Raw genomic sequence first — 115,343 nt, 5'->3', positions numbered from 1 at the left:
GCTGGTACTGACCGTCATTTTCATTGGATAGGCTTTGGGCAAGAATGGGCACGAAGCCCCCTTGCTTGGTGCTATCCCCTACTCCTTCAGTCAGTGAATCCCCTAGAGCTACATAAGTATAGGTGATTTCTTTCGCAGCCGTTTTGGGCTTGGTCATACGAGGGGATGCAGTTGGTAGCAGAGCACGAAATAGAAAGACAAAGACAAGAAGGCTGGTTAAAAAGAAAACCAAGCCTTGCATCATTTTTTTAAGATTCATATGAATACGATCGCTTATCCTTGAAAAATCACTTGTCCATCACAGATTGTATAAGCAACTTTCCCTTTTAATGTTTCACCCACAAATGGTGAATTGCCAGCTTTTGAAGCGAAATGATCCGATACCAGACGATCTGCTTCTGGATCAAAGATGGTTAAATCAGCCGGTCCATCCACTGCGATATAGCCAGCATCAAAATCATAGAGACGTGCTGGATTATAGGACATCTTTTCAAGCAATTGCATCAGGCTTAAATGGCCAGCATGCACCAAGTAGGTCAAACCAAGAGAGAGCGAAGTTTCAAGCCCAGTCATGCCAGATGGTGCTTTGGTAATATCAGGAACATTCTTCTCATTTGCATGGTGAGGCGCGTGGTCAGTCGCAATCACAGAGATGACGCCTGACTTCAAGCCTTCAATCACTGCTAGACGGTCAGATTCCAAGCGAAGAGGTGGATTCATCTTAGCATTGCTTCCCTTAGTCAAGAGCAGACTTTCTGTTTTCGAAAAGTGTTGAGGTGCCACTTCTGCCGTCACATGAGCACCTAATCCTTGGGCAAATTCCACCACCTTGACACTTTCTTCCTTGGAAAGGTGTTGGATATGGAGGTGAGCACCTGTCGCATGGGCAATCATGGCATCACGCGCAGCCATTGAATATTCAGCTACACCCGTCGCCCCACAGACATGGAAGTGTTCCTTGGCAATGTTTTCATTCAAACCAAGAATGCCATTCAACTCAGGGTCTTCTTCATGCAGACTAATAAAGGTTCCTAGACGCTTAGCTTCTTCCAAAGCTTGGCGGACAACCTTAGTGCTTTGAAGGGGAATCCCATCATCTGAAAATCCTACTGCACCAGCCTTAAGCAGGCCTTCAAAATCTGTCAGGTGTTGACCGTCAAAGTTCTTAGTCACCGTCGCAACCGTATGAATGTGAAGATTTTCCTTGGCTGCAGAAGCTAAGACTTCCTCTAAGGTCGCAATATCTGAAATGGTCGGATTGGTATTGGCCATCATGACCACTCGAGTAAAACCACCAGCAGCTGCGGCTAAGGCACCCGTATGGATGTCTTCTTTATGAGTTTGACCGGGTTCGCGGAAATGCACGTGAACATCGATCAAACCAGGTGCCACAACCAGACCAGTAGCATCAAGGACTTCTTGTCCATCCGTTGGGAGGTTCTCAGCGATCTCTACAATTTTCTTTCCTTCAATGCGAAGATCACAGACTTGATCCAAGCCAGTCTTGGGATCCATTACGCGACCATTTTTAATGACAACCATTGCATTCTCCTTTATTCATAAAAATCAACATGCGACTCTAACAAGCGGTCGCCGTCATAGCGAAACATTGCTGAAAAGAAGGGTTTATCCTCCAAGAGCCACTCGACAAAGGTGTGGTCCCCTTCCCAGGTTGGTTTTGAGAGGACTTGATCATAAGGCACCCACTCCAAGGTCCCTTCGTTACACTCGATTAGTTCTCCTTCAAAATCTGTTACCTTGAAGACATAGGTGTACCAGTCCAAATCTGGAGTAAACTCCGGAAAGGTAATGATCCCTTTCAAGACTGGCTTGGCTCTAAGGCCCGTCTCCTCAAAAATCTCACGCGCCGCACACTCCTGTGGGGTTTCCCCGCGTTCTAATTTCCCACCAACTCCGATCCATTTGCCTTCATGGACATCATTGGGCTTTTTATTGCGATGCAGCATGAGAAATTCTTTCCCATTGTCAATGTAACAAATCGTTGCTAATTGTGGCATTTTTTCTCCTATCTTAACCAATCAATCGGCTCACGTCCCGCCTCTTTCAAAAATTGATTGGTTTTTGAAAAGGGTTGGGAACCAAAGAATCCTCGGTAGGCCGATAAGGGACTTGGGTGAGCTGATTCAAGGACCAAATGTCGATCGTTGGTAATCAGCGGCTTTTTCTTACGGGCATAAGATCCCCAGAGGATAAAGACAACTGGCTCCTCCAAATCATTGACCACCTTGATCACAGCATCTGTGAAAGGCTCCCAAATTTGACCAGCATGACCATTTGCCTGACCAGCAGGCACTGTCAAACAGGCATTGAGCAAGAGCACTCCTTGCTCCGCCCAAGAGGTCAGATCATGGGAACGCTTCTCTCCGATATCTGAGCGCAATTCTTTGAGAATATTTTGCAAAGACGGCGGCGCTGGTACATGATCCGGAACAGAAAAACTTAAGCCCTGCGCTTGATCCGGTCCATGGTAGGGATCTTGGCCTAAAATCAAAACCTTGACCTGATCCATCTCTGTCGTCTGCAAGGCCTTAAAGACCTTGTCACGCGGTGGATAAACCACTCCTTTGCTGTAGACTTCATTCATAAAGTCATTGATCTGGTGAAAATACCCTTCTGGAAGATGGGATTTGATGGCTTCATGCCAGGGTGAATGCTGCATGGAAACTCTCCGCTATCCAATAAATTCTTACCTTCCATTATACCACATTTGGCGCAGATCCACTGGATAAAAAAGAGGCTGGGACAAAAGTCCTAGCCTCTTTTTCTGTCTGTCAAACAAGCCAGAGCTTTTAGGTATTTTCTTTCTTGGTAAATCCTGCTAGACCGATCGAAGCGACTAGTAAAATTTGCGGTAAGAATTGGATGAGGTAGCGGGTTTTCCCACCTTCAAAGATGGTTAAGAAGAGCAAACCACCAAAGACCGCTAAGGAAAGGAAGTTAAATTCATCTGTATCTCGACGTTTGAGATAAGCTCCAACCAAACCAGCCGATAGGATGATCCAGATCACCTGCTTCACAAATTCATAATACTTGTACTGCGGGCGATCAATGCTAAGGAAATAGGTCCGCACCCATTTTGCCAGACCATTGTTTTTAGTCAGTGGCGCATAGAGAGGATTAATATAAGGTGTCTTCTCATACTCTAAATCTCGGTAAAGCCAACCTAGGGTCCCTTCTGCGACCGTCAAAGATTGCTTGTAGTAGATATGCCCGATCAAACCGAACGGTCCGTACTCCTTAAGACGGCGCTTGATTTCTTTGATCACATTTTCTTTTTTAAAGAGGCCATTGTTGTAATCCGAGCGCTTATCCTCATCAATATAGGCTAGCAAGCCTTCTTTCATATCTTCTTGGTTGTGCCCCATATCTGTCAAGCCCAGATTGATAAACAAGAGCGGTCCTTTAGCCAACCCTTCTTGTTTCAAGATCGGCACAACTGTTTGATGATTGACCGCCGTATTCAATCCTGCAAAGACAAATCCCGTCATAATCACGGTCACCGTAGCAATCTTGCCAAAGGCCTTCCAATTTCCTCTGAAGAAGAGTACAGCCCAAAAGGCAATCATGACAATAATAGTCGTTGGACGGATCAACATGGATAGGCCAGATAAGATGCCCAAGCCAACTATCTTCTTCCAAGAGATGCTTGCTTGGTCTTCCTTCAAGAGATCCAAGGCCCACCATAACTGAAGAGCGATCAAAGGAAGCGGCGGAATGTCCGTGTACATGGAATAGAAATACGGCGAGTAACAGATCAAGCTCACATAGAAGAGATAGACCAGATCAGCCGTTTTTTGATTGAAATGCTTCTGGGACAGCTTGTACAAGAGGACTGCACCCAGATTGACATAGAGGATATTGAGAGCCTGCATGACCCACAGACCGCTAGAGCCAAATAAGACATAGAAAAACTTCTCGTAAAGAAAGAGCGGAATGTTATTGGGATTGCGACTGAGGTAGTTGGTGATAGAGGATTGCTTAAGAAGATCAAAAGCCCCTTTGAAAACAACCGCAGCATCCCGACGGATAAAGAGCTCCGCACAAACCATAACAATCAACTGAAAGACAACCGCTCCAAGTAAGAAGCCTTTTTTATGCCGAGTCAACCAAGCAAAGGCACTCTTTAGCCCATCGCGTTTCAGCCAGGCTAGCAGAAATAGCAATCCAGCACCTGAAATGGCTAGCCACGAAATCTCTCTCAGATAGGTCACACTGATCAAGAACCAGTGGACCATCACTAGCAACATGACAACATGAAGCATCCCAAATAGAATACGTTTACTTTTCGATAACATAGGTCCATTATATCAAAAAAACAGCATTTCTGCTGTTTTGGACTGACTATCAACTGTAAAGTGAAAAGAAAAGTTGTTCTAAAATGTAATTTATAAACATACTCATTTTATCGAAGCAATTTTTAACTCTTAACCTTAACTAACAGACCTAAAATACTAGAATTAAAATACATAATAATACAAGATAAATTCCAACCGTTAGAATCATTCCGATTTTATAGAAACCGACTAAGCCAGCATATCGTTCGACAAAACCGATCTGTGGGTCGACTGGATTATAAAAGACTGTCATAGGAGACCCGATTGGGAATATCATCCGCAAATCCAGATTTTTGCCGGCTCCAAGAACATAGGTTCTATCGAAAACATTGGTTTGTCTTGACTTAGAAGAAGTCTCTCTGAAATAAGCGTAGGTAAAGGTCTTTTGGTATCTTTCGCCCCCAACTTGATACTCCACCACAGGCAGGGAAATAAGCAGTTGATTTTTGGAATCAAAAGCAACTACTTCTCCCAGAACTTTTGCGGTTGATTCTGTTTTCACTTTTATTTCACGACGATACAAGGTGTAAAAGATGAGCAGCATGATCAAGAAAACAAGGCTCAGAATGCCCAAGCTAAGCCAGAATATTGTTACTGTCATTGATTTTTTTACCCTTTCACATAAACTAGTTGGTTTCAAATCCCTTGAAAAATTTTTATTCTCCCCTTTTCAACCAATTCTGTTGCTGCGCTTTTTCTGCAAAATCTTTTGCTTTGTTTATATCTAGTGAATTTGAATCTGATGGAGCATTGGATTCAATCTCTTCTTTCAATTCTTGTAAAGTTTGAACATCTTTCGGGGTTAAATTAGAGACTGTGCTAGATTCTTTTTCTGTCGAACTTTCTGGCACAGACTGGATCTCGCTATTAGTTTTTATTACCTCAGTTCCTACATCCGTTTTTGGAGCTGGTCGGTATAACATGAAGAATCCAACAATTACAATGATGAAAGATAGGATCGATATCCCATTTCGTTTTTGAATTTCTTCCTGAGGAATTTCTACTCCTTTTGTTGATAAATTCTTCCATTCTGGATGTTCCTTCTCAGCTGCTTTTTTCTCATAAAAGAAAGGTGCAATCAATGACCGATTGATGAAGGTGAGAGTTCCAAGACAGGTTATAAAAAAGGGCACTTCACGAGAGTGGCTAAGCAATATCTGAATATAAAATACACTAGCAATTATACCTAGGACGATAATAATTGTAAATCTAATTTTAAATTCCTTCTTCATTTGCAAATAATGTTCTTTTGTCATCTTATTCTCCCTTAAAAATAGTTTTTCCTTCATCCATAAAAACAATTACTACTATCATACCGGATTTTACTTTGAGATTCAAGTTAATCACCAACTAGTGAATAGAGTATAAAAAAGAAGCGTTAGAAACGCTTCCGTCCTATTATTTATCTTGCCAAGTTTCTTGGTTTTCCTTGAAACGGTGTAACAACTCTAAACCTTCAGAAGTGATGTAACCTTGTTCTTCTGCTAAATGAATCAATTCTGTGTAGTTAGACAAGGTTTCAAGTTGAACGCCAGCTTCCGCAAATTTCTTATCGGCTTTCTCCAATTGGTAGGTGAAGATGGCAACCACACCAAGAACGTCCGCCCCTTCACGCTTGGCAGCTGCGACAGCATCCAAGACAGATCCACCAGTAGAAATCAAATCTTCCACTACGACCATCTTTTGACCTTGTGGTACACGGCCTTCAATTTGGTTTCCAGCACCATGGTCTTTTGGTTTGCTACGGATGTAGGCAAATGGCAAATTCATCTTGTCCGCAATAATGGCTCCGTGAGGAATTCCTGCAGTTGCTGTACCTGCAATCACTTCTACTTCAGGGAAAGCTTCCTTGATTTTATCTACAAATCCATTTTCGATCAAGGTACGAGTTTCAGGATAAGCGAGGGTTACACGGTTATCGGTATAAATTGGGGACTTGATCCCAGATGCCCAAGTAAAAGGTTCTTCTGGTTTCAAATAAACCGCTTCGATTTTCAAAAGATGGCTAGCAATATCTTTAGCTAATGACATGACGACTCCTTTTTACGATTTTAATCATATACGAATTAAATCAATCATTGATTTAAACAACAACTTTACAGGTTAGTGAACGCGTTAGGGAAGGTCCAGTAGGACTTCCCGTAGAGCTACAAAATTTTCACTTTTAGTAGCAATTAGTGTTCCGACGATTATGAGAATAAAACGATACTTTTTATTCTCATAATCTAGTGAATAGTTTAGGGAAGGCCCTATCGGGCTTCCCGTAGAACGTCTTGAAGCACAGCTTCTTAGACGTTCTTAACTATTCCATTGTCTCTTAATTTCATGGTAAGCGTCCCATGGGTTTTCTGCTTGGATAATTGGGCGTCCAACGACAATATAGTCAGATCCAATTTTATGAGCCTCTTGTGGGGTCATGACCCGTTTTTGGTCGCCGATTTCAGCTCCAGCAGGACGAATCCCTGGTGTGACACAGACAAAGTCTGACGAAGTGGCATCTTTGATCAAGGCTACTTCATGGGCTGAGCAGACAACACCATCCAAGCCTGCTTCTTGGGCCTTGCAAGCATAATTAACTACAGACTCTTGGACTGTTGTTTGGATGTTTTGGCAATCACGCATGTCTTCTTCACTGGTAGAAGTCAACTGGGTCACGGCTACCAATTTAGCTCCTTCACCAAGAGCTGCCTTAGCTTCGCGCATCATCTCCACACCACCGGCTGCGTGGACCGTCACCATATCTACTCCGAAAGTCCCCAGTACGGACATAGCTGATTTGACTGTATTTGGGATATCATGCAATTTTAAATCAAGGAAAATACTGTGTCCAAGCCCTTTGAGGTAATGTACAATTTCAGGACCAACTGCATAGAAAAATTCCATTCCGATTTTTACAAATAATTTTTCGTCTTCTGGAAAATGCTCTAAAAAATTTTTGACATCCTCGAAAGCTGGGAAGTCAAGGGCGATAATAGGACGTTCTTCACGCATGGATTACTCCTTTTTTGATTGATCATTTTGTCTACAAAAAAACCTTGCCCGAGGCAAGGTTACACGAAAATTAGGTAGGAACAACTACCATGATTCACCGTCTAGACCTTAGGAGCCTCTCTGGACTGCTTTAAAGGTTTTTATTTATTGTAGTACGATATTTAGGAAAAGTCAAGGATTTACAGTAGATTTTCCCGTACATGTTTTCGGAAGTTCTCAAGGGTGTCAATACCATAGCGATCCATGACCTGTGGCAGATCTTCGATGATGCTTGGACAAGCATAAGGATCAGTGAAATTAGCGGTTCCAACTCCAATCGCAGAAGCCCCTGCAATCATCATTTCAATGGCTGCTTCGGCTGAATCCACACCTCCCATTCCGATAATCGGAAGTTTAGTGGATTGGGCAACCTGGCGGATGAGTTTTAATGCAACTGGGAAAACGGCTGGACCCGACATGCCTCCGGTTCCATTGGCAATGATGGGCTTACCAGTCTTGAGGTCAAAGCGCATCCCAACTAAGGTATTGATCATGGTTAAGCCGGTCGCCCCTGCATCCTCTGCTGCTTTTGCGACCTGCGAAATGTCTGCCACACTAGGCGTTAACTTGACATAAACAGGGACTGAGGACGCTTCTACCGCTGCTTTCACAGCCGCATAGGCCAACTCAGGAACCTGCCCGATTAAGAGACCATTGTTCCCATGGTCTACATTTGGACAAGAAATATTGAGTTCAATCGCTTTGACATTTGGCGCTTGAGAGATCTTGCCTGATACCGTCGCATACTCTTCGTTGGAGAAGCCAGCTACATTGGCAATAATCGGTAGGTCTGGATAATGTTGGGCCAACCAAGGAAGTTTCTCTGCTAGGACCACGTCTACGCCTGGATTTTGGAGCCCAATGGCATTGAGCATGCCTGCAGGCGTCTCGGCGACACGTGGCGTTGGATTACCAAAACGAGCCTCAGCAGTTGTTGCCTTGATCATGATGGATCCAAGCAGGTCTAAGTCATAGTATTTAGCATATTCCTGACCGAAACCAAAACAGCCAGATGCCGGAATAATCGGGTTTTTCAAGTCTAAACCGGGTAAGGATACGGCTAGTCGATTTGCTGTCATAAGGTCCTCCTACATCACAATCGTACCGGTTTCAAAAACCGGTCCGTCTTCACACACGCGCTTATTGGCTGCTTGGCTTTCATTTTCCAGATGCACTACACAGGCATAGCAAGCCCCCATCCCACAAGCCATACGGGATTCCATGGAAATGTAGGCGCGGGGATGGTCATGGAATTTGGTATTGACATATTTGAGCATGCCAGGTGCTCCACAAGAATAGATAGCGTCAAACTTCTGGTCCATCTGATCAATGACCGTAGAAACATAGCCCTTAGTGCCATAAGTCCCATCGTCTGTCGTTACAGTGACATGAGCAACCTGAGAAAGCTCTTCTTCCAAAATGACGGCTTCTTTGGTCGCAAAGCCGACAACCACTTCAACTTCTACCCCTTGCTCATGGAGTTGTTTGGCCACTTGGACCAAAGGAGGAACACCGATACCGCCACCGATGATCAAGGCTTTCTGACCTTGGCCGAGATTGGTAAGATCAAAGCCATTTCCCTGTGGCCCCATGACGCTGAGTTTGCTACCGATTGGCAATTGGGAAAAGATTGCTGTCCCCCCACCTTCGATGCGGTAGATCAAGCGACACGTCTGTGTCTCAGGATCAATCTCAGAAATTGAAATCGGACGGCGAAGGAGCTTGGCCCCATCAGGGACGCGGATATGAAGGAATTGACCTGGCAGCATCTGCGCCACCATTTCCCCCTTCAAGATCATAGAATAGATGCGGGGAGCGATTTCTTCTTGAGCGACGAGCTCCATCTCCTCCATCATGATTTTGCCAAAGCGTTTTTTACAACTGTCACTGACCATTGGTTTCCTCTTCTTTCTTTCAGCAAAAAAGACCTCGCAAAAGCAAGGTCCCACAAACGATCAGCTAGACTCCGTCCGCTGATCTTTATTCCGTCTTTCCTTGCAGGCCTCTCTGGACCTCTTAAAGGTTAAATTTGTCTCATTATATCGCGCTCCTTCTCGCTTGTCAAGTAAAATCAGTAACTTAGGAAACTTTACGGGGATCAAAATCTTCTGGGATTGGTTTGATGTATTGCATGGCAATTCGATTTTCAGGCTTACGATCAACTAGATAAAGAACCAGTAAAAAGAGCCATTCCAAGGGTTTCATCAGGTAATAGATCAGGTCCATAGCCCATTTCTTCTTGATATGTTTGGCAAAGGGATAGCCATAGCGGTCATAATTGCGACGCAAGAAGTGATGGAATCGTGGCGTCTTTTCTTCTAGCACCTGCTCAAAGGCATTGGCAATACAGAGCTGGCGATTCACCACAACAGGATGACCGTGCCGGACTCCCATCCGTTGGGGTTTGACAACTTTTTCATGCCCACCAGCCGCAACCGTACAGAGATAGTGCTCATCAATGATGAGATTCTGAGGAGGGATCTTTTGTGAGAAGGCCCAGTCAGCTGTATTGGTCCAGGCCTTGATCATGGAATCAGGCTGCTGCCCAAAGAGCATGAGTACTAGGACAACAAGAGCAAGGGTTGGAAGGGCGACAAGGACCGCTAGCCAAGGCCAGTTACGCGACTGGTTTAAGAGCCGATGGAGCCATTGAAGTAGACGATTCTCATAGCTTATCTCTGTTCGATCTTGCTGCCACTCCTTGATACGAACCCACAAGAGATGGAAGGAATAGATCAATAAGAAAAAGGTGTGAAAACTTGCTACCTGCAGTTGATTATCAAAAACTAAGAGAAGAACCACTCCTCCTAGAATGCCACTGATGCAGAAGATATTTGCTAACGGCGATAGTGAATTCGCATCCCGGTAGGAATAGATAATCAAGGCTAGTAAAGTAAGAGCTGCCAGTGTGAAGAAGGTCGGATAGGCTCTAGACCAGATCAAGGCATGTTTCTGAGAATTGATCAAGGGCTCATTCCATTCGTAAAAGGTCATATCCTTGACAATGAAAATAAAAATCGCTTCTAGAAAGCAGCCAAAGAGTCCAAACCAAAGAACAATGGTAGGCTGTTGTTTTTTCTTTTTTATAGGCTTAGGACTCGGTGATTCAATTGTGAATGCGTCATCTTCTCTTGCCTCTTCTCCTTCCTTTGGCCCTCTCTCTTCAAACAGATCTGGATCTTTGAGAGCTTCTTCCTCTGCTTCTTTGTACTGGAGGCTAGACCACCGACCGATCCCATAAATGATAACAAAAATATTGGGGACAAAGAGGGCTATGGTTAGACCGTAGGGTAAGATCTCCATCGTGAAGGCAATGATCTCCCAAACACTAAATTGGACGAATGGATCCTTTATTGCATAGATCGACTCACTAACAACAAAATAGATGTAAAAGGCTAATAGAATCAGTGCATTGGTCACAAAATTGATCTGCAACAGACCGGATGTGAAATGGGTTTCCAATTCCTTATCCTTTTTCTTATACCAGGACACTAGTTTTTTCATAAGATCTCCTCAATCAATTTTTTACCATTCTATCAATCAGATCTTATCTTAAGCAAGGCAAAACTGTATTTTTCCATCAAAATCAGTCCCCAGATGGAGATTTTGTTTCCAATCTTCTATTTTTTAAATATTTGATCTAGCCTACTTCCTATTACCTCCCTCAGCCTGCATTATAGTCTGATACAGTCCTTGAAAGACCACATTTTACGGGAAAATCGCGCTTTTTTATGTTAAAATAAAAGCATGAGAATACAACAATTACAATACATTATCAAAATCGTCGAAACCGGCTCTATGAATGAGGCCGCAAAACAACTCTTCATCACGCAACCTAGCCTTTCCAATGCCGTTAAGGACTTGGAAAATGAGATGGGGATTGAAATCTTTATCCGGAATCCTAAAGGGATCACTTTGACCCGCGATGGGATGGAGTTCCTCTCTTATGCCCGCCAGGTGGTGGAGCAGATTGACCTCTTGTTCGAGCGCTATAAAAATCCCGTGGGTTCTCGTGAACTTTTCAGCGTCTCTTCACAGCACTACGCCTTCGTGGTTGAGGCATTCGTTTCACTATTGAAGAAAAGCGACATGGAAAAATACGAGCTCTTCCTACGGGAGACGCGGACTTGGGAGATCATCGATGACGTCAAGAATTTCCGAAGCGAAGTTGGCGTACTCTTTTTGAATAGCTACAACCGAGATGTCCTCTCTAAGATGCTGGATGATAATCACCTGATTGCCACCCACCTCTTTACTGCGCAACCTCATATCTTTGTCAGCAAGACCAATCCTCTTGCCAAGAAGGAAATCGTTCACCTTTCAGATCTGGAAGATTTCCCATACCTTAGCTATGACCAAGGAACCCACAACTCCTTCTACTTCTCAGAAGAAATCCTCTCTCAAGAGCATCATAAGAAATCCATCGTCGTCAGTGACCGTGCGACCCTCTTTAATCTCTTGATTGGTCTAGATGGCTACACCATTGCGACCGGGATCCTCAACAGCAATCTCAACGGAAATAACATCGTCTCCATTCCCCTTGATATCGAAGACCCGATCGAGCTGGTCTACATCAAACATGAAAAAACAGCCCTCTCAAAAATGGGAGAAAAATTCATCGAGTACTTGCTTGAGGAAGTGAAGTTTGAAAAATAAAAAATATCTGAGTGTTCATCTTCACTCAGATATTTTTTATGGTCATCTCTATATTTAGAAATCAATATGGGTCAACAACTTGTATTCACAAAATCATTCCAACATCCATAATTTCTGAAATTAGTTAACATTTTTACTAAGTATTTCAGTTGTGTATTCATTTTTATCTGTGTATGTTTTCGATTGTGATAAAACTCTAAAACCTTTAATGTTCTTGCTTCGGTCTTTCATGATATATGTATCTGTTATAGTAGTTTTAAATGAATTTCCTGTCATACGAATTCCAACCGGTTGATTAGTAAATCGATCAGAATAAAATAAATAAACAGAAAATTTTTCTTGACCAATATTTAAACTATTTCCACCATGATCAAACCGTGTATCCCAATAATTGTGTGATTTTGACTGATCATAAGCATCAAAAAACCTTTGATTCCTTTCTGCTGTATTCATAACAGATTGCCGAAAGAATACTGGGCGGAAAAAAGTAAATTCTGGTTCCGTACCATATTGGTAGTAAGTTTGTAGTTTTCCACTCTTTGGATTTCTAACTTGAAATCTAATCTCATATGGATATTCTGGTATTTGAACCAAAGTATCCCCTTGGTAGAGCATTAAAACTAAATCAGTTCTATAAATATACCTGTGTTCTACCTTTTTTAGATTTGGAAAACGGTTAGATAGTTTCGTAAGAAGTTCATTATCTAAAATTCTCTCGCTAAATGCAGGACCAATTGATCCTACATCAAAAGAATGTCCGCTTTACTTTTATCAGTAAAGGTCACATGTAATATTCTGTGACTACCATATTCATCTATGTCTGTTCGGATAGATTCTTTCCATTGTCCATTAGATGGTTTCATTTCTATGTCATCATGAATAAATTCGAAATTGATGTCTTTGATAATCTTTTTCTGTGGCTTAATTTTACTGGTTTTGTAATTGTACACATCATAATAAATCGCTCCTGGCTCAAATAACTCAGGTTTTAAATAATAACGTAGGGCAATATAACCGATGAATACACCAAATAAAGCCAGGTAGATATGTTTCTTCTTAATTTCCAACTTCTTCACCTCCTAAAGATGGACTCTAGTAACAAGATTGAAACCTCTTGTTTCTTACTTACGAAATATTTTTTTTCTTGCTCTTTCACTATCATCATAATAATTTCTCAGTTCGTTGAGGACTTCTTTTTCATACTCCTCTTTATTGTTTTCTGTATAGATCTTTTGTGTAGTCCGTACTTTCATCCGATCATTTTGATCACGCTTTATCAGTTGTGTACGGGTAACTGTTAATTTAAATTTCGATCCTGTAGGATTTATATTAATGGGAAGGTTAGATAAAGAATCTGAATAATACCAAGTATCGTAATAAAATTTATATTGATAGGTATTTGACAATTCTTTAGAAATGGTATCGGCTCCCCTGTCCCAGTAACCCTTCCAACTGTTATGGTAATCATCATAAAAAGATTGCATGTCTGCTTGATTCACATCTTTTTTAGTTTTTAAAAACACAGGTGTATTGGTTTTCTCCGGCAAATTTCCATATTCATAATAAGTTTGTAACTTTCCATTTTTTGGATTCTTTAGGTCAAAACGCGTAACAGCTTCTATTTCTGGAACTTGATAGAGAGTATCCCCTACATACATCATTCCAGCTAAAAAGGCAATTTTGAAACCACTATTTTTCTCTGTGATCACATTTGGAAATCTTCGGAGCATTTCTTGTTCTAATTTTTTATCATATAGTAATTTACGACTGAAGGTTGGACCCATTCGAATCGTCTTTTCTAGGGGAATTCTAATTTTTGAACCATCTTCTAACGTGGCATGTAAAATGACATCCCCACCATTAAAAAGGCCAAGATCAGACCGAGTTTCTTCCGACCAAGTTAACCCTTGAGGAACCACTGATTTTTCATAATAAATAAATTCAAGATTGATCTCTTTTACTTTTGCTTTTTTGGGCTCGATCTTCTCTGCTTTGTAGTTATAAACTCTGGTATATTGATAGTCCTTATCAAATAAACCAGGATCAACATAATTTTTCAAATATTGATAAAGTCCAAAGAAGAATAATCCTAAAGCTACTAAAACAAGTGGCAATTTCTTTTTTAACTTCTTCATGCACGCCTCCTAGGAAAATTTAATACATTATAATATAAGGAAGAAACCCGAACAATCTAACCTATTGTCCTAATATAAATATAATCCATAAAAATGTTGAAGTGTTTCACTCTAGAATTGAAATAAACTAAACTCCAGCTTGTATTATTCTACTATGATTTTTGGTTTTTTTCTGTCAAGAATTTCATACGTGTATTCAGTTTGATCAGTGTAAGTTTTCGATTTTGAAGTAACTTTTTCACCCTCGCTATCCTGATCTTCATTTGGTAAAATATAGGTATCTGTAATCGTTGTTTTAAATGTATGTCCCGTAGGGCTAATTCCAACCGGCTGATTGCTTAATCGATCGGAATAAAATAAACGATAGTAACGATACCCTTGCGAAATTGATAAATTAGCATGTCTAAATTCGAAATCTCTATCCCAATAATTTTTTTTACTAGATTGGTTATAAGCATTAAAAAATTCTGGTTTTTCATTATATAAGTGTGCTTTGTTTTGTAAAAAGAATACTGGTCGAAAATAATTAAATTTAGGTTCTGAACCATATTGATAGTAAGTTTGGAGCTTACCATTATTTGGATTTTTCACCTGGAATTGAATCACTGTTTGTTTCTCTGGAATTTGAAATAAGGTATCTCCCTGATAGAGCATTAGAACAGATTCTAAAGAATGATATTGAACAACATCAATGGGTTCTACTAACGGGAAACGAGACGATAATTTTTTATATAATTCATCATCCAAATTTTTCCAACTAAATGACGGACCAATTGAATCTGTTTTTAAGGGAATATCCGCCTTACTGTTATCAGTAAAAGTCACATGTAATATTGGGTCATTACGATATCTATCAATATCTGTTCGTATGGTCTCTTTCCATTTTCCATCTGTAGGCCTTTGCTCATTTTTATCATGGATAATTTCGATGTTAATATCTTTGATAATCTTTTTCTGTGGTTTTATTTTACTAACTTTGTATTGATAGACCTTATGATAAGTATACTCTGAATCAAACCAATCTGGCTTAATATAATACCGAAGACCGATGTAGCCAATAAACAGACTCACTAAAGCAAGAAATACAAATTTTCTCTTCATCCTCAACTTCTTCATACTCACCTCCTTAAGAAAATCTATTTCATTATATCATAATCAGATACATTCTTATAGCGCTAGTCAAAAGGGAGACATAAAAACACCTGAAACAAGTGGATTTCCACTTCTCTCAGGTGTTCTTTTATTGTCTTAATTGTGAAAATACTTGGCCAATTTTTCCTTCGATAACTAGATCTGCTTGCTTGTCTTGTGGGATACTGGTTTTATTGATGACAACCAGCTTCTTCCCTTGGAAATACTGGATCAAGCTAGCTGCTGGGTAGACCACGAGAGAGGTACCGCCGATAATCAGGAGATCAGCCTCTTGGATGGCTTGAGCTGCTTGACTAAAGACCTCCATATCGAGAGGTTCCTCGTAAAGAGTCACATCAGGTTTGACCACCTTGCCACAGTCCAGACAGTGTGGAACCGGGCCTTCCAAAGCTAGAAAGGCCTCCAAATCATAAAATCGCTGGCAACCCGTACAGTAATTGCGGTCGGCACTGCCATGGAGCTTCAAAACTTTTTTAGAACCAGCCATTTCATGGAGACTATCAATATTTTGTGTCACCACCGCCTTGAGTTTACCGGTCTCTTCAAGCCAAGCCAGATAGCGATGGGCAGCATTGGGTTTGGCATCTGGGTAGAGCAAGTACTTCTTATAAAAGTCGAAAAAGTCCTCTGGATAGCGTTCAAACATGGTATGTGAGACCAATTGCTCAGCTGTCAAATGCCGCCCTACCTGAACGCTATAGACCCCATCTGAGCTTCGAAAATCAGGAATATTTGACTCCGTGGAAACTCCTGCCCCACCGAAAAAAACGATCCGTTGACTCTGATCAATCATCTCCTGTAGTTGAGCAATCTTATCCATCTACTTCTCCTTTAGTAGCTCTTCCATCACAGCATTGGCCTGATCAAAATAAAAGTTAACTTGATCATAATGAATGCCAGTGTAGCTTGCAAGGTCAATCAAATTCTTCATAAAATCCTGAGAAGAGAAACCAGTCGTCCGATGAAGTTCTTCCTCATCAAAGGGCTTGATCAAGTGGGCCAGGGGATTGCGAACTGATTTTTCTAACTCCCGCAATTGTTGGGCCGCAACTTTGACGCTATCTGGCAAGTCCAACTGCACAATCAACTCCGTCAAACTGGAGGAATTGACCACACTTTCGCTGTGGAATTGCTGCAGGATAGGATTGTCGGACGCATGCAGGCTCTCAAACTTCCAACGGTCATAACTGGATTCTTTGGAGTTATGAATATAGTTGGTAATATCAGGAATTTTCAACTGAATCAATCGCATAAAGATCCTATAGATGGCTGGACTAACGGCACGAACAAAGTCAATAATCTGCTCATTTCGCAACTTCGCTTCGAGATCATAGAGGTAATTGGCCAACTGCTCATCTTCTGGTTCTTCATGCCAAAAAAGCTGAAAACCAGTCGCTTCTAGCAACTCGGTTCTCAACTTTTGATTCATGACGGGTTGGATATTGAGCTCTCGACGCTCAGCCATTAACTGCAGTAAGCTCACTAACAAATCCGGTACTTCTTCCTGCTGCTTGATAGAGCGCAGAGCCCGGCTGTAGTGATAATTTTGGAGGTCGTAGAGCCATTCATCATGAAGGAATTTTGCCATTAGTCTGCAATCAAGGTCTCAAGACCAACTTTCATCATGTCTGTGAAAGTATTTTGACGTTCTTCAGCAGTTGTATCCTCATCTGGATTGACCAAACTGTCTGAAATAGTCATGATAGCAAGCGCATCAACATGGTGTTGAGCAGCAAGATAATAGAGAGCCGCTGCTTCCATTTCTACAGCTTTCACACCCCATTTACCAAGCTCGATGTTCTTTTCACCATAGTTTGAATAGAAGACATCAGAAGACAAGACATTACCCACGTGAGTGGTCATGCCAAGGTCCTTAGCAATGTGGTAGGCCTTGTCTAAAAGATCAAAGCTAGCGATTTGTGGGAAATCGTATTGAGGCCAGTCGTTGCGGATGATATTTGAGTTGGTTGCGGCAGCTTGTGCCAAGACCAATTCACGAACATGCACATCCTCGTTCAAAGAACCAGCCGTTCCCACACGGATCAATTTCTTCACGCCGTAGTCGACAATCAATTCACGCGCATAGATAGAGATGGATGGCATCCCCATTCCAGTCCCCATGACAGATACACGGTGACCTTTATAAGTCCCTGTGTAACCAAACATGTTACGAACTTCGTTGAAGCAAACAGCGTCTTCAAGGAAATTCTCAGCAATAAATTTCGCACGAAGAGGATCCCCAGGAAGAAGAATTTTATCAGCAATTTCACCTTGCTTAGCAGCAATATGGATAGACATAGTTTATGATACAAAGAGCGACCAGAAAGCGACTGAAAATTAGGAATCTGACGAGAAATCCTGATTTCTCAGTCAGATTATCTATTTTCCGAGCTTTCCGCTCGTGTTCAAATCAGAACACATGCTCTACCTTTCTTTTTTATTTTTTAGAATAGGCGTTAAAGAGGCAAAGTAAAAATAGGAAACTGACGACGCATCGCAGATGCTAGACAGTTTATCTTTTTTACACAGTTCTCCGCCCGTATTCAGTTCAGCGAATACGGTAAACCCATCCTTTCTTTTTTTATTGAGTAATTAGGAGAGCTTTCCGCTCGTGTTCAAATCAGAACACATGCTCTACCTTTCTTTTTAATTTATTTTGTTAATGAATCCAAAAATGCGTAGAGTTTGGCATTCATTTCTCGATAATCGTAAGCACGAATGGCTTCAGGTTTTTGAACAAAGGTCAATTTTTGACTTTGTTCTTCCAAAACATCTTCACCGTCAGCAGCAATCAAGAGATCGACTGCTTCTGGATCAAATTCCAAGTGGGCTTGGAAGGCATAGTGTTTCGGACTGAAGCGAATCATCTGACGTGGACACCCTTGACTGGTCGCAAGAACAACAGCATCTTCTGTCAATCCGGGCATATCACCATGCCAGTGACCAGTTTCAAGAGTTTTTCCAAACTCACCGACATGTGGATCTGTCAGTCCTTCAGGCGTCAAGGTCACAGGATAAACCCCAATTTCGCGCTCAGGACTGTGTTCATACTTTGCACCATAGGCAACAGACAGGAGCTGGGCACCAAGACAGACCCCAACAATATAACGATCAGCCTTCATGGCCTTTTGAATTAGCTCGATCTCTGCCTGAGGATCGTAGTATGGAAAAGCTTCTCGATCTTCATCTGGCGATTGAGGTCCTCCCATGACGATCAAAAAGTCAATCTCATCCACTGACTCTGGTAAGATTTCATTCTCATAGACTTTAGTCGTGGTCACTTGATGGCCACGCTCCTGTGCCCATTTTAGATAAGCGCCCGGCACTTCAAAGGTTTCATGCAGTACAAAATGTACCTTCATCATTTCTTCTCCCATCTCTTTCGAATCACGTATGACAGACCAGCCGCAAGTACAAGCGGAATAGTCAAATTCCAAGTTTGGCCTGTAAATCCAAGGCTCAGGGCAATGGCTGTCAGAGGAGCTTCTAGGGTCGTCCCTAAAAAGACGGTCGCTCCTAGTAACATCCCTAGAGCAGGATCCAGATGAATCCCAAGGACTGTCAAAAGCAAGGTCACTAGATAGCCAGATCCAATCCCAAGGGAAAATGATGGTGTCAAAGTTCCTCCATAAGCACCATTGCGCAAGAGGAGGTAAACCAGAAGCCCCTTCACTGCAAGAGTCAGTGGAAGATAAGGAATCGACTGGCTAGACAAAAGGGCTTGCGCTAGTACCTGGCCATTTCCCATAAAGATAGGGAAAAAGGTTACTAGGCTCCCTAGCACTAGAAAGGCTAGAGGAAGAGCCCAAAGAATCGTCCCATCTTTCCGCCGTTTGTGACTAGCCCGCTTGGCGAGGAAAGCAAAGGCCAGAGCCAAGGGAGTGACCAAGAAAGCAATCAAAATAGCCTGTAAGAAACTGCTAGCCGACCATGAGCCTGCGGACAGGTGATAAATGGCCTCCTGACCAACGATGGGCTGGGCAACCCAGGTGGCCAGATAAGTGCTGGTCAAAACCAGTAGAAAGTTCTGCCAACTGTAGGCGAGTCCTAAGGTCTCAAAGACAAATAAGCTACTGGCAAAGGGGACCTGATAGACCGCAGCCAAACCAGCTCCAGCCCCACAGGCGATCAAGACTTTTCGCTCTTTGAGAGCTAGTGAGAATCCCTTCGCCAAGCGACCAGCTAGAAGAGCCCCGATCTCACGTGGGGCTCCTTCTTTTCCGACCGATGCACCTGCTCCGACAATTGCCACCTGCATCCCTGCATGAAGGAGGTGGGCTAAGGGCGCTGGTTCCCTGTCTCCAGGTAAGTCCATTTGCTGGCGAATAGACAGGATCTGATAACGCCTTTGCAGGAGATACCAGAAGCCAGCTGCCAAGCACCCAGTCACACACAAGATCAAAAATCTACGGAGACCTCCAGCTTCTTGGAATTGATGGAGTAAATCGGAACTAGCTTGGCCAAAGGCCAGTCCCTGCACTCCTTCTAGTAGATAATGACAGGCAATTCCGACCAGACCTGTTCCTATTCCCAAGGATAAAGTAGCTAGAAGTAACCTCAGTCCGTAGGGCAGACTTTGGAGTCGTACTTTCATTGGATTAGAGTTCAGCAAGAATCGCTTTCAGCAATCCTTTGAAGTCGCCTTTGACGCGCTCTGTCACTTCTACCACTTCTTCGTGGTTGAGCTCTTCTTGGAAACCAGCCGCAAAGTTGGTAATACATGAAATACCAAGAACCTTCAAACCAGAGTGTGCTGCAATGATGACTTCCGGAACGGTTGACATTCCGACAGCATCTGCGCCAAGTGTCTTAAACGCACGGATTTCAGCTGGAGTTTCATAAGTTGGACCAGTCACACCGATATAAACCCCATCATCCAATTTGATACCCAATTTGTCTGCTACTTTATGAGCAGTCTCACGATATTCTGGAGTGTAGGCTTTTGACATATCTGGGAAACGTGGACCAAAGTCATCCAAGTTTTCACCGATCAATGGGTTTTGACCAGTCATATTGATGTGGTCTGTGATGGCCATCAAAGTACCAGGACCAAAGCCGATACCACCGGCAGCGTTGGTAACAAGAACCCCTTCACATCCCAAAACTTTCATGACACGAACTGGGAAAGTCACTACTTCTAGTGGGTTTCCTTCGTAGAAGTGGAAACGTCCTTGAAGGGCCAAAACCTTGCGTCCAGCAAGATCACCATAAACCAATTTACCCGCATGGCCGACAACCGTTGAACGACCCCAGTTTGGAATTTCAGAGTAGTCTACTACGACTGGATTTTCGATTTCTTCAGCCAGTTCTCCAAGACCTGATCCAAGGATCAAGCCAAACTCAGGTGCTTCCATTCCTTTGCCTTTCAAAAAAGCAGCTGTTTCATTGATTTTTGCTAATAATGTCATTGCATATCTCCTTTATGATTTCCTTAAAAATTGGCCAATTTTGTCAAATGTATTGGCATTGCGAATGGTCAACAGACGGTAATCCGGCATCTTGAGGACTTGTTTGTGGTAAGCGGTCTTTGTATAGGTCTCTTCTGAGTATTTGCCCCAGTAGATCCCAAGTCTTCCACGATGGATGATTTCATCACCGAGCGAAAAAGAGGAGACCAACTCCCAGACAGCATCCTGATTGAGGCCTTCTGTGTAAAAGAGAACATCCTTGCGGGCCAGATTCTCCTGCCACCATGCTGGTAGAGCAGCGAGATCTTGCGCATAGTCCTCAGCTGAAAAGAGAGAAAAAGACTGGATAAAGGGATAGTGATCACGAAAGAAATGTCCCAGCAAATCTACCAATCCTGCTTTAGGACTAGCTGATTCAAAGAAGATATTGCCACTATTGATGTAGGTCTCTACCCCATCCAGCCCGATCGTTTGAAGCTCCTCTCGAAGTTCTGCCATCACGACCTTGTTTTTCCCGCCAACATTGATCCCTCTTACGAGGAGAGCGAAGCGTGTCATCTTAGTTCAATTTGTCTAAGAAGCTTTCACCGATCATGGCTTTTTCAACACCAAAGTTCTCAGCAATTGTCGCAGAGATATCAGAGAAATGTCCGACTGGAATCACGCCATTGCCTTTGAAAGATGGGCTATAAGCCAAGAATGGGATGTATTCACGCGTATGGTCAGTACCAGCGTAGGTTGGGTCGTTACCATGGTCAGCCGTAATCATCAAGAGGTCATCTTCACGCATGGCTGCGATGATTTCTGGCAAGCGCTCATCGAACTCATGCAAGCAATCGCGGTAGCCGTGAGCATTGCGACGGTGACCATAAAGAGCATCAAAGTCTACCAAGTTGGTAAATGAGAACCCTTCTTGGAACTCAGGAAGTCCCATGGTCTTAATCAAGGTATCCATACCGTGGCTGTTTGATTTGTTGTGACCCATATCGTGGTTGATACCAGCTCCGTTAAAGATATCGTTGATCTTACCAACTGCATAGGTATCGATACCCGCTTCGTTCAACTTGTCCAAAACAGTTGGCGCAAATGGTGAAACAGCCAAGTCACGACGGTTGGCTGTACGTGTGAAGTTTCCAGGTTCCCCAACATAAGGACGAGCAATGATCCGGCCTAGAAGAGCTGGACGTTCCAAAGTGATGGAACGAGCGTATTCACAAATACGGTAGAGTTCATCCAAAGGAATGATGTCTTCGTGAGCCGCGATTTGAAGCACAGGGTCTGCTGATGTATAAATAATCAACTCACCAGTTTCCATTTGACGTGGTCCAAAGTCATCGATGACCGCTGTACCAGAATAAGGCTTGTTAGCTTCACGAATGACCTTACGTCCTGAGAATTCTTCAATCTTTGTAATAATTTCTTCTGGGAATCCATTCCAGAAGGTATCAAACGGTTCTGTAATGTTGAGCCCCATGATTTCCCAGTGACCAGTCATGGTGTCTTTCCCAAGAGAGACTTCTTGCAATTTTGTTGCATAGCCTGTTGGGTTGCTTTCAGCTGGCACCGTCTTCAATGGTACTTCACGAGGAATATTTCCAAGACCGATTTTGGCCATGTTTGGTACATTCAAGCCGACGGTTTTAGAGATGTGGCCCAAAGTATCAGATGCTCCATCTGGAACACCTGCATTGACAAAGTTATTGGCATCTGGTGCAGCACCGATCCCAACTGAATCCAGCACAACTAAGTGCATGCGTTTAAATTTTGACATATACTGCCTCTTTCCTTTATTAAACTAGCTATATTATACCATATCCCTATAAGAAGAGAGCCGTTGTTTGATCCGAGGCTGGGACAAAAGTCCTAGCCTCTCAATTGTTTTTGGATTGTCGAGCAAGACGCAGTGGTTGAGTGGGCTCTACTACGCTGATTTCATCAGCTTTTACAGCCCTACTCAACTGTGCGGAGGTGGGACGATGAAATCGAATTCTAACGAATTACCGATTTCTGTCCCACTCTCTATTTTTCTATGATGACAGGACCATCTGGTGTCCCTACAATCACTTTTGAAATCATGTTCAAGAATAAACCGTGCTCTACGACGCCTACGGTGTGATCCAGTTCATTTGCCAGAGCTTCTGTATCCTCGATCACCTTGAGGTCCAAGTCAATGATAAAGTTGCCTTGGTCGGTTACAAAACGTTGATCATCCGCGTGACGGAAATCAGGATGGTAACCCTTTTGCTCAAAATGACGGAAAAGATTTTCAGCCCCGTATTGCACTACTTCCACTGGAAGTTTGAAAGCCCCAAGAGTTGCGACTTGTTTAGATTCATCTACGATCCAAATGCAATCTTTAGAATTGGTTGCGACGATTTTTTCCATGAGGAGAGCACCACCGCCACCTTTGATCCCGTTCAATTGAGGATCCACTTCATCTGCGCCATCCACTGTCACATCCACCACTTCGACATCGTCGATGGCTTTGAGCGGGATGCCTAAACTTTCAGCCTGATCATAGGTCACACTCGACGTTGTGACAGCTGTGATCTGCAAGCCTTCTTCTTTGATGCGACGACCCAATTCAGCCACAAAATAATAAGCAGTTGACCCTGTACCGAGACCGACAATCATGCCGTCTTTGACAAACTCAGCCGCTTTAATTCCTACCTGTTCCTTTAGGTTTACCATCATAGACCTCCTTTTATATTCTCTTACAGTATAGCATATTCTGAAAGAGATTTCACTAATTATTTGAAAACCTTTCCAGTTTTAGTTCTAAAAGCAAAACCTTGCCCGTCTGCTGACTTTACGATAGAATAGAGATGAATCTACAGGAAAAGAGAAATGACATGATTACTAAAGAATTTGATACCATCGCTGCCATCTCGACTCCTCTCGGTGAGGGGGCAATCGGGATCGTCCGCTTGAGCGGAACAGACAGCTTTGCCATTGCGCAAAAGATCTTCAAAGGGAAAGATTTAAGCAAGGTCGCTAGCCACACCCTCAACTACGGTCATATCGTAGATCCAGATAAGGACGAGATCCTCGACGAAGTCATGGTTGGAGCCATGCGCTCGCCGAAGACCTTCACCCGTGAAGACATCATCGAGATCAATACCCACGGCGGGATTGCTGTGACCAATGAAATCCTGCAGCTGGTCATCCGTGAAGGAGCTCGTTTGGCTGAACCTGGTGAATTTACCAAGCGGGCCTTTCTGAACGGTCGGGTCGATTTAACCCAGGCAGAAGCCGTCATGGACATCATTCGCGCCAAGACCGACAAGGCTATGAACATCGCCGTTAAACAGTTGGACGGCTCTCTGTCTGACCTCATCAACAACACGCGCCAAGAGATCCTCAATACCCTGGCCCAGGTCGAAGTCAATATCGACTATCCTGAGTACGATGATGTCGAAGAAGCAACCACTGAGATCATCCGCGAAAAGACCAGTGAATTTGAAGCCCTCTTGACCAACCTCCTCAAGACTGCCCGTCGCGGTAAGATCTTGCGTGAAGGGATTTCTACTGCTATCATCGGTCGTCCAAACGTCGGCAAGTCTAGCCTCCTCAATAATCTTCTTCGCGAAGAAAAAGCCATCGTGACCGATATCGAAGGAACCACTCGGGACGTTATCGAGGAATACGTCAACATCAACGGGGTTCCCCTCAAACTAGTCGATACAGCCGGGATCCGGGAAACCGAAGACATCGTCGAGCAAATTGGTGTCGAACGTTCGAAAAAAGCCCTCAAGGAAGCTGATCTGGTCCTCCTCGTCCTCAATGCCAGCGAACCCCTGACTGATCAAGATCGCCAGCTCCTTGAAATCTCTCAAGATAGCAACCGCATCATTCTCCTCAATAAGGTCGACCTACCAGAGAAGATCGAAATCGACCAACTGCCGGAAGATCATATCAAGATTTCCGTTCTGAAAAACCAAAACATCGATCAAATTGAAGACCGGATCAACGCCCTCTTCTTTAAAAATGCAGGTCTGGTCGAGCAAGATGCGACTTATCTCTCAAATGCCCGTCACATCTCTCTGATCGAGAAAGCTGTTGAAGCCCTGCAAGCTGTCAACGAAGGCTTGGCTCTAGGTATGCCGGTTGACCTGCTTCAAGTCGACCTCACCCGCACCTGGGAAATCCTCGGAGAAATCACAGGGGACGCTGCACCTGATGAGCTCATTACCCAACTCTTCAGCCAGTTCTGTCTTGGTAAATAAATCTATTTTAAGATCATATACTCTTAGAGACTTTCCTTAGGTGAGTACGGACGTCAGCGAACTTCGAAGAAGTTCCATGACTAAATTAAGATACAAAGGGCGTTCGCGGATAAAGTCAAAATAGAAAGTTTGACGCAGAATCTTTCGATTCTAGGAGAACTTATCTTTTTGACATAATCCGCAGCCCGTGTTCAGTTAGTTTTGAAACACCTCGCTTTTCAATTTTTAAGCTCAGGCTAAAACAGTTCCCCAAACTGTTTTACTTTCAAAACTCCCGAGTACTTGAAACAACAATGTTTCAAGCACTTTTCTCACGGCAGAAAGTCTCAAATATATCTTCCAAAATAGAATTTAGTTTACAGCTATCGTATCACCCAGTTTATACAAAAGTAGAAAAACAATGTATCCAAAATAAGAAAAATACGTATGTGTGCAAACATACGCATCTTTTTTTGGTTTATTTTCCTTGTTCTAATCGCTCGACGGTTTGATAAGCTTGGTAGATTAGGAAGAGCCCAGTAGCATTCAAGACTGGAATCGCAATAGGCAACTCGGTCACGATTTGTGAGAAAGGTGAATTGCCAACAAAATGGAGTCCAAACCCAGCTACTAAATATCCCCAGCCTGCTAGAGCTAGATCCTTGCGTCCTCTGCTTGCTTGGAAAATTAGGAAGAGCCCTAGCATAACAAGACCTGTGTAGACCCAGTGAGACATGGGCGCATTAGCCACACGACCGAGAATCCCTGACACCGTGTAAGAGAAACCTTCCGGTAGGTCCTGACGGATATAGGCAAAGTCCTCTACGATCTGGAAGCCAAGACCAGAGGCAATAGCCAAGAGGAAGATCGACTTGAGGCGACGGACACTGAACAAATAGAGGACAAAGAAGATAGGAATCAACTTAAAGGGTTCCTCAAAGAGTGGCGCAGCGATGGCACTCTCGTACTGGTTCCAAAAGTCGCTATTTGGAGCGATCGCTTGAATCATGTCATGGAAATAGGTATTGGCAAAGCTAGACAACCAACCGGCAACAAAGCCCCCACCTAATAAAGAAAAGAGAACCGGTACCCAAGATAACTTCCACTTCTTAGCGAAATGAAAGAGAGCCCAGACAGCAGGAATTGCATAGACCAAAAGGATCAAGGTTGAAAGTCCCACAATCCCGTACTGGCTACCAGACATCCAGCCTTCTGTCAGTGACTGGGTCTCATAAGCCAGCCCAATCGCTAGCAAGAGTATATAGAGAAACAAAATCGATTTGCGTTTCATAAAAGACCTTTCTAAAGTGAAATGAAAAAGGCTGGAAGACCAGTCTTTTCCGAGTAATATTATTGTAACAGGATCAGCTTAAAAAAACAATAAACTGAGCTCTCAAATCCAGTTCTTACTTCAATACAGCTAAGATCTGGCGAATCATGTCTGGATCCCCGTCTGGCAAAGTCACCGTTTCAGCGTGATCCAAGATCCCTTGGGTAAATTGCGTCATAAACTCTTCACTATTAAGCTCATCCGCAGACTGTTGCCAATGACTCGGAACAGGATAGATCGTCACCGTCCCATCACCGTTGGATGCGTAAGTGATATTTCCTTCAGCTGAATAAGAACCAAACAGATGACGCACATCTTTTGGATAATCGACACCCAAGCCACCATTATAAATCTTTGTTCCAGCTGCACTATTTGAAATATTTAACTCTGAAGGAACGTTCTTAATCACATAAGCCCAGACACGCGCAGCTTCGACCTGAGCATCGGTGTAGCCTGGATAATCATTCTGATCCGCCTTCTTCGAAGATTTAACCTCGCTATCCGATCGAGTATTCCACTTTTTGGCCTTACTCGTCTTAGACGTACTACTACTATCGTCTGTATCTACTTGCTCCCGATCTTTCGGTTGCTCTTTCTTGCGATAGTAGAAATTGTCATCATCGCCATAAGCCGGTGACTGACCAGCCCAGATCCGATCCTTGGACTTATCCGAAGCATCGTCTTTGCCAGCTTTCTGACCCTTTGGCAGGAGCAAGAGACCGTAGCCTCCAACACCCGACTTGGCACTAACCGTCATCTCAGCGATCTGGTCCTTCTGCTTAAAGCTCGATGCATTAAGCTCAACATCCTCGCTGACCAAGCCCTTGTCATCAAAGACCAGCTCATTGCCACGCCCATCGATCCAAGTCCCCTTGATACTCGAGTAGTCCTTAGCCTTGATGGCTTTCAAATCCATACCAGACTGTTTCTTTTCCGAAGTGCTGGTCTGCTTGGTATCCGAACTCTTAGGCGACACCGTCCTATGAGGACGACCGCAGGAAGCCAAGACCAAAGCAGAAAGCACAATCACAAAACCCTTTTTCATATCAATCTCCCTTCACACACCTACTATTTTAGAAAAATAAGAAAGGAGAGTCAAAGAAAAAGAGGAGGGGGAGAATAAATTAATGACATAAAAGTCTGTAAAATTATGATTTGAATTTCTAAAGAAAAAGAAGCTCAATGTATCGAGCTCCTAGACCATCATTTTTTGTTTTTCTTGTTTTGGAATCATTCGAAAGAACACAGCTCTAAAACAAGGAAACATTGATACTATCAACTCCACACATCCTACATAGACAGTTTCCCTTATTTTTTTAATATGCTTCAAAACTATATCTTGTACAAATTATTTAATCTTTCTAACTCTAATACATTCATACATACTTCTACTCCAGTAACTACCCCCTTACTATAAATAATTCCACAAGAAAACACAATCCTCTCCTGACTCAAAATATTTGACAATATTACAAAAGATTCCAAAACATAATCCTCTATAGTAATAAAACAATTATTTTCATCTTTGAAAAACTCTATAAATCCAATATCCTTACACCTATCACCCAAATGAAACCTAAGTGATTTTAAATAATAATCAAAAAACACATCACTTTCCATAGAAAACCCCTTCATTTTTAAAATATTCTGTTATATCATACAAAAAATAAGTTTTGGCACCATTCGAAACAACACAGCTCTAAAACATCAACACTCGGTCATAAGTGAACTACTCCGCAAAAGTTAGACAGAAAAAATCTAACTTTTGGGCTGCAGTTCAACTGTCAGTGTTTTCTTTTCTATCTCTGTCCCCTGCCGAAATATAAAATATGCTTAGAAAGCCTATTCTAATAGGCTTTTAGAAAATTTTGGTCTACTTTTTAACTATCTCATTTTTTGACTGACCTTCGCTTTAATACTTTTAATACCTCATAAATTGATTAATTTTATTCTTCTTAGTTGTTCTTTACTCCGGCAATTCTACCTTCAAGCTCATATCCGTCGGTTGCAATACCTTCTGAACCGCTGCGAGGAAGGCTAAGCCGTTATCTGATGGAGAATATTGGAAGGTGATATGGACGATTTTCTTATCAAACTTATCGCCATATCTCTCCACATATTGCTTGCTTTCGAGGAAGTAAATGTAATTGTTAATTTTTTCCTGCAGAATTTCCAGATGGACTGCTTCTATCTCTTCCTCCCAGCCAACTGGATCCACCAGAAGAAGCTCTAAATGATTATCAACTATACCAATAGCGTCAAGTTCGCTAGGTTCCAGTTCTGAAACAATGGCTTTGGTGACAATTTGTCTAAATTCCTCTGCTGTGAAAAGACAACGACTATTTTCAGGATTTTTCAAAATAAAGGAAGGATGATCTTCGATGAAGAGCTTATCGGATTCATCTTGTGTATATTGCTTTTTAGATTTCCAAAAACCATATTGTGCATAATTCATCAACTCTTTACCAGTATGTTCTCCCGACATGTAACTGTCTGCAGCTTCTTTGGGGATTTCTCTAACCACTTCTGGGCAGGTAATATTAAAAGTTGGATAACGTAAAAAATACTTGTCACCGTCTTGATAGATTTCCAACATGTCTTTTTGACTTAAATAAATAGTTTCCATTTTATCACCTTTACTATTTGATAATTATCTATTAGCTAAAAAGAGAAGCCAACTATTGAAACTTTATATGAAGTTTTTTGAATCTTTTATTTATCACTATTTTATATAGGCCAGTTCCCTGTTTCTGCATAAATCATCACTTCATATGCGTCCCTAGAAGATTGAAATGCTTTATCCATTAGCTCCTTAGTAATAGGATAGCATACTTCTGGGCCTACAGCTCCGCCAATTTATTTAAAGAAGCTAATTTCGTAGTAGCCGCCTGTCTCATATACAATAAATCCATTGCCTCTAAGTACAATCGTATCCGATTGATTATAATCTTCTAACTCATCTTTCTTTGGCCAACGATGATGTTCACAATAAAACATTACTTCTAAAGAATCTTTTTCTGATTTTGAAACACTTTCTGCTAATTCCTGGCTAATGGGAAAATTAAGCACTTCTTTCCCTCTACTCCACAGAATTTGATAATCATTATTGTTTTTTAATACCGTACAATTTTTGTATTGTTGAATTTCTGTTGTCATACTATTTCTTTTTGTCTATTTCAATGGTGATACATAATCGTCTGGAAGTTTGCCTCTCCAGTCAATCCATTTTTGTTCAGCAAGTGGAATTAATGTCTCAAGCTCTTCCTGAGTAAATAATTCCCAACTCTTAGGATTAGCTATTAAAGGAGTTAAGCCTTTTAATACAAATTGTTTCTCACTAGCCTTCTTTTCTTCTTCCGTCGGTGGCCAAGAATCGTGTTTAATCTTCCAAGATACTTCGCTTAGCGTTCTTTCCCCACTATCTAATAAGGCAAACAGCTCATTTGGTAATTCATAGACAACTAACCAAGAAACTATGGTTCCTTCATCTAAAACCAAATAATACTTGTCCACATCTCTCCATATATGCTGACCGTATCCTTTTACCTCTTCAAACTTGGTAACATCTTCCCATTCTAGTTTTGTTGGTTTCATTTGTATTCTCCTAGTGCAAGTTATTCTCTCAACCAGAATATCATAAAATCAGGCTTCTTTTTCTCTTCCTCAATAGGCGATGCCATCTTTTACACATTAATCCGATCTCATTATAAGGAGAGAAATCCCAATCAAATTAGTACTTATACTTTCCCCTATTATACCACACCATAGATATCTTATGACTTTTGTCAACATTTGGCAAAAGAAAAAACACTGGCGAATCAGTGTTTTACTTATCTATATTGTCCCCTGCCGGAATCGAACCAGCAACTACTCCTTAGGAGGGAGTTGTTATATCCATTGAACTAAGGGGACCTATAAAAAAAGAAGCGAGATCACTCCCGCCTCCTTGTTCGTCTTAACGACGGATTTCTTTAATACGAGCTGCTTTACCTTGCAATGCACGAAGGTAGTACAATTTCGCACGACGTACTTTACCGTAACGTACAACTTCAATCTTTTCTACACGTGGAGTGTGTACTGGGAATGTACGTTCAACACCTACACCGTTAGAGATTTTACGAACTGTGTAGTTTTCTGAGATGCCAGCACCTTTACGTGCAATAACAACACCTTCAAAAATCTGGATACGTTCACGGTTTCCTTCGACAACTTTCGCGTGTACACGAACAGTGTCACCAGGACGGAATGAAGGGATATCTGTACGAAGTTGACCTTCAGTCAAGCTTTGGATTAATGGATTCATTTTATTCTCCTATCTTTGTCAATCTTGAGGAAACTTCCTCAGCGGATAAACTGTATTTTTGTGCGTCCATTACACACAAGATACAGTTTACCAAATTTCCTAGAAAATGTAAAGAAATTTAAAGCAAAATTCCCAAAAAAATCGCCAAAAAACCAAGCAAGTAGGTTAATAATAAATAGCTATAAAATGCCTTCTTGTTACTAAGTAGTCTTTGGAGTTCATCATTCAAGGTTGAAAACGTGGTCAAACCGCCACAAAAACCTGTAGCAAGGATAAGATAGACTTCTTTTGATTCCACATGATTGTAGAATAAACCAATCAGAAAACAGCCCAAAATATTAGCTATGAGAGTTCCTAGAGGCAGTACTGAACCTTGATTATAACGTGAAAAGAAATAACGCATAAGAGCACCTAGTCCACAAGCAAGTGCTAGATAAAATACTACCATTTCTTCCTCCCTAGACAATAGGCCAATAAAAGTCCCCCGCCGACACTTAAAATTAGGTACACAAGCAAGCTAATATATCGTCCTGTGTCCAGCATTTTCACGGCGTCTAGTATAAAACTAGAAAATGTCGTTAATCCACCACAGAACCCAGTTCCAAGCGCTAGAACGACGCCTTTACTACTCCCTTTATAAACCAGATAACCTTTTACAAGATAAACCAAGCAGAAAATCCCTAGATAATTGACAAGAAGCGTCCCCCAAGGAAAATCTGGGCTTGCCGGCAACCATCTAGATACCTGATAACGAACTAATCCTCCTAACATGGCAGCTAGAAAGATTCCTAGTGAATAGAATTGTTCTTTTTTCATTTGATAGTTTTATCCTGATAATCACGCGAACGTTTGAGAATATCTGAAAAAGTCTCAACAATTGTTTCTTCGTATTTTTTATCGATGACGCGATTTCTGACTTTTTCAAAGATAACTTCTTCTCTTTTGGTATCCAAGATTAGTTTTCCTGTAGACTTTTTATAAGCAACTACACCCTCAACTAGATGCATTCTTTCTTCTAAAAGTCTTACGATTTGGTCATCAATTTGATCAATTTCTTGTCTAATAATATCTAAATCCATGTGTCTCCTCTTTATTTTGGATATAAATCGAGCCTGAAATCCATCGATCCAGCCTCTTTGTCATTAATTTGCTTTTGCTACGAGTTCTTCTGCAAAGGCTTCTAATTTTTCAATGTCTTCGTCTTCTGCAGACAAATCAACTTTGACACACTCAGAACCTTTTTCAGCACCAGTCGCAGCGAAGCAACGGTCGAAATCATCAACTGCTTTACAGAATTCATCGTAGAAGGTATCACCTGATCCTACCACACCGTAAAGTTTGCCTTTGAGATCAAGGCCAGCCAAATCTTCGTAGAAATCTTGGATCTCATCTGGAAGTTCTCCATCACCGTATGTATAAGTCGCTACCACTGCGATATCCGCATCAAGGAAGTCCTCCGCATCCACAGTTGTACACTCATCCACATCTACTTCGACACCAAGATCACGGAATTTGTCCGCTACGATATCAGCAATTTCTTCAGTATTTCCGGTCATACTAGCAAAAACAATCTTCGCTACAGTCATAATTTCCTCCCAAAATCTATTTCCCGTATTATACCACTTTTTCAAGCATTTTGCACGAAACCTTTCCCGATAAGGTGAAAGAAGGGACACGTTTCAAGAATTTGGACCGATTCAACCTAATCACCCTCGTTTTCTTCTTGAATTGCTTTAATCGTTCAATTATTATCCGTTTTTCTTCTCCAACTCGTACTCCTCTTTAATATCTTTAATACGCTGGATTTCTTCATCTAGTTTTTTATTAAATTCAGATTCAGTCTTATATGGATATGAAAAACGGCTCCAGGTGTACCACTTCAACCCATCTTTCCCTTTAAAATACCATTCAAGTTTGATCGGTAAATAATCTCGATTATAGGTGATCCGCACTTTGGAAAATTGGTCAGCTTTATCTAAAACTCTAGACTCAAATTCAGGTGTTATTTTTTCTTTCATTAGTGACTTAGTGATTAGAGATTTCGGATCTCGTTCAATGATAAAGTTTGACTTCTCGATCTCTTCTTTTGGAACCTTTAAATTCAGAATTGCGGAGGTAACTTCCTCATAGAGAATACCATTATAACTATCAGACGAAGAAACGGACTCATATTCTCCAAATTTTTTCCCATTTTTAACCGCTACTTGAGTAGAATTATAATAATTCTTATTTTTCAGATCAATTCCAATCTCAAAGTTATGATTATATTGATCTTTGTTTGTTGAATCATCAACTACAATAAACCTTTGATACTCTAATATCGATTTTGAATCTTCTTGAGTCTTACCTCTTTGGACAACTATAAAAATACTAGCTATAGTAAGCAATAGAAGAGTCAGCAATAAAATGGATTTTAGGCTAAATCGTCTCTTTTTAATTTTTTTCATCATATCTATCACATTCTAGCAAAATATACATCCAAAGTGAAGTGTTAAACTATTCAAAAAGCTGAGACATATGTAAGCTCAGCTTTATCTCAAAACTAGGTTAATCTCCCTCATTTTCCTCTTGAATTTCTTTAATATTTTCGATTTCTTCATCCAGCTTTTTATCAAAATCAGACTTATTTTTGAAGGGATACGAATAGGTGCGCCAAGTGTACCATTTTAGTCCTTCTTCACCCTTATAGTACCACTCAATTTTTGTTGGTAGAAATTCTTTGTTGTAGGTGATACGGACTTTGGAAAACTGACTATCCTTGATAGAATATCTACCTTCAAATTCAGGCGGATGTTTTTCTTCTAATAATTTTTTATTGATGAATGAATCAGTTGAACGAGTGATTTGATAGTTGGAATCTTTTATATCTTTAATATTAATTTGGTGATTTAAAAGTGCTGAAGTGAGCTCAATATCCAAAGCTCTTTTATAATACTCCGCAGCACTATATTCCTGACTACCACCATACAATTTATTATTTTTTATTGCAGCTCCATGGTAATAAAAAAAATCTTTTTCTTTTAAATCAAAACCTGCACTGATTGATAATTTTTTATCATTATCTGAAATACTTTGAGTCTCAATATAACGTTTATTTATTAATATTGAATGAGTATCACTTATGCTCTTTGATGTACTCAGGGCTACGAGTATACTTATTATACCCGCGATCGCTAGGCTTAATGCCACTAGCATAACTTTTATATTTATTATACTCTTCCATTTTTTCTTTTTCTGACATTCCTTTTGTATTACGTTGCCATGCTTCATAGTCTTCATGTCCTCCTCCTTTTACAATATCCGCAAATTGACCTACATGAGCAGTTTTTTCATCTGTTTTACCCAAATCATTTTCATAGCGAAATAGTCTTTTTGCTTCAGTTCGAGTAGCTGGCTCAGGAGTACCATCCACATCAAGCATTCCATGTTTTCCTTGATAAATTCCCGAAACATCCGTATTATTACCTTTTGAAGGGCCGTAATTAAATGATTCCGTGTTAGCAATTTCCCTTAATTCATCTTTAAAATAATTATTTGGATTAGAATCATAGCGACCATTTGCTAGCTTGTGATTATCATAGGCATCCCATTGACTGTCAAACTCGCCGGTATCCAAATTCACAATAAATTCCACCATCCGGGCATTGTTCAAATCTTTTCCTTTAGCTGAATTGCCCTGAGGGACTTGAACTTTCATATTATAGGGACGTTTGAAGCCATCTTTTGGATTAAAGCGGTTATGGTAGTTAGAGCCGGTTGTGTAATCAAATTCAATATTATTTTCTTTACCATATGCTAACAGTTTTTCGTAATCATTTGCGCCTTCGTAATGATTGCGAATATAGTAAATTGCTTGGCGATCCAGATAATAACGGAAAAAATGAACTTGCTGTCGCAATGCTATTTCTTTTTGACTAATTTTCTTAAGTTCTTCTTTACGTTCTTTATCAGTAAGTTTTTCACCGCTCAATGAATTAAGATGTTTATCACCGAATGCTTTTACAACATCACGTCTGAAATACATGTTGAAATCACCATGTGGTGGTAGATTCTCTGAAATCTTATGCGTTTTGCTTGTCAAATGCATAAACTGATTACCATCCGTTTCTGCACCTAATTGCTTAAGAACAAGTTCTATTTTCGCTTTTGAATCAAGTTTACTAGCAGCATACATTTCTGTATAGATATCTGATCCAATCTCCTTGGTTTCTGCATACAAAGCATCTCTCCTTGCATTTAACTCACTGCCTGTCTTGGCATCAGCAGTTCTTTTTGAAACGCCTTTAACATAACCTTTGATGGCATCCTTATCCCAGCCATCTATTTCTTTAAGGTTCACTGATTGTTCACGTAATCCCGTAAGAAATTGGTTATATTCGAACGCTGTTACATCCTTTGGTTTCTTTGGCAAATATTCATTTTCAAACTCTTTATTCTTAATCGTTTCATTTACGAGATCAGACCAGGATAAATCCTTTGGAATAGAATACATTCCAGTATTTGGATTCCACGCTACGTTAATTTGATTGACAGCTATTTGAATAGCTTGGGCTAAGACATCAATTTCCCAGAAGATACTTGGCGATGATGCATTAAACGCTCTGAGTTTATTTAATTTTTCTTGTAGTTTATTTTTAGTAGCTTTAAAAATACTTTCTAATACGTTTAATCCTTGAATCCTCTGTAATCTCTGCAACCGTTGAAAATCTCCAGCACTAGTCGATTTACTAGCAGCAATTTCATTGATCTCTGCATGAAAGATAGCAATCATCCGATCACACTGTTCAATATCAGAAACCAACTTTTCTTCCTGTAAGTCCTCGTCAGCCACCTCCGAGCGATAGGATGCTGGAAGCTTCTTCACACTTTCTTGTGTAGCTTCTGCTAAAGCAACCCCAGCCTCCTTCAATGGCTGGACAACACTTGTCACAAAGCTTCTAAAAGAGTCGTAAGCTTGGCCAGACAAGCGCGAGGCAGAATTTTCTATTTGAGTTAATGATGTTTCTAGTGATTCATAGGCTTTCAATTGTTGCTCAATCATAGTACCTGTGCTACTTGCTTGGCTATCCAAACTACCGCGATAAACTTCAATTCCCATCTTCACTCTCCTTTTCAAAGTTTAGTTTTTTTCGTTCGTGATAAATATCATTTAAATCATCTTCGATTGTTCTTTTTTGGATAGCTAATTCATCTATTTCTTCCAAATAACTAGTTGAAATTTTTCGCGATTCATGAAGGGCTTCCTCCTGAAGGTGGTCAAAAAAATTTCTAGAGGAAGGATAAGATTCAAATGCATTCCATAAAAAACGGTTTGCATCATAGCTATACGCTTCAAAGCGGTTAAAATCCTCTTCCAACTTTCTTGTTTCTTTTATAATAGCTCTTTCTTTCTGGAAAAGTTGGTCTTCTTTTTTTCTTAATTCTGACAGTCGTTGATCGTAATCCATCTTCCTACTCTTTCAACCTATTGCATGCTCGCAGCAGTCGCTTCATCCACTTCTGTAAATCCAGTTGAAACACTTTGAAGATTGGTCCCAATTGACTCAATCGCTGCTTCAATTTCTTCTGCTTTGGTTTTAGCAGTATCAATGGCTTGATGAGCTGCATCATTTCCAGCAAGAATCGTTTTCTCATCTTTTGTAGCTGCTGCAACTCCCGAAAGTGTATCCCCACTATCTTTTAAAGAAGCCGCTAACTCTTGTGCTGTCTCAGCATTACTTTTAATTTCAATCATCCTAGTCCCTCCCATACTCAATCTATTCATCCATTCTACCAAAATATTGAACTTATGTAAAACCGCTTCCACAGCTCCTAATTAGTGATAAATGCTTGCTTGATGGGCCTTTCTTATGTTAAAATTGACAGAGAAAATGAGGTAATGTATGAACGTAATGAATGAAATTCTTGAAAAAATTCAAGCTTATGACACGATTATTATCCACCGTCATCAGAATCCGGATCCGGATGCGATTGGTAGCCAGGTGGGCTTGCGGGATCTCCTGCGTGCGCACTTCCCTCAAAAGCGGGTTTTGGCAACTGGCTATGATGAACCGACCTTGACTTGGCTTGCTGAAATGGATGAAGTCAAGGATGAGGACTATGCTGGAGCTTTGGTGATTGTCTGTGATACGGCCAATACTCCCCGCATCGATGACAAGCGCTGTACAAAGGGTGATTTCCTGATCAAGATCGACCACCATCCAAATGACGATGCTTATGGGGATCTGCTCTGGGTCGATACTGAGTCTAGCTCTACCAGTGAGTTGATTGCACTTTTTGCTAAGGAATTGGATCTTGAACTTCCTGTAAGTGCTGCGCGTCTTCTCTATGCTGGGATTGTCGGCGATACAGGTCGCTTCCTTTATCCTGCTACTTCGACTCGAACCTTTGAGATCGCTGCCTTTCTTCGAAGTATTCCCTTCGATTTTACAGCACTTGCTCGTCAGATGGATACGATCAACCTTAAGACAGCTAAGCTTCAAGGCTATGTCTATGACCATCTTGAGATCGATGAACATGGCGCTGCGCGTGTGACCTTGACACAAGAGCTCTTGAAGAAATTCGATCTACGTGATTCAGAGACTGCTGCAATTGTCGGAGCTCCTGGACGCATCGATACCGTATCTGTTTGGGCTATCTTTGTTGAGCAGGCCGACGGTCACTTCCGTGTCCGGATGCGTAGCAAACGAAAAGTGATCAACGAAATTGCCAAACGACATAATGGTGGTGGCCATCCACTAGCGAGTGGAGCCAACTCCTACTCCCTCGAAGAAAACGACCAAATCTACAAAGAGCTACAAGAAGTGGCTCGCACGAACGAAGGCTGAGAACGATTTCTCAGCCTTTTTATCTTGGTCACGGGGTTTTCATTTGATCTTTCTTATGGTGAAATAAAGCTAATACAATTTTTAAGGAGACCTATTATGGAAAAAAATAGATTGTTTATCGTTATCTCTTCTGCAGCGGCGATTCTTGGATCATTCTTACCTTGGGGTACTTATTCGATGGGTATAGTTGGATCAGGTAGTATTAGTGGTCTTGAAGTACATTCTTGGATTGTTATCCTTCTTGCAATTGGCTCCATCATTCTTGCTTGCTTAAACAACGTAAACACACCAATGTCTAAAGATTTCGCAATGGGTGTTATTGTAGCAGGAGCATTCTCAACTATCTTTACACTATATCGCACTATTAATTTTGGTGATGTTACTATAAGGATTGGTGATTATGGCTTTTCAATCGGCTTTGGGTTAATCCTTACTTTGATTGCAAGCATCGCTATTGTTGTGACTGGTCTCTTGGCGATGTCAGGTGGTAAAATCACTAAAGGAACCTTCGAAGAACTTGCTGAATCTGGTAAAGGATTTGCCCAATCAGTTGGACGCGTGACAACTTCTACAGTTAAAACTGCTGTAGATGAAATCAAAAAAGAATCACACGAACACACTAAAGGACAAGCTGATCAACCAGTAGAAGCACCAAAAGATCCAAATCAATCTGAACAATAATAAGATCATCATCGCCTTGGCTTAGCCAGGGTGATTTTTTTGATCATTAATTTAAATAAAATTAGTGAAAATACTTGTCAAGATCCTGGAAATTTGGTACACTAGCTTAGTAACAATCTATGGCTCGGAAAGAGACCATGGCAGAAAGGAAATATTGCAAAATGAAAAAAGATATCCATCCAGAATATCGCCCTGTTGTCTTCATGGACACTACTACTGGTTACAAGTTCCTCAGCGGTTCAACTAAGTACTCTAGCGAAACAGTTGAATTCGAAGGTGAAACTTACCCATTGATCCGTGTTGAAATTTCATCAGACTCACACCCATTCTACACTGGACGTCAAAAGTTCACTCAAGCAGATGGACGTGTGGATCGTTTCAACAAAAAATACGGTCTCAAATAAGAACCAACACAGAACCACTTCCCTTCCGGGAGTGGTTTTTTTGATCTCTGTTTCCTCTATTGTGAATGCACAAAAGAAGAGGTTAAGATGTTTGATCCCAACCTCTTTTTTCATCTTAATGGAACTGCATCCCACCATCCACGATAATGGTTTGTCCTGTGATGTAGTTTGAATCTGGTCCAGCAAGGAAGCTGACCGCAGCTGCTACATCTTCTGGTTCTGAAAGACGTTTCAAAGTGATATCTTTAGCGAATGTTTGCATACCCCATTCGTCGTCTTTACCTGCGTTCTTCCCAACTTCATGAGCAATGTCAAACATCATTGGTGTCTTCACGATACCTGGTGCATAAGCATTGACAGTGATTCCTGAATCCGCCAAGTCACGCGCCAAGGTTTGCGTAATCCCACGAACAGCAAACTTGGTCCCACCATAAATAGTCAAGTTTGGATTTCCGACAACCCCTGCTTGTGAAGTCGCATTGATGATCTTTCCACCATGACCGAGTGCTTTGAACTGAGCTTGAGCTGCTTGTGCACCCCAAATCACACCACCAACGTTAATAGCAAACGTACGTGTAAATTGTTCTTCTGTAATTGTTTCAAGTGGTGTAGTTGGCGCAACACCTGCATTGTTCACGACAACATTCAAATCTCCAAAATGGTCAACAACTTTTTGGAAAGCTGCAGCCACTTCTTCTTTTTTAGACACATCAGCTACGACTGCAAAAGCATTATCTGCTGACAACTCAGCAACTGCTTTTTCAGCTGTTTCAGCATTGTAGTCCAATACTCCAACCTTGAAGCCATCTTGCACCAAACGTTTTGCGATTGCAAAACCGATTCCTTGACCAGCACCTGTGACAATAGCTACTTTAGACATATGATTCCTCCTTGGTATCAATGATACCAGCAAACGTTCCTATCAGAACAGCAAGGGTTGACAACTAGTTTTGATGGGATCTTTTATAAATATCCGACAAAACTATGCTAACAGTATACTCCTTTGTGAAAAAAGTGTCAAACTCTGGCCTGTTATTTTTTAAAAAAAGTTTATTTATATGATATTTTTATTTAGTGATAAGTGAACTGGAACGTGAAATAGAGTATGGCTTTTAACCAAAACAGATAATTGTTCTATTCTGTAAAAGCTACATGAGGCTGGGACAAAAGTCCTAGCCTCTCAATTATTTCTGGATTGTTGAGCAAGACGCAGTGGTTGAGTGGGCTCTACTACGCTGATTTCATCAGCTTTTACAGCCCTACTCAACTGTGCGGAGGTAGGACGACGAAATCGAATTCTAACGAATTACCGATTTCTGTCCCACTCTCTCTCATAAACTATTCATTTGATTGATCCCTTTAGTCATCAGACTCTGCAAATACTTGAGTGGCTTTGACTGCTTTCTTCCACCCCTTGTACAATTTCTCTTTGCGAGCTTCATCCATCTTTGGTTCAAAGATTTGAGCTGCTCCATGAAGAGATTTTAATTCATCAAAGTCCTTCCAATAGCTTACTGTCAGACCTGCTAGGAAAGCTGCCCCTAAAGCCGTTGTTTCCAAATTTTTCGCGCGGGCAATCGCAATCCCAAGAATATCTGCCTGAAACTGCATTAAATAATCATTTTTCGCTGCCCCTCCATCTACTTTTAGGACAGGGATAGGAGTCTTGGCATCTACCTGCATGGTGTCGATGATATCGCGTACTTGATAGGCAACGGATTGAAGGGTTGCTTTGATAAAGTCTTCCTTGGTTGTTCCCCGGGTAAGCCCGAAGACAGAACCACGCGCCTCTTGATTCCAGTATGGTGCTCCAAGACCCGTAAAGGCAGGAACCACATAGATTTCATCCTGGTTCTGAGACTTCAGAGCATAGGCCTCGGATTCAGGTGAATGATCGATCATACGCAGACCGTCACGGAGCCATTGAATGGCACTTCCAGCGATAAAGATAGATCCTTCAAGGGCATAGTAGACCTTACCATTAATCCCATAACCAATCGTCGTCAGCAAGTTATTTTCTGATAACTGCATCTCCTCACCCGTATTCATAATGATGAAGGATCCAGTTCCATAAGTATTCTTGACCATACCAGGTTCAAAGGCTAATTGACCAAAGAGAGCAGCCTGCTGGTCCCCCGCCATTCCTGCAATCGGCACTTGTCCACCGTAGAAATGGAAAGGCGCTGTCTTGCCATAGATTTCAGAGTTTGACCGCACCTCAGGAAGCATGGCTTTAGGAATGTTGAGAATGTCTAAGATTTCATCGTCCCATTTCAGTTCCTTGATATTGTAAAGCATGGTCCGCGCTGCATTGGAATAGTCTGTCACGTGGGCAGCTCCATCCGTCAGCTTCCAGACCAGCCAAGTATCAATGGTTCCGAAGAGCAATTCGCCCTTCTCCGCACGCTCTTGCGCCCCATCAACATGGTCCAAGATCCAACGAACTTTAGTCGCTGAAAAGTAGGCATCGATAACTAGCCCTGTCTTTTGATGGAAGGCTTCTACATAGCCTTTGTTTTTGAGCTCTTCAGCTAGTGGGGCAGTTTGACGAGATTGCCAGACAATGGCATTGTATATAGGAAGCCCCGTGTTCTTATCCCAAACAACTGTCGTTTCTCGCTGATTGGTAATGCCGATCGCCTCTATTTGATTGGGCTTGATACCACTTTCGATAAAGACCTCAGCGATCACAGACTGAACCGAGTTCCAAATCTCATTGGCATTGTGCTCCACCCAACCAGCCTGCGGAAAAATCTGAGTGAATTCCTTTTGACTAGAGCTAACTTGCTCGCCTTTTTTATTAAAAATGATGGCCCGCGAACTAGTGGTTCCCTGGTCAATCGCCATGATGAAAGTTTCTTGAGACATAAACTGCCCTCCTGAATTAGGTACTTAAAAATCTTGTTCTTTCATCAACTAGTATACTCTATTTCATCTAGGATTTGTATCCATTTTTTTAAGAAAATCCGGTCTAAATTTTCCTTCTGCTTCTAACTCTATCAGATCAAATGAAAAGAGCCCTGAGGCTCTTCAAACTAGTATTCAAATGCTTATCAAGATCTGCTCTGATCTAACCGATTTAAGAACTCCATGGTCGGACTGTCTTGGTAAAGTTCTTTGAGAGGAATCTTCTGATAGACCGCTATTTCGTCCGCAGTCACACCGTAACGAATTAATAGATCATAAATACGATTTAAATCATGACGCAATTCATCCGTTATGAGGACATTATCGCTTGTTTCTTTTGTTTTCCAATAATAAGATGGCAGAACTTCCTTGGTTTCAATTAAAACAGTTTGCAACAAAGTCCCACCATGGCTGTCTTTCTGAGAAATATCGGCCCCAAGTTCCAACATTTTCTCAAAAACCTTGAAAGACTGGTCAGCCTTTTCCTTAGACGAATACATCTCATATTGACCATTCCAGCGTTTGATCATGCGCCGGCAGTCAAATACAGCTCGTCCACCCGCTGTTTGGAGGACTGGTTGACAAAATGGATTCAGCTCTGTCGGCTCTTCAATAAAGTTAAGATCTGCTCCTCTATCAATAAGTAAGTCTGCAATATCTAAATGTCCCGATTTGATAGCGACTTGTAGGAGCGACTGTCCCTGATCTCTTTTGGGTTTGTCACCCGAAACAGCATTGACTTCTTCAGGCTTTTTATCCAATATCTGACGGACTCCCTCTATATCTCCTCTTCGCAACAACTGAAAGGTTTTTTGCATAGTCTTCCCCCTCTCTCATTATAGATAAGAATGACACTGTGTTGATACTTTGGTCCTATCTCTAGCATCTTCGTTAAACTGATTATACCATTTTATGGACTCTACATTGAAGTCCTAAAGGGTAAAGATGACGGACTCCCACCGAAAGAGGTACAACTCTATTTCTCTGATTTTCGTGCAGCCACCAGCCAAGAGGATACTAGAATTTCGAAACTAACCAGAAGGATAATCTGAGGAAGAGAGCTCTGTACCAGCATGAGGACAGCTAGACTATCGATCAACATATGAGCGAGAATACAAGGAACAGCTCCTTTTGAATACTCCTTGAGCGCTCCAAATAGGAAGGTATTCCCTAAAATCATCAGGTAAAAGATGAGATAGTTGGACGAACCTGCAGTAATCCAAGGGAGTTGATAAATAGGAATATGCTAGAGGAACCAGACAATGGAAAGAACCATCATTTTAGGTATAAAGTGCTTACTAAAGGAAAGATGATCTTGTAAAAACCAACGCCAACCGACTTCTTCCAGACCTCCATATAAAAAGGTCCAGGGAAAATAAAGGAAGAAGTCCAAGAGGGAGTTCCCAGTAAAGCGAACATTCATGAGCAGGATGGAAATCCCATAATAGATGACGGGAACGAAGAAAGCTAGGATCCAAGATAGGGGACTTTCTTTTTGAAGAAAGACCTTTTTGAAAAATTCACCCAAGGAGTTGACTTCCCTCACCACAAGAGAAAAGACAGCCGCCATCATCATGGGAATCAAGTTCATTAGGATAAACAGGAGCGAGGCCCCCATACTAGTCCTATCTGGGAAAAACCAAAGGATCACTTGCCCCACTATAAATGTAGCTAGGAGGGCAGTCAATCCATACCAGATAGCGACTGATTGTTTTGAAATAAATTTGTTCATTTTTCCTCCTTTACTATTACATACTTCCTTCTTGCAATCATGATTGCTAAACTAATAATAAGAATTTTACTGACGATAGACAGCCATACCTCTTCATTCACTATCATCTGAGACAAGGAATTGATACAGGCATGGGTCATGACACAGAGCCATAAATTTTGCGTTTTATGATACAAGGCCGAAAATGAATATATTCTTTCTTAGAATTGCTTACTTTCGTTTTTAAGGATATAATACTCGTTTTGTTTTCTACATATGTTTGTATTCTATGGCAAATGATCTACCTTAAACCCATACCTGCCAGCATTTCGTTTGAGCTTCTCCACTAGCTCTTCATTCCGCTTACTTTTTCCAAAAAAGAAGGGAATAGTCTTTCCATTTCTAAGCTCGATATAAAAAGCATAGCGAGCCCCACCACCAGATCGTCCACGAAAAATTGCATAGGTGATTTGCTTGATCTCTTTAAGTGAGATCATTCGCCGACTGAAACACAGAGCGACATGGATATAGAAGATTCCAAGGCTAATATGGAAAGGAGCAAAGAAGGGACCACTACTACGCCTCGCGATTGCCCTTCTTCTCAGGAAAAGGAGAAGACTGAAAACGAGCAAGAAAACTAGCACAAATAGAATCGGAGCATACTCCATTATCTTTCTAAATTCTAACACGCTGTCTTTCATCCTCTACTTCATCTCTACCCATTTTTCATTGTCCATGATAAAGGGCTTAGCTAGACCTTCGCCTGTGTAGTCCTGGTATTTGGTCTCCAAGTATTTGTAAACATCTTCCTTGGTCGCAAATTTGATGGCTTGGTAAGGCTCTTCAAAGGTTAGCTTTTCAACAAAGAGATAGCCGTCCTTTGCAGGAACCAAGACACCGACGTGGCCGACAAAAAGGGTATTTCCGTCTAGGTTATCATGAACGATAACGGAAAGCATGCGTGCATTTTCATTGAACTTGAAGTTTGAAAAATACTCTTCCATCTTCTTGGCATGGACTTTGACATCCGTTGTCGCCTCTGTCGGAACCCGTGAATACAGAATGTTAAAAACTTCCTTGTCTGCCTCATCGAAGATCTTCCCTTTGTCAATGGCATCATTATCCACGAACAAGAGTTCACTATCCGCTTTCATCTTAGGAATCTCGATGCGATTCTTCAGCAAGGTATAACTATTGATCCGGCAGTTGGTCCCGACAAAATCGCCCTTCTGCTTGGTCCATAAGTCACTGATCTTCTCGACATTGTAGTCTGTTTTCTTGAACTTGCTGAAGTCACCCGTCAAACCGACCGAGCCGACAATGCTATCATAGTCCGTTACTAGACCAAGAAACTTGTCTACACTCTCCTGATCCAAATAAGCAGACAAGAGAGTGCGCACTTCTTCGACACTAGCCTTGCTATTGAGGTTGCTGTATGTTCCCTTGTAGTGCTCCTTGTCTGAACTAGATTTCTGCACAGTGGAAGTTTCCTTCTTTTCCTTGGATTGCTTTTGGTTGGTCCCACAAGCTACTAAAGCAAAGATCGCCAAAGCACAGCTAGTAAGGAGCATGATTTTTTTAGATGGTTTCATAGATTGGTTCCTTCTCTATTGATTAAAATATTTGTACCATAAATTTTTCATATTGATAATCCTTCTCCTATATTATAGTTTAAAACTGGCTTTGCTCCAACTATTTTTTACGAAATGAGAAAAGTTAATAAACAGCAAAAAGAGCTGGCAAATTGTCCAGCTCTTCAATATGTTATAAAAATCAAAATTAAAACTATTGTTTAATTCAACCAATCTATTTTTGCATGTTCTATTGCATACTCAGCTTCTTCTTGAGTAAATTTTCTATTTTCAACAAGTATTTTTAATAGCCTTTCTTTCGAAATGTTGCCACCGTTTGAAGAAGATTCTGCTTCTTTCACAGCGTTCTCCTTCCAATCGAAATGAACATGTTCTATGGCATAATCAGCCTCTTCTTGAGTAAATTTGTCAATATTTATAAGTTGCTCAACCAATTTATTTTTCGAATAATGAAACTCTTGATATGATTTTGCTCTTAAAAGTGCTTGCTCTTTCCAGTCTACATTAAGCTTATTTAAAGCGTACTGAGTAGCATCCTCTGAATAGCTGTTGCCATACTTAGTAAGATAAATTTTAATTTGCTCCTTCGATAAATGCTTTTTTGACCAAGATTTAGCTTCTTCATATGCATATGTATAATCTGGATCTAGTAAAGTTGGAGGAAATAGTCTTTTCATAAACATATTCATTAATGATTCTAAATCATCCTTATTTTTTCTATCACTTGAAGAAGCGTATTCTTGTTTTGATGATTCTAAATCATCCTTATTTCCATCACTTGAAGAAGAGTATTTTTGTACAGGATTAGTCAACTGTGATCCTGAACGTGAATTTATCCATTTATTATAACTTATTTGATACTCAATTGCCATCAGAGCTAGCATTCCTGCAAATAATCCAAAAATTGTAAAAATAAATATCAAAAATTTTTTCATAATGACTACCTTTACTTGTTTTTTTCCAATGGAATCTTTCATCCTCTTGAACTACATTCATTAGTATTATACCATGAAATATTGTTCATTTTTATTTACTAGTGTAAAAGTCTCTATGCTAGTAAATAAAAAAGTGACTGCATTTCAACTGCAATCACTCGTTCAATGTGAGATAAAAAATAATAAAGGATTATTTAATCTTGTGTTTGTTCATCTTTTCTTCAAAGATGGCTGTCATAATCTTGCGGAGCTCTTCTCCTTCTTTTTCAGGAAGGTCCCCTTGACGTTTAGCCACGGCATAGAGTTCAGGGGATTGCTTGGCTACACGCTCAACTGTCTTGGTCGTCGCATGCCCTCTGACAAAGAATGGAATACGTTTGATCCATTCTTGCGGGACTAAAGCGAGCAACTTCTTCGCCGCTTCTTTATCAGTAATCTCAGCTGTACTCAAACCTTGGTTGATTTGTTCTTGTTCTTTTTCTGTAAAATCTTTTAATTCCATAGTAAATTCCTCATTTGTTTATCTATGGACACATTATACACCTATGTAGTGAAAACTACAACTAAAGGAACCGAAAAATAGAGCAAGGGCAAGTCATCCCTCACTCTATCTCTTAATCGTAAAATCTTATGAAGGATATTAATTTCCGATTTACTGTGGAGCATCACCCTTTTGCTTTAAATAATAGTCACTTGCCTCAGTTAGTTTTTTATAATAATGATCGTAACTCTTACTAAATTGTCTAATCAGCGGAATAGCGACCTCATAGTAGTGATGGTCCATCAAAAATGTTTTCAGTTGATCTTGAATATTTTTCATTGGACTTGTTTTGTAATCATCACTGTTCAAATAGCGATCATAAATAGAAATTGTGTCCTTATTTTCATTATGCCACTTTTCATTACTTTCTATCGTAGCTATTTTAGATTCATCAGCCTCTTTTAAGTTCTTCAAATCAATAGTAAAATTATTGTTTAATTTAACCAATCTACTTGAGCATGTTCTATTGCGTACTCCGCTTCCTCTTGAGTAAATTTTCTATTTTCAACAAGTATTTCTAATAACCTTTCTTTCGAAATATTGCCACCGTTTGCAGAAGATTCCGCTTCTTTCACAGCTTCCTCTTTCCAATCGAAATGAACTTTTTCTATAGCATAGTCAGCCTCTTCTGGAGTAAATAGATCAACATCTACAAGTTGCCCAACTAACTTTTCTTTTGAATAATGAAACTTTTGATATGATTTTGCTCTTAAAACAGCCTGCTCTTTCCAGTCTATATTAAGCTTATTGACAGCGGACTGGGAAGTATACTCTGAATACCTGCCATACTTAGTAAGATAATTTTTAATTTGTTGCTTCGATAAAGGAGATTTCTCTGACCAAGATTTAGCTTTTGCATATGCCCTTGTACTTACTGGTACTAGTAAATTTTCTTTCGGTTCTGGAAAGCTTGATCTATGATGAGCCGCTTCATAAGCTCGAATATATTCATTATATATCATAGCTAACATTCCTAACATCAATCCAAACATTGTAAAAATAAATATCAAAAATTTTTTCATAATGAATACCTTTACTTGTTTTTAGTCTAATTTGTTATTTTGTGCTTAATAAAACAATATTGTCACTCAACACTAGGAGAATTAACTTCTCCAGTCACTCAAAACAATTCCTATAGAATCCTTCAATAACGGTTTTATTAATCCCTGTTTAAATATAGCAACTCATTCTTAATGATGTTAAAAAATGAGTTGGTTCCATAAAAGACTCAACATTTGTGACAGGACCACCAGGCAATGTCATTCCTTGCCTAGACTCTTTCTCACGATCCATAACAAGAACTCTATCGCCGTCTCTTACCATACAAAGATTTGTGAATTCTAGAGTCTCATTCATAGCCCTATTTCCTAGCTATGTTTCCATTTTTTCTTATCGACAGCCTAACATTTCATCCTAGTCACCTTTTAGTTGCACTTGCGTATGGGCTAGCAGGTCTCCTAGATGCCTCTTATCATTTCTAAACATTGTCATTGCCAGTAGCAAAACTGCGAGTAGAGTTGCTGAAAACGAGAGGATAATGGATAACACATCAAAATCACTATAGAAACCATGAATCGTGCCCATATGACCGAGTTGCCAAGGTAAAAATTTGATGACATTTCTAATCAAGCTAGCCTGCACTGTTTTTTTCTGGTAGACCAATTCAAGTCCCGCTTTTACCTTCCCAAAACTGCCACCATTTTTATAATCAAAGAATGTGAAAAGGAGCGTGATTGGCAAAATAGAGGTGAAAAATACAAGCCACTGCGACTGAATTTCTGTAAACTCTGGGACACCATTAAAAAAGATGATGTAAATAAGCATCGAACCTAAAAACAGAAGAACTAGGTAAGCTAAAATGAAAAGATAATCAAACAGAAATTCTGTCATTCTTTTTTTTAACGAAATAGGATTGATTGCTAACATCTTCATCACCGTCTCCCCCCTTCTCATCTCCTATTATAATATAAGGGTGCGAATAAAGATACTATTTATAAAAAGAAGCCCGCAATCTCTCGATTCCAGGCTTCTTTCTTACTAATCTTCCCTATAAATAACAAATCCATTTGGTTGGATGATCAATCGATCATCGGAAATGGTCCCATGGCTGATCAGATCTGCTTGTCTTCTTTCTAATACAAATTCTTTCTTAGAGTGGTTAAAGTAGGCTTTGAGAATGTGACCTTCATGCTGCCATTCTACTGCCACTACATCTGGCTCTACTTCTTTCAGACTCACTTTACCATGCTGGATAACGCCCGCTACTTCTTTTCGGAGCTGGATCAAGTCCTTCATAAAGTTCAGCATGTCATTGTCTGCTGACACGCGCTCCCAAGGCATGACACGCCGGCAATCCGGGTCTGGGCCGCCGATGAGGGCTAGCTCCGTCCCATAATAGATACAAGGCGTACCCCGTTGCAGATAGAGGAAGGTGAGAGCAGACTTGACAGACTGAAGATCCCCTTTGGCCGTCGTCAAGATGCGCTCTGTATCATGGGAGTCTAAGAGGTTAAACATCACCTCAGAAATCTGCTGCCTGTAATACATGGACTGGCTATTGATTTCCCAAATGAAGCGTTGCGTCTCCTTATGCCCCCGCAGGAAATAATCCTTGATACTTTCAGAGAGGGGATAGTTCATCACCGCATGGAACTCATCGCCCTTGAGCCAAGGTTGGGACGAATGCCAGATTTCCCCGAGGATATAGAGATCCGGCTTCTTGGCCAAGACCGCTTTACGGAAATCCCGCCAGAATTGATGGTCGATCTCATTGGCCACATCCAGTCGCCAAGCATCAATATCAAACTCTTCAATCCAGTAAGTCGCCACCTTCAAGAGATAGGCCTTCACCTCAGGATTAGCCGTATTGAGCTTAGGCATAAAGCCCGCAAAGGCAAAAGCATGGTAAGATAAGTTGCGACTATTCCACAGATTTTCTGAGGAGACAGGGAACTCTTTGATATGGAACCAGTCCTTGTAAATCGAATCCTCCCCGTATATGACCACATCCTGCCATTGGGGTGAATCATAGCCAATATGGTTGAAGACGGCATCCAGCATGATCTTCATCCCACGCGCATGGGCCTCTTTCACTAGCTGGCGGAAGGTCTCCTTATCTCCAAAATGTCGATCAATTTCAAAATAATCAATGGTATCGTACTTGTGATTGCTCGGCGATTCAAAAATCGGGCAAAGATAGAGCCCTGTAATCCCTAGATCCTGCAAATAGTCCAAGTGATCGATGATCCCTTGCAAATCACCACCAAAGAAATCCAATACTTGAGGAGCAATAGAGGCATCCCAAGGACGAACACCTTCTGGGGAAATGGCTGGATTCCCATTGGCAAAGCGCTCAGGAAAGATTTGGTACCAAACCGTCTGAGCCACCCAATCTGGAACAGCACACCCATCAATCTCATGGATAAAGGGAAGCTTAAAACCGTTCATGACGAAGTCCAGGTTCTCCTTGTTGTAGGCTGCCACACCCCGATCTCCGTACAAGACCTTCTCTCCCGCTGTGTCCTCTAATTCAAAGAGGTACTGGATCCGGGCATGGCGGACAGATACCGACACTTGCCAATAATCAAAGAGGTCGTCGGTCGTCACCTTGTCCATTTCCTTAGTTGCCTCATAAAGATCCTCTATAAAAATAAAGGGATCCCCATAGTGCAAGACAATTCGTTTGATATCTTCTTTCTTGGTCCGGATGCGAATGTGAAGCTGGCCGTCCTTATAAAGATAGGCGTACTCCGATTCAGGCCTGTGATAAATCGCTGTTAATTCCATCTGTCTCGTCTCCTACTATACTCTCTTTTCATCATTTACCAATTTATGCAAACGATTCCATAAACTATTTCTAGTATACTACTTTATAAAAACGTTTGCAAGATTCTGAGAGATCATTTTAGATTACTCACTTTTTATAATTGTATTGCAAAACAAAAAGCCCAGCAATTGGGCTTAAAGATTTTTGTTGAAGCAATGACTTTACCTTATAAGCATCACTTTATACTGTTTCCTACTAAAATATACTACAGATCTATATTTCTGTTAATAGTTTATTGAACAGTTGTTCGAGCTTACTAGTATCTCCATAAACTGTTCCATCCATATATAAGTGATAGATATCATCATCTAAACCAATTGAAATTTCACATTCATACCCTTTCATCAAAGCTAAAGAACGGATAACTTCTCGTTGAGTACGACCATTTCCTTCTCGAAATGGGTGAAAATAATTTAGATTATCTAATATCTCAGCTAAACTTTTACAAATCTCAATTTTATTATTTGCGTTAAGTAAATAGTTTGAAAGCAAGGTATTTAAAAATTTTTCTGCCATATCAAAAGACTGAACTGGCATAAAAGCATTTCCACTTTTAGAGATATTTACTTGACGGTATTGACCTGCCCAAGTATACATTCCTTCAAAAAGAAACTTATGAATCTTTAAAATATCTGAAACAGTATTTACTTCAATTGGATTAATAAACAGTTTTAAACTTTGGCTTGCTACTAAACGATATTCTAATTCTCGTGCTTTATTATCATTTTTCTCATTAAATTTATTTATGAGAACAGATGAATGGGGATAGGTGTATAAATTATCAGGGTCTATATAATCATACCCATCATATATTTTTCTGACCATTATCCAACTCCTAATGCAACTGCCTCTTCTCTCAGTCGCTCCACGTCTTCTACCGTGGGATGCCATCCTTCAATCATATTGGTGCTCAGAGCAAACCAGACGCTCTTAAAAACCTTTTTGTTGTCAAAAATCACACCCATAATCATCATTTTTTCTTTATCTATATCTAAGGTCATATTCTACCTCCGTCCTATTATTATAGCATATTTTCAATCATTTTAGTTCTCCTATTTAGTACTTACCCTACACAAAGAGCCCAGCGATTGGGCTTTCTCATTATCATAATAACTTATACTCATTCCTTACTTGTATGCCGCTTTCCAAGACTTAGCGCTTGCTCTTCTGACATTTCAACTACTTTCGCAAAGTTGGTATTTCGTGGCATGCTATCTTTAGAATACCAATAAACATCCGCACTCCCATTTCTGGCCACATAAACAACTGGAGCTAGTTGAGGAATTGGTGCTGCAGGCTCGACAGGTTGGACTGGCTGAACTGGCTCTACTGCTTGACTCGGTTGAGGGGCTTGACTTGGTTGCGTCTCTACAGAAGGACTAGCAGGTTGAGGTTGACTACTTGGTTCTGTCGGCACTAAAGATGGCTTGGCAGTCCCCTTGAGATAGTCAATGGTCGCATTCTTAGAGTAGTTGTCCAAGGTAACGGTGGTGATCCCATAAGCATCTACTGACTCTTTGGGACTACTTAAATTGATTGGTAGAAGGTTGCCATCTCGATCAATTCCTACATATTGCAAGGTCACCTGCCGAGGAATTAATTCATCCCCCGTATAGACCGGAGTCACCTTGTAGTCCAGCCAATAATTGGGGTGGGTGGATAGCCAGCTATCGAGTCGTTTCTCGTAGTAGAGCATGCCCTCCACATTGCTATCTGCTGTCCCTTTATAATTCCCCGTATTGGTCCAGGCAGTTAGAGGAACCAGATTTTTCCCTTCATTGGTCAGACCGCTAAACTGATAGCCGATCAAATGCCCTCTATGGAACAACCAGGCCTTCTTTCCTTTATTTCCATAAGCAATCTTATAATTGTGCCAGCCAACCGGATTATAGCTGAGACGTGGTTCTCTTTTTTTCTTTGGCTCATCCTTGTCCTGCAGCTGAATATGAGCGGAGGTTGCACGACCCAAATGATCAAAATCCCCCAGTACTAGCTGCTTATTGCCATTAAAAGGCAGTAGATGAAGACTCTGGTAATCGAGTCCAGTTTGCTGAGCTTGGGCCCCTTGAACAACGACCAAGAACATAAAAACCGAGACTATCGCAACAATAACATTTTTCAAAAACCGTTTTGTAACCATGATAAACTCCCGTATTACTATCTAGTATTATTATAGCAGAAAAAACGGTTACAGACATAGAAGATAGATAATTTCTTCTCCTATTTCAATTATATGTTTTTAATGAGTTTATTCTCACTTTAATATTCTTTAGTATATAAAATACGGACTATTATTTAAATACATAAAATAATACACAGCTTTCCTAAATCAACTTATATTCATACCACTCTTCATCTACTTTCTGAAATCCCAAAGCCAAAAACATTCTTTGACTTTGAGTATTAAAAGGATAAATTTGAGCAGTTACCCTAACCATTTCTTTCTCTTTGGCCATCTGTATCATTTCAGAAATACACCGTCTTCCGATCTGTAAATTCTGATACTCTTTGCTGATCACTATAGAAAGCTCTGAATTATCTTGAAGAGTCACATCTCCAACTAACACTCCCTCATATTGGATATAAAAGCAAGAACCATGTGAAGTTAGATAATCATACATTTTATGAAGTTTTGTAATATCGTAAATCTGATCAGTATTATCCACTTGTTTGCAAACATCACTATCTTGATACCAAAGAAGGGAGATGGCATCATTCCTATAATAAGGTATAAGAGTGATCTGATCATCTACTATTCTATTCATTATTACTTATTCTTATTTCTATTTAGAGGTTTCTTCCGATACTTCAATATTCCCCATCACCCAATTGGACATCTTTTTGCCCTTGTCTTTATAAGGATTGGGAGGAAACAAGGTGAAAGGGGGAATGCTGGCATCTGGGAAGAATAGTTCTACGCTTATCGTTCGCTCGCGATTATGATCAACGTAGGCTGTAAAATAGATATGGTAATTTCCACTAACATCACCACCATTATCATACTCTCCTCTAGCAGTATTTGGTAAGAGCGTCACAGATTTTATGTCTTGCTTTTCCTGAGCTAAGTGTGCGATGATCTCCTCCTTAATAGTAGCCTCATGATTTCTGACGAAATTCCCATCATCACTATATCCAGGATGCTCACTAAGAGAATAGAAAACAATAACCATCAGAAAGGGGAGAGAAATTAAAAAAATAATCAGCTTATTCGATTTTAACATGGAGGTTCCGCATCCTACTTATAAAAAATCTTGACCCAATCCTGCTTTGCACTAAGGATACGAGCAACATACACCCTATGCTTCTCAATATAATAAAATGTAAGATAGTTCTCTATTGGCATATAACGATAGGGTTTTCCATCATTCGTCATCTCACCATAGCCCCGGCTTGATACCAGAGGACAGGCTTCTGGAAAGAGTTCTAGGGTCTCAAGAGCACTCAATAGCAAATCGACTTTGCCATCTGCAGCTTGCTGGCTATAAAAATTCACAAGAATATAGTCGTGAATGTCACGCAAGTCCTGCTTAGCACGATCTGAAAGAAAGACCTGATAACGTTTCAACTTAGTCAAGACCAAATTCCTTTCTCACATCGGCTACAGAAGTAACTTTTCCTTGAGCGATTTCCTGGTGCCCCACTAAAATCTCCTTCTTCAAATCCTCAAAGGCCACTTGATACTGCGTGTTCTGCAAATCACTCGAAACAAAATCTTCTGGATCCACAGTCCCGTTGGCAATTTTTCGAAGTGCTGCATTTAGGACATCTGACACAGAAATTTTTTGATCCGCAAGCACCTCTTTTGTTTTCTGGTAAAACATCGCATCTGCTCGAAAATTCACTGCTTTCGTGTTTGCCATTTCTACCTCTCCTTTGTACATACAATTTGTATATACATACTACCATAAGATAGAGAGGGGAATCAAGTAAAAAATGGATTCTTCTTTCACTAAATCTAATTGAGGGATACCGAGAGTTAATCTATATTCTTTCTCGGGGGTCATCTGATACCTATTAGAATCAACAATTTAAGTAGATTCCACATCTTAATTTAACAACTCCAAGTAATTTTAGTCAATTATATTAGATATATTTTATTAAATTCTTTATAGTAAATTCCTATTTCTCTAGCCAAGAGAACGCTTGGTTTAACATCTCTTTTGTTTGTCCAATGATACACGGTCCATGAGAAATAATAATATTCTTAGGTTCCCATTTCTTTATTTTATGATAACTCTTCAATGCTTGTTTTTTACCAAATAAAAAAGTCATTCTTAAATCTCTTGGTGTTTTACCATTTGGATAGTGATTATCACCTATTTTTAACAGTAGCTTTTCAAAAATCGATAAATTTTCTGTTTCTATGTTTTCAATAAGATCCGTTAAAATTAGAGTTGAACTTTCAGTATGGAAAAAAACAACCTCTTTCACGTAAAAACTTCCCTCAAATGTTGTAAAACAAATTTCCTCGTTCCAATTGGCTTTCTCTAGTTCATGACCATAATATAAATTCATTCCCGATTTTCCGGCACGCTTTTGAACACCACTAGCTAGCCATACTTCTGCTTCCGGAAATAGTTCGTGCCACTCATTTATATAACTATAATGTAAGACATTGGGTGCAATAAGGTGTTTTACCTCACCTAATTGCTTGATTTCAAAAAGTAAATTATCACTAGGCTTAATCGGCGAATGCACCCAAAGACCACCATTCTGCAGACGGATAACTGTCATTCTAGTTGAAAAAGGCACTTTGAAGAGTTTGAAATTCATCAGTACTTCTTCCCCATCTACAATCCAGAGGTTATCTGCTATCTTTTTTAAGGAATTGAGCGGACTATATTTTTTGACTTCCATGAAACTCTGCTTTCTAAATTAATAAAGTATAATCAATCGTTATTCTCCAAAAATGGTACCACCAAATCAATCCACTCTTGAGGCAGGTAAGCTGATAAATAGCCATGGTTATAGCCCTTTGCTTCATACAGGATCGTGTTGGGATGTAGCTGATGAAATAATTTCGCTGATGCTTTCACACAGTTCAATTCTTTTTCACCGTAGATATACAGAACCTGCGCTTTACTAGCAGAAATCGTGTCCTTGAGCTTGTAACGCCCCATATAGGTTTTGTAAATAGTCACCAATGTTTTGATAGGCGTCCTTGGCAGATCCTCCAAATAATAAGCTTTTAGTTCGTCTGAATAAGCCAATTTAGAATAGAGTTTGTCCATCATGCTTAACTGGAGTTTGCAAGAGAATTTACTGAACATCAGTTTACCAAATAGTGATACTAGAAAGATGCTGATTTTAGCTAACCTTGGTTGAGGAATACAGAGGCTTCCGTCTATGATGGCCTTCTCAGCAATTTCGCTGTCTAAGGACAAAAGCTCCATAGCAATTTGACCTCCAAGCGAAACACCACCAATCGCAAACAACTTCCCGCCACAGTGTTCTTTGATATAGTCTAGGATCTCCAAAGCAGAATCTTCCGTAGAAACATAATCAAGTTGATATTCTTCGCCGTGGCCATTCAAAGTAGGTAAAATAACACGGTATTCTTCTGATAAGATCCGTGCTTGGCGAAGATAATTCCACCAAGAACTGCCACCGCCATGTATCAGCAAGATAGGAGGCAAATTCTTATCACCAAATTCATGGAATTTCATGTTTAAACTCCTTACTGTGGGATTTTCACTAGATACATCCATATTAAATCATTTTGAACAAGCAGTGATACTGCCTCAACATGTGATGCTAGCAAACATCTATATTATCGAACGAAAAGTGACTAGTATGGCTTTGTTATTATATGATTGAACGAATTTATCACTTTAAGAAATGTAAAAACCTACCGATAAGTCTTCATCAGATTCATGTGGTTTCCAAGCTACATTAAAACCGTAGCTATAGCTCCAATCTGGATGCCAGTCCTTATAATATGGGACACGACTGTATTTGCCAAGTGTCACTTCATCCTCCTCTGATGATTCCTGACAGGTTATCCCAAACTGGATACCATCAAGTTCCCAGTAATTTCCCCAAACATATTCATAAGAAATGACATCAACCCAGCGGGAAGCGTCAATCTCAAAGTCGGTACATAACTTTAACGATTGGAAAGTACTATAGTGCATATTGTAAGGTTTGATATGTATAGCGCAGTCAACGTGATACTTTTCATAATTGGTATTCAATAGGATAACCTTCATTGGAATGGGAACGCCATTCAGTTCCAACCACCAGTATCCAAGTTTATTGTGCAAAATATCAAAATATTCGTCTGTTGCTACTGATTTAGAAAAATCATTTATTTGCAAACATCGACCTGACCTTAATAATTCAGCTGCAATCTCTCTTGCTTTCCCTTTATCAAAATCAGAGTAACGCTTAATCACACGCTTTAACTTGTCAATTGGATATGAGATGTCTTTTTGCGAAGCCTGATATATCTTCACAACATGAGCAATCTTTTCAACGTCGTTGATTCCAACAGGTACAACCACAAAATGGTCTTCCCCGATTGATTCATCCTCACAAATATAGATGTATTCCTCACCAAACTCTGAAAAAGTGACTGATGCAACTCTGTAAACTATATCTGATGAATTTGAATCAGTTTCTTGATCAGATAGCTCCTTCTCTTTACTATCTAAATCTATCCACTTATAGAAAGTATAACGATTTGGATTCTCATCCTCACCGAATACCATCAAGCTATGACAATTTGGACATTGCCAAGCATAGTACGAAGCATCAGTAATATCATAATAATCAATCTTATTATTTTCATCTGCGGTATCCGTTATCTCTTCCCATAACTCATCCGAGAATACCGAAAAAGCATTCGGGTCTGGAGCAGCATGGTCATTCATTGGATATCCGCATTGACAAGTCCACTTACCCATAATATAACTCCTACAGCTAGTAACCAATCTTACCGTTTATCGTTTTAGCATATTATACCACGAAACAACACAAAAAACTGCAACCTTTCGATTGCAGTTTCCTACAAGTCAACTTCTCTTCCTTCAAGGAAAGTTACAGGAATCTGCCCACTTCCTGAGATTGTGATGTTGTCGAGAAATTGGCACATGATATTCCTGTCAAAATAACTACTCAACTTGACCAAAATCCTATCCAGTTTACCATCTCTACAATCCTATATCAGTCGGTAAAAGGCATCACCACACTATGCAGTTCTCTGTTACCGTATCGTTTCGTCTGTTTCCCTCCTCATTCTATGAGACCTATACCCCATGATACCTTCTCGACCTTCGGTTTCACCTTGTCGCATGGGCGGATCATCTTTCTTTTCTAGGAAATCAAGGAAATAAGGCGACTTGGCTGAGATATGGTTAATCATGAAATCAAACATGAGATAGTAGTCTTGACTGAGTGCCTCAATATCGCTCCAATCTCCAAAACCCTCATCAACCTTGGTATAGTCCACGGGTGCAAACCCGCGGTCGCCTGACGATGGAAAGAAGGGAAGAATGTGGACACCACCGACCACATCTTTCAAAGGGCCTTCTAAGACCTGCTTCAAGTCTTTCAGATTTTTTCCAAGACTGTCTGAATAGGTAATTAACATTGCTTAATTTTTACTTTCATAACTTGCTCTATTTACCTTCCTCAAAGCGTTTATAGACTGCTATAAATTCCTCAGCAATCGTTCGAAAACCTTCTGCACTCAATAACTGATCCTCAGCGTGCATCAGAATTAGACCTGTTTGGTTTAATTCCCCATTCATTTCTTTTGTCAAAAGTGAGTGGTGAGCATTGTGTCCCTGTACAAATGCTTCTTCGCCTTGTTTAATTCTATCTTTAGCCTGCTCAAATTCACCCTGCTTAGCCAATTGAATAGCATCGATGTACATAGATTTTGCTGTTCCTACATAGGTGATAATTTGAAAACACACTTCGAGTACTTTTTCGTCCATTTTAATGCCTCTCTTACCAATCTTCGTCTTCTAAATCGCTTGTTTCTTGTATTTCAGCTTGTAAAGCTTGTTTATCCATCTGTTTAATAAACGGATAATAAACAAAGAAAGACATAACCAAAATAAGTGTTTGCAACAAGGCTGTTTTCCAACCACCGATGATAAATCCTGAAATAATTGGAGGACAAGTCCACGGAACTTGAACGGCACCATACATAGGTGTCAGTCCAAAATAAATCGCTGAATACTGGATGATACAAGATAAAATAGGCGTTAATATAAAGGGAATTGCTAAAACTGGATTCATTACAATCGGCAAACCAAAGAGCACCGGCTCATTGATATTAAAGATGGCTGGAACCATTTCAAGACGTCCAAGAATTTTTAGTTGTTTTGATTTTGCAAATGCAACCATGTAAACTACCAAACCAATCGTAATCCCGGCACCTGTAACATTGATAAATTGATCAAAAAATTGAATCGTCACAATATGACCACCATTGGCTAGATTTAATTCAAGGCCCTTATCTAAAATGGCTTGGTTTTCCAAAGCATTCGCCTGTAGCAAGCCACTCATGATGCCACCAACTACAGTTGAGCCGTGCACCCCAAACATCCATAAGAATGGTACAAGGAAACACATAAGCACCGCACCAAACAATGAGTCAGTCAAGCCTTGCATTGGTGTTTGAATAAGATTATAAATCACTTCAATCGTTGTGACCTTAAACAATTGTTCAACAAGTCCGACAAAGATCGTTGCCGCTGTGATGATAACAGTAGCAGGAATCAAGGCTGAAAATGCGTTGGCTACACCAGTTGGTACGCCATCTGGCATTTTGATTTTGATATTTTTCTTCAAAAACCAAGAATAGCTTGCTCCTACAATCAAACCAACGATAATGGCACCAATCATCCCTTTCCCGGAAGTCCAATCCTTCAGAATAATGTTACCAACTACATCCCCATTTTTAGAAATCAAACTGGAGGGCTGGATTAGCAAGAAAACTGCTAAGGCAATGACACCTGCCCCAAGCGGCTCCTGTTTTTCTAGCTTAGCATAGGTATACGCAATCCCAATGACTGTTACAATCGCACTGATATTAAAGGTCGCACCAATTGCTTGATTGAGAACAGGGGTAATACCACTAGTTTCTAACATCGTTGCTAGAGCTGGAACTGGAAAATTGGCCAAGATAAGAAAGATGGAGCCAACAATCAACAATGGCATAGAGAAAACAATACCATCTTTTATCGCTGTTACACCTTTGGTATTGACAAAGGCCATCATCCGATCAACAAACTTTTTAATTAGTTTATCCTTCATCATCTTCTCCTTATTTTTTCATCATGTAAGCTTGTTTAAGAACTGCCATACCGTTTACAGTGCCATAATCAGCCATTGCAATCACTTCTACAGGAACATTGTGAGAAGCACAAATTTCTTTTGCTTTTTCAAGTTGGAAACCAACCTGTGGGCCTAATAGAGCCACATCAATATCTCCAACTCTTTGTTCCAATTCACTGATGGAATAAGCTGCAATTGTTGCATCTTTCCCTTTTTTCTGAGCCGCTTCTTTCATACGCTCAACCAAAATACTTGTTGACATACCTGCTGCACAAAACAATCCAATATTCATTTTAATTACTCCTTATAATTCGTTTCCATTTGATGTAATCACTTTTTGATACCATGTAAAGGAATCTTTCTTCATTCGTTGCAAAGTTCCTTCGCCATTATTATTCTTATCGACATAGATAAAGCCATAACGCTTCTCCATTTCACCTGTACCAGCACTAACAATATCGATACAGCCCCAAGGGGTATAACCAATGACATTTACGCCATCTTCTTCAATCGCTAACATCATTTGTTCAATGTGTTGTTTGAGGTAATCAATGCGGTAAGAATCATGGATTCCATCAGGCTCTACCTTATCATAAGCACCGAATCCATTTTCAACTATAAAAAGCGGACAGTGATAGCGATCGTATAAAAGATTTAAGCTATAGCGTAATCCCTCAGGGTCAATCTGCCAACCCCAATCGCTTGATTCAATATAGGGATTTTTCTTAGTATAAACATCTTTGAAAAGCTCTTCTGTTTCCTCAGATGCTGTAGCAGTCACTGTATCACTCATATAGTAACTCAAGCCAATATAATCTACACAACCTTCTTTTAGAGTTTCTAGATCTTCTGGTAAAATATCCAGTTTGATATTATTTTTTCGACAAAAGGCCTCGATATAGTAAGGACGCTCTCCAAAAACATGAAGATCTCCATAGTGAAATAAACGATGCTCCATTGCCTTCTGGCTAGCAAGTATATCTTTTGTATCACATGTATTCGGGTAAAATGGTACCATTGCCAGCATACAACCAATTTTGAAATTTTTATTGATTTTCCGACCCAATTGAACAACTTTTGCAGAAGCCACTGACTGATAATGGATAACCTGCTGTAGTACCTCAACTGGATTTTCATCTTCTTGATAAATGACACCAGAATTAGTCCATGAGCACCAAGGAACATTAATTGCACCTTGATTATTGATCTCGTTAAAGGTCATCCAATACTTAACTTTGTCCTTATATCGTTCCATGACGACTTCCGCAAAACGAACAAAGAAATCAATCAACTTGCGATTACGCCAAGCACCATACTTAGTAACTAGATGATAGGGCATTTCAAAGTGACTGAGTGTGATGACCGGTTCAATTTGATGAGCTAGCAGCTGATCAAATAAATCATCATAAAATTTCAACCCTTCTTCGTTAGGTTCTTCTTCATCTCCATTTGGAAAGATACGAGTCCAGGCAATCGAAGTTCGAAAACACTTAAATCCCATCTCAGCGAATAATTGTATATCGTCCTTATAGGTTCTGTAAAAATCTATTGCATCATGATTCGGATAATATTCGTCAGGTAAGACGCCATCAGTAATCTGTCGAGAGTGACTGGCACTTCCAACCGTCATCACATCGGCTATCGAAATGCCTTTTCCACCTTTATCATACCCTCCTTCAATTTGGTGAGCAGCAACTGCCCCACCCCATAAAAAGCCTTCTGGTATTTTTGCCATTTTACCAATCCTTTCTGTATTTTGTACTAGCGCTATGAACAAGTCTATTTTACGACATACTGTACCTGCTGACAATAGATATTGAGATAGAAAATAAATGTACAGTCGAACAATATTTGTTACATAAAAAAAACAAGAGTTTTCACTCCTATTTTTTTAAATAAACTTGGTAACGTAAGGATTCTAAAAAATAGACAACTGGAATCTGAGTGGTCAAATTAGTGGAACGTAGCGAGGAATCTGCGTAGGCAACTGGCATAAAGTAGGATAAATTTATATCCGATAGCTGTGATAAAGTGGAAATATCTGTATTTGTCAGACTAACAATCTTAGCATTTCTTTCTTTGAATCCCTGTACCAGAGTTAGAACTTCTTCTGTCTCACCGCTGACACTTAGAGCAATAACCAAAACATCCTCCAAATTAGAATGATGCAATTTCAGAGAATAAAATGGGTTAGTAATAGCAAAGCTAAGAATACCGATTCCAGAAAAAAGATATGAGCCATATTCTGCCAAACTTAGACTAGTACCCACCCCTAAAAAGATAACTTGTTTGGCTTGAACGATCAAGTCTGCTATCTCTGATAGTTGTTTTTTTAAAGCTTCATCTTGGACACTAGTCTGTAAAAATTGTATTGCTGGAATACCAATAGGAAAGTAGTGACGATGTTTATTTTCCTTATCTTCCGACCTTGACAAGGCATATTTTAAATCATTGTAGCTATCAAATCCCATCTTTTTCGCAAAACGAATGATGGTTGTTGTCGATAGATTTATAGATGTCGATAGCTCTCTGATAGTCATCGTAGCAACTTTATCTCTATGTTGCAATATAAAATTATACACGCTTAATTCACTATTATTTAGCCCTTTTACTTTATGATAATCAAATAAAATCATAGACACCCTTATGCTTTTGTAGTATATAGTTGTTTCATTAACATTTCAATAATGAGAATAACAGGTACCTGCGTCGTAATATTAAACCCATTTAAAAATAATTGAGGAACATGATAGGTTATGGAGCAATCAGATAGCCTTGACAATGTTGATTCCAATGTATTTGTGATGGCAATAACTGGACAACCTTTTTCCTTTAATTTTTGTACAATTTTCAATGTTTGAGAAGTCTCACCAGATTCGGATAAGGCAATGACACAAGTTTTTTCCATACTGTTTTGCAGCACTGGTTGCCAAGGATCTTCAATACACATACTAAATTTGCCAATATTTGAAAAATAGCGCGCTCCATATCGACCTAAAGTTCCAGAGGAACCAATTCCGACAAAAACAATCTGTTCAACGTTCTTTAAGATTGCCACAGCCTCCATAATCAGCTGCAAAAAAGTATCTTGCTCAGTATAATCAATGAATAGCTTCAAAGAATGATTGTCTTGATTGTTTAAAATAATTTGCTCATTTTTTAAATATTCTTTATAAGCAATCTTAAAATGGCTATATCCATCAAATCCTAGATGCTTGCAAAATCGTTGTACGGATCCAACTGATACATGTGCAAGTTGGGCCAATTCCTTGATTGTCATAGAGGATATATTTTCATTTTCTAAAATAGTTGTATAGATAGCATTTTCTATGTCGTTAAAACTTGCTACAACCTCATAACTAAACATATAATCCCTTTTTCTATCTCTATTGATTTGCTTACAATATAACAAAAAACTAATAACCAAAGTGTTCTACACTAAAATAATGGAGAGCATAATGGCTATAAAACCAAGTCAGCATTAAAATCTATTAGAAAACCAGACGAATCAGATTTGTCTAACGAGACATGGTTAAGAGAAAATACTTTAAAACAGTATTGCCTTATGTCCTAGATTATATCATATTTTCGAGCATACTTTGAGTATTGTTAGTTTATTGACTTAAAAGAAACATAACAAGAGCTTATCTCTATTAAATTGTCTCAATTTCAATCGCCCATTCTGGAGATATGTAAGGTGGGGTAGTTTCTATTCCCACAAACTCCTTGTCAATGGAAACAAACACGTACCCACAGGGTAAATGGAAATAGAAACTGATAATTTCTAGCTATCACTTCTATTCATTCCAAAAATTTCTCACTCTGATACTTCCCCACGCCAATACAAAAAGCCTTGCAATCAAGGCTTTTCATTATCCCTTTCATTCAAAGGTTTCTAGGTTTTTACGAGCAGAGCAACACACTCCACGTGATGTGTTTGTGGGACTCAAAAGGTTCAGTGAACCTTTTGAAGATTAACTACGTTTCACTAACAAACTTACACACTCGACATGATGCGTTTGCGGAAAAAGATCCACCTGCTGTACTTTCTTCAACTCATAGCCCAACTCTTGATAGAGTTTGATATCACGCGCCATGGTTGCGACATTACAGGAGATATAGGCGATACGGTCAGCTCCTGTTTGGGCGCTTGCTTTGATAAAGCTTTCGGTCAAGCCCTTGCGTGGTGGATCGACCAGGATGGCGGTTGGTTGGATGCCTTCCTTGAGCCAATTCTTCATGGCATTTTCAGCTGTGTCACAGACATAGTGGGCATTGGTGATGCCATTTAAGCTGGCATTCTTCTGGCTATTCTCCACGGCTTCGGGGATGACTTCTACTCCATAAACTTCCTTGACATGCTTGGCAACTGATAGGCCAATGGTCCCGATTCCTGAGTAGGCGTCAATGACTACATCCTCTTCTCCCAAGTCAGCAAAGTCAATGGCTGTCTGATAGAGCTTTTCTGCCATTTCGGTATTGACCTGATAAAAGGCTGGTCCAGAGATTTGGAAATCATTTCCCAACATTTGATCCGTAATATAGTCTTGACCATAAAGCGTACGCCATTCTTTTCCAAAAATGGCATTGGTATTCTGGTCATTAATATTTTGCATGACGGATTTGATAGCTGGGAAATGCTTGATCAATTGCTCGATCAACTGGTCCACACGGAAAATCTTGGGACGAGTGGTGACCAAAATGACCATAATTTCTCCAGAATGGTAGCCTCGACGGACGACAAGATTGCGAATCAGGCCTGACTGTTCCTTCTCATCATAAGGCTTGAGGTCAAACCGACGAATCAAATCCCGAAGTGCCAAGACCACTTGGTCAATGACTGGATCTTGGATATAGAAATCTTCAATCGGCATCAAATCATGGGAGTTCTTCCGAAAGAAGCCTGTCTCGACCTGACCATTGACCCGACGAACAGGGACCTGGGCCTTGTTGCGGTATTGGACAGGATGGTCCATCCCCAAGGTCAGGGGCACTTCCATATCAGTGATTCCCGCCATCTTGTAGAGGCTATCCTTTACCTGCTTGGCCTTGAATTTCAGTTGCTCCGGATAAGCCAGGTGCCCCAAGTCGGCGATTCCGCTTCGTAAATAGGCAAGATCAAGCTCTTCATTACGATGAGGGGATTTTTCTAAGTACTCCTCTACTTTTCCGTAGCCAATCTTTTTGTTGACTTTAAGCACGCGCATGCGGACAACTTCTCCTGGTAGGGCATTCTCCACAAAAAAGACCAGGCCATCGACCTTAGCCACTCCTGCTCCTTCGTGGGTCAAATCGACAATCTCAACGGTTACAATTTCATTTTTCTTTAACATGGTGTTCTATCTTTCTAAAAATTAAAAGGGGTGGAGTCCAAAACTCCTATCCCCTTATTATATCATCTCAGTCCCATTTGGTACAATTTCTTTTTATAAGCATCGAAATCGACCAGCAAGCCTTGGCCACCGTACATATCGTAGGCATCGACCCAATCCCCATTTTCTGGGATGGTCACTCGTTCAATTCCTTTTCCAGCACTTCCGACTAGTCCAAGTCCATTGGTCAATAGGAAGGAGAAGGGAACATTGGTAGACGTCATGGCAAAGACTTTCCCAAGGGCTTCAGATCCCGTAAAGAGTTTAGTTGGATCCTTGATCTGATGCATGATAGCGGACATGACCTCTTGCTGGCGACGGGTCCGACCAAAGTCTCCTTCATCATCCTTGCGGAAACGCGAGTAATTGAGAAGGGTCCGGCCATCCATCCGTTGTTTTCCAACCTTGATGGTTTGCTGCGGAACGACACCGTCTTTCATGTTCAAATCATCTGGTACTTCTACTTCACTGACTTTTTCGCCATCAACCGTTGAAAATTGTGCATTCATCTCGACCCCATTTGGGAAGAGAGTATCGATTGCTGTCGCAAAGGTCTTGAAATCGACCATGGCGTAATATTGGATATCAATGTCAAAGTTGTCTTTTAGCATCTGACGCACCAATTCAGCCCCTTGGTTGTTATTTTGCTCCCCGATAGTGAAGGCTGTATTGAGCTTCTGGTCATAGTAGCCATCATATTCAGGAATATTTTGCTGGCTGACACCATCGATATGGACCAATGTATCCCGCATGAAGCTGACCATCTTGATCTTGCCTTCTTTGTTATTGACATTAACCACCATGATGGAGTCTGTCCGTGTCTCATCTGACTTCTCACCGATCCGCCCATCTGTCCCCAAGATCAGGATATTGACCCCATCTCGCGACTTCTTGCCGTTAAATTTCTCAACGACAGCCGGTTTGGCATCTGGACCTGTCGGCTTGCTGTTGAGGCCTTTCACAAACATGAAGACCATGCCACCGATAATGAGCAAGAAAAAGAGAGCAAGCCACTTGAGGATCCGCTTGACGCGGATCTTTTTCCGTGGTTTCTTAGGTATATCGCTCGTCGCAGTAACTGCTTTTTCCTTAGACTTTTTGCTACGTGATTGGTAAACAGGGAGATCACCAATTGGTTCAGTAATCTCACCTTGCACTTCTTCTGTAGCGTCTACCTCAGGTTGAAGGGCTTCTGCTTCCTCATAAGCTCCTTGGCTTTTTTGGAGCAGATAATTGTATTCTAGTTGTTCTCGTTCATTCAAATAATGAAAATTTGAGTATAAGTACTCTAATCGCTTTCGCTCATGGTGAGATAGAAAGTTGGATTCTTTACTCATTTTTTCTCCATTCCGTTATTTTTTAAGGTATAGACCTGATACTGACCCAAGACTTTTGTCTGAATGCCCAGACTGTCCAATTCTTGATAGGCAAACTGCAGAAGGTCAGGCGCTTCGTTTAGGAGGTCAATAATGAAAAAGTATTCTCCTAAAGCTGTTTTTAGGGGGCGACTTTCAATCTTGGTTAAATTGATCCCCCGCCACGCAAAAGTAGACAAACCTTTATAGAGGGCTCCTGCCAAGTTACTTGGTAAGGTCAAGGCTAAGCTAACTTTTTGCAGTCCCGGACTTAAAGTTTCTGAGATCGCGGGCTCTGTTGCCCCTAAAATCCAAAAACGTGTATAATTGTCCTCGATTTCTTGGATGTCCTTGGCCTGTACTTCCAAGCCATACTCACTGGCTGCTGCCAGAGGGGCAATCGCTGCAATTTCCAAGTCCGGATGCTCTGCTACATAACGAGCCGCATAGGCTGTTGAAGCCGTCATTTCCATGGCCACACCCGGATAATGGGCTCTTAGAAAAGCCTTCCCTTGGGCCAAGGCCTGTGGATGCGAATAGACCGTTCGAATGGGGCGGTCTTTTTTAGCCACCAAGAGCTGTTGCTTGATGGGATAGACCACTTCTGCAACGGCCTGGATGGTCCCTTGGTGAAAGAGGTAATCAAGGGTCTCATGGACACTGCCTTCAATCGAGTTTTCAACTGGGACGACTGCAAAATCAATTTCTTGATTTTCATAGGCCTTAATAACATCTGTGATCGTTCGATAAGCGATGCGTTCAGAAGTTGGAAAACTATGAGTCACCACATCGTGGGTAAAAGATCCTTTGGGACCTAGATAGCCTACAAGCATCGAATAATCTCCGCAATTTCGTCAGGTGTTTTGTCCTTAACATCCACAATATGGGTAGCAATCGCTTCATACAAAGGCAAACGGCCATCAAAAATCTTCTTGAATTCTTCTTTGGTATTATTTAAAAAGAGGGGACGTTGCATAGCTTTGTCATTTTGAATGCGACTGTACAAGGTTTCAAAATCCACGCGCAAATAAATGTTGTATGGATTTTTTTCCAAGAGGGCACGGTTATGAGGATTGACGACAATCCCGCCACCAGGGGAAATAATAGCTGTCTCGTTTTCCAATAAACGTTCCAGCATTTCAGCCTCGCGGCGACGAAAGGCAGCTTCTCCTTCCACTGCGAAATAGTCATTGATCGACATACCGATCTCTTCAACAATTAATTCATCCATATCATGGAATTTTGGATCAAGAATGCGACCAACAGTCGTTTTACCTGTTCCCATAAAACCAAGTAAAATTTTAGCCATGCAGTAAGGTCTCCAAATCTTCAAAAAAACTAGGGTAACTGGTGTTGATGGCCTCTGCCCGATCCAGCATCACATTTTCTTCACTCACCAATAAGGCAGCAATGGCAGCCATCATCCCAATCCGGTGGTCTCCAAAAGTTTCTAAGTCTGCTCCATGTAGGGGAGTCGGTCCAGTGATGATCATGCCGTCTTCCGTTGGCACGACATTGGCTCCCATAGCATTGAGGCTATCTGCTACGACCTGGATGCGGTCCGTTTCTTTCACACGAAGCTCTTCAGCATCCGCAATCACGGTCTGGCCGTTTGCTTGTGTCGCTAGTAAAGCGATAATCGGCAATTCATCAATCAAGCGTGGAATCAACTCCCCATCAATCCGAATCCCTTTTAAGGACGAAGTCTTGACAGTGAGACTCGCAGAGACCGCTTTTTCATCGCGATCCTCAATAGTGAGATCTCCCCCCATTTCTTGAATCACTTCGAGAATCCCTGTCCGCGTTTGGTTGATGCCAACATTATTAATCTTGATCACACTCTCTGGCAGAATGAGGCCAGCCACTAACCAAAAGGCTGCACTGGAAATATCTCCAGGAACGATGACTTCTTGACCTTGGAACTCTTGTCCACCTTGGATGCGGATGGTTTTTCCATCCACCTGGATCTCTCCACCAAATTGGCGAATCATATCCTCCGTATGGTCACGCGTCTTTTCCTTCTCGATAATCGTCGATTCACCCTCAGCCTGTAAAGCCGCAAAAATGAGAGCAGACTTAACTTGGGCCGATGCCACTGGCAAACGGTAATGAATGGCTTGAAGCTGATGGGTCCCTTTTTCATGTAAAGGTGGGCAATCGCGCTCTCCCTGACCAGCAATCTCTACTCCCATCTGACGCAGTGGAATCGCGACACGATCCATGGGACGTTTGGAAAGACTATCATCTCCAATCATGGTCACTTCAAAATCCTGACCTGCTAGTACACCTGAGATCAAACGAATAGACGTTCCTGAATTGCCCATATCAAGGGGAGATGTCGGGGCTTGAAGACCTTGAAAGCCGACTCCTTGAATCCGAATCACATCCCCGTCATCTTGGATGGAGACTCCCAAGTCTCGAAACACCTGGATGGTAGAAAGCACATCTTCGCCTCGCAAGATATCATAGACCTTGGTTTCACCTGTTGCGAGACTCCCAAAAATAATGGATCGGTGACTAATGGATTTATCACCAGGCACACGAATGGTGCCCCTGAGACCCTTGCTATTGGTTCTTAATTTCATTGCCTTCTCCAGAGTGCTTTTCCTCATATTCTATCATAATTAAGGCATGAATTCAATTTTTGATCAAAAATTTGGAACAAATAACGAATGTTTCCAAGCATTTTTTGGGCTTCTTTTGATCTAGTGGCGAACGAAAATACCAGAGTCGAAATGACAACTCTGGTAGTCTTTCTATTTGTATAAATCTTGAATTGGCTCAAAGATGATCTTTTCAAGATCTGCAAGATAAATAGACAATTGCTGTTGTTTAGTGAAAAATTCATTCACAATCGGACTTGCTTGGATTTTTTCCATATAGTCCTTCATTTCTTGTTGCACAGCTTCTGTTGGAAGTTGACCGGATTGCATCAAGCCTTGCAATTGATTTTGGAAAGCGACGTATTCGTCAAACAGCGTTTTCGCTTCTGGATTTGCTTCGATCGCTTGCTTGCTTTCTACGACAGCCTTATATTCAGGAAGGTCTCGTAGGGTCCGAGAGAGTTCATTTGCTACATCATAAATATTTGCCATTTTCTAGGCTCCTTTACTGATAAGATACTTCTATTATACTGCTTTTCCTTCAATATTCCTAAAATGAAGCAGGTCTTTTGATGCAAATCCTTCTTTAGACCTAGCGAGCAAGGACGGTATAAGACGTCGCTTGGCTGATCAATGTTTGAGCCCGCTCCTGATCCTCTGCATTTTTAAAGGTCAGCTGCAAAATCCCGTGGATATCTTCCCGATTCTCTTCATTGATGTGAATATTGACCAAGGAAATCCCTTGTAGGAGTTGTAAGATTTCGAGAATCACACCTTCCTTATCAGGGACATCGATAAAGAGATCATAGGCACTATCACGTCCAGCACGCTGATGGATCTGCATTTCTTTTCGGTGCTTGCGCCCTTCTTGGAAAAAGGACCAAACGGCCTCTTCGTTATCTGCTTGGATGGTTTCAGCCACTTGATCCAAACGGTCTTTGAAATCTGCAATCCGCTCTAATATCGCTTGAGGGTTGGACAAGAGAATAGAGGTCCACATGCCCGGCTCACTTTCCGCAATCCGTGTCATATCCCGAAAGCCACCAGCTGCAAAACGGCGGGTCATTTCATGCTCTTCCCCATAAGCTACAGCCTGCTCGACCAGAGTCGAGGCTAAAATATGAGGAAAATGGCTGATCTGAGAAGTCACCCGATCGTGTTCCTCGGCGTCGATTTCAATAAATCGAGATCCCAATCCACTCAGAAGCTCTTTCAACTCTTCCATGGCACCCCCTGTGGTCAAGCTGGAAGAGGTAAAAATATAATAAGCGTTCTCAAATAAGGTTGCATCTGCTGCTGCAGCACCTGTCTTATGACTACCAGCCATGGGGTGTCCTCCCACAAAGCGTACATCCTTATCTGTAAATACCTTTTCAGCTTGTGCGACAATTTCTGACTTGGTAGAGCCTGCATCTGTCACCAGTACCCCGTCTTTCAAATGCAAGCTAGCTAAGGTTTCTAAGTAAGATTTGGTTTGCTTAATCGGAAGCGCCAAAATAATAATATCCGCTAAAGGGGCAAAGGCTGCGAAATCATCCGTCACCTGATCCACCATTCCCCTTTCAAGGGCGATGGTTCGAGAGGCTTCACTACGATTGTACCCAAGAACAGTCACGTTTGGGTGGGCCCTTTTAATCCCTAGCGCGAGTGAAGCACCAATCAAGCCCAAGCCTGCAATATATACAACTTTCTTCTCCAAAGGAAAACTCTTTCTCTTAAAAATTCTTAGTAAAGTCCCGGTGCTTAGCAACGGCTTCTTTCAATTCTTCCAAGTTATCGGATGAGAATTTTTCAAGCACTTCTGTCGCAAGGACCGTTGCGACCACTGCTTCCATCACCACTCCTGCAGCTGGGAGAGCCGTTGGATCGCTGCGCTCAACCGTCGCCTTATAAGGCTCATGAGTTTCAATATCCACACTCATCAAAGGTTTGTAGAGGGTCGGAATAGGCTTCATGACGCCACGAACCAGAATGGGCTCACCATTGGTCATCCCCCCCTCAAAACCACCAAGATTATTGGTGCGACGGGTATAGCCAGTGTCCTGAGACCAGATGATTTCATCCATGACTTGACTACCTTTTAGGCGACCTGCGTCGAACCCAAGACCAAACTCCACTCCCTTAAAGGCATTGATAGAGACCACCCCTTGAGCGATTTTGGCATCCAATTTCTTGTCCCATTGCACATAGGATCCTAGTCCAACAGGCACACCGCCAACCAAGGTTTCCACAATTCCCCCGATGGTATCGCCATCTTTTTTCACTTGGTCAATGTAGGCCTTAACGGCTTCTTCTTGTTCTGGCACAACGATCGAAACTTCCGACTTTGCTGCCTTTTCCTTGATTTCTGAAACGGTTAGATTCTCGGGAATTGCAATCTCGATTCCCCCAAAATTAACAATGTGGCTGGCCACTTCAAGGCCGATCTCTTCTAAAATCCGTTTAGCAACTGAACCAACGGCTACACGCATGGTCGTCTCACGGGCAGAAGAACGTTCAAGGGAATTACGAAGATCGTCAAAACGGTATTTGATCCCTCCGACTAGATCGGCATGACCGGGACGTGGCTTGGTGATCTTACGCAGATTTTTCTTTTTCTCTTCGACCGGTGCTACATTCATGATCTCTAGCCATTTTTGATGATCCATATTGGTCACGTTCAGAGTAATCGGACCTCCCATGGTCAAGCCATGACGGACCCCTGATGTGATCTCGACCCGGTCACTCTCAATTTTCATCCGAGCACCACGACCATAGCCACCTTGTCGACGTTTGAGCTCTTTATTAATATCCTCTTCAGATAAAGGAAGGCCTGCCGGAACCCCCTCGATGATGGCTGTGAGTCGAGGTCCATGGGACTCTCCTGCTGTTAAATATCTCATACCGACCTTATTCCTTTCTTTCTAAAAAGTCCTTCATTTCTTGAAGAGGGATTTGATGAATCGCTGCTTGCCCCAACTCTGGAACAATTACTAATTTCAAGTTCGTCCCACGCGCCTTTTTGTCATGGGTCAAGGCTTGATAAAGGGCTTCTTTATCCCAGTTCTCATAGGTCACCGGAAGGCCAAATTTCCGGCACATTTCTTCAATTTTTTTAGCGATTCCCTTTGGCATCAGGCCCTTTTCTTCTGCAACTCGGGACAGCTGCACCATACCCATACTGACAGCTTCCCCATGCATAACCTGTCCATAACCAGCTGTCGCTTCAATGGCATGCCCAATGGTATGACCAAAATTGAGATACAGTCGAATACCATTGTCCAACTCATCTGCCACCACATGGTCTCGCTTCACCAGGCAAGAATGGGAAATGATGCTCTCTGCATGCTCTAAAATACTCTGGACAGAACCATCCATGGCTTCCAATTCTTGCCAAAGTTCCGTATCTTGGATAAGACCATACTTGATGACTTCGCCCATTCCCTCGATCAATTCACGTTGCCCCAACGTGCTCAACACTTCAGGATCAATAAACACACCATCTGGTTGAGCAAAGGTCCCTACCATGTTTTTAGCAAGTGCTGTGTTGACTCCTGTTTTTCCTCCGATAGAGGAGTCCACCTGTGCGGTCAAGCTAGTCGGGATCTGAACAAAGGAAATTCCTCGCATATAGGTCGAGGCAGCAAAACCAGCCAAATCACCAACTACGCCACCCCCAAGAGCAACGATTCCATCACTGCGCGTCATGCCCTGGGTAGCTAGAAAGTCATAAACTTTTGAAACAGTGGTTAGATTCTTACTGGCTTCCCCTTGAAGAAACTCAAAGCGCACCACTTGAAAACCAGCTTTCTCAAGGCTCTTCTCTACGATAGAGGCATATAGCTTAGCCACGCGGTTATCGGAAATGATCGCGACTTTTTTATCGCCCCAAAGAGTGCGCAACCAGTCTCCAACCTGGTTGAGACCACCTCTTTCAATCACAATATCATAGGAATGTCCAGGAATAGGTACCGATACGTTCATAGGAATCTCCTTCACGTTTTTCTTTGATTCTATCTTATCATGAAATAAGGCACATGTCTCAATCAAAATGAAAAAGAGACTAGAGCAAGACTGTTTTTTTAAAAATCAGTTCTTGTTCTAATCTCATAAAGCTTTTTCAATAGGAAAAGGTAACCCCCTCTCTTAGTCACATACAAATTGGCGATATTCTGTTGTCAATGCTTCCCATACAGACTCTGTAGGAAATACTTTCCCAGTCATTAATTCAAAGGCTGCTTCAGCTTGATAAAAGAGCATTCCCAGCCCATTTACCCTCTGGTTTCCTTGATTCACTGCTAATTGCAGAAAGGGGGTCACTGCCGGATAGTAAGCCATCTCTACGATTAAGGCATGTGGGGGAAAGGTCAAGTGACTCGCTATCGGAAGAGACTGACCATCCATCCCAACACCAGTCGCATTTAAGATGAGATCGGCTTGATTAAAGGAGCTTTGAACGTCTTCATTTTTCTCAATCGCATACAATTCTATCAAGAAATCAAAGCCATCTTCAATCAACTGAACGATTGAACGATAATGAACCAATCTCTCCTCTCTCACAAAGACAAGGATACGTTTTACACCTAGATGAATCGCCTGTGCAATAATCGCTAAAGCTGCACCACCTGCACCTAAGAGAACCATTGTTTTTCCCTTAATGGAGAAAGCTGGAGGTAAACTACGAAAGAAACCAATCCCATCCGTATTATAGCCTTTAAGCTTGCCATCACGGTGAACGATGGTATTGACAGAACCGATCTTTCGGGCCATCTCATCCACTTCATCTAAGTAAGGAAAGACCTTCTGCTTGTAGGGCATGGAGATATTAGCCCCAATCATATCTAACTTGCGAATTTGACTGATGGTGCTTTCTAGGTCTTCTTCAGCAATATCCCAAGCCAGGTAAGCAGCATTGATCGCTGTTAATTCATAGGCTAGATTATGGATGAAAGGAGAGATACTATGACGAATGGGATGGGCAATGACCGCTGCCATCCGAGTATATCCGTCAATCTTCATTTAATAACTCCCGAATTCTTCTCATATTTTCAAGAGGAATTTGACCTGGGGCGCTTTCATCTCCGACTCTAGCATAAGACCAGGAAGAGCCTGTCAAATCAGCTGTCAAGCGCGAAATCTTCCCGACCTTACCCATCGAAATGGTGACATATTCTTGCTCAGGATTCAGCGTCTTGAAACCACGCGTATAATTCATCAAGTCAAGAACATCTTGTTCATTGTGGGCCATGACAGATACTTTGACTAATTTTGGAGAAAAGCTGGTCAATTCCGATAAGATCTCCATCATATTTTCCGGAGTTTCTTGGAAATTGTGGTAGCTGAGAACAAGATTTGAAAATTCCAACATCTCTTCAAAGACGTCACGATGGCTATAAAACTCGAAATCGATATAATCCGGATGATAGATGGATTGAATATCTTTCAGGATTCCAACATATTCTTCATTAGTCAGCTCCATCCCTCCACCTTCAGCTCGAGTCCGCAAGGTGAATAAAATTTCGCGTCCAGCAAATTTCTCAAAAACTGCAGGAGCGACGGTTAAGATCTCGCTTTTTTCTAAAAAGTCCGCACGCCACTCAATAACATCTGCATCCTCGTAACGCGAACCATCTAGTTGTTGCGCCTCTTCTAAGGAGCGAGGCATAATCGAAACAACTAACTTCATACATCCACCCTAATCGTAAATACTTTTAAGTAATTACTACTTTCTTCTTTCTTGTTCCATCGAAAATCACCCGGAAGACCGTATTCCGCTACATAGCGATGCTTACGTCCTTGAAATCCCTTTTCGATTTGTTTTTTAAATTTTTCTTTGGTCACATTAGCCGCATTGGTACTGAGAATCAAGGTCCCACCTGGATTTAAAATCTCGAGGGCCTCGCTGACCAACCGATGGTAATCTTTAGCGACTGAAAAGGTCCGCTTTTTATTCCGCGCAAAGCTAGGCGGATCGAGTACGATCACATCATAGCTTAACTCATGGCGTTTGGCATATTTATAATAATCAAAGACATCCATCACGACAAAACGATGAGCATCTAGCGCCAAGCCATTTGCCACAAAATGCGCTTCTGATAATTCTCTACTTCTCTTAGCCAGATCAACCGATGTTGTCTCAACTGCTCCACCCATTGCCGCAGCCACAGAGAAGGCCGCCGTATAGGAGAACATATTGAGCAAGGACTTGCCAGCTGCTAAGCCCTCTACCAAGCTACCTCGAACTTCATGCTGATCCAAAAAGATTCCCGTCATCAAACCATCATTGAGAAAGACTTGGTAAGAGACCCCATTTTCAAGAATCAAAAATTCTTGCGGTGCTTCTTTACCATAGACAAGAGCCGATTCATAGTCCAAGCCTTTAAAGCGAATCTTTTCATAGCCACCTCGGACTTCTGGAAAAGCCTCTTGAAAGGCCGCTAGAATAGTTTCCTTGATCTGAAATACGAAGGGATTGTACCAAGAAAAGACAACAAACTCACCATACAAGTCAACCGTGAAACCACCAAAACCATCTCCCTCTTGGTTAAAAAGACGAAAGGCTGTCGTCGTTTCATCTGCATAATAAGAACGACGGTATTGCTTAGCTTTGATGAAAAGCTTTTTAAAAAAGTCTTGATCAAAAGCGACCAACTCTTGCGAAACAAACCATCCAATCCCTTTATTTTGTTCAGATAAGTATCCGACTCCGAGGGATTGTCCATCTCCTGAAAGCAATTGAATCGCTTGATCCAAAGCAGGAAGTGAGTCAAAATCTTGCTTTTCAAGAAGAGATTGTCCTTGTTTGATTTTTGTTGCGACCTGGCGACTGACCGTGAGTTTTTTCATACCCTCTATTATAGCAAAAGTCTGAGGTTTTCACAAAGGGAGGCTTTATTTACTAGAACTTTTTTTACCGTTTTATCCTAGCTTTCATCATTTAGCTTCAAATGATATAAAATGCCGGATCTTTCCTATTTCTTTCCTCTCCTTTACAGTCATTTTTTTCTTTCTCCATAAAATTGTGGTATACTTGTATATGAAAATTTTTAGGAAATAAGACAAGGAAGTAACATTTTGTGAAAAAAATTACGAATTCGATACTCAATTTCATGAGTACCAGACTAGGATTTGTCTTGACCCTTCTGTTGCTCTACTGGTTCAAAACCATGTGGGCCTATTCAGTTGATTTTAATTTAGACATTCAGGGACCGTATCAGATTTTTCTAGCAGTGATCAACCCATTGCCGATTAGTCTGCTCTTCATTGGTCTTGCACTTTATATCAAACGAACCAAGCTCTTTTATAGTTTGGCCTTTGGGATCTACCTTCTCTTATTTATTTGGTTGATTTCCAACTCCATCTATTATCGAGAGTTTACAGACTTCGTAACGGTCAATACCATGTTGGCTTCCAGCAAGGTTTCTGCCGGTCTCGGAGCTGCTGCTTTAGAATTGTTCCGACCTTGGGATGTGATCTACATTCTAGATTTCCCTATTCTAGCTTTCTTCTTCTTTAAGAAATGGATTCGAATGGACAATCGTCCCTTCAATAAACGAGCTAGTTTTGCGGTTACCTCTTTATCGGCTATGCTCTTTTCGGCCAACCTTTTCCTCGCAGAAATTGACCGACCTGAGCTCTTGACTCGTGGGTTCTCAAACTACTATGTCGTTCGTGCCCTAGGCTTACCAGCCTTTCTGGGTTATAGCGCTAATCAGACCTATGCTGCCAACAAAGAACGTTCCAAAGCCTCCGAAGCAGATTTAAAACCGGTGGAAGAATATATCCAACAGCATTATGCCAAGCCTAATCCTGAGTACTTTGGAATGGCCAAAGGCCGTAATGTTATCTACATTCACTTGGAAAGTTTCCAACAATTCTTGATCGATTACAAGTTGAAAGTAGACGATAAAGAATATGAAGTGACACCTTTCTTAAACTCACTTTACCACTCGAAAGAAACCTTTGCCTTTTCAAATGTTTTTAACCAAGTTAAGGCAGGGAAAACGTCTGATGCGGAGACCATGATTGAAACAGGCCTCTTCGGACTCAACCAAGGTTCCTTTATGGTGAACTATGGTGGAACCAATACCCAACAGGCTGCACCATTTATTCTTTCAAAAAATGGTTACAACTCGAGCGCTGTTTTCCACGGGAATGCTGGAAGTTTCTGGAACCGGAATACCGCCTATAAACAATGGGGCTACAATTACTTCTTTGATGCCAGCTACTTCACCAAACAAAACAGCAGCAATTCCTTCCAGTATGGTCTTAATGACAAATACATGCTCAAGGATTCCATCAAATACCTAGAAAGATTGCAACAGCCTTTCTATACGAAGTTCATTACGGTTTCCAACCACTATCCTTATACAACTAGCTTGTCAGGAGATGATCTCGGCTTCCCTCTAGCTAAGACTCAGGACGAAACCATCAATGGCTATTTTGCGACCGCTAACTACCTAGATTCTTCGATCAAGGCCTTCTTTGATTACCTGAAAGAATCTGGTCTTTACAAAAATTCCATCATCGTTCTCTATGGGGACCACTACGGAATTTCAAACTCCCGCAACCCAGCTCTTGCCCCTCTACTTGGTAAGAACTCTGAAACGTGGTCAAGCTATGACAATGCCATGTTGCAACGCGTTCCTTATATGGTAGTTATTCCTGGAATGGACAAGGGAGGCATTATCAACACCTATGGTGGCGAAATTGATATGCTCCCAACCTTGGAACATTTGCTAGGCATTGAATCCAACAAATTCCTCCAAGTTGGTCAAGATATGCTCTCACCAGATCATGATCAAATCGTAGCCTTCCGCTCCGCTAACTACTTTGTGACTCCTGAGTATACGAGCTATAGTGGCCGGACCTATTACACCAAAACAGGTGAGGAAATCACGAACCCAGACGAAAAAACCAAGGAAGAACTGGACAAGATTGGGGAGGCTGCTAACCTGCAATTGAAGATTAGCGATAGCATCCAGACCGGTGACCTCCTTCGCTTCTTCAAGGGCAATGATCTTGGAAAAGTCAATCCAGATGATTATTCCTACACTAATTCCTTCAAGGCATTGAAGAAGATTGAAAAGGAAAAAGGTGACAAATCAACCAGCCTTTATAACCAACGTGGCAATCAGTCCACCGTTGATCTCTTCAAGGCACCTACTTATAAAGAATTGCACCCAGAAGACGATAGTTCTTCCTCAACAGAGACCAGTAGCAGTTCTTCTAAATAAAGAGAATCCCTGAGTTTAAAAACTCAGGGATTTTGTGATTTCTTTAAAAAGATTACGCTTTACCTTCATCTAGGACTTCAAAAACAGAAGCTGTTAAATTCTCCACATAGAATGGTCGTTTATGACGACTATTCCCAACCATCAATTTCAATTTATTTGAATTTTGGAGGTAATATGGAAGTCCGCTGGCGTTGAAGATGACCAAGTACTTCTTGTCTCCTGTTAGTTCAAATATCAGAAGTCCACTACAATCAGTTGCAGATTGGATAAAGACTTGTTGGTAGATTTTATCATAGCTTTCAAGCCCTAAGACAGGAAGACTTGTCTTCAAATTGATCAAGCTTCGGATATAGGCAATTGATTCCTTGTTTTGACTGACCAGATCCCAGTTGACCTGATTCACAAAATCTGGAGCATTGTAGGAATTCATGGCCCGCTCACGATCCAAAGGTGTGATCTCTCCATCAGGACCTGTCGCTACCAATTTAGTCCGCATAAACTCTTGACCCAATTGCATAAAGGTCATACCCTGGAAGAGCAGGTTCATGGCCGTAGCCAACTCTGAGCGCTTGACTAAGCCTGCTACTTCTTCATTTGGATGGAGGGTCTGAAGCAAGTCATAGAGATTATAATTGTCATGAGCCTCCACATAATTCAAAACCTGAGTCGGACTTAAATAATGACCCAGCTCCGCACTACCTAGAACAGCACGCGCAACGATATTCTCTGTTGATTTTCGGCTGACAAAGCCACGTTTGATGGAACCATAAACCTCAGCCCCTTTAATAGCATCGCGCTCCGTGTCGTTAAAGAATCCAATACGTGGCAATTGCGCCGCATTGTCTTTCTTAGCCTTATCCTCTGGTGCGAGACCGGTTCCCATGTCCCAACCTTCTCCATAAAGGAGAATGCGAGGATCCAGAGCATCCATCGCCTCCCGAATAGCATTCATTGTCGTCACATCGTGAATGCCCATCAAATCAAAGCGGAAACCATCGATCTGGTACTCTTTGACCCAGTGCGTGAGGGAATCAATCATGTACTTGCGGTACATTTCATGCTCACTCGCCGTCTCATTACCGACACCTGTCCCATTTTGGAAGCGCCCATCTGGCTCCATCCGGTAATAATAATCCGGAACTGTATTTTGGAAAGGACCATTCTCAGTTGAGTAGGTATGATTGTAGATCACATCTATGACTACAGAAATCCCAGCGTCATGATAAGCCCGGATCATCGTTTTAAGCTCTTTCATGGTTTGTTTGGGATTGGATGGATCTGTTGAAAAACTGGTTTCTGGTGCAGAATGATTCTGAACGTCGTAACCCCAATTGTAGGTCACACGACCTTCTTCATCGTACTGTTTATAGCGATCAGATATCGGCTGCAATTGCACGACATTGACCCCTAACTGACGGATATAATCAAAGGCAGTCGCATCGCCATGGCTATTGACAGTTACTTCTTGGCAAGCCCCCAGATAGGTCCCACGCAAAGACTCGTCCACACCTGATGTCGGTGACTTGGTCAAATCCCGAAGGTGCATCTCATAGATCACTGCTTGACAAGGATTGTCCAGGCGCCAGGGAGTCGCATCGGCGCCTTTTTTAGTGCCCCAATCAAACTGACGATCCGCTCTTGAGAGAATGGCTGAGCGCATCCCGTCCGCTGTCGTTGCAATGCTATAAGGATCGCGCGTTACTTGAGTATGGTGTTCAAAATGCACACGATATTGATAGGCCATGCCACTTAAATTTCCTAGAAAATCTAGAATCCAAACACCTTGGGTGTTTTCTGGATGGTAGCTAGACTCTTGTTTGCCTCGCATCATCGGAATAGTCTTCCAAATAGGCGCATCCAACTCTGTTGATTGATAGAGCAACAATTCAACTTTCTTAGCAGTAGGGGCCCACAGCTTAAAGCAATACTCCCCTTCTTCTTCACGATAACCAAGCCAGCCTTGATAAGCCCATTTGGTGTCAAATTCCTTGGCATGGGTCGCCATATCGTAGGCATGAGGCTGACGATGACTATAAGCATGACTCGTCAAAGCAGCTTGCAAAGAATAATAGACAGTATCGTCCCCATCGAGAATCCAAACTTCTCGAACATGCCCTTCTGGTAAGAGTTCGATTTCAAAATCACGGGTTTTGGTGAGCCAATCTCCTTCTTTAACCAAGACATGACCCCGGCTCAAGGCATCCTCACTCTCGTATACCAGATTTCCCTCTACTCCAAAATAATCCAACTTGGAGAAAGAGACTGATTTTCCTTCTACTTGATCCTGCCATTGCCACATATCATAGGCAAAATAATTTCCTTTTTGCTTATGAAAATGAAGCTTTACATGGTATTGTCGCATAACATTTTCCTATTTCCAATTTGATACCGAAGGAACCATTCGCTCGTGAAACACGTACATGGTTCCAACTATTTGTTTTTATTCTTCAGATGGGTGAACCAAAGCATCGTTGTTGATTTCATCAATATTTGCAAAGAATTCCAAGTGATTATGGAAGACTTCCAATTCAACTGGAGTATCTCCTCCGTACTCCCCATCTAGATTGATACGGAATGGTTGAGCATTTTTTCCTAACATTTCGATCGTCAACTTCTTGGTCTTGAGATATTCTACATTTTCATCGTGCACATGCTTGCCTCCATTGATGGCCTGAATCATCAAGGACAACATGTTAAAGAGCTTAGCAGTTTTTACGATAATCAAGGTAAAGTTCCCATCATCAAGCTTAGCATCTGGCGCGACACTTTCAAAGCCGGCAATCGAGTTGGTCAAAGCCACAAATATCATAGACGCTGGCCCTTCAAAGACACCATTGTCGTGCTCAATCCGTACCTTACGAGCCTTATTTCGCGGCAACATTTTAGCAGCTTCTGCTACATAGGCAAAGTAACCCAAGCGAGATTTAACACTACTTGGAACACTGAAGGTCAATTCTGTCATGGTTCCTGCTGCAGCAATGTTGATGAAATACTTGCTGCCATAGGCACGACCAATGTCCATTTGAATGGTTTGATTCTTTTCGATAATGCGAGCAGCCGCCACAGGATCTCCCATCGGTATCTTCAAGGCACGCGCATAGTCATTGGTGGTACCGGTCGGGATAAAGGCCATCTGCGGACGATTTTCCAGACCTGCAACCCCATTGACCACTTCGTTAATCGTACCATCTCCACCAGCGGCAATGATTAAATCAAAGCCTGCCTTAGCGGCTCTTTCTGCTTCATTTTGGGCAGAAAATGGTTCTGGAGTCGTTTGATAAGCGCTAGTTTCATAGCCCACATCTTCGAGTACGTCCAAGACTTCCGCTATATTTTTCTTGATAATTTCTTGCCCAGAGGTCGGATTATAAATTAAACGGGCTTTTTTGATTCGTTCTACCATAAAGATCCTCTATAAACTTTCAAGCCAGGCCTCATCTTCTACCTGGATTCCTAATTCTTGTGCTTTGGTTAACTTGCTACCAGCGTCACTACCTGCAACGACCAAATCTGTTTTTTTGGAAACCGATCCAGTTACCTTAGCGCCCAGACTTTCTAATTTTGCCTTAGCTTCTGAACGTGTGAGTCGTTCTAGCTTCCCAGTCAAAACGACTGTCATTCCTGAGAGGGCCGCATCAGCAGCGACTTTTTCACCAAGATAAGTCATATTGACACCAGCTTCTTTAAGCTCTTGCAATAGGCGCTTGGATCCTTCTTGTGCAAAATAACGCTTGAGGCTTTCAGCCACGACCATACCGAGACTGTCAATGCTGGCAATTCGTTCTGGATCCGCTGTAGCCAATTGATCGAGGTCATGGAATTCTTGGAGCAAGATTTGACTAACCTTGCTACCAACATGGCGGATCCCCAAACCAAAGAGTAACTTCTCAGCTGAGTTTTCTTTTGAAGCTTGAATGGCTTCATGGAGTTTTTCAGCAGATTTTTCTTTAAAGCCTTCTAAGGTCAAAAGATCCTCGACTGTCAGACGATAGATCCCAGCTACATCCTCTACCAACTGAGCTGCGAAAAGTTTCTCTACAATAGCTGGACCCAAGCCTGTGATATTCATAGCATCCCGACTTGCAAAGTGGTTCAATCCTTCCTTAATCTGAGCTGGACAGAGCGGATTGATACAGCGAAGGGCCACCTCATCCTCGAAATGAAGCAACTCACTCTGACAGCTCGGACATTGAGTTGGAATGGCTAATGCTTGATCAGATACCCGTTTATCTTTGACAACACGCAAGACCGCAGGAATGATATCACCCGCCTTGTAGACGATGACGGTATCATCCTGATGAATATCCTTTTCAGCAATATAGTCCACATTGTGCAAGGTTGCCCTGCTAACAGTGGTTCCTGCTAGCTGGACTGGAGTTAAATTGGCAGTTGGCGTCACAACACCGGTTCGTCCAACGGTCCAATCCACTGATAAGATTTTCGCTTCTTTTTCTTCAGCTGGAAACTTATAGGCGACAGCCCATTTAGGAGCTTTTACGGTAAAGCCTAGTTCTTCTTGAACAGCTAGATCATTGACCTTGATGACGATCCCATCGATATCGTAGGGAAGATCCTCTCGAAGCTGAGCTACTTTTTGGATGAAGTCCCAAATTTGCTCCATATCCTCAGCCAGCACTCGCTCTTGGTTCACGACAAACCCTAAGCGGGCTAATTTCTGAAGCACGCCTTCCTGACTGCTTTGATCCGTCGGACTCACTTCTTGATACAAGAAGGTTGCGAGATTTCGCTTGGCCACGATTTTCGTATCCAATTGGCGAAGCGTTCCTGCAGCAGCATTCCGTGGATTAGCAAACTCAGGCTCACCGTTTTCTTGACGGATCTGATTGACCCGATCAAAGGAAGCCCGTGGCATATAGCACTCGCCTCGAACTGTAATGTTCACTGGCTCTGGTAACACTAAAGGAATGTCCTTGACCCGCTTGAGATTCTCTGTAATATCCTCACCGACAGAACCATCCCCACGTGTCGCCCCCGTTACGAGGACTCCATTTTCATAGGTGAGGGAAATGGACAAGCCATCGATTTTCAGCTCACATACATAGCTGATAGAAGGAAATTCCTTACGGACACGCTGATCAAAGGCTTCTAATTCTTCACGCGAAAAAGCATCCTGCAAACTATAAAGGGGATACTGGTGCTGGTATTTGGTAAAGCCTTTTAAAACCACCCCACCTACACGGTGAGTTGGACTCTCTGGTAAGATCTCATCAGGATGAGCGGTTTCTAGTTCCACCAACTCCCGATATAATTGATCATATTCACTATCCGAAACAGATGGAGCGTCTTTTGTGTAATACTCGTAAGCATATCGATTGAGTAATTCCACTAATTCTTTCATTCTGGTTTTCATGTTCTTATTTTATCATAAAATCTTAATTTAGCCTTGAATTTACTGCATTCTTAGCATTAAAAAAAGGAGCCAAAGCTCCCTTTTCTTATTTTGTAAAATCGATCCGTTTAGAAAGTTGATTGATCACAATCGCTCCAAAAATCAAGGATGCGAATTCACCCAATCCCATAGTCAACCAGTTATAGAAGAATGGTTGGCCTTGAAGGTAGTATAGTTCCAAGGCAATCGTAAACATGGAGATGGAAAAGAAAATCGCAAACAAGAAATGGTCAAACCGAATAAGACCGTCAAACAAGAACTTATTTTTAAAACGACCAAATAGAATGAGTCCAAGTCCTAGGAAGACAAAGGTTGAACCTCCACCAACAAAGACATCGATCCACCCAAAACTAAATAAGTTAGCAATCATACAACCAAGAGTCACTCCAATCAAGTACTTCTTATTGTAGAAGGCTAAGAAATTCATCATCTCCGAAACACGGAATTGATAGCCATAGTAGGCCATCGCATTGAGAGGTGGGGTAATGGTCAATACGATATAAATCGCAGCAACAATGGCAATTTGTGCCATATCACGAGCAGTTAACTGTTTCATCTATTCTCCTTTAGCGGTTTTCCCGCGTGTAATATGCTTGGCGAAAGGATCTTAAGCGCCAAGGGTTGAAGGTTTGATTTCTTCAACCTTTCAAGTATAGCATATTTTGAGGTTTTATGGTAGACTGAATTTATGAAAACACTAATTAAAAAATTTTTTGATAATGAAATTTTATCCTATCTCTTCTTTGGTGTGGCAACAACCCTTGTTTCCGTCGGAACCCGCCTCTTCATCTATCATATGTCTCGTGATGAACGATTGGCGACAGCGATTGGAAACATTGCTGGGATCCTCTTTGCCTTTGCGACCAACGATACCATCGTCTTTAAGCAAGAAAGAAAGGGCTGGTTTCAGCGCTTGATCCGATTTGCGATTGCGCGCTCTGGGACCTTTATACTAGACATGGCCTTGACCGAGATTTTTGTCAAGCAATTCCCAGGAATTATCGGGCAATTTGTCCACAACAACAAGAGTCAAATCAATCTAATTGAAACTCTCTTTGCGCAAGTTGCTATAGTGGTCCTCAATTACGTCTTTAGTAAACTCTTTGTCTTTAAAAATAAAAACAAGGCTTGAAACGATTGTTTCAAGCCTTATTCTTTTAAACTTCTATACTTGCTTGCTCTGCACTTAATTGATAGATGGTGCCTTCAACCCCAAAATAATCTTTGGCTAGATCTTTCAATTCCTGCATAGCTGTTTGTGCCCGTTTGGCCTGCTCCTCATTGATGGCTTCAATAACTAAAATAGCGTCCTTGGTATCTTCTGTTAACATAGTTCTTTGTGCCTCACGCCAATTCAAGCAACGGCAAACAGCTCCGTCTTGGTCGTAGTAGATAATCTCCCCTTCCAAAGCTGGAGCATCTTCTTCAGCACCTAATGGAAAGAAAGGTTCGCCTCCTTTCGCTTGTCCTAGAGAGAGTCCACCCACCAATTTATCTATATCTTCTCCCCCACAAGGAAGGGCATAAGCCATAGAAACACTATTGTAAAGATCCACCAAAGGATTAATCGGATAGAATTCACGTCCCTGGTGAACCCGTTTTAAGAGTGCTTCGATGGAAGATCGGGCTCCTTTTTTTGTTTTAAACTTGCTAAAAGCTTGGCGCCACTCTTGAACGAACTCACTCTGGGTATAGTTTTCTTCATCGATAAATTCCCATGCTCTCTTGGCACCCTTGTCCAACAATTCTTTGAAATAAGGATCCTTGGCTTCATCTACTGTGTTATCAATGCCATACAAGGACATCACTGTAATTCTAGCTGTTGGGAACAACTCCCAAAATTCTTGATCGACTGTTACTTTCATTGCTTTACCTCACTATAATTTCTTTTTTTACCTTTTTTAACTAGTTCCCAATCCAAGGTGATATTCTCACGAACTCGGATGAGGTACTCTTCTAACTGTGCGACTTCTTTTTTGGAAAATCCTTTTAAAGCAGTTCTCTCAGAGTAAAGATGCTCCCCTAAAATGAAGGGGTAAATCTGCTTACCTTTTTCAGTTAATTCCCATTCCTTGATTTTAAGGTTTTCACCCCTTGGACGCTGTTGAATCAAGCCTCGTTCTTCTAGTTTTTTTACAGACCTTGCAACGGTGGATCGATCTACTTTCAGGACTTCAGAGAGTTCTTCCTGAATCATTCCAGGTTGCTCGGCAATTCGCACCAAGTAAAGATATTGACCACGCGCCAGGTCCAAATCTCGAAATTCAATATTTGCTATAGAATCCAGTGCTCGCGCAATGATGCCAATCTCACGCAAAATACTCATCTCACTCCTCCTTTCCTATTGACAATAGCATAACACATTTTTGTTGCAAATACAACAAAATAGATAAGAAAAAAAGAGGCTGGGACAAAAGTTCTAGCCTCTCCATTATTTTTGAATTGTCGAGCAAGACGCAGTGGTTGAGTGGGCTCTACTACGCTGATTTCATCAGCTTTTACAGCCCTACTCAACTGTGCAGAGGTGGGACGACGAAATCGAATTCTAACGAATGACCGATTTCTGTCCCACTATCCCTTATTCTATTTTATCTTTTTTTCTCAAGCGTAACCGTCGCTTTAATGTTTGTGAAGCTTCTTTATGCCGAAAAGCTACTTCTTCCGTTTTTAATTTGGAGACAATTTCTCCATTGCGCGTTTGGAACTTGGCTTCTCTAGCAAACTGGATACTGGCGTTTAAAATACAACCAATAATCATGATTTTAGCTACCAAGATGAACCAGAACATAATGACCGCTAGGACGACAGAACCGAAGAAACGAGCATCTAAGAAATGACTCACATAACGATCCACATATTTCCAAAAGATATTCAAGATCGCATACAGGACAGCAACAACAAAGGTCGCCCCTGGCAATACATATCTAAATTTTGGAATTTTGACATTTGGAAGGGTGTAATAGAGCAAGACCAGACTGACAAAAAGTAAGAGGTAGATGGTCGGCTCTGTCAAATTCAGTAAACGTACATAAATCGTCCGATCAAATGAAAAGGTCCGATAGAGATAGCGAACGATCATTTTCCCAAACATGGAAAGGATCAGCGAGAGTCCAAACAAACCCTGCAAGGCAAAACTGATCAGAAAGCTAAAGAGTCGCCCCCAGATAATACCACGCTCCTTTTCCACCCCATAACTCTTGTTATAGGCTTTTTGGAGGTAGGCAATGCTCTGAGAGAAGATCCACAAAGCAGAAATAATCGAGAAACTCAGTAATCCTGTCGAAGGTTTGGTCAAGACACTCGAAATCATCTGTGCCACTATTCGATATAAGGAGGCTGGCAAAACCTTCTGTAAGCTCAAAAGAATCTGGGTAGGACGAATATGAAAATAGGGTAAAATATTGGCTGCAATCAGCATCAATGGAAAAATGGAGATCAGCAAATAATAAGCCACCGCAATACTGGTGATATCAGACTCTGCACTCTGATAAAACCGCACGAAGCCCTTTATAAATGGCTGTCCCAGTATTTTTTGTAGGACCTTTTTCATTCGTCACCTCCCCATTTTACTAAAAAAGAGCAAAGAGCGAAACCAGACACTTGCCTTCAGCTCCATTCTTTCCTCTCTAGTTTTAGTATGTTCCTTCTTCACCTTGACTAGTTAGGATCACTGGACCATCCTTTGTAATCACAAATTGATGCTCGTATTGACAAGAAAGGCCACCGTCGAGGGTCTTATGGGCCCAACCAGTTTCCATATCAGTATCAATCTCCCAAGTACCGGTATTGATCATTGGCTCAATCGTCAAGACCATCCCTTCACGTAAGCGAAGACCACGTCCAGCACGACCATAATGTGGGACCATTGGTTCTTCATGCATGGTAGGGCCGACACCGTGGCCGACCAAGTCACGCACCACGCCATAGCCTTTGCTTTCTGCATACTCTTGAATTGCTGCGCCAATATCTCCCAAGCGATTGCCTACGACTGCTTTCTCAATTCCTTTGTAAAGACATTCTTTAGTCACGTCCATCAAATCTTTAACTTCTTGAGAAACATTTCCAACCGCATAAGCCCAGCAAGAATCCGCCAAGCCACCAGTATAGGACTCCGTGTATTTCTTCACTTGGGCTACATTATCAAAATCTAATTTTGAAACATCCAGAACAGACTTGTCGAGTGGCTCAGATAAGACCATATCTACCTTGAGGAGATCACCATCTTTCAGGATAACATGACGGGGAAAGGCATGGGCAACCTCATCATTTAAACCGCAACAAGTCGCGTAAGGATAGTCCATGAGACTGCCTTCTACTCCGATTTGAAGTGGTAAGACATTGGCTTCTTTACAGCGACGGCGGACATATTCTTCTACTTCCCATAGGTCAAGCCCTGGCTTGATCAAGTCACGTAATCCAATATGGATGCTGGCAAGGAAATCTCCTGCACGATCCATGGCTTCAATTTCACGTTGTGATTTTAATGTAATCATTGTCTCCTCATTTCTTTTTGTTTAATTAATCTTAATGGTAATGGTTGCTTTCGCGACCAACTGCAGATCTAGATACAAGCTAAAATCAACCAAGGCAGAGCGTCTGGTTCGCCGAACAAGTTGTGGTTCAATGCGGATCACATCATCCACCTGCACAGCTTGTAAAAAATTGATGATCAGCTGTTCGACGATCAAGCTACGCCCACTGTGTTGCATCATCTTGCGAACAACCTTCATCAGCACTTCGATCATGACCCCATTGGCCAAAACACCACTTTTCTCCAACATACTTGGCTCTACTGTGAATTGGTAATAGTCGTTCTCTGTTTGAATCTTTTGACCGATTTGCTCACTAAAGGTTGGCAAGCTCGAAAATTGCACCTTGCTAATCCGATCCATGACATCCCGACGCGTAATGACACCCAGCAAGGTCTGGTTAGTGCGAATCACAGGAATCATCTCATAATCTTCAGCAATCATCCGCTGGCTAATGGTCGCAATGCTGGTGGACAAATTAGTAGTAAAAATAGTCCGCGACATCACCTTATCTAGGGTCGTCTGAGGTGCCTTATCACCAGCATCTCGCATGGTCACGACACCCACCACCATCTGGTGTTGATTGACAACCGGAAAGCGGCTAAAGCGATTCTTTCGAACCAGATCTAAATAATCCCGTACCGTATCTGTTTCAGAAAGATAGCCGTACTCATGGAAAGGCCGATAGACCTGCTCCACCGTCAAGATATCTGTTTTGATCTGCATGTTGGACAAGGCCTTATTGATCATAGTAGCAACGGTATAGGTATCGTGTGAAGTTCGGATGACTGGGATTTGTACCTGATTGGCCAGATCAATCACATCCTCACTGACGTCAAAGCCACCTGTCACCAAAACTGCATTGTCATGCTTTAATGCCAATCGTTGAATGCTGGTGCGGTCTCCCACGATCAAAAGGCCCCCTTCAGACACATAGTCTAGGACGTGCTTCTCCGTCATGGCACCGATGTAGAATTTATTAAATTCTTTTTCGAGCCCCTCTTTACCAGCTAAAATTTCCGAACCGGTAATTTCCTGGATTTCTCGATATGTCAAATGCTCTAGTACAGCCTTTTTCGATTTAACACGGATGGTCCCACTTCTAGGACGCGTTTCTACAATTCCTTGATTTTCAGCTTCTTTAATGGCACGATAGGCCGTCCCATCACTGACATTCAAAAAATTGGAGATACTGCGGACACTGACCCGTTTTCCAATCGGTAATTTTTCGAGATAGTCTAAAATCTCTTGGTGTTTACTCATAGAAGTCCCCTCTACCTAGGCGGAAATCATAATAATCGCGCATTTTACGCGTATAGCGGTCACTCCCTTTGAATTGACGAAAGAGACGAAAACCAGCCTTCAAAGCAACCTTTTGACTCCCTGCATTTTCAACATGGGTGACAATCTTAAGCTCCTTCAGTTGAAATTTCTCAAATGATAGATAAACCAACTCTTTGACCGCTTCTGTCATCAGGCCCTTTCCCCAAAAATCCTTGCGTAAAAAGTAGCCTAACTCAGCCTCACCCTTGATTTCATCCAACTTTTCAAACTTGATGGAACCGATCATCTGATTGGTTTCCTGATCACAGATTGCCCAAACCCCCAAAGGATTTTTCATGAAATAGTTGGCTAGTACATATTGAGTTTCAGCAAGATCGGCTTGTGCAGGAAAGATAAATTGTAGGTTATCAGGATTCGAAGCAATCTTATAAAAATCTTCCGCATCCTCAAAGAGAAAAGGTCGTAAATACAACCTTTGTGTTTCAATTAGTGAATAGGCAGCTAAGTGCGTCCAAATATTCATTTCAAACTCCATTGTTCATGTATCCAGCCACCACTATCAGATCCCAAGTTCTGTCACTATTCCTCTACCAACTGGATATCTGCTCCAAGTTGGGTCAATTTATGAATAATATCTGAATACCCGCGAAGAATGTATTCCACATTTGTAATTTCTGTTGTTCCAGAAGCCATGAGACCGGCAATCACTAAAGCCGCACCAGCTCGAAGATCCGTCGCTTTCACACTGGATCCTGTCAATTGATTTGGCCCTTCATAGATAATGTGGTCGTTCAAGGTCGAAATAGTGGCCCCCATTTTAGCCAATTCTGGTACATGGTTGACCCGTTTTTCATAAATCGTATCAACGATTCGTCCACGTCCTGTAGCCGTTAATAGCAAAGGTGTGATCGGTTGTTGCAAATCAGTCGCAAAACCAGGATAAGGAGAGGTTTTGATCTGGATGGCCTTCAAGCCCGTCTGCTTTTCTACAAAAATACTATCTTCAGAAATGGTCATACGCACACCCATTTCCTCTAACTTGGCAATATAGCTCTCCAAATGCTCATACAGGACATTATTGATCTGAATACCTTCCCCAATAGCAGCTGCAAGGGCAATATAGGTTCCAGCTTCGATGCGATCTGGAATCACCTGATGTCTCGTTCCATGCAATTGTGGAACACCATCAATGATAATAATGTCTGTTCCTGCTCCACGAATATGAGCTCCCATGTTATTGAGCAAGGTCACCACATCGATAATTTCAGGTTCCCGCGCAGCATTTTCGATCACTGTCCGGCCTTCAGCCTTGACTGCTGCCAAAATCGTATTGATCGTTGCACCGACACTAACAGTATCCATGTAGATGTTAGCTCCTTGAAGAGGCTTGCCATTAGTCGCAAGTTTCATACTAGAGCCATCCATGGTCATAGCGGCTCCCATTGCTTCAAAGGCCTTCAAATGCAAATCGATCGGACGTGGTCCAAGGTCACACCCACCAGGCAGTCCAACCGTTGCTTGACCATAGCGTCCTAGTAGGCTGCCATAGAAATAATAGGAAGCTCGCAGACTGTTGATCTTTCCAAATGGCATGGGCATATTCTTCACCCCACGTGGATCAATAATCAAACTGTCTTCTTTGCGCTCGATCTTAGCCCCCATGATGGTCATGATTTCAATCAGGCTCGCCACGTCGGAGATATCCGGTACCCCATCAAGGGTCACGATATCATCCGCCAGAATGGTCGCCGGAATCAGGGCTACTACACTATTTTTTGCACCACTAATGGTCACCTCTCCTTTTAGAGGGCGACCACCATTTATTACAATTTTTTTCATCTTAATAATTTATTAGCTCTTTCAAGTCTTTTTCCTTTTACTATCGTTTTTTGTAACGGAAATAAAAGGGACAACGTATTCAAAATACTGCATCTATTATACCACAGATTGACCTATTTTTCCATCTGTAGGAATTTTCAAAACGAAAAAAAGCTAGGATCAACTTGACCCTAACTTTTCCATTTCAACTAATTATTTTACAGCTTCTTTCAAGGCTTCTACCTTGTCCAAATGTTCCCATGGAAGGTCAATATCTGTTCGTCCCATATGGCCATAAGCCGCTGTTTGACGATAGATTGGACGTTTCAAATCCAGCATTTGGATAATCCCTGCAGGACGAAGATCAAAGAGCTCACGTGCTGCTTTTTCAAGCTTACTTTCAGCGACTGTTCCAGTACCAAAGGTATCGATCCGAACAGAGACAGGTTGAGCTACCCCAATGGCATAAGCCAATTGCACTTCTGCCTTCTTAGCAAGACCTGCTGCCACGATGTTCTTGGCAATATAGCGAGCTGCATAAGAAGCGGAACGGTCTACCTTAGTGGCATCCTTACCAGAGAAGGCACCACCACCGTGACGTGAATAACCACCATAAGTATCCACGATGATCTTACGACCTGTCAAACCGGAATCCCCTTGAGGCCCACCAATAACAAAGCGACCTGTTGGGTTGATGAAGAATTTAGTCTCCTCATCTAGATAAGAAGCTGGAATCACTTCTTTGATGACCTTGTTAATCACATCTTCGTGGATTTGTTCATTGCTGACATCTGGATCGTGTTGAGTTGAAATAACCACTGTATCCACGCGCACTGGGCGGTCGTTTTCATCGTACTCAACAGTAACTTGTGACTTGGCATCTGGACGAAGATAGCTGATTTCACCAGACTTACGAAGCTCTGCCAAACGACGAACCAACTTGTGGCTGAGTGAAATTGGCAATGGCATGAGTTCTTCTGTTTCATCCACCGCAAAACCAAACATGAGACCTTGGTCTCCTGCTCCGATCAAATCAAGTGGATCTTGATCTGCATTTCCACGTACTTCCAAGGCTTCATTAACCCCTTGGGCAATATCAGGAGATTGTTCCACCAAAGATGGGTGTACTCCTACAGTTTCAGCTGAGAATCCATATTCCGTATTAGTATATCCAATTTCTGCAATGGTATCACGAACCACACGGTTAATATCCACATAAGCAGTCGTTGAAATCTCTCCGAAGACATGCACGGAACCAGTATAAACAGCTGTTTCGGCAGCCACGTGAGCTTCTGGATCTTGTTCTAAAATAGCATCTAAAATAGCATCTGAAATTTGGTCTGCAATCTTATCTGGATGCCCCTCAGATACAGATTCAGACGTGAAAAGTTTACGTTCTGACATAAAAATGTCCCCCCTTAAAAAATATTGTTATAGAGTTACAAAGTACTGATAGAAGATTTCTACCACCTTATCGGGACCATATAACACTTCATTATAACACATTACATATGATATGGAAAATGATTTTTCAAAAAGCCCATTAAATCAGCTTTTTCGATCTATGTACTACCCAGTTAAACTGACTTAAACAGTCCTCAAAGTTCCTAAAAAGTTCACAAAAAATACCCCATAGGATATCTATCAATTGACGAGTTCAGCAGGCAAGATCTATCACCCTCACACGGTGCTTTTTTTATCTTCAAAAATGGTAGGCGTCCGCGTACCAATGGGTACTCGAAAACCTACCATCTACTTAAATGATAACAGTTTTTTAAAAATTTTCAACCCTATCTACTTTACTCAGTCTCCATTTTTAAATAATATAGTTCCAATAAATACTAAAACTCCCAGAATAAAGGATAAAATATTAGGACCTATCCAATAAGTATCTGGCGTACCTATAATGGAAATAACAAATAAGATAGCTGCCGCATTTAGGAGTCCTTTACTTCCTTTTCTCATACCTATAAAAAGTAATATAGTCGCAATCATAAAACAAATATAATGGATGGCACCAATATATAAGATCAGTAGATACATGGGGTTTCCTAAAAATAAAGGAAAAATCATAATACCAAGGTGGCAGACTGCTATTATAAGGGCGCTCCATAACCAAGACGAATGAAGAATGATCCTCTTTGGCGAATTTTCTTTATCATTGTTTGATTGTATATCAGCATTCAACAGATCGTTTACATCTATCTCTCCTTCTACTTGAGAGTTTTCCATCTCTGATTTAGTTTCAATAGATGATAGATCTTGTACTTTCACCTTGGACTCCCAGCTATCTGCAACTTTCTCAAACAAACCAAAAACACGACAAGCAATATAAATCGATAAGAGAAGATAAAAGAGACCGTAAAAACTTATACGAGTGATGAAAGAGTATACTGCACCTATCTCAACAAGAGAAGATAAAATGAGCAAGAGAGAAAATACTTTCTGAAGTTTCTCACTTGTACTTGTGATCATAACATTAATCAGAAGTAGAAACATTAACTCCATTACAATGTATCGAAGTGTAAAAGCGTAAATGTCACTCGTTCTATCCATACCAATCAATATAAATAGTGGAGAAATATTTGTAGAGGCAACAAATAGTACTAAATAAGCTATCGATGATTTCCAACTATCTTTACTTTTCCAATTGTTTAAAAGTTCCCTCATTTCTACATTCTTTATAAGCAAGCAAATCCATATTAAACAAATGATATTTAGCAGAAAGGAAATGTTCATCAGATTTGTTGGGGAAAAAGAGGGTAAAACAAGCATAAGTAGTTGGATAATCGAGAGGAGAAGAACAGCTATCAATCCTTCAACATTTAAACGTTGCTTCATGATTCTCCAAATTACCCAGCAAATAATCATTCCATTCCATATAGAAAAAATACTAGAGGTAGTTATCAGTGGTATATCTCCATTTAAATTTTGGGCATTATAGCTCTCTACTAGACTACTACCATAAGAAACAAGATAAAGAATTGCTTCAAGAATTAGCAGTATACCATACCATTTTTTTCTAGACATAGATTCTCCTCCACTTTCTAAGAAAAGTATTTAACGATTCATTTATTTAAATTATAACACAATTTGTAACCGTTTTCCTATTGCGTTATCAGTACTAAATAAATAAATAAAAAAGATAGGATTTATCACCCTACCTCCTATCATCAGTCTTCATTTTTTAACAATACAGTTCCAATCAATACCAGCACTCCTACCACAAACGGTGGTATATGATTAATCACCCAATCCGGATCACCCGCAGCAATAAATGAAAAAACATAAATAGCTACTGCCATATAAAGAGTTGCTTTATTGGCATTCACTATTCCATTCCAAAGCAGGATGGTTGCTATCACAAAGCTAATCATATGGATTCCCAAAAAGTACAAAAAGCCACCAGCCCACGCTCCCATTGAAAAGAGACCTAATAAAAGTAAAACTATATAAACAATGGCCAAGAACAAAGCAATAGAAAGGATTACAGAATTTCCAATTCTCTTCTCTGGCTTCATTTCATTGTTCGGAAAAAGACTTTCATCTGAAGCATATGCTTCATTTTCTTTATCTACTTCAGGATTTTTTTGTTGATCTGTCATAACTTTCTCCAAACATTTTTAGTTATTCTTTCAAATAATAGCGCTTAAAAATAGAGCGGAAGAACTGATTTAACTAGGGCTTTAATCGACCCGAATATTTTTTATTGAGTAGAGTTGACCATATCCATTTTTTAATTAAGAGCTTTTCACTTCTTTAACCAGGAGTGTTCCGATTAAATCCAAAATACCTAAACATAAGGGAGCAATTCGAAATATTTCCCAGTCCGGATCAAAAGCCAAGATGATAGACAGCAGATAGAGTCCAATACTCGCATAGAGAAGGCTTTTATTCCCCTTCTTCATCCCTAGTCGAATTAGAAAGGCTCCAATCGCAAGACTTAATAAGTTTGGACCAAGGAAAATCAAAACGACAAATCCCCAACCATCACCCCAAGGTGCAAAGAAAAAGACAAACAATACAAGATAGATAATGGATAGGTAAAAGGTTACTGAAAGAAGAATAGAATGTAAGCTATTTTCTTTTGGAGGATTCTGAACAGATACAGAATTGGGATAATCTTCACTGATCTTACTATGTTCTTTATTTTCCTCAAGATGTTTCTCTTGGTTTGTCATCACTTTCTCCTACCTTTCTTATATTTTTATGTTTTTCCGTTAACACCATTATACTTGATTCCATTATTCTTTTCATGATAGCCATCTATTCAATGCTATCTCTTAAACATTAATTTGGACAGGTTTTCAATTAGATTGCTAATATATCATGAAATAGTTGGGAAGCCTTCCCTAAATAAAATCAGCCTCAGCAATAGCTCGTTTCACTTCTTCAATTGGTAAATTGACCAGTTCTACTTCTTTTTCACGGTAAAGATACTCGGCATATTCATCAATGCGGTACTGATGGATATACACCACCCGCTTGCAACCGACTTGAAGCAACTGCTTGGTACAATTGAGACAAGGAAAATGCGTCACATAAGCTGTAAAGCCTTTAGGAATTCCACGTTCAGCTCCTTGCAAAATAGCATTGACTTCCGCATGAATCGTCCGGACACAGTGTCCCTCGACCATGAGGCATCCATCCTCTAAACAATGATCTGTTCCTGAAACGGATCCATTATAGCCGGTTGCAATGACCTTATTATCCTTAACCAGAACAGCGCCTACTTTCGCCCGATTACAGGTCGCCCGATTCGAAATCAGTAAGGCCTGAGCTGCAAAATACTCATCCCATGCTAGTCGATTGTGTGTCACCTTTAGGTCCTCCATCTAATATGATTTCTCCTATAATTAATTTCATTATAGCATGAAATCAGCAAGAAAAAAAGGGAGTGGGAAAGAACTCTGACTAGTAAAAAAGAGTTCGTTTTCCCACCCCCGCACAGTTGATTAGGTCATCTTTAGAGCTTAAAAAGCGAATAAAGATACCAATCAACCACTGCGTCATACAGTTATTTCTATCATACATCAAAGGCTGGACAACTTTTGCCCAGCCTATTATAAACATTATTTACCAAGTTTTGCTTTAGCTGCATCTGCAAGAGCTGTGAAAGCTGCTGCATCGTTAACAGCTAAGTCAGCAAGCATTTTACGGTTAACTTCGATCTCAGCCAATTTCAAACCATGCATCAATTGTGAGTATGAAAGTCCGTTCAAACGAGCTGCCGCATTGATACGTGTGATCCACAATTTACGGAAGTCACGTTTCTTTTGACGACGGTCACGGTATGCATAGTAGTAAGAGTTCATTACTTGTTCTTTTGCAGTACGGAACAAGATATGTTTAGCTCCATAGTAACCTTTAGCTAATTTAAGAATACGTTTACGACGTTTGCGTGATACAACGCCACCTTTAACACGTGCCATTTATATTTCCTCCAATATTTCCTAGAATTCTTTACTTACGAATACGCGATTATTTCAAGCGAGTAAGCATTGCTTTGATACGTTTGAAATCTCCTGAATGCACCATAGATGCTTTACGAAGATGACGACGTTGTTTCTTAGTTTTTCCGTGGAAACGGTGAGAAGTGTAAGCACGGAAACGTTTAAGTCCACCAGAACCTGTACGTTTGAAACGTTTAGCTGATGCGCGGTGTGTTTTTTGTTTTGGCATGATATTTTCTCCTTTTTTTAACTTTCTGACAGATTATTTCTTGTCAGTTGCTGGCGCCAATTGCATGAACATTTGACGTCCATCCATCTTAGCACGTTGTTCGATGATCGCCACATCTTGTGTAGCTTCAGCGAAGTCGGCTAAAACTTTAGCACCAATCTCTTTGTGGGTAATCATACGACCCTTAAAGCGAATGGATACCTTCACTTTATTTCCTTTTTCAAGGAATTTGCGAGCATTGCGAAGTTTTGTATCGAAATCACCCTTGTCAATCACTGGGCTCAAACGAACTTCTTTCACGGTCACAACGCTTTGTTTTTTGCGTTGTTCTTTTTGCTTCTTCTGGTACTCAAATTTGAACTTACCGTAGTCCATAATTTTCGCAACAGGAGGTTTAGCTTGAGGTTGAATGAGAACCAAGTCAACATTAGCGTCGTCCGCAAGTGCTTGCGCTTCGCTAAGTGGTTTGATACCCAATTGCTCACCTTCAAGACCGATTAAGCGAACTTCACGTACACGAATTTCATCATTGATGAATAAGTCTTGCTTTGCTATGGTTTTCACCTCTTTTTTATTATTCGAGAAAAACAAAGAACGGACCTGCAAAACAGGCCCGAACTACATGATGTATTTCATTTCTGAAACTTGATCCGTAGGGGCCAGGCAACTTGCGTCACAAGGCGAGAAGTTCTCACTTCTGCTTTTCTCAACTTTTATATGATATCAAGTTTTTTATTCTTTGTCAAGAAGTTTTTTTGCTTTTTCTTCAATAAAGGCAACAACATCTGCAATTCCAACACCCGTTGTGTCAAAATGAATGGCATCAGCTGCAGGTTTCAAAGGAGAAACGGCACGGTGGCTGTCCTTATAGTCCCGCTCAGCGATTTCTTTTTTCAACAATTCAAGATCCGCTGTGATGCCCTTTTCAACATTCTCCTTATAACGACGTTCTGCCCGCTCCTCAACCGAAGCAACCAAAAAGATCTTCAACTCTGCATGTGGAAGGACGACCGTCCCAATATCGCGTCCATCCATAACGATGCCCCCCTCTGCTGCAATTTCTTGCTGTAGAGCGACAAGTTTTTCACGGACTGGCGCAAGCGCTGCAACCCATGAAACATTGTTGGTCACTTGGTTATCGCGAATTGGGTGGGTAATATCCACGTCTGCTACAAAGACAAGCTGCTCTCCTTCTTCTGAACGACCGAAACTAATTGGATACTGATCTAAAAGGGCTAAGAGGTCATCAACCTGTTCAGCTGTCAGATTATTTTGCAAAGCTAGGTAAGTCGCTGCACGATACATAGCTCCCGTGTCTAGATACGTATAGTCTAGATCCTTGGCAATGATCTTTGCGACTGTGGATTTTCCACTAGAAGCCGGTCCATCAATGGCAATTTGAATTTGTTTCATGCTGTCCTCAACTCCTACTGAATCTTAACGACATCACCAGGATTCGCATACCATGATCCTGTAGACATATGAGAAGGATTTAACTGTTCCAATTGGGCAATGGAAATACCAGCACGCGCAGCAATCGCTGCTTCCCCTTCACCTGCTTGAACAGTGATCGTACCTTCTTCAGAGTTCTCATCTTTTGAACTATCGTCTTTAGCCGCTTGGTCAGTTTGTGCTGCAGGGGCTGATGATTTCTGTTCAACCTTAGTCTCTCCATTGTAGAAACCAGACATTTGTTTTGATTTGTTGCTGCCACCTGTTGAAAGGAAAATCAACAAGCAGACCATCGCCACTACTACTACAAAGAAAATAATGGCTAAAATCGTCAATAGACGGTCTGCCTTGATTCCGTTTAACTTACTCGTTCTTTTCAATGTTTCTTCTCCATCATCGTAAATATCTTCTTCCCATGGTTCTTTTGCCATGACTTCCTCCTTGTTTTTTCTCGTAAAAATCATTACAATAGAAGTATGAAAGTTACGTTAATTCCAGATCGTTGCATCGCTTGCGGTCTCTGTCAGACCTATTCTGAATTATTTGATTACCATGACAATGGCATCGTTAAATTTGCTGCTGAAGAGGACGACCTCCTTGAAAAGGAAGTCCCTGTCACAAACGATGTTCTCGAGGCTATTAAAGAATGCCCCACTCATGCTCTCTTAAAAGATTAAGAGGGCTTTTTATTTGTTTGCATAATACATCTCGTAGTAATCCACATGGATGAAATTGTCCGTCAGGATTACTTCTCCCTTAAAATAAGGATTTAAGGCAAGTGCATTGATAAAGTATTTTTTCGGCCATTTACGCATACAGAATGTTCGACTGCGCGAACCATCATTAAATATGAGCTTGATCGATTTCTTATTTACTTCGACCTTTTCAATCGAGTCAATCTTCACCTTGATTGGAGTAAAAGGATTAGCTGTAATAATCCGCAAGATCCCATCCTCATAGATCGTGAAGTAACGATGGACCCCAATCGCAAGCAAGACCATAAATAAAAAGAACGAAAACAAAACTAGCGTTGGCACACTAGAGCTCTCATACATCAAGGCCAGTCCAATAAAGACCGGAATCACTGCAATGGACCAATAAGTCACAAGAATAGATAAGTCCGGTTGCCAATGATAATGGACCTTTCCAAATATCTTAATCATGAGCGTACCCCCATCTAATAGTTTAGCATAAAAAACAAAAAAAAGGGAGCCAGACAGCCAAAATCACAAAGATTTTTACCTGCTAGCTCTCCTTTTAATTGGATTTATCAGTTGGAACTTTAAAGAAGTCTTTAGAAAGGTACCCTTTCCCACTAATCAAGTCGTATTCAACCATTTTCAAATCCTCTGCAATTTCTTGCGCTTCTCCTTCTAAGGCCTTTTTATCGACACTTGCTTTTTTCAATACTTCTGTCAACAAAGCATAGTAAGGCGAAACTTTTGAATTGGTCTGTTCAAAAACCATAGCAGAGAAATCACTTGAATTGACCAAAGGATAATTCAATTTTGGAGCATCAAAATTACTCCAAATGAAGTAATCTGTCTGATACTGACTCTCCGGATTATTCTTAAAGGCGGACTCAGGATAGAGACCTGGCAAGTGATCCCCATAAAATACCACTGTAATCTTCTTATCTATTTTAGAAAGACTTTCCAAGAAGGATTGGGTGGCGGTGTCGGTAAAGGTTAAAAGACGTGAATAATTCGTTAACTTGGTATTTTCATCATCTGAAAAACCGTTGCCTGTTGCTGTTAAGTCTGAAGGTTCTCCTGCTATAAATGGGGAGTGATTTTGAATCGTAATGACAGAAAAGAATTGATTCTTTTTAGCATCCATCTCTTTTAATACTGCCTTATACGTAGATTCATCGCTTATATGTACTTCTTGATAACCTAAATCATAATTCTTTTTATCATCAATGCTTATAAATTTATTGAATTTCAATCTATTGTAAATCACATTTCTAGAATAATTAATTGGAGATTCGAAATGAATAACTTCTTTATTATTAAATGAATCACTAACTGAAATTAGTCTTCTCATTTTAGGAGCAACCTCTGAGTATAATACAGAAACTGTCGGATTAATATTATAAAAAGGTAACCCTGTCAATGTTTGAAACTCCATATTTGCGGTTCCACCACCATAACCATCTGATTGCATTAATCCACTTGTAATTTTTGTCTTAATTTCTTGAATTTTTGGTATAGGATTTCTAGATAAATTTACCCCTTCAATTCTTGATGGGTCAGCAAAACTCTCACTTAAAACATAAACAATCGTTTGATTATCAATCAACTCATTTCTATTTTTATTGATTTCTAAAGCTACTTGATCATATTTCTTCTCAATTTCTTTGATTTTTTCTTTACTATATCCCTTCGGTTCTATAATTGGATCTGTTGTGATTTGATTCAACCATACATATGACAACGATCGATATCTAGCGTTTATGGAATTTCCTAACCATTTTGTATCTTGGAAATTATTTAACAAGGTAATAATCGGAACGTCATCAATAATTTTTCCATTATCTTTTCTTTTAAAAATAGAATAAACATTAATGGACAATAAGAGCATAAATCCTAATAAAACAAATCTTAAGATCGTTGCACGAATAATTCTACCTGGATAAATATATCTCCTTCCTATTATATAGATAAACGTAAAAATGACTAAGGAAATACTCACAGTCATTAAAACCGAAGCATCTACAAAACTAAATAAAACAGAAGGTTGAAATACCCAGACCAAATCACTTGGCAAAATTGGTTCCGCACGCATACTAAATTTTATAGCATTAGCAACAATAAACAGAACCCCACCAAATAAAATCAATATTGTCGTAAATAAATATCTATTAAAGATAATATATAGAAAAATAAACAGATAAGATAAACACAATATCTGAAATATTACACCTCCAGGAAATATTGAGTATCCAACCAAAGGTTCCCCATGGCCTAGACCCAATTGAATTCCTGTATTAAATAATATTGCAAGACTAATACTTGTAAATGCAGCTAGCGAAAAACTAGACCTATTTTTTACTACATCAACTTGTCCTTTTACAAAAAGCAAGCCAACTAAAGTCAGGAAAAAACTTAAGAGTAGCAAATGAAATTCTAAAATCCAAAATTGGCTCAAGGAGTACTTTCCTGCTCCTAATTTCTCAAAATTTCCAGATACATACCATGATGTACGATACAAAAAAGAAAGAATTTTAGAATCAGTAAAAATGAACGAACAAACTACGCTAGAATGCAAGACATATTCGAACATTTTCCCAATAGGTTCTAATTTTTTTCTATTCGCTTTATTATCATATGATTTTTTGATCTGACCCAAAACATAAGAAATCACTAACAATGACAAAATAAATACTAGAGAATTAAATTGCCAAAAATTGTTTTTTTCAAAATGATCAATCTTATAACTAGGATTATTAATATTAAGCGAAACATCAATCGAGTATGATAGTATTAAATAGATTACGTATGAAACTAAAATTTTAAGGAAAAAAATCCATTTTAAAGCGTATTGTGAAATTAGTAAAACTAGAATTAAGAAGGCAATTCCAAACCAAATTCCAAACTGATTAACTAAGAATAATACAGATCCTGTTGATTTGATCTCTTTAGAAATCAAATTTTGTGTTAAGAAAGTATTGCCTATAAAAAATAAAAGAAAGAGAGCTATACAGTACTTTTGTGTTCTTGTTATTTTATTATAAATTTTAAAAAGAAAATCTCTTAAATCTAATTTCCTCTTTCTCTTCATTTTTTATCCTTCCTATAAATTTTTTATCCCTGCAATTGAGTGTATATTCCGATACTAATTGTTAAAATATTTAAATACACTAACATATATTGCAAACTACATTCAAAATTCGAATCTTCATTTTGAATGGTCATATCTAAAAAACCAAATAATTTTCTAAACCATGATCCACAAAATAGTGGCAAAAACATCAGAATAAAATAATAATAACGACCTTGTACACCACCTACAGTAATATCACCTTTGTGGTATACCCTAGGATCTCCTGAAATAGCAATTACTATTAATGAGGCAATACCTGCAAGTAAAAGAAGACAGTAATATTTAAAAAATGTTGGCATTTCAATTTTATTTTTTAATGCAATGACAAACATAGCAAAAAAGAAAGTAACTATCGAAATTGCAATTAAAAACGGAGACGATTCTGAAACATATTTCAATGGTTCAGAAACAAAATCATGAATAATACCGTATGGCGCTAAAAGTAAAGTTCTAATTAATGGTAATGGATGTGTTACAAAATATAATAGTCCTGGTCCTTTGCCTGACAAAGCATTGTCTGAAGCAAACAATTTAATGATTCCAACGTATGTAAAGGAAATGAATAAATTTAAACCAAACAGGATTGAACTGAATTTTCTTACTGATTTATCCTGATAATACTTATTTGGCAATATTGAAAATAGACTTCCAATTAATACAAACGGAAATTTTGCAAATGAAAATAGTAATGTAGAGCATTGAAATACAAAAGCATATTTTCTATCAATTTTACGTTCACCTGATAGAATATTTGTCAATATAGCAAGACTAATTAAAGTTGCTCCAAAATATAAATAATCATAATGATAACCTGCTATAATGTACAATACTGCAGGGAATGTAGAAAATAAATATATCGCTTCTCTATAAACTTTGCTGATTTTTAATGCAATAAATACTAGAATGGCATATGCTATGACTTCGAAGATTCTTCCCAAATAATAGGAAACAAACACTTTTTTAGAGATTAATCTACCTATATTCCATCCAATTGCACTAGGAATAAAGGCTGGATTATCAAATCCAACTCTTACTCCTTTAATTTTACTTTCCTTATGCTCAACATTGAACCAATAATTTTTATCTTTTTTACTAGGATTTCTTAGTGCATCATATTTAAAAACTGAATTATAATCTTCCAATTTCTCATTAGAATATTTAAAAATAGGACTATCCGAAATACTGATTACGTTTGGCAAATGAGACTCTTCATCTAATCCATATTGGACTGGTTTCACTACTGAAATGACACTACCGAAAATAATTATCAGAAAAAAAGCATTAATTGGCAATTTCTTTTTATCTTTTGGATCAAAAAGAATAAAATAAATTACAATACTAATAATTAATAGTATAATTTTGAGATTGATAGTAAACTGAAATAAACTGGCCAAAAACACTCTTGAAAATAATACTAAAAATATAGCGATTAAAATATTTCTAATTTTAGTCTTATCAATAACTCCCATATAATTTACTCTACTTTCTTTTTATCATTCTTTTTAGTATATATTTCACAGCTCTTGCAGGACCAATTACGATATACTTCAAGGCTCCTTTTATCCCCCCAATTTGATTAAAGTCTACAAAGGTATGGGGTTGAAGATCTTCACGATTGTTCAATTGCTTATTATCAATAAATGGTGTCAGAACATGTGGGTTTTGAGAGATCCTAAAGTCATACTTTTGATCCCAAGCAATGTAGATCAACAAACGTTCGATCGCATGCAATATCGAATTTTGAGGAAGAGGTTCTGCTGGAACATCTGCTGCTGTCAAATTCAAATCAAAGAGTGGTTTCAAAGCATCATATTTAAACCAAACAAAGGTCCCATAACTCATAACAAAAGTATTGAGATTTTTGAAATCAATTGTCTTGGTAGCTCCCATCCGTTCCCAGAGCTTATTCATCTCTGGTGAAATAAGAGCCTCATTCCAAGCAACCACTATTCGATTGTAACGGAAGAAAGTTGGAATATCTGCGATAGTGATTCCGACTTTTGGATTGGCTTCCATATTGGCTAGGATTTGATCAGCCGGTTTGACCAGCATCTCGATCAATTCTTTGCGCCAAGATTCACCTGCCCAGAAATCTGCTTCTTTGGATTTCTTGGTATGGAAATGGCCTACATAGTCATAACGAGAGAGTTGCTCTTTTAAGAGCAACAATGGCAACACATCTCGTCCAATATTTCCAGTCACCACAACCGTCGCATCTTCTGCTCGATTAGAAAGAATTTGCTCAATATTCCGCTTCTTCTCTTCAATATCTGTCGTAATCCATAAGTCATAAGCGAAATGAAAAGCTTGGAAAGCATCTAGAAATTCTTCCAAGAGGTCCACATAAAAGACATGAAGATGAACCGCAACTTTTTTACCGAACTCTCCAGCTAATTCCTGGTTTTTCAAGTACTTACGAGACAAGAGATAAGGATAGTCCGGACGATCAATCATAGACATGTGGTTGAGGATCAAGTCTAATGGATAGTTCGATACACGCTCCAACTCGTCAAAAATATAAGGCATAATTCCTTCATTATTTGCAATGGTTTTGACTTTGATGAAAGGAACCTTATGATTGAGAATCGCTGTAGGATTATAGTAAGAAAAGTCTGGATAGAGCATTCCTGTGGTGTCTTCATGAATGGTATCAAAGACCGTCTTATAGTGAAAACCATCATCCAAGAAGTTCGTTGTGACCTTGGTCTCGTAGTTATCGATCACATCCTGAACATTGGTAAAGTCTTGAACTCCCTGCCAAAATTCATGGAAAGTACTTGATTCAATAACCTGTTTTTTAAAGCTGAGATAATAACTCTGAATATGCTCGTTAAAATCCTTGTCTTTCCGGTAATTGGTCATTCCCCAGAAATCAACCTCATCATCATTCTCAAATTTTTGGTAGATTGGTTCTAGATCCCAAAGAGGTCCAAAGCAGGTATCATTCATGAGGGTAACCGAATCAAAATGAGCCAGTTGGTCAAAGCCAACTGTCTTCATTCCATCCCGCCAAGCCGCAAAGTCAAAGCCACTATTTTGGCGCTCTAGAATATCGTCTACCAGATGCTGTGCTACTAAATTAGACTTCACATCTTCTGGTAGTTGACTATTGGAGATAAAGACCACCCGTGAATACAAGGGACGAATGTTTTCTAATTGGTAAAGTACATGTCCACTAATAAAATTAAACTTATTATAGTGAACATATAAAAGTAAACGTTGCATATTATTTCCTTATTCTAAAGAATTTCAAGATCTTTGTTGGAATGGTCCAACGGCGAGAATGGATGACTGTATTATATGCTTCTTTCGTAGCTTGTAACTCTGCCTCAAGATTTTTCAAACTATTTTGACAATCTAACATTTCGGCAGCAAAAACTTTTCCAATATAATCCGGTGCAGAGGGATTATCTATAGAAATCATTTTATAGCTCAGTTGATACACACCTTCTTCTTCAACTTCATAAATCAATTGAGGATCTGGTTCACTAAAAAGAAACAAATTATCTGTAACGATACCATTACTATAAACTGGCGAGCAAACCTTTCCGTTAGAATCTCTCAATTCAACATCAGAGTAATAACTTGGACTTTCAGACAGATCAACTCGGATAACAGAAGTTCCCTTCGGAATTTCGATTGCCAGACTATCTTCTTTTTGAAGAAGTTTGGTCATGGTACGATCTTCCGAATAAGTATTTTCTTCGTCACCAAAATAAATTGTAACAGACTCCATTCCGATGTGTGAAAGAGAATCCATTGGTTTGGAAAGACGAATCTCATAAGTATTATTACGATCTAAAAGGATCTTCGTCATCTCTTTATAATCGGCATTTGGATATTTATCAAGATACTCAAGTTGTGTTTTCAACAACTTATGAAATCGGCGTTCTAGTTTTCTGAAATCAGTTGGACGAGAATCCGATCCTTGATTAATGGTATAAGCAACTGTCGCTTCATCCAGATAGGCTAAAGAAGTCCGTTGAAAGAGTTCCAATTGGAGGTTGAAAGTATCATCTGATGTTGTTAAGTCTAACTCTTGATTGACTTCTAACATCAGATCTCTATCAACTAGCCATGTAGAGGCCATGGTAAACCCTCTTGTTGCAAGCATCTTTTCATAGGTATCTGCTAATGGAATCGTATGTTTGGCAAAGCCGGCCTTAGAAACGAGGGTTCCTTGTTCATCATAAATATCAAAATCTGTATTGGACCATTTGCAATCAGGTTCACTTTCTAATAAGTCAACCTGTTTCTGAAGTTTTAAAGGATCTAACCAAAAATCATCTCCATCACAGCGGGCAATATACTTTCCACGTGCTTCTTTACAGATAGAGACCCAGGTTTTAGAAATTCCCTGATTCTCATCCTGATAAAAGGCACGAATCAGATCAGGGTAGTTGGCTTGATAATCATGAATGATAGAACGAGATCCATCGCTTGAAGCATCATCCACCAAGATAATCTCATAATCAAACTCTGTTTGTTGGGCTAAGAAGCTATCAATCGTCTTCTTTAGCCAGGGCTCTTTATTAAAAACCGTACAAATAATCGAAACAAAAGGCGTCGTTTCCATATTTCCCTCAGTCTAGTCAGTCATTGACCATGTTCCATTGCGTTGGATTAAGCCACTTGCCGAATCCATTGCTGATTTATCATCCAAAGCGATATCATCTCGATTGATAAAGATCAGTGGAGTCTGGGTGGCATCTGAAAAGGCCAACATCTGCCCTTCCTCATCCCTTACTGTCACTTCCAATTTCATTTTTAAGTCATTTACAGTTGGCAGTGAACAAGTATAATGAACCGTTTTATGTCCAGCTCCACTCATCAGTTGATTCATAGAATTATCATTGTAGATCCAAATGTTCCGATCAATATCCGTTAAAGACAGAGCGATATAGGTCCTGATATCTTCACGAACATCAAAATCAATCTGGAACTGAATAGGATCTTGAGGACGTAATTTGTTTGAGCTTAACAACTGAAGCTGAAAATTTTCTACCAAGACTTTTTCTTCCTGGTTGGAATTGCCTGCTCCATTAGCTTCTCCTCCCTGTTGCAAAGGAGCTGTATTATCAAAACTGTACTGATTGGCAACATTTTCTGGACTCCCTAAAGCCTTCACCAATCCATTTTCAATCAAAACAGCCTTGTTACAATACTTCTTGACGGCTCCCATATCATGGGTAACCAGGATAGTGGTTTTCCCTGACTTCTTCCGCTCTTGGAAGTAATCGTTACACTTGCGCTGGAAGGCCTCATCTCCTACTGCGAGGACCTCGTCCAAAATCAAGATATCCCCTTGGGCCTTAATCGCGACCGAAAAGGCCAGCCGAACCTGCATCCCTGATGAGTAGTTCTTGAGTTTCTGGTTCATGAATTCATGCAACTCAGCAAAGTCTACAATGTCATCATACATGGCATCAATTTCAGCTGTTGAGAAGCCCAGCATAGCTCCATTCATGTAGACATTTTCTCGACCAGTCAGTTCAGGGTTAAAGCCCACTCCAAGCTCGATAAAGGACACCAGTTTTCCATCAATAGTGACGGTACCTTTTTCTGGCACATAGATTTCAGAAATAATTTTCAAGAGAGTCGATTTCCCAGAACCATTTCGACCGAGGATCCCGAAAAAATCACCTTTTTCTACTTCAAAAGAAATATCCTTAAGAACATGTTGTTCTTTGTATCCTTTGATTCCTTTGAAGCGATTGACCAGGGCAGTTCGAAGACTATTGGTTGCTTCTGTTGGCAACTTAAAGTACTTGCTGACATGATCTACTTTTACTGCAATTTGTTTATCTGTCATTAGAGAATCTCCGCAAATTTCTTAGCATGTTTGTTAAAGTAAGCAAAGCCAGCGACAAAAATAAGAATGGGCAAGACATAAGGAATCAGAACCAAGAACTTATTTTCCACTAAAAGCCAGACAGGGGTATTGGCCTTATCGATCAAGAAGTAACGCATGTCTTGAATAATTTGAGCCAAAGGATTCATCATGACCAACTTAGCAGCCCATGGATTGCGGTCTGCGATAAAGGTAATCGGATAGATAATTGGCGTCGCATATAAGCCAGCTTGCAGGAGTACTTCCCAGACTTGACCTAGGTCACGGAAACGAACAAAAAATGTTGCTAAAATCAAAGCGCATCCTGTCGCCATCAAGAATAATTCAAAGAATAACGGAATGACCATCAAAGCTGTCCAAGAGAATGTCACCCCATTAAAGAATGAAAAAATCAAGACCACAACCAGGTTAATGACAAAGTTAATGGCTGCTCCTGAAATTGCGGACAAGACAATGATGTGTTTGGAGAAGTTCAACTTCCGCAACAGGTCGCCTCGACTAACAATCGACACCATCCCCATGGAGGTTGCTTCTGAGAAGAAGCCCCAAATTACATTGGCCAACAAGAGGGCAACTGGGAAATGGGGCACATCTCCACCCAAGCGTAAGAATCGGATGAAGACAATATACATGATGGTGAAAGTCATCAAGGGTTTTAAAATCGACCAAAGATAACCGATCGCTGATCCTTGGTAGCGTAATTTAAAGTCCGTTTTAATTAACTCTCGTAATAAAATTCGATTTTTCTGACTAAAAACGTCAAACATTATTTTTTACCTCGATATGCAAACTTTGTCAGAATCAAGCTAGTAAACACAAAGGTGTGAAAGGCTCGGTTCTTACGGTAACCATACTGACGAATCCGTCTCAAACGTTCTCTTAGCGATACGTCCATGATGGTCACAAAGTTCTCAATAATTTCTTTATTTTGGGGACTGACTGGCAGATCCAATAAATTTTTTGCTTGTTCTTGACTGGACTCAATAAGATTCCAATATTTAGCAAATAAAATATGAGGGCGAACCCAGTTTTTAACCCGTTTTCTTAGGGTTCGAGCCCCCAGAACGTTGCTACTGTGCTGACGGTACAACTCTGTCGGTTGATCAATATAGATGAGCTTCCCAAAAGCAGTTGCCAACAATGCTAGGTACCAATCATGCATGAGAAGCGCATGCTTTTCTTGACCTGTCCATAAGTCAGCCAGGGCATGGTTAATCATGGCTACTCCACCAGTTACCGTATTTTCTGTTAATTCTTGAATCAGTTCCGTATTGGCATGATCAGACTGGGTGCGAATCATACTTTCGTGCTGCACATTCAAGTTTTCATCGACCACTTTTAAATCTGTGTAGACCAGCAAAGGCTCCTCTTGCGGATGTTTCTCTGCTTCTTCCACTTGTAGGGCAATCTTTTCAGGAAGCCAGACATCATCTTGGTCACTAAAGCAATAAAGATCAGCCTTTTCATATTTTAAGAGTGTGTGAAAACTCTTGATGACACCCAGATTTTCGATGGCTCCTTGATTGATAAAGTGGATACGCTCATCCTGAGCCACCAGCTCTTGAATGATTTCTACCGTACCATCTGTTGATCCATCATCTCGGATCAAGAGTTGCCAGTTCTGATAAGTCTGGTCTTGGATACTTTTGACCTGCTCTTTTAGATACTGTTCACCATTATAGGTGGACAACAAGATATTTACTTTCATGATAAGAATAATTCCTCGTACTCACCTACAATTTTTTCCCAGGTAAAGTTATGCTTCATATTGGCCTTGGCTAATTGACCCCATTCAGATACATCTTCTAAAGAATCAACCTGGTCAATCAAATGCGCCAAATTCCCAGTTTCTTTGGTCCAATATTGGGCTGTGTCCTTTGCGACCGTTTGGTTAAAGGAAACACCTAAAACCAAATTCAAATCCGTCTGAGCGAGAGCCTCTAGGAGACCTGGATTGGTTCCTCCCACTTCATGACCATGAATATAGGCGAAGGCTTCTTTACGGATATACTTCAACAGGTCTTGATCGTAGACCGTTCCTACAAATTTTACACGTGGGTCCTGATCAAAGCCCGTTCGAGCTCGAAGCTCTTCAAAATAGGGATTGTCTTCATGGTTACAAATGATTACCAAATCCCGCTTGGTAGAAGAGGCCATGAATTCACGAATGGCAGTCTCGTAATTATTTTCTGGAACAAAGCGACCCAAAATCAAGTAATAGTTTTTCTCCTGTGTCTGCCATTTCTGATAGAGTTCTCTGACCTTCCTATCCTGACTGGTCAGGAAGGTCGGAGATAAGTCCGTCCCATAGGCAATATAGGTCGTCTTGGACCAAGGGTAGGCTTCTTTGATATAGGACTCGATTCCTGGGTTGTCAGAAATCACCAAATCTGCGTGGCGCGTCATGATCTTTTCAGAATACTTGAGATAGGCTTGGATCGGTTTAGCCCACTTGGCCCGCTTCCACTCCAGTCCATCTGGATTGATATAAAATCGTCCGCCTATCTTATGGATCTTGCGCGCAAAAGGCGCCACAAAGGCTCCGATTGTATTGCCCAAGACGTAAAAAATCGGCTGTTCAATTCCTTGTTTCTTAATAAGCTTCAAGGCATAGTTGATGGCCATCATATCATAGGCGATGACACGCGCAGGCCCAAGCTTAGGGGCTTTAATGGTAAAACAATCGACACCCTTGTAGTCAAAATGTTGAAAAGCTTGATCATTAGAAAGGCAGGCAACATGGTACTGGATATCTGGAGACACTTGATACGAAACCAATTGGTCCACAAAAGTCTCAAAACCGCCATATTGAGCCGGAAGTCCACGACTTCCGATAATAAAAACATGTTGCATAGAGTTCCCTTTCAAATCATTCACAGTCTTTTCAATTATATCATTTTCTAGGCTTTTTGCCTAATCCAAACAGAAAAGCGACCCTTGAGGGTCGCTTCTATTGATCTTATTTCACTTCTTGTTTGTAAAATTCTTTCAAGGCATCTTGCCAAGTTGGAATGACGAACCCTGTAGCCTTAGCCTTAGCCAAGCTCATCGTTGAGTTCAGTGGACGTTTCGCTTTAGCTGGGAATTGGCTGGAATCCACTGGCTTCACTTCTACATCCGTATCTTTGAGGATTTCAACTGCAAAGTCATACCAAGTTGTATCTTCTTTCGCATCGTTAGACAAGTGGTAATAACCATATTCTTTACGATTTTCAGCCAAATAAGTCATAAACTCTGCGAGAGTACGTGTCCAGGTTGGACGACCATGTTGGTCGTTGACGACTGTAAGTGTTTTGTGAGTCTTCGCAAGATTTTGCATGGTGAAGACAAAGTTCTTACCGTAGTTTCCAAAGACCCAAGCTGTACGGATAATATAGAAGTTAGACACATGCTTCTCAACCAATTCTTCCCCCATACGTTTGGTACGACCGTACTCTGTTTGAGGATCAGGTTGATCGTCTACTTCCCATTCTTGTCCCACTGGTTTTTTACCATCAAAAACATAGTCTGTTGAGATATAAACCAAGGTTGCACCGTGTTTTTCAGATGCCTTTGCTACATTTTCCGTACCAGTCACGTTGATGGCATAGTCCAACTCTTTTCCTTCATCTTCAGCAGCATCAACAGCTGTGTATGCAGCACAGTGATATACCAAGGTTGGTTTGACTTCCGCAAAGACCTCGTCTACTTTCTCTGCATTTGTGATGTCCATTTCAGCTACATCAACAGCTACATATTCTTCATTTCGTTCATCTAACAAATGGCGAAGCTCCGTTCCAAGTTGACCATTTGCACCTGTAATTAAAATCATGTTAAATTCCTTTCAAATGCTTTTTCCCTATCATTATAGCAAAAAAAGCAGAAGTTTTCTGCTTTTTACTTGCTTTTCTCTTTGATAACATAGATTGGACGTTTCTTGGTTTCCATGAAGATCTTACCGATATATTTCCCTAAAATCCCAATGGTCAATAATTGGAACCCTCCCAGGAAAAGAATCACTGTCATAAGGGATGGCCAACCTGAAGTAGGATCCCCAAAGACTAAGGTACGGATTACAATCAAAATCATCATGATAAAGGCCAAAATCCAAGATAATAGCCCACCAATAAAGGCAATGTTTAATGGGGCATCCGAGAAATTGACAATCCCTTCAATCGAATACTTAAAGAGGGACCAAAAATTCCAAGACGTCTCTCCTGCCACGCGCTCTACATTTTTATATTCGAGGTATTCTGTCTCAAATCCTACCCAAGCAAAAATTCCTTTTGAGAAACGATTGTACTCCGAGAGCTCAAGAATCGCATCGACCATAGGACGACGCATCAAACGAAAATCACGCGCCCCGTCAACCATTTCCACTTGACTAATATGATTGATCAATTTATAAAACATCCGTGCAAAGAAAGAGCGGATCGGTGGTTCCCCATCACGGGTTACGCGTCTCGTTCCGACACAGTCTAAATTCGGCTGTTCCTCCAACTTCTGCTTCATTTCGATCAATAACTCCGGAGGGTCCTGCAGATCTACATCCATGACGGTCACGTATTCACCACTAGCACGCTCAAGTCCAGCATATAGTGCAGCCTCTTTTCCGAAATTTCGAGAAAAAGAAAGGTAGTGCACATTTGAATCTGTAAGATGTAGCTTTCGAAGAACGGATAGCGTACCATCTGAAGAGCCATCATTTATAAAAATATATTCAAACTTTTCTCCCATCTTCATCCGAACACGTTCCATTTCTCGATAAAATAATGGAATCGATTCTTCTTCGTTAAAACATGGGACTACAACTGATATAACCATTCATTGCTCCTATTAACATCTGCTACTAACTTATCAGTAAACTGTATATCTTCTAACTACCCTTTACAATACAGTTTTGCAAACAGTTTTAATAAACCGAGCTTTTCAATCAAGTTCATTGTAAAGATAGCTAGTTTAACCATAAACCTCTCATCTCTAATTTCTCGATCAAAAACAGAAAGAGTGGACTTCATTCCATTTATCCTGATCCAATCATTAATTTCTTTATATTGACGTAAAAACTCTGCACTTGTAGAATGTCTCCCACCGTCCAATAACCAATAAAGAGTAAATTTTTTTATAAAAAATTTAATTAATTTAGTTTCAGAAAAATCTTTAGGGATAATCGCTGCAATTTTATCAAGTACATTCTTGATATCCAAATTTGGGTTAAATCCTTTATTTAATGTATTAGAGGCACTATTCTCATTATAAAACCAATTATATCCACAATATGGGATAGTTCTTATATTTTCAGATTTTGTATATACCGTTAAGCTGAATAACAAGTCCTCAGCCAGCGGAATATCTGGAAAAGAAAGTTCGTGATCTACTAAAAATTTTTTTCTATAGATGCGAGCACATGGTGAAATCGATCTATATTTCGACCATTTATCTTTACCCAATTGGATAGAAAATAGTTGTTTACCATCTTGGTTTACTCTCTGAAGACCACCAATAACTGCATCATCTATCCCACTTGATATTTCATCATAAAACACCTGCAAGTAATCTGGGTTTATATAATCATCACTATCGATAAACATGATGAATTCACCTTTTGCAAGCTTGATGCCTTCATTTCTAGTATAGGCTGCACCTTTATTTTCTCGACTCAAAGTTCTAATATTTGGAGAAAATTGTTGGTATTCATTCAATATTTTAAACGAATTATCCTTTGAACCATCATCAATTGCAATAATTTCAAATGATTTAAAACTTTGATTCAAAACGGAATCTATACATCTTTTGAGATATAATTCTGCATTATATACTGGAATAATGACACTAATCTTAGGCGCTTCTTTCACAATCTTATCCTTTATATATTTTTATAGAACCCATAGTTTTGCAAATAATTAAGATATTCAAACTTTTATATTTTTATCAAACCTCGAGCACGCAATCTTTAACCATTCGTATCCTGACTCTTTTTATAAAAACGATTTAAACATTTCGCTAATCCGTTTGGCCAAAAGAGTTTAAACATCATGTAATCTTCCTTTGTTCGAGTATTGTCACTAATGGTATTACTCGTTTCAGAGTCTTCATGAATACGATGACACATTAATTTCTTTGGAACATATACAAATCTGCCATCAAATTTAGCCAAATGGTACCAGGCAAGCCAATCTAGACTAACTCTCCATTCCTCATCAAATCTAAAGCCCTTAACCAATTCTAAATTATAAGTTACAGCAGGGCAACAAATTGGATTTCCAAAAGCAAGAATCCGATTTCTCCACCACTTAGTTTTAGGGAATAATGAGATTGTTTTTAACATTAATGATTTGATTTTTAGATTTGAAGTCGGTTTAATGACCTCTCCATTTTTTTCTTCAAAATAATCAGAATAAAGAATGATAGCATCTTGATGCTTCTTTATCCTCTCTTGAATTTCCATTAAATAGGTTGGCTCATAATAATCATCTTGATGGGCTATTGTAGCATATTGGGTAGTAACAAAAGATAAAGCATTATTCCAATCTTTCCCAATCCCGCCACCTACAGTTGTATTAAACGGAATGGCATATTTTTGGCAAATACTTTCGATAAATACACTTGGAGTAGAAGTATACAAAATGATATTACTTTTTACGGTTTGGCTTAATAACGAGTTTATACAATCCTCTAAAAAAGGACTATCCCCATAAGCACAGATTACAAATGTATGATCATTCCACTGATTCATATTTTTGAATCTCCTTCCTTCTCATAATTACAAAGACAATCCAACTAGCAATGGTGTAAAACAACATAACAATAACAAAACTAAGCCCTGCTCCAAACAAGCCAAACTCCCTCATCGCTATAGGCGTAAGAATATTCGTCAATAACGCCATTGCGACATAAACATAGAGTAGATAGACTTGTTTCCTCAATATAATTAAAAAATCACCTATGACAGAAGCTATAGAATATAAAAAGCCGGAAAGCACTAAAATAGTAAGTAATAAACTATAATTTGATAAATCAATACCACTTATAATATTCAAAATAGGAATCCCTATCAAATAGGCCAGTATTGATACTACTAGTCCCAAAATCATAAGCAATAATAAAATCTTACGAATCATAGCATTAAATGTATAAAATCTTTTTTCTGACCATTGTTTTGCCAAATCGGTTATTAACGGTCTTAGTGCTAATACAAATAAACTCATAAAGAAAACAGGCATGAATAGAATACTGAAATCCCTTTGAGCACCTTCACGTAATACGCCCTCTACTAGCAATTTATCAATCACTTGTTTTGGATAATTCAATACATATACCAATAAAAAGCCGTTGACAAACAATGGAAGGCAAGTTTTCATGATGCTAATTGATCGCTTAAATGTAGCAGATGAAATCTGATTAAAAGGTATCGTTCTTATTTGTTTGGATTGGATGTAATCACCCCCAAAAACAAAAAGAACATTAAAAAAACATAAACAAATTAAAGAAAAAATTAAAGAATTTGAAAGTAACAAACTAATTAGGAGAATGATTGTGCTTAAACTATAACGAAGCACCATTAATTTCCCTGCAATATCTAAACGTTCATGTTGTTGAAATAATCCTTGGAATAAATCAGAAAAAGCATCACATGAACGATAAATAACTGTTAGGATGATAATTAAAAATAAATCCCCTTT

Annotated in this window: 122 protein-coding genes, 1 tRNA gene, 4 pseudogenes, 1 riboswitch and 1 other annotated feature (2 of these 129 running past the window's edge); of the genes and pseudogenes, 8 read left to right on the top strand and 119 right to left on the bottom strand. The window is 40.5% G+C overall.

Annotated elements, in window-relative coordinates; translation table 11 throughout:
- The 12 genes from I2E70_RS01775 to I2E70_RS01720 all read right to left on the bottom strand — a co-directional run.
- Window positions 1-259 carry the beginning of an SGNH/GDSL hydrolase family protein gene (locus I2E70_RS01775; RefSeq protein WP_049486214.1) on the bottom strand. Its footprint begins 584 nt before the window's first position, so the window shows 259 of its 843 coding nt (coding positions 1-259); its start codon is at window positions 257-259; the stop codon falls past the left edge of the window.
- A gap of 14 nt (window positions 260-273) precedes the next feature.
- Window positions 274-1,542, bottom strand: coding sequence for a dihydroorotase (locus I2E70_RS01770; RefSeq protein ID WP_049483126.1), 1,269 nt, complete (start codon window positions 1,540-1,542; stop codon window positions 274-276).
- Window positions 1,543-1,553: 11 nt separating this feature from the next.
- Window positions 1,554-2,018, bottom strand: coding sequence for an NUDIX hydrolase (locus I2E70_RS01765; protein WP_003003493.1), 465 nt, complete (start codon window positions 2,016-2,018; stop codon window positions 1,554-1,556).
- Window positions 2,019-2,026: 8 nt separating this feature from the next.
- Window positions 2,027-2,680 (bottom strand): uracil-DNA glycosylase, encoded by a 654-nt coding sequence (locus I2E70_RS01760; protein ID WP_049483129.1) that lies wholly within the window; start codon window positions 2,678-2,680, stop codon window positions 2,027-2,029.
- A 130-nt stretch (window positions 2,681-2,810) separates the two neighbouring features.
- Window positions 2,811-4,316 (bottom strand): glycosyltransferase family 39 protein, encoded by a 1,506-nt coding sequence (locus I2E70_RS01755; protein ID WP_195423145.1) that lies wholly within the window; start codon window positions 4,314-4,316, stop codon window positions 2,811-2,813.
- Window positions 4,317-4,464: 148 nt separating this feature from the next.
- A complete protein-coding gene (locus tag I2E70_RS01750) occupies window positions 4,465-4,956 on the bottom strand; it encodes a DUF3592 domain-containing protein (RefSeq protein WP_023917987.1) in 492 nt (163 codons plus the stop codon).
- A gap of 55 nt (window positions 4,957-5,011) precedes the next feature.
- Window positions 5,012-5,611: a hypothetical protein gene (locus I2E70_RS01745; RefSeq protein ID WP_070586150.1), complete on the bottom strand. Its 600-nt coding sequence runs from the start codon at window positions 5,609-5,611 to the stop codon at window positions 5,012-5,014.
- 142 nt (window positions 5,612-5,753) lie between these two features.
- Window positions 5,754-6,386: an orotate phosphoribosyltransferase gene (pyrE, locus tag I2E70_RS01740; RefSeq protein ID WP_023917983.1), complete on the bottom strand. Its 633-nt coding sequence runs from the start codon at window positions 6,384-6,386 to the stop codon at window positions 5,754-5,756.
- Window positions 6,387-6,653: 267 nt separating this feature from the next.
- Window positions 6,654-7,346, bottom strand: coding sequence for an orotidine-5'-phosphate decarboxylase (gene pyrF / locus I2E70_RS01735; protein WP_195423143.1), 693 nt, complete (start codon window positions 7,344-7,346; stop codon window positions 6,654-6,656).
- A 179-nt stretch (window positions 7,347-7,525) separates the two neighbouring features.
- Window positions 7,526-8,464: a dihydroorotate dehydrogenase gene (locus I2E70_RS01730; protein ID WP_023917981.1), complete on the bottom strand. Its 939-nt coding sequence runs from the start codon at window positions 8,462-8,464 to the stop codon at window positions 7,526-7,528.
- A gap of 9 nt (window positions 8,465-8,473) precedes the next feature.
- Window positions 8,474-9,280 (bottom strand): dihydroorotate dehydrogenase electron transfer subunit, encoded by an 807-nt coding sequence (locus I2E70_RS01725; RefSeq protein ID WP_195423141.1) that lies wholly within the window; start codon window positions 9,278-9,280, stop codon window positions 8,474-8,476.
- Between the two features lie 184 nt (window positions 9,281-9,464).
- On the bottom strand, window positions 9,465-10,889 hold the full coding sequence (locus tag I2E70_RS01720) for a DUF6688 domain-containing protein (protein WP_195423139.1): 1,425 nt from the start codon (window positions 10,887-10,889) through the stop codon (window positions 9,465-9,467).
- A gap of 243 nt (window positions 10,890-11,132) precedes the next feature.
- Here I2E70_RS01720 and I2E70_RS01715 point away from each other — a divergent pair, with 243 nt between their 5' ends.
- Window positions 11,133-12,041 (top strand): LysR family transcriptional regulator, encoded by a 909-nt coding sequence (locus I2E70_RS01715; RefSeq protein WP_195423137.1) that lies wholly within the window; start codon window positions 11,133-11,135, stop codon window positions 12,039-12,041.
- A gap of 120 nt (window positions 12,042-12,161) precedes the next feature.
- Here the strand turns inward: I2E70_RS01715 and I2E70_RS01710 are convergent, their stop codons facing one another.
- The 13 genes from I2E70_RS01710 to rpiA all read right to left on the bottom strand — a co-directional run bounded on the left by I2E70_RS01710 (window position 12,162) and on the right by rpiA (window position 23,427).
- On the bottom strand, window positions 12,162-12,635 hold the full coding sequence (locus tag I2E70_RS01710; protein ID WP_049485766.1) for a hypothetical protein: 474 nt from the start codon (window positions 12,633-12,635) through the stop codon (window positions 12,162-12,164).
- Between the two features lie 146 nt (window positions 12,636-12,781).
- Complete coding sequence (locus I2E70_RS01705; RefSeq protein ID WP_049485767.1) at window positions 12,782-13,108, bottom strand: hypothetical protein; 327 nt, start codon at window positions 13,106-13,108, stop codon at window positions 12,782-12,784.
- 54 nt (window positions 13,109-13,162) lie between these two features.
- Complete coding sequence (locus tag I2E70_RS01700) at window positions 13,163-14,176, bottom strand: hypothetical protein (protein WP_049485768.1); 1,014 nt, start codon at window positions 14,174-14,176, stop codon at window positions 13,163-13,165.
- 144 nt (window positions 14,177-14,320) lie between these two features.
- Window positions 14,321-15,292 (bottom strand): hypothetical protein, encoded by a 972-nt coding sequence (locus I2E70_RS01695; protein ID WP_049485769.1) that lies wholly within the window; start codon window positions 15,290-15,292, stop codon window positions 14,321-14,323.
- Window positions 15,293-15,416: 124 nt separating this feature from the next.
- Window positions 15,417-16,148, bottom strand: coding sequence for an NAD-dependent protein deacylase (locus I2E70_RS01690; RefSeq protein WP_195423134.1), 732 nt, complete (start codon window positions 16,146-16,148; stop codon window positions 15,417-15,419).
- Window positions 16,149-16,916: a hypothetical protein gene (locus I2E70_RS01685; RefSeq protein ID WP_195423132.1), complete on the bottom strand. Its 768-nt coding sequence runs from the start codon at window positions 16,914-16,916 to the stop codon at window positions 16,149-16,151.
- Window positions 16,916-17,626 carry a purine-nucleoside phosphorylase gene (deoD, locus tag I2E70_RS01680; RefSeq protein ID WP_003007097.1) on the bottom strand — a complete coding sequence of 237 codons (711 nt, stop codon included), beginning with the start codon at window positions 17,624-17,626 and terminating at the stop codon, window positions 16,916-16,918. Before deoD ends, I2E70_RS01685 begins: the two co-directional genes overlap by 1 nt.
- A 353-nt stretch (window positions 17,627-17,979) precedes the next feature.
- Window positions 17,980-18,693 carry a type 1 glutamine amidotransferase gene (locus tag I2E70_RS01675; protein WP_195423130.1) on the bottom strand — a complete coding sequence of 238 codons (714 nt, stop codon included), beginning with the start codon at window positions 18,691-18,693 and terminating at the stop codon, window positions 17,980-17,982.
- Complete coding sequence (locus I2E70_RS01670; protein ID WP_229060240.1) at window positions 18,690-19,922, bottom strand: chloride channel protein; 1,233 nt, start codon at window positions 19,920-19,922, stop codon at window positions 18,690-18,692. Before I2E70_RS01670 ends, I2E70_RS01675 begins: the two co-directional genes overlap by 4 nt.
- Before the next feature lie 4 nt (window positions 19,923-19,926).
- Window positions 19,927-20,736, bottom strand: a complete 810-nt coding sequence (locus I2E70_RS01665) for a purine-nucleoside phosphorylase (RefSeq protein WP_003007090.1) — start codon at window positions 20,734-20,736, stop codon at window positions 19,927-19,929.
- A 12-nt stretch (window positions 20,737-20,748) separates the two neighbouring features.
- Complete coding sequence (locus tag I2E70_RS01660) at window positions 20,749-21,294, bottom strand: DUF1697 domain-containing protein (RefSeq protein WP_195423126.1); 546 nt, start codon at window positions 21,292-21,294, stop codon at window positions 20,749-20,751.
- 1 nt (window position 21,295) lies between these two features.
- Entirely contained in the window at window positions 21,296-22,507 is a 1,212-nt protein-coding gene (locus I2E70_RS01655) for a phosphopentomutase (RefSeq protein ID WP_003011617.1), read from the bottom strand.
- A gap of 248 nt (window positions 22,508-22,755) precedes the next feature.
- Window positions 22,756-23,427 carry a ribose-5-phosphate isomerase RpiA gene (rpiA, locus tag I2E70_RS01650; protein WP_195423395.1) on the bottom strand — a complete coding sequence of 224 codons (672 nt, stop codon included), beginning with the start codon at window positions 23,425-23,427 and terminating at the stop codon, window positions 22,756-22,758.
- A gap of 161 nt (window positions 23,428-23,588) precedes the next feature.
- On the opposite strand from rpiA, the gene mnmE reads away from it, so the two are divergent.
- The gene (gene mnmE / locus I2E70_RS01645; protein ID WP_195423123.1) at window positions 23,589-24,962 is read left to right on the top strand and encodes a tRNA uridine-5-carboxymethylaminomethyl(34) synthesis GTPase MnmE; all 1,374 of its coding nucleotides are present in this window, start codon (window positions 23,589-23,591) and stop codon (window positions 24,960-24,962) included.
- Window positions 24,963-25,419: 457 nt separating this feature from the next.
- Here the strand turns inward: mnmE and I2E70_RS01640 are convergent, their stop codons facing one another.
- The 17 genes and pseudogenes from I2E70_RS01640 to I2E70_RS01560 form a co-directional block, all read right to left on the bottom strand.
- Window positions 25,420-26,232 carry a PrsW family glutamic-type intramembrane protease gene (locus I2E70_RS01640; protein WP_195423121.1) on the bottom strand — a complete coding sequence of 271 codons (813 nt, stop codon included), beginning with the start codon at window positions 26,230-26,232 and terminating at the stop codon, window positions 25,420-25,422.
- A gap of 115 nt (window positions 26,233-26,347) precedes the next feature.
- Window positions 26,348-27,316: a DUF6287 domain-containing protein gene (locus I2E70_RS01635; RefSeq protein ID WP_195423120.1), complete on the bottom strand. Its 969-nt coding sequence runs from the start codon at window positions 27,314-27,316 to the stop codon at window positions 26,348-26,350.
- Between the two features lie 287 nt (window positions 27,317-27,603).
- Window positions 27,604-27,891 carry a hypothetical protein gene (locus I2E70_RS01630; RefSeq protein WP_229060239.1) on the bottom strand — a complete coding sequence of 96 codons (288 nt, stop codon included), beginning with the start codon at window positions 27,889-27,891 and terminating at the stop codon, window positions 27,604-27,606.
- Between the two features lie 346 nt (window positions 27,892-28,237).
- Window positions 28,238-28,897, bottom strand: coding sequence for a DUF6572 domain-containing protein (locus I2E70_RS01625; protein ID WP_037607856.1), 660 nt, complete (start codon window positions 28,895-28,897; stop codon window positions 28,238-28,240).
- A 101-nt stretch (window positions 28,898-28,998) separates the two neighbouring features.
- Window positions 28,999-29,427, bottom strand: a pseudogene (locus I2E70_RS01620) (hypothetical protein).
- Window positions 29,428-29,442: 15 nt separating this feature from the next.
- Complete coding sequence (locus I2E70_RS01615; protein WP_195423116.1) at window positions 29,443-29,865, bottom strand: hypothetical protein; 423 nt, start codon at window positions 29,863-29,865, stop codon at window positions 29,443-29,445.
- A 246-nt stretch (window positions 29,866-30,111) separates the two neighbouring features.
- A tRNA-Arg gene (locus I2E70_RS01610) sits at window positions 30,112-30,183 on the bottom strand.
- Window positions 30,184-30,226: 43 nt separating this feature from the next.
- Entirely contained in the window at window positions 30,227-30,574 is a 348-nt protein-coding gene (gene rplS, locus I2E70_RS01605) for a 50S ribosomal protein L19 (RefSeq protein ID WP_195423114.1), read from the bottom strand.
- Between the two features lie 118 nt (window positions 30,575-30,692).
- Entirely contained in the window at window positions 30,693-31,022 is a 330-nt protein-coding gene (crcB, locus tag I2E70_RS01600) for a fluoride efflux transporter CrcB (RefSeq protein ID WP_195423112.1), read from the bottom strand.
- Window positions 31,016-31,390: a fluoride efflux transporter CrcB gene (gene crcB / locus I2E70_RS01595; RefSeq protein WP_195423110.1), complete on the bottom strand. Its 375-nt coding sequence runs from the start codon at window positions 31,388-31,390 to the stop codon at window positions 31,016-31,018. Before crcB (I2E70_RS01595) ends, crcB (I2E70_RS01600) begins: the two co-directional genes overlap by 7 nt.
- Entirely contained in the window at window positions 31,387-31,653 is a 267-nt protein-coding gene (locus tag I2E70_RS01590; RefSeq protein ID WP_195423107.1) for a chorismate mutase, read from the bottom strand. The genes crcB (I2E70_RS01595) and I2E70_RS01590 overlap by 4 nt, the downstream gene beginning before the upstream one ends.
- A gap of 63 nt (window positions 31,654-31,716) precedes the next feature.
- Window positions 31,717-32,160 (bottom strand): flavodoxin, encoded by a 444-nt coding sequence (locus I2E70_RS01585; RefSeq protein WP_003007049.1) that lies wholly within the window; start codon window positions 32,158-32,160, stop codon window positions 31,717-31,719.
- Window positions 32,161-32,322: 162 nt separating this feature from the next.
- Window positions 32,323-33,024 carry a hypothetical protein gene (locus tag I2E70_RS01580; protein WP_229060238.1) on the bottom strand — a complete coding sequence of 234 codons (702 nt, stop codon included), beginning with the start codon at window positions 33,022-33,024 and terminating at the stop codon, window positions 32,323-32,325.
- A 97-nt stretch (window positions 33,025-33,121) separates the two neighbouring features.
- The gene (locus I2E70_RS01575) at window positions 33,122-33,769 is read right to left on the bottom strand and encodes a hypothetical protein (RefSeq protein WP_013903472.1); all 648 of its coding nucleotides are present in this window, start codon (window positions 33,767-33,769) and stop codon (window positions 33,122-33,124) included.
- Window positions 33,690-35,672, bottom strand: coding sequence for a DUF3114 domain-containing protein (locus I2E70_RS01570; protein WP_195423104.1), 1,983 nt, complete (start codon window positions 35,670-35,672; stop codon window positions 33,690-33,692). Before I2E70_RS01570 ends, I2E70_RS01575 begins: the two co-directional genes overlap by 80 nt.
- Window positions 35,662-36,021 (bottom strand): DUF3958 family protein, encoded by a 360-nt coding sequence (locus tag I2E70_RS01565; RefSeq protein WP_031575735.1) that lies wholly within the window; start codon window positions 36,019-36,021, stop codon window positions 35,662-35,664. Before I2E70_RS01565 ends, I2E70_RS01570 begins: the two co-directional genes overlap by 11 nt.
- A gap of 17 nt (window positions 36,022-36,038) precedes the next feature.
- Complete coding sequence (locus I2E70_RS01560) at window positions 36,039-36,308, bottom strand: TIGR04197 family type VII secretion effector (RefSeq protein WP_031575732.1); 270 nt, start codon at window positions 36,306-36,308, stop codon at window positions 36,039-36,041.
- A gap of 148 nt (window positions 36,309-36,456) precedes the next feature.
- On the opposite strand from I2E70_RS01560, the gene I2E70_RS01555 reads away from it, so the two are divergent.
- From I2E70_RS01555 to I2E70_RS01545, 3 genes are all read left to right on the top strand, one after another.
- A complete protein-coding gene (locus I2E70_RS01555) occupies window positions 36,457-37,401 on the top strand; it encodes a DHH family phosphoesterase (RefSeq protein ID WP_049506321.1) in 945 nt (314 codons plus the stop codon).
- A gap of 96 nt (window positions 37,402-37,497) precedes the next feature.
- A complete protein-coding gene (locus I2E70_RS01550) occupies window positions 37,498-38,082 on the top strand; it encodes a lantibiotic ABC transporter permease (RefSeq protein WP_195423102.1) in 585 nt (194 codons plus the stop codon).
- A gap of 161 nt (window positions 38,083-38,243) precedes the next feature.
- Window positions 38,244-38,486, top strand: a complete 243-nt coding sequence (locus tag I2E70_RS01545) for a type B 50S ribosomal protein L31 (RefSeq protein ID WP_003016441.1) — start codon at window positions 38,244-38,246, stop codon at window positions 38,484-38,486.
- Between the two features lie 115 nt (window positions 38,487-38,601).
- Here I2E70_RS01545 and I2E70_RS01540 read toward each other — a convergent pair whose 3' ends face one another.
- The 42 genes and pseudogenes from I2E70_RS01540 to I2E70_RS01340 all read right to left on the bottom strand — a co-directional run bounded on the left by I2E70_RS01540 (window position 38,602) and on the right by I2E70_RS01340 (window position 75,441).
- Window positions 38,602-39,366, bottom strand: coding sequence for a (S)-acetoin forming diacetyl reductase (locus tag I2E70_RS01540; protein WP_049485844.1), 765 nt, complete (start codon window positions 39,364-39,366; stop codon window positions 38,602-38,604).
- 479 nt (window positions 39,367-39,845) lie between these two features.
- A complete protein-coding gene (gene glpK, locus I2E70_RS01535; RefSeq protein WP_195423100.1) occupies window positions 39,846-41,354 on the bottom strand; it encodes a glycerol kinase GlpK in 1,509 nt (502 codons plus the stop codon).
- A gap of 185 nt (window positions 41,355-41,539) precedes the next feature.
- On the bottom strand, window positions 41,540-42,211 hold the full coding sequence (locus tag I2E70_RS01530) for an ankyrin repeat domain-containing protein (protein ID WP_195423097.1): 672 nt from the start codon (window positions 42,209-42,211) through the stop codon (window positions 41,540-41,542).
- 158 nt (window positions 42,212-42,369) lie between these two features.
- Window positions 42,370-43,125 (bottom strand): annotated as a pseudogene (locus tag I2E70_RS01525) (CPBP family intramembrane glutamic endopeptidase).
- A pseudogene (locus tag I2E70_RS10665) lies at window positions 43,122-43,316 on the bottom strand (CPBP family intramembrane glutamate endopeptidase); the annotation flags it as partial. The pseudogenes I2E70_RS01525 and I2E70_RS10665, both read right to left, overlap by 4 nt.
- 75 nt (window positions 43,317-43,391) lie before the next feature.
- The gene (locus tag I2E70_RS01520; RefSeq protein ID WP_195423095.1) at window positions 43,392-43,805 is read right to left on the bottom strand and encodes a hypothetical protein; all 414 of its coding nucleotides are present in this window, start codon (window positions 43,803-43,805) and stop codon (window positions 43,392-43,394) included.
- A gap of 3 nt (window positions 43,806-43,808) precedes the next feature.
- Window positions 43,809-44,696 (bottom strand): DUF4300 family protein, encoded by an 888-nt coding sequence (locus tag I2E70_RS01515; protein ID WP_049483176.1) that lies wholly within the window; start codon window positions 44,694-44,696, stop codon window positions 43,809-43,811.
- A gap of 200 nt (window positions 44,697-44,896) precedes the next feature.
- Window positions 44,897-45,673 (bottom strand): Ltp family lipoprotein, encoded by a 777-nt coding sequence (locus I2E70_RS01510; protein WP_229060237.1) that lies wholly within the window; start codon window positions 45,671-45,673, stop codon window positions 44,897-44,899.
- Between the two features lie 148 nt (window positions 45,674-45,821).
- Window positions 45,822-46,133, bottom strand: a complete 312-nt coding sequence (locus I2E70_RS01505) for a hypothetical protein (protein WP_049485929.1) — start codon at window positions 46,131-46,133, stop codon at window positions 45,822-45,824.
- 150 nt (window positions 46,134-46,283) lie between these two features.
- Window positions 46,284-46,619: a hypothetical protein gene (locus I2E70_RS01500; protein WP_003006842.1), complete on the bottom strand. Its 336-nt coding sequence runs from the start codon at window positions 46,617-46,619 to the stop codon at window positions 46,284-46,286.
- Window positions 46,607-47,194 carry an Ltp family lipoprotein gene (locus I2E70_RS01495; protein WP_049483180.1) on the bottom strand — a complete coding sequence of 196 codons (588 nt, stop codon included), beginning with the start codon at window positions 47,192-47,194 and terminating at the stop codon, window positions 46,607-46,609. Before I2E70_RS01495 ends, I2E70_RS01500 begins: the two co-directional genes overlap by 13 nt.
- Before the next feature lie 391 nt (window positions 47,195-47,585).
- The gene (locus tag I2E70_RS01490; RefSeq protein WP_049483183.1) at window positions 47,586-48,125 is read right to left on the bottom strand and encodes an RDD family protein; all 540 of its coding nucleotides are present in this window, start codon (window positions 48,123-48,125) and stop codon (window positions 47,586-47,588) included.
- Between the two features lie 84 nt (window positions 48,126-48,209).
- Complete coding sequence (locus I2E70_RS01485; protein ID WP_070845502.1) at window positions 48,210-49,958, bottom strand: glycoside hydrolase family 13 protein; 1,749 nt, start codon at window positions 49,956-49,958, stop codon at window positions 48,210-48,212.
- A 253-nt stretch (window positions 49,959-50,211) separates the two neighbouring features.
- Window positions 50,212-50,823: a Fic/DOC family protein gene (locus tag I2E70_RS01480; RefSeq protein ID WP_023023568.1), complete on the bottom strand. Its 612-nt coding sequence runs from the start codon at window positions 50,821-50,823 to the stop codon at window positions 50,212-50,214.
- Entirely contained in the window at window positions 50,823-50,999 is a 177-nt protein-coding gene (locus I2E70_RS01475) for a hypothetical protein (RefSeq protein ID WP_141760623.1), read from the bottom strand. Before I2E70_RS01475 ends, I2E70_RS01480 begins: the two co-directional genes overlap by 1 nt.
- A 119-nt stretch (window positions 51,000-51,118) precedes the next feature.
- Window positions 51,119-52,138 carry a DNA/RNA non-specific endonuclease gene (locus tag I2E70_RS01470; protein WP_049506078.1) on the bottom strand — a complete coding sequence of 340 codons (1,020 nt, stop codon included), beginning with the start codon at window positions 52,136-52,138 and terminating at the stop codon, window positions 51,119-51,121.
- Between the two features lie 184 nt (window positions 52,139-52,322).
- Complete coding sequence (locus I2E70_RS01465) at window positions 52,323-52,763, bottom strand: GNAT family N-acetyltransferase (RefSeq protein WP_049483189.1); 441 nt, start codon at window positions 52,761-52,763, stop codon at window positions 52,323-52,325.
- 18 nt (window positions 52,764-52,781) lie between these two features.
- Window positions 52,782-53,219, bottom strand: a complete 438-nt coding sequence (locus I2E70_RS01460; RefSeq protein ID WP_195423092.1) for a hypothetical protein — start codon at window positions 53,217-53,219, stop codon at window positions 52,782-52,784.
- Between the two features lie 14 nt (window positions 53,220-53,233).
- Window positions 53,234-53,572 carry a type II toxin-antitoxin system RelE/ParE family toxin gene (locus I2E70_RS01455; protein ID WP_024054821.1) on the bottom strand — a complete coding sequence of 113 codons (339 nt, stop codon included), beginning with the start codon at window positions 53,570-53,572 and terminating at the stop codon, window positions 53,234-53,236.
- Window positions 53,565-53,858, bottom strand: coding sequence for an antitoxin (locus I2E70_RS01450; RefSeq protein WP_195423090.1), 294 nt, complete (start codon window positions 53,856-53,858; stop codon window positions 53,565-53,567). The genes I2E70_RS01455 and I2E70_RS01450 overlap by 8 nt, the downstream gene beginning before the upstream one ends.
- Window positions 53,859-54,117: 259 nt before the next feature.
- On the bottom strand, window positions 54,118-54,855 hold the full coding sequence (locus I2E70_RS01445; protein WP_195423088.1) for a DUF4336 domain-containing protein: 738 nt from the start codon (window positions 54,853-54,855) through the stop codon (window positions 54,118-54,120).
- A 32-nt stretch (window positions 54,856-54,887) separates the two neighbouring features.
- The gene (locus I2E70_RS01440) at window positions 54,888-55,664 is read right to left on the bottom strand and encodes an alpha/beta fold hydrolase (RefSeq protein ID WP_195423085.1); all 777 of its coding nucleotides are present in this window, start codon (window positions 55,662-55,664) and stop codon (window positions 54,888-54,890) included.
- Between the two features lie 165 nt (window positions 55,665-55,829).
- The gene (locus I2E70_RS01435) at window positions 55,830-56,903 is read right to left on the bottom strand and encodes a hypothetical protein (RefSeq protein WP_195423083.1); all 1,074 of its coding nucleotides are present in this window, start codon (window positions 56,901-56,903) and stop codon (window positions 55,830-55,832) included.
- 395 nt (window positions 56,904-57,298) lie between these two features.
- Window positions 57,299-57,589 (bottom strand): annotated as a pseudogene (locus tag I2E70_RS01430) (alpha-amylase family glycosyl hydrolase); the annotation flags it as partial.
- A gap of 28 nt (window positions 57,590-57,617) precedes the next feature.
- Window positions 57,618-57,938, bottom strand: a complete 321-nt coding sequence (locus tag I2E70_RS01425) for a PTS lactose/cellobiose transporter subunit IIA (protein ID WP_003003528.1) — start codon at window positions 57,936-57,938, stop codon at window positions 57,618-57,620.
- A gap of 13 nt (window positions 57,939-57,951) precedes the next feature.
- Window positions 57,952-59,265: a PTS sugar transporter subunit IIC gene (locus tag I2E70_RS01420; protein ID WP_003003586.1), complete on the bottom strand. Its 1,314-nt coding sequence runs from the start codon at window positions 59,263-59,265 to the stop codon at window positions 57,952-57,954.
- A gap of 10 nt (window positions 59,266-59,275) precedes the next feature.
- Window positions 59,276-59,578, bottom strand: coding sequence for a PTS sugar transporter subunit IIB (locus I2E70_RS01415; RefSeq protein ID WP_003003699.1), 303 nt, complete (start codon window positions 59,576-59,578; stop codon window positions 59,276-59,278).
- Window positions 59,579-59,590: 12 nt separating this feature from the next.
- Window positions 59,591-61,021 carry a 6-phospho-beta-glucosidase gene (locus tag I2E70_RS01410; RefSeq protein ID WP_003003486.1) on the bottom strand — a complete coding sequence of 477 codons (1,431 nt, stop codon included), beginning with the start codon at window positions 61,019-61,021 and terminating at the stop codon, window positions 59,591-59,593.
- Between the two features lie 148 nt (window positions 61,022-61,169).
- Window positions 61,170-61,922 carry a MurR/RpiR family transcriptional regulator gene (locus I2E70_RS01405; RefSeq protein WP_013903424.1) on the bottom strand — a complete coding sequence of 251 codons (753 nt, stop codon included), beginning with the start codon at window positions 61,920-61,922 and terminating at the stop codon, window positions 61,170-61,172.
- Between the two features lie 8 nt (window positions 61,923-61,930).
- Window positions 61,931-62,653, bottom strand: coding sequence for a MurR/RpiR family transcriptional regulator (locus I2E70_RS01400; RefSeq protein ID WP_013903423.1), 723 nt, complete (start codon window positions 62,651-62,653; stop codon window positions 61,931-61,933).
- A 607-nt stretch (window positions 62,654-63,260) separates the two neighbouring features.
- A complete protein-coding gene (gene rlmD / locus I2E70_RS01395) occupies window positions 63,261-64,619 on the bottom strand; it encodes a 23S rRNA (uracil(1939)-C(5))-methyltransferase RlmD (protein ID WP_195423081.1) in 1,359 nt (452 codons plus the stop codon).
- A gap of 62 nt (window positions 64,620-64,681) precedes the next feature.
- Window positions 64,682-65,995: an LCP family protein gene (locus tag I2E70_RS01390; protein ID WP_195423079.1), complete on the bottom strand. Its 1,314-nt coding sequence runs from the start codon at window positions 65,993-65,995 to the stop codon at window positions 64,682-64,684.
- Window positions 65,992-66,846, bottom strand: coding sequence for a prephenate dehydratase (gene pheA, locus I2E70_RS01385; RefSeq protein ID WP_195423077.1), 855 nt, complete (start codon window positions 66,844-66,846; stop codon window positions 65,992-65,994). Before pheA ends, I2E70_RS01390 begins: the two co-directional genes overlap by 4 nt.
- Complete coding sequence (locus I2E70_RS01380; RefSeq protein ID WP_195423075.1) at window positions 66,837-67,322, bottom strand: shikimate kinase; 486 nt, start codon at window positions 67,320-67,322, stop codon at window positions 66,837-66,839. Before I2E70_RS01380 ends, pheA begins: the two co-directional genes overlap by 10 nt.
- Window positions 67,315-68,598 carry a 3-phosphoshikimate 1-carboxyvinyltransferase gene (gene aroA, locus I2E70_RS01375; RefSeq protein ID WP_195423073.1) on the bottom strand — a complete coding sequence of 428 codons (1,284 nt, stop codon included), beginning with the start codon at window positions 68,596-68,598 and terminating at the stop codon, window positions 67,315-67,317. The genes I2E70_RS01380 and aroA overlap by 8 nt, the downstream gene beginning before the upstream one ends.
- Window positions 68,599-68,769: 171 nt before the next feature.
- Window positions 68,770-69,108 (bottom strand): YlbF/YmcA family competence regulator, encoded by a 339-nt coding sequence (locus tag I2E70_RS01370; RefSeq protein WP_003014453.1) that lies wholly within the window; start codon window positions 69,106-69,108, stop codon window positions 68,770-68,772.
- Window positions 69,109-69,208: 100 nt separating this feature from the next.
- Window positions 69,209-70,315 carry a prephenate dehydrogenase gene (locus I2E70_RS01365; RefSeq protein ID WP_195423071.1) on the bottom strand — a complete coding sequence of 369 codons (1,107 nt, stop codon included), beginning with the start codon at window positions 70,313-70,315 and terminating at the stop codon, window positions 69,209-69,211.
- Between the two features lie 16 nt (window positions 70,316-70,331).
- Entirely contained in the window at window positions 70,332-71,498 is a 1,167-nt protein-coding gene (aroC, locus tag I2E70_RS01360; RefSeq protein WP_195423069.1) for a chorismate synthase, read from the bottom strand.
- 7 nt (window positions 71,499-71,505) lie between these two features.
- Window positions 71,506-72,579: a 3-dehydroquinate synthase gene (gene aroB / locus I2E70_RS01355; protein WP_195423067.1), complete on the bottom strand. Its 1,074-nt coding sequence runs from the start codon at window positions 72,577-72,579 to the stop codon at window positions 71,506-71,508.
- 162 nt (window positions 72,580-72,741) lie between these two features.
- Window positions 72,742-73,614, bottom strand: coding sequence for a shikimate dehydrogenase (aroE, locus tag I2E70_RS01350; protein ID WP_195423065.1), 873 nt, complete (start codon window positions 73,612-73,614; stop codon window positions 72,742-72,744).
- Entirely contained in the window at window positions 73,604-74,281 is a 678-nt protein-coding gene (gene aroD / locus I2E70_RS01345) for a type I 3-dehydroquinate dehydratase (protein ID WP_070673930.1), read from the bottom strand. The genes aroE and aroD overlap by 11 nt, the downstream gene beginning before the upstream one ends.
- Entirely contained in the window at window positions 74,278-75,441 is a 1,164-nt protein-coding gene (locus tag I2E70_RS01340; RefSeq protein ID WP_195423063.1) for a class I SAM-dependent rRNA methyltransferase, read from the bottom strand. Before I2E70_RS01340 ends, aroD begins: the two co-directional genes overlap by 4 nt.
- A gap of 230 nt (window positions 75,442-75,671) precedes the next feature.
- On the opposite strand from I2E70_RS01340, the gene I2E70_RS01335 reads away from it, so the two are divergent.
- A complete protein-coding gene (locus I2E70_RS01335) occupies window positions 75,672-77,831 on the top strand; it encodes an LTA synthase family protein (RefSeq protein ID WP_195423060.1) in 2,160 nt (719 codons plus the stop codon).
- 52 nt (window positions 77,832-77,883) lie between these two features.
- Here I2E70_RS01335 and pulA read toward each other — a convergent pair whose 3' ends face one another.
- The 4 genes from pulA to I2E70_RS01315 all read right to left on the bottom strand — a co-directional run bounded on the left by pulA (window position 77,884) and on the right by I2E70_RS01315 (window position 83,797).
- Window positions 77,884-80,193 (bottom strand): type I pullulanase, encoded by a 2,310-nt coding sequence (pulA, locus tag I2E70_RS01330; RefSeq protein ID WP_195423058.1) that lies wholly within the window; start codon window positions 80,191-80,193, stop codon window positions 77,884-77,886.
- 78 nt (window positions 80,194-80,271) lie between these two features.
- Window positions 80,272-81,234, bottom strand: a complete 963-nt coding sequence (locus tag I2E70_RS01325; protein ID WP_003006748.1) for a diacylglycerol kinase family lipid kinase — start codon at window positions 81,232-81,234, stop codon at window positions 80,272-80,274.
- A 9-nt stretch (window positions 81,235-81,243) separates the two neighbouring features.
- On the bottom strand, window positions 81,244-83,202 hold the full coding sequence (gene ligA, locus I2E70_RS01320; protein WP_195423056.1) for an NAD-dependent DNA ligase LigA: 1,959 nt from the start codon (window positions 83,200-83,202) through the stop codon (window positions 81,244-81,246).
- Window positions 83,203-83,287: 85 nt separating this feature from the next.
- Window positions 83,288-83,797 (bottom strand): QueT transporter family protein, encoded by a 510-nt coding sequence (locus I2E70_RS01315; protein ID WP_195423054.1) that lies wholly within the window; start codon window positions 83,795-83,797, stop codon window positions 83,288-83,290.
- A riboswitch (PreQ1 riboswitch) is annotated at window positions 83,795-83,901 on the bottom strand. (Overlaps the previous gene by 3 nt.)
- Window positions 83,902-83,929: 28 nt before the next feature.
- On the opposite strand from I2E70_RS01315, the gene I2E70_RS01310 reads away from it, so the two are divergent.
- Complete coding sequence (locus tag I2E70_RS01310; protein WP_023917838.1) at window positions 83,930-84,373, top strand: GtrA family protein; 444 nt, start codon at window positions 83,930-83,932, stop codon at window positions 84,371-84,373.
- A gap of 25 nt (window positions 84,374-84,398) precedes the next feature.
- On the opposite strand, the gene I2E70_RS01305 is transcribed toward I2E70_RS01310, so the two are convergent.
- The 17 genes from I2E70_RS01305 to I2E70_RS01225 all read right to left on the bottom strand — a co-directional run bounded on the left by I2E70_RS01305 (window position 84,399) and on the right by I2E70_RS01225 (window position 98,437).
- Window positions 84,399-85,106 carry a B3/4 domain-containing protein gene (locus tag I2E70_RS01305; RefSeq protein ID WP_195423051.1) on the bottom strand — a complete coding sequence of 236 codons (708 nt, stop codon included), beginning with the start codon at window positions 85,104-85,106 and terminating at the stop codon, window positions 84,399-84,401.
- Complete coding sequence (locus I2E70_RS01300) at window positions 85,103-85,567, bottom strand: MarR family winged helix-turn-helix transcriptional regulator (RefSeq protein WP_195423049.1); 465 nt, start codon at window positions 85,565-85,567, stop codon at window positions 85,103-85,105. Before I2E70_RS01300 ends, I2E70_RS01305 begins: the two co-directional genes overlap by 4 nt.
- A gap of 252 nt (window positions 85,568-85,819) precedes the next feature.
- Window positions 85,820-86,791 carry a YihY/virulence factor BrkB family protein gene (locus tag I2E70_RS01295; RefSeq protein ID WP_195423047.1) on the bottom strand — a complete coding sequence of 324 codons (972 nt, stop codon included), beginning with the start codon at window positions 86,789-86,791 and terminating at the stop codon, window positions 85,820-85,822.
- Between the two features lie 82 nt (window positions 86,792-86,873).
- Window positions 86,874-87,734, bottom strand: coding sequence for a methionyl aminopeptidase (locus tag I2E70_RS01290; RefSeq protein ID WP_003015764.1), 861 nt, complete (start codon window positions 87,732-87,734; stop codon window positions 86,874-86,876).
- 21 nt (window positions 87,735-87,755) lie between these two features.
- Window positions 87,756-89,033, bottom strand: coding sequence for a CBS-HotDog domain-containing transcription factor SpxR (spxR, locus tag I2E70_RS01285; protein ID WP_195423045.1), 1,278 nt, complete (start codon window positions 89,031-89,033; stop codon window positions 87,756-87,758).
- Complete coding sequence (locus I2E70_RS01280) at window positions 89,026-89,577, bottom strand: GNAT family N-acetyltransferase (RefSeq protein ID WP_195423043.1); 552 nt, start codon at window positions 89,575-89,577, stop codon at window positions 89,026-89,028. Before I2E70_RS01280 ends, spxR begins: the two co-directional genes overlap by 8 nt.
- A 56-nt stretch (window positions 89,578-89,633) precedes the next feature.
- A complete protein-coding gene (locus tag I2E70_RS01275; RefSeq protein ID WP_195423041.1) occupies window positions 89,634-90,893 on the bottom strand; it encodes a UDP-N-acetylglucosamine 1-carboxyvinyltransferase in 1,260 nt (419 codons plus the stop codon).
- Between the two features lie 192 nt (window positions 90,894-91,085).
- Window positions 91,086-92,276, bottom strand: coding sequence for a methionine adenosyltransferase (gene metK / locus I2E70_RS01270; protein ID WP_021153019.1), 1,191 nt, complete (start codon window positions 92,274-92,276; stop codon window positions 91,086-91,088).
- Window positions 92,277-92,675: 399 nt separating this feature from the next.
- On the bottom strand, window positions 92,676-93,902 hold the full coding sequence (locus tag I2E70_RS01265) for an ABC transporter permease (RefSeq protein WP_129824178.1): 1,227 nt from the start codon (window positions 93,900-93,902) through the stop codon (window positions 92,676-92,678).
- A gap of 143 nt (window positions 93,903-94,045) precedes the next feature.
- Complete coding sequence (locus I2E70_RS01260) at window positions 94,046-94,477, bottom strand: hypothetical protein (protein ID WP_129824179.1); 432 nt, start codon at window positions 94,475-94,477, stop codon at window positions 94,046-94,048.
- A 135-nt stretch (window positions 94,478-94,612) separates the two neighbouring features.
- A complete protein-coding gene (locus I2E70_RS01255) occupies window positions 94,613-95,053 on the bottom strand; it encodes a hypothetical protein (protein ID WP_031574154.1) in 441 nt (146 codons plus the stop codon).
- Window positions 95,054-95,224: 171 nt separating this feature from the next.
- Window positions 95,225-95,692, bottom strand: coding sequence for a deoxycytidylate deaminase (locus tag I2E70_RS01250; protein ID WP_049490930.1), 468 nt, complete (start codon window positions 95,690-95,692; stop codon window positions 95,225-95,227).
- Window positions 95,693-95,944: 252 nt separating this feature from the next.
- Window positions 95,945-96,304 carry a 50S ribosomal protein L20 gene (gene rplT / locus I2E70_RS01245; RefSeq protein WP_000124830.1) on the bottom strand — a complete coding sequence of 120 codons (360 nt, stop codon included), beginning with the start codon at window positions 96,302-96,304 and terminating at the stop codon, window positions 95,945-95,947.
- Window positions 96,305-96,353: 49 nt separating this feature from the next.
- Window positions 96,354-96,554, bottom strand: coding sequence for a 50S ribosomal protein L35 (rpmI, locus tag I2E70_RS01240; protein WP_001125942.1), 201 nt, complete (start codon window positions 96,552-96,554; stop codon window positions 96,354-96,356).
- A gap of 33 nt (window positions 96,555-96,587) precedes the next feature.
- A complete protein-coding gene (gene infC / locus I2E70_RS01235) occupies window positions 96,588-97,118 on the bottom strand; it encodes a translation initiation factor IF-3 (RefSeq protein ID WP_003003721.1) in 531 nt (176 codons plus the stop codon).
- Between the two features lie 16 nt (window positions 97,119-97,134).
- Window positions 97,135-97,263 (bottom strand) — a sequence feature (ribosomal protein L20 leader region).
- 23 nt (window positions 97,264-97,286) lie between these two features.
- Entirely contained in the window at window positions 97,287-97,967 is a 681-nt protein-coding gene (gene cmk / locus I2E70_RS01230; RefSeq protein ID WP_031574170.1) for a (d)CMP kinase, read from the bottom strand.
- A gap of 14 nt (window positions 97,968-97,981) precedes the next feature.
- Entirely contained in the window at window positions 97,982-98,437 is a 456-nt protein-coding gene (locus I2E70_RS01225; protein WP_003006692.1) for an SAG1386/EF1546 family surface-associated protein, read from the bottom strand.
- Window positions 98,438-98,482: 45 nt separating this feature from the next.
- On the opposite strand from I2E70_RS01225, the gene I2E70_RS01220 reads away from it, so the two are divergent.
- Window positions 98,483-98,683: a ferredoxin gene (locus I2E70_RS01220; RefSeq protein WP_003006690.1), complete on the top strand. Its 201-nt coding sequence runs from the start codon at window positions 98,483-98,485 to the stop codon at window positions 98,681-98,683.
- 9 nt (window positions 98,684-98,692) lie between these two features.
- Here the strand turns inward: I2E70_RS01220 and I2E70_RS01215 are convergent, their stop codons facing one another.
- The 14 genes from I2E70_RS01215 to I2E70_RS01150 all read right to left on the bottom strand — a co-directional run.
- Window positions 98,693-99,169 (bottom strand): EbsA family protein, encoded by a 477-nt coding sequence (locus I2E70_RS01215; RefSeq protein WP_023917814.1) that lies wholly within the window; start codon window positions 99,167-99,169, stop codon window positions 98,693-98,695.
- A 94-nt stretch (window positions 99,170-99,263) separates the two neighbouring features.
- Window positions 99,264-101,789, bottom strand: a complete 2,526-nt coding sequence (locus tag I2E70_RS01210; RefSeq protein ID WP_195423039.1) for an LTA synthase family protein — start codon at window positions 101,787-101,789, stop codon at window positions 99,264-99,266.
- A gap of 23 nt (window positions 101,790-101,812) precedes the next feature.
- On the bottom strand, window positions 101,813-103,300 hold the full coding sequence (locus tag I2E70_RS01205; protein ID WP_049471995.1) for a DUF2142 domain-containing protein: 1,488 nt from the start codon (window positions 103,298-103,300) through the stop codon (window positions 101,813-101,815).
- 10 nt (window positions 103,301-103,310) lie between these two features.
- On the bottom strand, window positions 103,311-105,056 hold the full coding sequence (locus I2E70_RS01200) for a rhamnan synthesis F family protein (RefSeq protein ID WP_049482474.1): 1,746 nt from the start codon (window positions 105,054-105,056) through the stop codon (window positions 103,311-103,313).
- A gap of 1 nt (window position 105,057) precedes the next feature.
- Complete coding sequence (locus I2E70_RS01195; protein WP_061590797.1) at window positions 105,058-106,407, bottom strand: glycosyltransferase; 1,350 nt, start codon at window positions 106,405-106,407, stop codon at window positions 105,058-105,060.
- Window positions 106,408-106,419: 12 nt separating this feature from the next.
- Window positions 106,420-107,643 carry an ABC transporter ATP-binding protein gene (locus tag I2E70_RS01190; RefSeq protein WP_049482481.1) on the bottom strand — a complete coding sequence of 408 codons (1,224 nt, stop codon included), beginning with the start codon at window positions 107,641-107,643 and terminating at the stop codon, window positions 106,420-106,422.
- Complete coding sequence (locus I2E70_RS01185) at window positions 107,643-108,449, bottom strand: ABC transporter permease (RefSeq protein ID WP_003003247.1); 807 nt, start codon at window positions 108,447-108,449, stop codon at window positions 107,643-107,645. The genes I2E70_RS01190 and I2E70_RS01185 overlap by 1 nt, the downstream gene beginning before the upstream one ends.
- On the bottom strand, window positions 108,449-109,390 hold the full coding sequence (locus I2E70_RS01180; RefSeq protein WP_195423037.1) for a glycosyltransferase family 2 protein: 942 nt from the start codon (window positions 109,388-109,390) through the stop codon (window positions 108,449-108,451). Before I2E70_RS01180 ends, I2E70_RS01185 begins: the two co-directional genes overlap by 1 nt.
- Entirely contained in the window at window positions 109,387-110,535 is a 1,149-nt protein-coding gene (gene cps2T / locus I2E70_RS01175) for a beta 1-4 rhamnosyltransferase Cps2T (RefSeq protein WP_195423035.1), read from the bottom strand. Before cps2T ends, I2E70_RS01180 begins: the two co-directional genes overlap by 4 nt.
- A gap of 106 nt (window positions 110,536-110,641) precedes the next feature.
- On the bottom strand, window positions 110,642-111,493 hold the full coding sequence (rfbD, locus tag I2E70_RS01170) for a dTDP-4-dehydrorhamnose reductase (protein ID WP_023026990.1): 852 nt from the start codon (window positions 111,491-111,493) through the stop codon (window positions 110,642-110,644).
- A 65-nt stretch (window positions 111,494-111,558) separates the two neighbouring features.
- Complete coding sequence (locus tag I2E70_RS01165; protein WP_195423033.1) at window positions 111,559-112,485, bottom strand: glycosyltransferase family 2 protein; 927 nt, start codon at window positions 112,483-112,485, stop codon at window positions 111,559-111,561.
- A 56-nt stretch (window positions 112,486-112,541) separates the two neighbouring features.
- Entirely contained in the window at window positions 112,542-113,516 is a 975-nt protein-coding gene (locus tag I2E70_RS01160; protein WP_231065236.1) for a glycosyltransferase family 2 protein, read from the bottom strand.
- Window positions 113,517-113,614: 98 nt separating this feature from the next.
- Entirely contained in the window at window positions 113,615-114,397 is a 783-nt protein-coding gene (locus I2E70_RS01155) for a glycosyltransferase family 2 protein (RefSeq protein WP_049472004.1), read from the bottom strand.
- On the bottom strand, window positions 114,381-115,343 hold the 3' portion of the coding sequence (locus tag I2E70_RS01150; RefSeq protein WP_065426856.1) for a lipopolysaccharide biosynthesis protein. The gene runs 315 nt beyond the window's last position; 963 of the gene's 1,278 nt are visible here — the last part of the coding sequence; the start codon falls outside the window, past its right edge — the gene reads right to left on this strand; it ends in the stop codon at window positions 114,381-114,383. Before I2E70_RS01150 ends, I2E70_RS01155 begins: the two co-directional genes overlap by 17 nt.

Origin of the sequence: Streptococcus parasanguinis, assembly GCF_015556095.1 — a bacterium.
Taxonomy (GTDB): domain Bacteria; phylum Bacillota; class Bacilli; order Lactobacillales; family Streptococcaceae; genus Streptococcus; species Streptococcus parasanguinis_Q.
The sequence above is the reverse complement of the archived record's forward strand: the minus strand, read 5'-3'. Positions and strand labels throughout refer to the sequence as shown.

Bases quoted from the DNA above. Each gene is read 5' to 3' on its own strand.
- I2E70_RS01770 (WP_049483126.1), bottom strand. From the start codon at position 1,542: ATGGTTGTCATTAAAAATGGTCGCGTAATGGATCCCAAGACTGGCTTG.
- I2E70_RS01765 (WP_003003493.1), bottom strand. From the start codon at position 2,018: ATGCCACAATTAGCAACGATTTGTTACATTGACAATGGGAAAGAATTT.
- I2E70_RS01760 (WP_049483129.1), bottom strand. From the start codon at position 2,680: ATGCAGCATTCACCCTGGCATGAAGCCATCAAATCCCATCTTCCAGAA.
- I2E70_RS01755 (WP_195423145.1), bottom strand. From the start codon at position 4,316: ATGTTATCGAAAAGTAAACGTATTCTATTTGGGATGCTTCATGTTGTC.
- I2E70_RS01750 (WP_023917987.1), bottom strand. From the start codon at position 4,956: ATGACAGTAACAATATTCTGGCTTAGCTTGGGCATTCTGAGCCTTGTT.
- I2E70_RS01745 (WP_070586150.1), bottom strand. From the start codon at position 5,611: ATGACAAAAGAACATTATTTGCAAATGAAGAAGGAATTTAAAATTAGA.
- pyrE (WP_023917983.1), bottom strand. From the start codon at position 6,386: ATGTCATTAGCTAAAGATATTGCTAGCCATCTTTTGAAAATCGAAGCG.
- pyrF (WP_195423143.1), bottom strand. From the start codon at position 7,346: ATGCGTGAAGAACGTCCTATTATCGCCCTTGACTTCCCAGCTTTCGAG.
- I2E70_RS01730 (WP_023917981.1), bottom strand. From the start codon at position 8,464: ATGACAGCAAATCGACTAGCCGTATCCTTACCCGGTTTAGACTTGAAA.
- I2E70_RS01725 (WP_195423141.1), bottom strand. From the start codon at position 9,280: ATGGTCAGTGACAGTTGTAAAAAACGCTTTGGCAAAATCATGATGGAG.
- I2E70_RS01720 (WP_195423139.1), bottom strand. From the start codon at position 10,889: ATGAAAAAACTAGTGTCCTGGTATAAGAAAAAGGATAAGGAATTGGAA.
- I2E70_RS01715 (WP_195423137.1), top strand. From the start codon at position 11,133: ATGAGAATACAACAATTACAATACATTATCAAAATCGTCGAAACCGGC.
- I2E70_RS01700 (WP_049485768.1), bottom strand. From the start codon at position 14,176: ATGAAGAAGTTAAAAAAGAAATTGCCACTTGTTTTAGTAGCTTTAGGA.
- I2E70_RS01695 (WP_049485769.1), bottom strand. From the start codon at position 15,292: ATGAAGAAGTTGAGGATGAAGAGAAAATTTGTATTTCTTGCTTTAGTG.
- I2E70_RS01690 (WP_195423134.1), bottom strand. From the start codon at position 16,148: ATGGATAAGATTGCTCAACTACAGGAGATGATTGATCAGAGTCAACGG.
- I2E70_RS01685 (WP_195423132.1), bottom strand. From the start codon at position 16,916: ATGGCAAAATTCCTTCATGATGAATGGCTCTACGACCTCCAAAATTAT.
- deoD (WP_003007097.1), bottom strand. From the start codon at position 17,626: ATGTCTATCCATATTGCTGCTAAGCAAGGTGAAATTGCTGATAAAATT.
- I2E70_RS01675 (WP_195423130.1), bottom strand. From the start codon at position 18,693: ATGATGAAGGTACATTTTGTACTGCATGAAACCTTTGAAGTGCCGGGC.
- I2E70_RS01670 (WP_229060240.1), bottom strand. From the start codon at position 19,922: ATGAAAGTACGACTCCAAAGTCTGCCCTACGGACTGAGGTTACTTCTA.
- I2E70_RS01665 (WP_003007090.1), bottom strand. From the start codon at position 20,736: ATGACATTATTAGCAAAAATCAATGAAACAGCTGCTTTTTTGAAAGGC.
- I2E70_RS01660 (WP_195423126.1), bottom strand. From the start codon at position 21,294: ATGACACGCTTCGCTCTCCTCGTAAGAGGGATCAATGTTGGCGGGAAA.
- I2E70_RS01655 (WP_003011617.1), bottom strand. From the start codon at position 22,507: ATGTCAAAATTTAAACGCATGCACTTAGTTGTGCTGGATTCAGTTGGG.
- rpiA (WP_195423395.1), bottom strand. From the start codon at position 23,427: ATGGTAAACCTAAAGGAACAGGTAGGAATTAAAGCGGCTGAGTTTGTC.
- mnmE (WP_195423123.1), top strand. From the start codon at position 23,589: ATGATTACTAAAGAATTTGATACCATCGCTGCCATCTCGACTCCTCTC.
- I2E70_RS01640 (WP_195423121.1), bottom strand. From the start codon at position 26,232: ATGAAACGCAAATCGATTTTGTTTCTCTATATACTCTTGCTAGCGATT.
- I2E70_RS01635 (WP_195423120.1), bottom strand. From the start codon at position 27,316: ATGAAAAAGGGTTTTGTGATTGTGCTTTCTGCTTTGGTCTTGGCTTCC.
- I2E70_RS01630 (WP_229060239.1), bottom strand. From the start codon at position 27,891: ATGGAAAGTGATGTGTTTTTTGATTATTATTTAAAATCACTTAGGTTT.
- I2E70_RS01625 (WP_037607856.1), bottom strand. From the start codon at position 28,897: ATGGAAACTATTTATTTAAGTCAAAAAGACATGTTGGAAATCTATCAA.
- I2E70_RS01615 (WP_195423116.1), bottom strand. From the start codon at position 29,865: ATGAAACCAACAAAACTAGAATGGGAAGATGTTACCAAGTTTGAAGAG.
- rplS (WP_195423114.1), bottom strand. From the start codon at position 30,574: ATGAATCCATTAATCCAAAGCTTGACTGAAGGTCAACTTCGTACAGAT.
- crcB (WP_195423112.1), bottom strand. From the start codon at position 31,022: ATGGTAGTATTTTATCTAGCACTTGCTTGTGGACTAGGTGCTCTTATG.
- crcB (WP_195423110.1), bottom strand. From the start codon at position 31,390: ATGAAAAAAGAACAATTCTATTCACTAGGAATCTTTCTAGCTGCCATG.
- I2E70_RS01590 (WP_195423107.1), bottom strand. From the start codon at position 31,653: ATGGATTTAGATATTATTAGACAAGAAATTGATCAAATTGATGACCAA.
- I2E70_RS01585 (WP_003007049.1), bottom strand. From the start codon at position 32,160: ATGACTGTAGCGAAGATTGTTTTTGCTAGTATGACCGGAAATACTGAA.
- I2E70_RS01580 (WP_229060238.1), bottom strand. From the start codon at position 33,024: ATGATGAAAAAAATTAAAAAGAGACGATTTAGCCTAAAATCCATTTTA.
- I2E70_RS01575 (WP_013903472.1), bottom strand. From the start codon at position 33,769: ATGCTAGTGGCATTAAGCCTAGCGATCGCGGGTATAATAAGTATACTC.
- I2E70_RS01570 (WP_195423104.1), bottom strand. From the start codon at position 35,672: ATGGGAATTGAAGTTTATCGCGGTAGTTTGGATAGCCAAGCAAGTAGC.
- I2E70_RS01565 (WP_031575735.1), bottom strand. From the start codon at position 36,021: ATGGATTACGATCAACGACTGTCAGAATTAAGAAAAAAAGAAGACCAA.
- I2E70_RS01560 (WP_031575732.1), bottom strand. From the start codon at position 36,308: ATGATTGAAATTAAAAGTAATGCTGAGACAGCACAAGAGTTAGCGGCT.
- I2E70_RS01555 (WP_049506321.1), top strand. From the start codon at position 36,457: ATGAACGTAATGAATGAAATTCTTGAAAAAATTCAAGCTTATGACACG.
- I2E70_RS01550 (WP_195423102.1), top strand. From the start codon at position 37,498: ATGGAAAAAAATAGATTGTTTATCGTTATCTCTTCTGCAGCGGCGATT.
- I2E70_RS01545 (WP_003016441.1), top strand. From the start codon at position 38,244: ATGAAAAAAGATATCCATCCAGAATATCGCCCTGTTGTCTTCATGGAC.
- I2E70_RS01540 (WP_049485844.1), bottom strand. From the start codon at position 39,366: ATGTCTAAAGTAGCTATTGTCACAGGTGCTGGTCAAGGAATCGGTTTT.
- glpK (WP_195423100.1), bottom strand. From the start codon at position 41,354: ATGTCTCAAGAAACTTTCATCATGGCGATTGACCAGGGAACCACTAGT.
- I2E70_RS01530 (WP_195423097.1), bottom strand. From the start codon at position 42,211: ATGCAAAAAACCTTTCAGTTGTTGCGAAGAGGAGATATAGAGGGAGTC.
- I2E70_RS01520 (WP_195423095.1), bottom strand. From the start codon at position 43,805: ATGAAAGACAGCGTGTTAGAATTTAGAAAGATAATGGAGTATGCTCCG.
- I2E70_RS01515 (WP_049483176.1), bottom strand. From the start codon at position 44,696: ATGAAACCATCTAAAAAAATCATGCTCCTTACTAGCTGTGCTTTGGCG.
- I2E70_RS01510 (WP_229060237.1), bottom strand. From the start codon at position 45,673: ATGAAAGATTCCATTGGAAAAAAACAAGTAAAGGTAGTCATTATGAAA.
- I2E70_RS01505 (WP_049485929.1), bottom strand. From the start codon at position 46,133: ATGGAATTAAAAGATTTTACAGAAAAAGAACAAGAACAAATCAACCAA.
- I2E70_RS01495 (WP_049483180.1), bottom strand. From the start codon at position 47,194: ATGAAAAAATTTTTGATATTTATTTTTACAATGTTTGGATTGATGTTA.
- I2E70_RS01490 (WP_049483183.1), bottom strand. From the start codon at position 48,125: ATGAGAAGGGGGGAGACGGTGATGAAGATGTTAGCAATCAATCCTATT.
- I2E70_RS01485 (WP_070845502.1), bottom strand. From the start codon at position 49,958: ATGGAATTAACAGCGATTTATCACAGGCCTGAATCGGAGTACGCCTAT.
- I2E70_RS01480 (WP_023023568.1), bottom strand. From the start codon at position 50,823: ATGGTCAGAAAAATATATGATGGGTATGATTATATAGACCCTGATAAT.
- I2E70_RS01475 (WP_141760623.1), bottom strand. From the start codon at position 50,999: ATGACCTTAGATATAGATAAAGAAAAAATGATGATTATGGGTGTGATT.
- I2E70_RS01470 (WP_049506078.1), bottom strand. From the start codon at position 52,138: ATGGTTACAAAACGGTTTTTGAAAAATGTTATTGTTGCGATAGTCTCG.
- I2E70_RS01465 (WP_049483189.1), bottom strand. From the start codon at position 52,763: ATGAATAGAATAGTAGATGATCAGATCACTCTTATACCTTATTATAGG.
- I2E70_RS01460 (WP_195423092.1), bottom strand. From the start codon at position 53,219: ATGTTAAAATCGAATAAGCTGATTATTTTTTTAATTTCTCTCCCCTTT.
- I2E70_RS01450 (WP_195423090.1), bottom strand. From the start codon at position 53,858: ATGGCAAACACGAAAGCAGTGAATTTTCGAGCAGATGCGATGTTTTAC.
- I2E70_RS01445 (WP_195423088.1), bottom strand. From the start codon at position 54,855: ATGGAAGTCAAAAAATATAGTCCGCTCAATTCCTTAAAAAAGATAGCA.
- I2E70_RS01440 (WP_195423085.1), bottom strand. From the start codon at position 55,664: ATGAAATTCCATGAATTTGGTGATAAGAATTTGCCTCCTATCTTGCTG.
- I2E70_RS01435 (WP_195423083.1), bottom strand. From the start codon at position 56,903: ATGGGTAAGTGGACTTGTCAATGCGGATATCCAATGAATGACCATGCT.
- I2E70_RS01425 (WP_003003528.1), bottom strand. From the start codon at position 57,938: ATGGACGAAAAAGTACTCGAAGTGTGTTTTCAAATTATCACCTATGTA.
- I2E70_RS01420 (WP_003003586.1), bottom strand. From the start codon at position 59,265: ATGAAGGATAAACTAATTAAAAAGTTTGTTGATCGGATGATGGCCTTT.
- I2E70_RS01415 (WP_003003699.1), bottom strand. From the start codon at position 59,578: ATGAATATTGGATTGTTTTGTGCAGCAGGTATGTCAACAAGTATTTTG.
- I2E70_RS01410 (WP_003003486.1), bottom strand. From the start codon at position 61,021: ATGGCAAAAATACCAGAAGGCTTTTTATGGGGTGGGGCAGTTGCTGCT.
- I2E70_RS01405 (WP_013903424.1), bottom strand. From the start codon at position 61,922: ATGATTTTATTTGATTATCATAAAGTAAAAGGGCTAAATAATAGTGAA.
- I2E70_RS01400 (WP_013903423.1), bottom strand. From the start codon at position 62,653: ATGTTTAGTTATGAGGTTGTAGCAAGTTTTAACGACATAGAAAATGCT.
- rlmD (WP_195423081.1), bottom strand. From the start codon at position 64,619: ATGTTAAAGAAAAATGAAATTGTAACCGTTGAGATTGTCGATTTGACC.
- I2E70_RS01390 (WP_195423079.1), bottom strand. From the start codon at position 65,995: ATGAGTAAAGAATCCAACTTTCTATCTCACCATGAGCGAAAGCGATTA.
- pheA (WP_195423077.1), bottom strand. From the start codon at position 66,846: ATGCTTGTAGGCTATCTAGGTCCCAAAGGATCTTTTACCCACGATGTG.
- I2E70_RS01380 (WP_195423075.1), bottom strand. From the start codon at position 67,322: ATGGCTAAAATTTTACTTGGTTTTATGGGAACAGGTAAAACGACTGTT.
- aroA (WP_195423073.1), bottom strand. From the start codon at position 68,598: ATGAAATTAAGAACCAATAGCAAGGGTCTCAGGGGCACCATTCGTGTG.
- I2E70_RS01370 (WP_003014453.1), bottom strand. From the start codon at position 69,108: ATGGCAAATATTTATGATGTAGCAAATGAACTCTCTCGGACCCTACGA.
- aroC (WP_195423069.1), bottom strand. From the start codon at position 71,498: ATGAGATATTTAACAGCAGGAGAGTCCCATGGACCTCGACTCACAGCC.
- aroB (WP_195423067.1), bottom strand. From the start codon at position 72,579: ATGAACGTATCGGTACCTATTCCTGGACATTCCTATGATATTGTGATT.
- aroE (WP_195423065.1), bottom strand. From the start codon at position 73,614: ATGAAGATTGACGGATATACTCGGATGGCAGCGGTCATTGCCCATCCC.
- aroD (WP_070673930.1), bottom strand. From the start codon at position 74,281: ATGAAGTTAGTTGTTTCGATTATGCCTCGCTCCTTAGAAGAGGCGCAA.
- I2E70_RS01340 (WP_195423063.1), bottom strand. From the start codon at position 75,441: ATGAAAAAACTCACGGTCAGTCGCCAGGTCGCAACAAAAATCAAACAA.
- pulA (WP_195423058.1), bottom strand. From the start codon at position 80,193: ATGCGACAATACCATGTAAAGCTTCATTTTCATAAGCAAAAAGGAAAT.
- I2E70_RS01325 (WP_003006748.1), bottom strand. From the start codon at position 81,234: ATGGTAGAACGAATCAAAAAAGCCCGTTTAATTTATAATCCGACCTCT.
- ligA (WP_195423056.1), bottom strand. From the start codon at position 83,202: ATGAAAACCAGAATGAAAGAATTAGTGGAATTACTCAATCGATATGCT.
- I2E70_RS01315 (WP_195423054.1), bottom strand. From the start codon at position 83,797: ATGAAACAGTTAACTGCTCGTGATATGGCACAAATTGCCATTGTTGCT.
- I2E70_RS01310 (WP_023917838.1), top strand. From the start codon at position 83,930: ATGAAAACACTAATTAAAAAATTTTTTGATAATGAAATTTTATCCTAT.
- I2E70_RS01305 (WP_195423051.1), bottom strand. From the start codon at position 85,106: ATGAAAGTAACAGTCGATCAAGAATTTTGGGAGTTGTTCCCAACAGCT.
- I2E70_RS01300 (WP_195423049.1), bottom strand. From the start codon at position 85,567: ATGAGTATTTTGCGTGAGATTGGCATCATTGCGCGAGCACTGGATTCT.
- I2E70_RS01295 (WP_195423047.1), bottom strand. From the start codon at position 86,791: ATGAAAAAGGTCCTACAAAAAATACTGGGACAGCCATTTATAAAGGGC.
- I2E70_RS01290 (WP_003015764.1), bottom strand. From the start codon at position 87,734: ATGATTACATTAAAATCACAACGTGAAATTGAAGCCATGGATCGTGCA.
- spxR (WP_195423045.1), bottom strand. From the start codon at position 89,033: ATGAGTAAACACCAAGAGATTTTAGACTATCTCGAAAAATTACCGATT.
- I2E70_RS01280 (WP_195423043.1), bottom strand. From the start codon at position 89,577: ATGAATATTTGGACGCACTTAGCTGCCTATTCACTAATTGAAACACAA.
- I2E70_RS01275 (WP_195423041.1), bottom strand. From the start codon at position 90,893: ATGAAAAAAATTGTAATAAATGGTGGTCGCCCTCTAAAAGGAGAGGTG.
- metK (WP_021153019.1), bottom strand. From the start codon at position 92,276: ATGTCAGAACGTAAACTTTTCACGTCTGAATCTGTATCTGAGGGGCAT.
- I2E70_RS01265 (WP_129824178.1), bottom strand. From the start codon at position 93,902: ATGTCTAGAAAAAAATGGTATGGTATACTGCTAATTCTTGAAGCAATT.
- I2E70_RS01260 (WP_129824179.1), bottom strand. From the start codon at position 94,477: ATGACAGATCAACAAAAAAATCCTGAAGTAGATAAAGAAAATGAAGCA.
- I2E70_RS01255 (WP_031574154.1), bottom strand. From the start codon at position 95,053: ATGACAAACCAAGAGAAACATCTTGAGGAAAATAAAGAACATAGTAAG.
- rplT (WP_000124830.1), bottom strand. From the start codon at position 96,304: ATGGCACGTGTTAAAGGTGGCGTTGTATCACGCAAACGTCGTAAACGT.
- rpmI (WP_001125942.1), bottom strand. From the start codon at position 96,554: ATGCCAAAACAAAAAACACACCGCGCATCAGCTAAACGTTTCAAACGT.
- cmk (WP_031574170.1), bottom strand. From the start codon at position 97,967: ATGAAACAAATTCAAATTGCCATTGATGGACCGGCTTCTAGTGGAAAA.
- I2E70_RS01225 (WP_003006692.1), bottom strand. From the start codon at position 98,437: ATGGCAAAAGAACCATGGGAAGAAGATATTTACGATGATGGAGAAGAA.
- I2E70_RS01220 (WP_003006690.1), top strand. From the start codon at position 98,483: ATGAAAGTTACGTTAATTCCAGATCGTTGCATCGCTTGCGGTCTCTGT.
- I2E70_RS01215 (WP_023917814.1), bottom strand. From the start codon at position 99,169: ATGATTAAGATATTTGGAAAGGTCCATTATCATTGGCAACCGGACTTA.
- I2E70_RS01210 (WP_195423039.1), bottom strand. From the start codon at position 101,789: ATGAAGAGAAAGAGGAAATTAGATTTAAGAGATTTTCTTTTTAAAATT.
- I2E70_RS01205 (WP_049471995.1), bottom strand. From the start codon at position 103,300: ATGGGAGTTATTGATAAGACTAAAATTAGAAATATTTTAATCGCTATA.
- I2E70_RS01200 (WP_049482474.1), bottom strand. From the start codon at position 105,056: ATGCAACGTTTACTTTTATATGTTCACTATAATAAGTTTAATTTTATT.
- I2E70_RS01195 (WP_061590797.1), bottom strand. From the start codon at position 106,407: ATGGAAACGACGCCTTTTGTTTCGATTATTTGTACGGTTTTTAATAAA.
- I2E70_RS01190 (WP_049482481.1), bottom strand. From the start codon at position 107,643: ATGACAGATAAACAAATTGCAGTAAAAGTAGATCATGTCAGCAAGTAC.
- I2E70_RS01185 (WP_003003247.1), bottom strand. From the start codon at position 108,449: ATGTTTGACGTTTTTAGTCAGAAAAATCGAATTTTATTACGAGAGTTA.
- I2E70_RS01180 (WP_195423037.1), bottom strand. From the start codon at position 109,390: ATGAAAGTAAATATCTTGTTGTCCACCTATAATGGTGAACAGTATCTA.
- cps2T (WP_195423035.1), bottom strand. From the start codon at position 110,535: ATGCAACATGTTTTTATTATCGGAAGTCGTGGACTTCCGGCTCAATAT.
- rfbD (WP_023026990.1), bottom strand. From the start codon at position 111,493: ATGATTTTAATTACAGGTGCAAATGGTCAACTTGGAACGGAGCTTCGC.
- I2E70_RS01165 (WP_195423033.1), bottom strand. From the start codon at position 112,485: ATGGTTATATCAGTTGTAGTCCCATGTTTTAACGAAGAAGAATCGATT.
- I2E70_RS01155 (WP_049472004.1), bottom strand. From the start codon at position 114,397: ATGAATCAGTGGAATGATCATACATTTGTAATCTGTGCTTATGGGGAT.